Source organism: Roseibium marinum (assembly GCF_002906165.1).
Classification (GTDB): domain Bacteria; phylum Pseudomonadota; class Alphaproteobacteria; order Rhizobiales; family Stappiaceae; genus Roseibium; species Roseibium marinum.
The window spans coordinates 114,088-229,430 of record NZ_PPCN01000011.1; the positions used below are offsets into that span (position 1 = coordinate 114,088).

At 59.4% G+C, this 115,343-nt stretch carries 99 protein-coding genes and 2 tRNA genes (1 of these 101 running past the window's edge); 41 read left to right on the forward strand and 60 right to left on the reverse strand.

All coding sequences use genetic code 11. From position 1 onward, the window contains the following. Window positions 1–1,193: the 3' portion of a DUF2865 domain-containing protein gene (locus CLV41_RS21365; protein WP_103224504.1), read on the forward strand. It extends 178 nt beyond the left edge of the window; 1,193 of the gene's 1,371 nt are visible here — the last part of the coding sequence; the start codon falls outside the window, past its left edge; the stop codon is at window positions 1,191–1,193. Here CLV41_RS21365 and gltX read toward each other — a convergent pair. From gltX to CLV41_RS21390, 5 genes are all read right to left on the reverse strand, one after another. Then, complete coding sequence (gltX, locus tag CLV41_RS21370) at window positions 1,156–2,517, reverse strand: glutamate--tRNA ligase (protein ID WP_103224505.1); 1,362 nt, start codon at window positions 2,515–2,517, stop codon at window positions 1,156–1,158. The genes CLV41_RS21365 and gltX overlap by 38 nt on opposite strands. A 44-nt stretch (window positions 2,518–2,561) precedes the next feature. Continuing rightward, complete coding sequence (locus CLV41_RS21375) at window positions 2,562–3,788, reverse strand: MFS transporter (protein ID WP_103224506.1); 1,227 nt, start codon at window positions 3,786–3,788, stop codon at window positions 2,562–2,564. A gap of 32 nt (window positions 3,789–3,820) precedes the next feature. Continuing rightward, window positions 3,821–5,488, reverse strand: coding sequence for an NAD+ synthase (locus CLV41_RS21380; RefSeq protein ID WP_103224507.1), 1,668 nt, complete (start codon window positions 5,486–5,488; stop codon window positions 3,821–3,823). 157 nt (window positions 5,489–5,645) lie between these two features. Further along, the gene (locus CLV41_RS21385; RefSeq protein WP_208987655.1) at window positions 5,646–6,179 is read right to left on the reverse strand and encodes a response regulator; all 534 of its coding nucleotides are present in this window, start codon (window positions 6,177–6,179) and stop codon (window positions 5,646–5,648) included. 268 nt (window positions 6,180–6,447) lie between these two features. After that, the gene (locus CLV41_RS21390) at window positions 6,448–7,830 is read right to left on the reverse strand and encodes a class II 3-deoxy-7-phosphoheptulonate synthase (RefSeq protein ID WP_103224508.1); all 1,383 of its coding nucleotides are present in this window, start codon (window positions 7,828–7,830) and stop codon (window positions 6,448–6,450) included. 330 nt (window positions 7,831–8,160) lie between these two features. Between CLV41_RS21390 and CLV41_RS21395 the strand changes: the two genes are divergently transcribed. Further along, window positions 8,161–8,892: a VIT1/CCC1 transporter family protein gene (locus CLV41_RS21395; protein ID WP_103224509.1), complete on the forward strand. Its 732-nt coding sequence runs from the start codon at window positions 8,161–8,163 to the stop codon at window positions 8,890–8,892. Here CLV41_RS21395 and CLV41_RS21400 read toward each other — a convergent pair. Beyond that, entirely contained in the window at window positions 8,889–9,398 is a 510-nt protein-coding gene (locus CLV41_RS21400; protein WP_208987656.1) for a hypothetical protein, read from the reverse strand. The two genes, CLV41_RS21395 and CLV41_RS21400, sit on opposite strands and share 4 nt — an antisense overlap. A 148-nt stretch (window positions 9,399–9,546) precedes the next feature. Here CLV41_RS21400 and CLV41_RS21405 point away from each other — a divergent pair, with 148 nt between their 5' ends. Beyond that, window positions 9,547–10,740, forward strand: a complete 1,194-nt coding sequence (locus CLV41_RS21405) for an aminotransferase class V-fold PLP-dependent enzyme (protein WP_103224511.1) — start codon at window positions 9,547–9,549, stop codon at window positions 10,738–10,740. A gap of 344 nt (window positions 10,741–11,084) precedes the next feature. Then, entirely contained in the window at window positions 11,085–12,626 is a 1,542-nt protein-coding gene (locus CLV41_RS21410; protein ID WP_208987657.1) for a diguanylate cyclase domain-containing protein, read from the forward strand. Window positions 12,627–12,665: 39 nt separating this feature from the next. Here CLV41_RS21410 and gor read toward each other — a convergent pair whose 3' ends face one another. From gor to rpiA, 3 genes are all read right to left on the reverse strand, one after another. Continuing rightward, the gene (gene gor / locus CLV41_RS21415) at window positions 12,666–14,042 is read right to left on the reverse strand and encodes a glutathione-disulfide reductase (RefSeq protein WP_103224512.1); all 1,377 of its coding nucleotides are present in this window, start codon (window positions 14,040–14,042) and stop codon (window positions 12,666–12,668) included. A gap of 283 nt (window positions 14,043–14,325) precedes the next feature. Further along, complete coding sequence (locus CLV41_RS21420; RefSeq protein WP_208987658.1) at window positions 14,326–14,841, reverse strand: DUF2059 domain-containing protein; 516 nt, start codon at window positions 14,839–14,841, stop codon at window positions 14,326–14,328. A 45-nt stretch (window positions 14,842–14,886) separates the two neighbouring features. Then, window positions 14,887–15,588 (reverse strand): ribose-5-phosphate isomerase RpiA, encoded by a 702-nt coding sequence (rpiA, locus tag CLV41_RS21425; protein ID WP_103224513.1) that lies wholly within the window; start codon window positions 15,586–15,588, stop codon window positions 14,887–14,889. Window positions 15,589–16,164: 576 nt separating this feature from the next. Between rpiA and CLV41_RS28345 the strand changes: the two genes are divergently transcribed. Together CLV41_RS28345 and CLV41_RS21435 are read left to right on the forward strand one after the other, a co-directional pair. Further along, a complete protein-coding gene (locus CLV41_RS28345) occupies window positions 16,165–17,808 on the forward strand; it encodes a methyl-accepting chemotaxis protein (RefSeq protein ID WP_328590051.1) in 1,644 nt (547 codons plus the stop codon). Window positions 17,809–17,995: 187 nt separating this feature from the next. Further along, complete coding sequence (locus tag CLV41_RS21435; RefSeq protein ID WP_103224515.1) at window positions 17,996–18,679, forward strand: HAD family hydrolase; 684 nt, start codon at window positions 17,996–17,998, stop codon at window positions 18,677–18,679. Between the two features lie 44 nt (window positions 18,680–18,723). Here the strand turns inward: CLV41_RS21435 and CLV41_RS21440 are convergent, their stop codons facing one another. Then, window positions 18,724–20,706: a DUF4139 domain-containing protein gene (locus tag CLV41_RS21440; protein WP_103224516.1), complete on the reverse strand. Its 1,983-nt coding sequence runs from the start codon at window positions 20,704–20,706 to the stop codon at window positions 18,724–18,726. A gap of 209 nt (window positions 20,707–20,915) precedes the next feature. On the opposite strand from CLV41_RS21440, the gene CLV41_RS21445 reads away from it, so the two are divergent. Continuing rightward, window positions 20,916–20,990: transfer RNA gene (locus CLV41_RS21445), tRNA-Val, on the forward strand. A gap of 202 nt (window positions 20,991–21,192) precedes the next feature. Here the strand turns inward: CLV41_RS21445 and CLV41_RS27865 are convergent. Continuing rightward, window positions 21,193–22,119, reverse strand: a complete 927-nt coding sequence (locus CLV41_RS27865; RefSeq protein ID WP_170107278.1) for a DUF1097 domain-containing protein — start codon at window positions 22,117–22,119, stop codon at window positions 21,193–21,195. Window positions 22,120–22,718: 599 nt separating this feature from the next. Here CLV41_RS27865 and CLV41_RS21455 point away from each other — a divergent pair. Continuing rightward, a complete protein-coding gene (locus CLV41_RS21455; protein ID WP_103224517.1) occupies window positions 22,719–24,572 on the forward strand; it encodes a tetratricopeptide repeat protein in 1,854 nt (617 codons plus the stop codon). 30 nt (window positions 24,573–24,602) lie between these two features. Here the strand turns inward: CLV41_RS21455 and CLV41_RS21460 are convergent, their stop codons facing one another. The 5 genes from CLV41_RS21460 to CLV41_RS21480 form a co-directional block, all read right to left on the reverse strand. Further along, window positions 24,603–25,481, reverse strand: coding sequence for a class I SAM-dependent methyltransferase (locus tag CLV41_RS21460; protein WP_103224518.1), 879 nt, complete (start codon window positions 25,479–25,481; stop codon window positions 24,603–24,605). Window positions 25,482–25,519: 38 nt separating this feature from the next. Next, the gene (locus CLV41_RS21465; RefSeq protein WP_103224629.1) at window positions 25,520–26,203 is read right to left on the reverse strand and encodes an acylneuraminate cytidylyltransferase family protein; all 684 of its coding nucleotides are present in this window, start codon (window positions 26,201–26,203) and stop codon (window positions 25,520–25,522) included. A 20-nt stretch (window positions 26,204–26,223) separates the two neighbouring features. Next, complete coding sequence (locus tag CLV41_RS21470; RefSeq protein WP_103224519.1) at window positions 26,224–27,255, reverse strand: GDP-mannose 4,6-dehydratase; 1,032 nt, start codon at window positions 27,253–27,255, stop codon at window positions 26,224–26,226. Next, window positions 27,248–29,071: an N-acetylneuraminate synthase family protein gene (locus CLV41_RS21475; protein WP_146048621.1), complete on the reverse strand. Its 1,824-nt coding sequence runs from the start codon at window positions 29,069–29,071 to the stop codon at window positions 27,248–27,250. The genes CLV41_RS21470 and CLV41_RS21475 overlap by 8 nt, the downstream gene beginning before the upstream one ends. A gap of 267 nt (window positions 29,072–29,338) precedes the next feature. Then, window positions 29,339–30,151, reverse strand: coding sequence for a ferredoxin--NADP reductase (locus tag CLV41_RS21480; RefSeq protein WP_103224521.1), 813 nt, complete (start codon window positions 30,149–30,151; stop codon window positions 29,339–29,341). 450 nt (window positions 30,152–30,601) lie between these two features. Between CLV41_RS21480 and CLV41_RS21490 the strand changes: the two genes are divergently transcribed. Then, entirely contained in the window at window positions 30,602–31,636 is a 1,035-nt protein-coding gene (locus tag CLV41_RS21490) for a GlxA family transcriptional regulator (protein WP_103224523.1), read from the forward strand. A 146-nt stretch (window positions 31,637–31,782) separates the two neighbouring features. Here the strand turns inward: CLV41_RS21490 and CLV41_RS21495 are convergent, their stop codons facing one another. Next, a complete protein-coding gene (locus tag CLV41_RS21495) occupies window positions 31,783–32,553 on the reverse strand; it encodes a sulfite exporter TauE/SafE family protein (RefSeq protein WP_103224524.1) in 771 nt (256 codons plus the stop codon). A 202-nt stretch (window positions 32,554–32,755) separates the two neighbouring features. Between CLV41_RS21495 and CLV41_RS21500 the strand changes: the two genes are divergently transcribed. Together CLV41_RS21500 and CLV41_RS21505 are read left to right on the forward strand one after the other, a co-directional pair. After that, window positions 32,756–33,964 (forward strand): winged helix-turn-helix domain-containing protein, encoded by a 1,209-nt coding sequence (locus CLV41_RS21500; RefSeq protein WP_103224525.1) that lies wholly within the window; start codon window positions 32,756–32,758, stop codon window positions 33,962–33,964. 83 nt (window positions 33,965–34,047) lie between these two features. Then, window positions 34,048–34,251 (forward strand): YgaP family membrane protein, encoded by a 204-nt coding sequence (locus CLV41_RS21505; protein ID WP_103224526.1) that lies wholly within the window; start codon window positions 34,048–34,050, stop codon window positions 34,249–34,251. A 112-nt stretch (window positions 34,252–34,363) separates the two neighbouring features. On the opposite strand, the gene tdh is transcribed toward CLV41_RS21505, so the two are convergent. The 3 genes from tdh to CLV41_RS21520 form a co-directional block, all read right to left on the reverse strand. Next, window positions 34,364–35,404, reverse strand: a complete 1,041-nt coding sequence (tdh, locus tag CLV41_RS21510) for an L-threonine 3-dehydrogenase (RefSeq protein ID WP_103224527.1) — start codon at window positions 35,402–35,404, stop codon at window positions 34,364–34,366. After that, window positions 35,401–36,588 (reverse strand): glycine C-acetyltransferase, encoded by a 1,188-nt coding sequence (locus CLV41_RS21515; RefSeq protein WP_103224528.1) that lies wholly within the window; start codon window positions 36,586–36,588, stop codon window positions 35,401–35,403. The genes tdh and CLV41_RS21515 overlap by 4 nt, the downstream gene beginning before the upstream one ends. A gap of 104 nt (window positions 36,589–36,692) precedes the next feature. Further along, a complete protein-coding gene (locus CLV41_RS21520) occupies window positions 36,693–37,253 on the reverse strand; it encodes a helix-turn-helix domain-containing protein (protein WP_103224529.1) in 561 nt (186 codons plus the stop codon). A 141-nt stretch (window positions 37,254–37,394) separates the two neighbouring features. On the opposite strand from CLV41_RS21520, the gene CLV41_RS21525 reads away from it, so the two are divergent. Both CLV41_RS21525 and CLV41_RS21530 read left to right on the forward strand, forming a co-directional pair. Next, window positions 37,395–37,763 carry a hypothetical protein gene (locus tag CLV41_RS21525; RefSeq protein WP_103224530.1) on the forward strand — a complete coding sequence of 123 codons (369 nt, stop codon included), beginning with the start codon at window positions 37,395–37,397 and terminating at the stop codon, window positions 37,761–37,763. 233 nt (window positions 37,764–37,996) lie between these two features. Next, window positions 37,997–39,667, forward strand: a complete 1,671-nt coding sequence (locus CLV41_RS21530) for a formate--tetrahydrofolate ligase (protein WP_103224531.1) — start codon at window positions 37,997–37,999, stop codon at window positions 39,665–39,667. Between the two features lie 63 nt (window positions 39,668–39,730). Here CLV41_RS21530 and CLV41_RS21535 read toward each other — a convergent pair whose 3' ends face one another. Further along, the gene (locus tag CLV41_RS21535) at window positions 39,731–41,242 is read right to left on the reverse strand and encodes a hypothetical protein (RefSeq protein WP_103224532.1); all 1,512 of its coding nucleotides are present in this window, start codon (window positions 41,240–41,242) and stop codon (window positions 39,731–39,733) included. 186 nt (window positions 41,243–41,428) lie between these two features. Here CLV41_RS21535 and CLV41_RS21540 point away from each other — a divergent pair, with 186 nt between their 5' ends. The 6 genes from CLV41_RS21540 (at window position 41,429) to CLV41_RS21565 (ending at window position 47,372) form a co-directional block, all read left to right on the forward strand. Continuing rightward, window positions 41,429–42,133 (forward strand): corrinoid protein, encoded by a 705-nt coding sequence (locus tag CLV41_RS21540; RefSeq protein WP_103224533.1) that lies wholly within the window; start codon window positions 41,429–41,431, stop codon window positions 42,131–42,133. A gap of 11 nt (window positions 42,134–42,144) precedes the next feature. After that, window positions 42,145–42,813: a DUF1638 domain-containing protein gene (locus CLV41_RS21545; RefSeq protein ID WP_103224534.1), complete on the forward strand. Its 669-nt coding sequence runs from the start codon at window positions 42,145–42,147 to the stop codon at window positions 42,811–42,813. Window positions 42,814–42,926: 113 nt separating this feature from the next. Beyond that, window positions 42,927–43,229: a virulence factor gene (locus tag CLV41_RS21550; RefSeq protein WP_103224535.1), complete on the forward strand. Its 303-nt coding sequence runs from the start codon at window positions 42,927–42,929 to the stop codon at window positions 43,227–43,229. Further along, on the forward strand, window positions 43,222–44,115 hold the full coding sequence (locus CLV41_RS21555; RefSeq protein ID WP_103224536.1) for a methylenetetrahydrofolate reductase: 894 nt from the start codon (window positions 43,222–43,224) through the stop codon (window positions 44,113–44,115). The genes CLV41_RS21550 and CLV41_RS21555 overlap by 8 nt, the downstream gene beginning before the upstream one ends. Further along, complete coding sequence (locus CLV41_RS21560) at window positions 44,116–45,072, forward strand: methyltetrahydrofolate cobalamin methyltransferase (RefSeq protein WP_103224537.1); 957 nt, start codon at window positions 44,116–44,118, stop codon at window positions 45,070–45,072. 263 nt (window positions 45,073–45,335) lie between these two features. After that, window positions 45,336–47,372: an ASKHA domain-containing protein gene (locus CLV41_RS21565; RefSeq protein WP_103224538.1), complete on the forward strand. Its 2,037-nt coding sequence runs from the start codon at window positions 45,336–45,338 to the stop codon at window positions 47,370–47,372. Here the strand turns inward: CLV41_RS21565 and CLV41_RS21570 are convergent. From CLV41_RS21570 to CLV41_RS21580, 3 genes are all read right to left on the reverse strand, one after another. Then, complete coding sequence (locus tag CLV41_RS21570; RefSeq protein ID WP_103224539.1) at window positions 47,295–48,458, reverse strand: thioesterase domain-containing protein; 1,164 nt, start codon at window positions 48,456–48,458, stop codon at window positions 47,295–47,297. The two genes, CLV41_RS21565 and CLV41_RS21570, sit on opposite strands and share 78 nt — an antisense overlap. Window positions 48,459–48,670: 212 nt before the next feature. Then, window positions 48,671–49,906 carry an APC family permease gene (locus tag CLV41_RS21575; RefSeq protein WP_103224540.1) on the reverse strand — a complete coding sequence of 412 codons (1,236 nt, stop codon included), beginning with the start codon at window positions 49,904–49,906 and terminating at the stop codon, window positions 48,671–48,673. 101 nt (window positions 49,907–50,007) lie between these two features. Further along, window positions 50,008–50,835: a DUF1194 domain-containing protein gene (locus CLV41_RS21580; protein ID WP_103224541.1), complete on the reverse strand. Its 828-nt coding sequence runs from the start codon at window positions 50,833–50,835 to the stop codon at window positions 50,008–50,010. A gap of 163 nt (window positions 50,836–50,998) precedes the next feature. Here CLV41_RS21580 and CLV41_RS21585 point away from each other — a divergent pair, with 163 nt between their 5' ends. The 5 genes from CLV41_RS21585 to CLV41_RS21605 all read left to right on the forward strand — a co-directional run bounded on the left by CLV41_RS21585 (window position 50,999) and on the right by CLV41_RS21605 (window position 55,392). After that, entirely contained in the window at window positions 50,999–51,820 is an 822-nt protein-coding gene (locus CLV41_RS21585) for an enoyl-CoA hydratase (RefSeq protein WP_103224542.1), read from the forward strand. Continuing rightward, a complete protein-coding gene (locus CLV41_RS21590) occupies window positions 51,820–52,257 on the forward strand; it encodes a DUF3052 family protein (RefSeq protein WP_103224543.1) in 438 nt (145 codons plus the stop codon). Before CLV41_RS21585 ends, CLV41_RS21590 begins: the two co-directional genes overlap by 1 nt. 154 nt (window positions 52,258–52,411) lie before the next feature. Further along, window positions 52,412–52,942 (forward strand): CoA-binding protein, encoded by a 531-nt coding sequence (locus CLV41_RS21595; protein WP_103224544.1) that lies wholly within the window; start codon window positions 52,412–52,414, stop codon window positions 52,940–52,942. Window positions 52,943–53,122: 180 nt separating this feature from the next. Further along, complete coding sequence (locus CLV41_RS21600; RefSeq protein WP_103224545.1) at window positions 53,123–53,329, forward strand: hypothetical protein; 207 nt, start codon at window positions 53,123–53,125, stop codon at window positions 53,327–53,329. A 782-nt stretch (window positions 53,330–54,111) separates the two neighbouring features. After that, window positions 54,112–55,392, forward strand: coding sequence for an O-acetylhomoserine aminocarboxypropyltransferase (locus CLV41_RS21605; RefSeq protein ID WP_103224546.1), 1,281 nt, complete (start codon window positions 54,112–54,114; stop codon window positions 55,390–55,392). Window positions 55,393–55,462: 70 nt separating this feature from the next. Here the strand turns inward: CLV41_RS21605 and CLV41_RS21610 are convergent, their stop codons facing one another. Then, the gene (locus CLV41_RS21610) at window positions 55,463–56,560 is read right to left on the reverse strand and encodes a COX15/CtaA family protein (RefSeq protein WP_103224547.1); all 1,098 of its coding nucleotides are present in this window, start codon (window positions 56,558–56,560) and stop codon (window positions 55,463–55,465) included. A 396-nt stretch (window positions 56,561–56,956) separates the two neighbouring features. On the opposite strand from CLV41_RS21610, the gene CLV41_RS21615 reads away from it, so the two are divergent. Further along, a complete protein-coding gene (locus tag CLV41_RS21615) occupies window positions 56,957–57,172 on the forward strand; it encodes a DUF2842 domain-containing protein (protein WP_103224548.1) in 216 nt (71 codons plus the stop codon). Here the strand turns inward: CLV41_RS21615 and CLV41_RS21620 are convergent. Continuing rightward, window positions 57,132–58,232: a polysaccharide deacetylase family protein gene (locus CLV41_RS21620; protein WP_103224630.1), complete on the reverse strand. Its 1,101-nt coding sequence runs from the start codon at window positions 58,230–58,232 to the stop codon at window positions 57,132–57,134. The genes CLV41_RS21615 and CLV41_RS21620 overlap by 41 nt on opposite strands. A gap of 192 nt (window positions 58,233–58,424) precedes the next feature. On the opposite strand from CLV41_RS21620, the gene CLV41_RS21625 reads away from it, so the two are divergent. Beyond that, window positions 58,425–59,570: a GNAT family N-acetyltransferase gene (locus CLV41_RS21625; protein WP_170107279.1), complete on the forward strand. Its 1,146-nt coding sequence runs from the start codon at window positions 58,425–58,427 to the stop codon at window positions 59,568–59,570. Window positions 59,571–59,585: 15 nt separating this feature from the next. Here the strand turns inward: CLV41_RS21625 and CLV41_RS21630 are convergent, their stop codons facing one another. Continuing rightward, window positions 59,586–62,057: an exopolysaccharide transport family protein gene (locus CLV41_RS21630; RefSeq protein ID WP_103224550.1), complete on the reverse strand. Its 2,472-nt coding sequence runs from the start codon at window positions 62,055–62,057 to the stop codon at window positions 59,586–59,588. A 197-nt stretch (window positions 62,058–62,254) separates the two neighbouring features. Here CLV41_RS21630 and CLV41_RS21635 point away from each other — a divergent pair, with 197 nt between their 5' ends. From CLV41_RS21635 to CLV41_RS21660, 6 genes are all read left to right on the forward strand, one after another. Next, window positions 62,255–62,812: a polysaccharide biosynthesis/export family protein gene (locus CLV41_RS21635; RefSeq protein ID WP_103224551.1), complete on the forward strand. Its 558-nt coding sequence runs from the start codon at window positions 62,255–62,257 to the stop codon at window positions 62,810–62,812. Between the two features lie 105 nt (window positions 62,813–62,917). Further along, entirely contained in the window at window positions 62,918–64,147 is a 1,230-nt protein-coding gene (locus tag CLV41_RS21640; protein ID WP_170107280.1) for a glycosyltransferase, read from the forward strand. Further along, window positions 64,147–65,754, forward strand: a complete 1,608-nt coding sequence (locus tag CLV41_RS21645; protein ID WP_103224553.1) for an undecaprenyl-phosphate glucose phosphotransferase — start codon at window positions 64,147–64,149, stop codon at window positions 65,752–65,754. The genes CLV41_RS21640 and CLV41_RS21645 overlap by 1 nt, the downstream gene beginning before the upstream one ends. Continuing rightward, complete coding sequence (locus CLV41_RS21650; RefSeq protein ID WP_103224554.1) at window positions 65,751–67,082, forward strand: O-antigen ligase family protein; 1,332 nt, start codon at window positions 65,751–65,753, stop codon at window positions 67,080–67,082. Before CLV41_RS21645 ends, CLV41_RS21650 begins: the two co-directional genes overlap by 4 nt. A gap of 8 nt (window positions 67,083–67,090) precedes the next feature. Then, window positions 67,091–67,167: transfer RNA gene (locus CLV41_RS21655), tRNA-Pro, on the forward strand. Window positions 67,168–67,710: 543 nt separating this feature from the next. Continuing rightward, entirely contained in the window at window positions 67,711–72,144 is a 4,434-nt protein-coding gene (locus CLV41_RS21660) for a sacsin N-terminal ATP-binding-like domain-containing protein (RefSeq protein ID WP_146048622.1), read from the forward strand. A 207-nt stretch (window positions 72,145–72,351) separates the two neighbouring features. Here the strand turns inward: CLV41_RS21660 and CLV41_RS21665 are convergent, their stop codons facing one another. The 6 genes from CLV41_RS21665 to CLV41_RS21690 form a co-directional block, all read right to left on the reverse strand. Further along, complete coding sequence (locus CLV41_RS21665) at window positions 72,352–73,155, reverse strand: BtpA/SgcQ family protein (protein ID WP_103224556.1); 804 nt, start codon at window positions 73,153–73,155, stop codon at window positions 72,352–72,354. Between the two features lie 63 nt (window positions 73,156–73,218). Further along, complete coding sequence (locus tag CLV41_RS21670; RefSeq protein ID WP_235867212.1) at window positions 73,219–74,094, reverse strand: carbohydrate ABC transporter permease; 876 nt, start codon at window positions 74,092–74,094, stop codon at window positions 73,219–73,221. A gap of 69 nt (window positions 74,095–74,163) precedes the next feature. Continuing rightward, window positions 74,164–75,435: an ABC transporter substrate-binding protein gene (locus CLV41_RS21675; RefSeq protein WP_103224558.1), complete on the reverse strand. Its 1,272-nt coding sequence runs from the start codon at window positions 75,433–75,435 to the stop codon at window positions 74,164–74,166. 42 nt (window positions 75,436–75,477) lie between these two features. Further along, a complete protein-coding gene (locus tag CLV41_RS21680) occupies window positions 75,478–76,278 on the reverse strand; it encodes a carbohydrate ABC transporter permease (protein ID WP_103224559.1) in 801 nt (266 codons plus the stop codon). A gap of 1 nt (window position 76,279) precedes the next feature. Next, a complete protein-coding gene (locus CLV41_RS21685; RefSeq protein WP_103224560.1) occupies window positions 76,280–77,380 on the reverse strand; it encodes an ABC transporter ATP-binding protein in 1,101 nt (366 codons plus the stop codon). A gap of 57 nt (window positions 77,381–77,437) precedes the next feature. After that, window positions 77,438–78,238 (reverse strand): SDR family NAD(P)-dependent oxidoreductase, encoded by an 801-nt coding sequence (locus CLV41_RS21690; RefSeq protein ID WP_103224561.1) that lies wholly within the window; start codon window positions 78,236–78,238, stop codon window positions 77,438–77,440. A 138-nt stretch (window positions 78,239–78,376) separates the two neighbouring features. On the opposite strand from CLV41_RS21690, the gene CLV41_RS21695 reads away from it, so the two are divergent. The 3 genes from CLV41_RS21695 to CLV41_RS21705 are packed head-to-tail and all read left to right on the forward strand — an operon-like array spanning window position 78,377 to window position 81,376. Then, entirely contained in the window at window positions 78,377–79,213 is an 837-nt protein-coding gene (locus tag CLV41_RS21695) for a DeoR/GlpR family DNA-binding transcription regulator (RefSeq protein WP_103224631.1), read from the forward strand. A gap of 16 nt (window positions 79,214–79,229) precedes the next feature. Then, the gene (locus CLV41_RS21700; RefSeq protein ID WP_103224562.1) at window positions 79,230–80,714 is read left to right on the forward strand and encodes an FGGY-family carbohydrate kinase; all 1,485 of its coding nucleotides are present in this window, start codon (window positions 79,230–79,232) and stop codon (window positions 80,712–80,714) included. Then, the gene (locus CLV41_RS21705) at window positions 80,711–81,376 is read left to right on the forward strand and encodes an HAD family hydrolase (RefSeq protein ID WP_103224563.1); all 666 of its coding nucleotides are present in this window, start codon (window positions 80,711–80,713) and stop codon (window positions 81,374–81,376) included. Before CLV41_RS21700 ends, CLV41_RS21705 begins: the two co-directional genes overlap by 4 nt. Window positions 81,377–81,610: 234 nt before the next feature. Here CLV41_RS21705 and CLV41_RS21710 read toward each other — a convergent pair whose 3' ends face one another. The 4 genes from CLV41_RS21710 to CLV41_RS27625 all read right to left on the reverse strand — a co-directional run bounded on the left by CLV41_RS21710 (window position 81,611) and on the right by CLV41_RS27625 (window position 87,243). Next, on the reverse strand, window positions 81,611–81,955 hold the full coding sequence (locus tag CLV41_RS21710; RefSeq protein ID WP_103224564.1) for a hypothetical protein: 345 nt from the start codon (window positions 81,953–81,955) through the stop codon (window positions 81,611–81,613). Between the two features lie 178 nt (window positions 81,956–82,133). Next, window positions 82,134–84,746, reverse strand: a complete 2,613-nt coding sequence (locus CLV41_RS21715; protein WP_146048623.1) for an NHL repeat-containing protein — start codon at window positions 84,744–84,746, stop codon at window positions 82,134–82,136. A 54-nt stretch (window positions 84,747–84,800) separates the two neighbouring features. Further along, on the reverse strand, window positions 84,801–85,217 hold the full coding sequence (locus tag CLV41_RS21720; RefSeq protein ID WP_103224632.1) for a DUF6636 domain-containing protein: 417 nt from the start codon (window positions 85,215–85,217) through the stop codon (window positions 84,801–84,803). A gap of 484 nt (window positions 85,218–85,701) precedes the next feature. Next, window positions 85,702–87,243 (reverse strand): hypothetical protein, encoded by a 1,542-nt coding sequence (locus tag CLV41_RS27625; RefSeq protein WP_146048624.1) that lies wholly within the window; start codon window positions 87,241–87,243, stop codon window positions 85,702–85,704. 358 nt (window positions 87,244–87,601) lie between these two features. On the opposite strand from CLV41_RS27625, the gene CLV41_RS21730 reads away from it, so the two are divergent. Next, window positions 87,602–88,369: a LuxR family transcriptional regulator gene (locus tag CLV41_RS21730; protein WP_103224567.1), complete on the forward strand. Its 768-nt coding sequence runs from the start codon at window positions 87,602–87,604 to the stop codon at window positions 88,367–88,369. Between the two features lie 300 nt (window positions 88,370–88,669). Here the strand turns inward: CLV41_RS21730 and CLV41_RS21735 are convergent, their stop codons facing one another. After that, the gene (locus CLV41_RS21735) at window positions 88,670–91,369 is read right to left on the reverse strand and encodes a cation-translocating P-type ATPase (protein WP_103224568.1); all 2,700 of its coding nucleotides are present in this window, start codon (window positions 91,367–91,369) and stop codon (window positions 88,670–88,672) included. Window positions 91,370–91,675: 306 nt separating this feature from the next. Between CLV41_RS21735 and CLV41_RS21740 the strand changes: the two genes are divergently transcribed. Next, window positions 91,676–92,518 (forward strand): universal stress protein, encoded by an 843-nt coding sequence (locus CLV41_RS21740; RefSeq protein ID WP_103224633.1) that lies wholly within the window; start codon window positions 91,676–91,678, stop codon window positions 92,516–92,518. Window positions 92,519–92,593: 75 nt separating this feature from the next. Here CLV41_RS21740 and CLV41_RS21745 read toward each other — a convergent pair whose 3' ends face one another. Beyond that, the gene (locus CLV41_RS21745; protein ID WP_146048625.1) at window positions 92,594–92,782 is read right to left on the reverse strand and encodes a hypothetical protein; all 189 of its coding nucleotides are present in this window, start codon (window positions 92,780–92,782) and stop codon (window positions 92,594–92,596) included. Window positions 92,783–92,846: 64 nt separating this feature from the next. On the opposite strand from CLV41_RS21745, the gene CLV41_RS27870 reads away from it, so the two are divergent. After that, window positions 92,847–93,005, forward strand: coding sequence for a hypothetical protein (locus CLV41_RS27870; RefSeq protein ID WP_170107282.1), 159 nt, complete (start codon window positions 92,847–92,849; stop codon window positions 93,003–93,005). A gap of 43 nt (window positions 93,006–93,048) precedes the next feature. Here the strand turns inward: CLV41_RS27870 and CLV41_RS21750 are convergent, their stop codons facing one another. After that, window positions 93,049–93,252: a hypothetical protein gene (locus CLV41_RS21750; protein ID WP_208987660.1), complete on the reverse strand. Its 204-nt coding sequence runs from the start codon at window positions 93,250–93,252 to the stop codon at window positions 93,049–93,051. A gap of 261 nt (window positions 93,253–93,513) precedes the next feature. Between CLV41_RS21750 and CLV41_RS21755 the strand changes: the two genes are divergently transcribed. Both CLV41_RS21755 and CLV41_RS21760 read left to right on the forward strand, forming a co-directional pair. Next, a complete protein-coding gene (locus CLV41_RS21755) occupies window positions 93,514–94,749 on the forward strand; it encodes a cytochrome P450 (protein WP_103224571.1) in 1,236 nt (411 codons plus the stop codon). Window positions 94,750–94,838: 89 nt separating this feature from the next. Next, on the forward strand, window positions 94,839–96,038 hold the full coding sequence (locus CLV41_RS21760) for a glycerophosphodiester phosphodiesterase family protein (protein WP_103224572.1): 1,200 nt from the start codon (window positions 94,839–94,841) through the stop codon (window positions 96,036–96,038). 95 nt (window positions 96,039–96,133) lie between these two features. On the opposite strand, the gene CLV41_RS21765 is transcribed toward CLV41_RS21760, so the two are convergent. The 6 genes from CLV41_RS21765 to CLV41_RS21790 all read right to left on the reverse strand — a co-directional run bounded on the left by CLV41_RS21765 (window position 96,134) and on the right by CLV41_RS21790 (window position 100,659). Continuing rightward, the gene (locus CLV41_RS21765) at window positions 96,134–96,739 is read right to left on the reverse strand and encodes a MerR family transcriptional regulator (protein WP_208987661.1); all 606 of its coding nucleotides are present in this window, start codon (window positions 96,737–96,739) and stop codon (window positions 96,134–96,136) included. Window positions 96,740–96,749: 10 nt separating this feature from the next. Continuing rightward, on the reverse strand, window positions 96,750–97,064 hold the full coding sequence (locus CLV41_RS21770; protein ID WP_023003819.1) for an integration host factor subunit alpha: 315 nt from the start codon (window positions 97,062–97,064) through the stop codon (window positions 96,750–96,752). Window positions 97,065–97,208: 144 nt separating this feature from the next. Then, window positions 97,209–98,186: a beta-ketoacyl-ACP synthase III gene (locus CLV41_RS21775; protein ID WP_103224573.1), complete on the reverse strand. Its 978-nt coding sequence runs from the start codon at window positions 98,184–98,186 to the stop codon at window positions 97,209–97,211. Next, window positions 98,183–99,247 carry a phosphate acyltransferase PlsX gene (gene plsX / locus CLV41_RS21780; protein ID WP_103224574.1) on the reverse strand — a complete coding sequence of 355 codons (1,065 nt, stop codon included), beginning with the start codon at window positions 99,245–99,247 and terminating at the stop codon, window positions 98,183–98,185. Before plsX ends, CLV41_RS21775 begins: the two co-directional genes overlap by 4 nt. A 245-nt stretch (window positions 99,248–99,492) precedes the next feature. After that, window positions 99,493–100,059: a YceD family protein gene (locus tag CLV41_RS21785; protein ID WP_103224575.1), complete on the reverse strand. Its 567-nt coding sequence runs from the start codon at window positions 100,057–100,059 to the stop codon at window positions 99,493–99,495. 51 nt (window positions 100,060–100,110) lie between these two features. Beyond that, window positions 100,111–100,659: a ubiquinol-cytochrome C chaperone family protein gene (locus CLV41_RS21790; RefSeq protein WP_103224635.1), complete on the reverse strand. Its 549-nt coding sequence runs from the start codon at window positions 100,657–100,659 to the stop codon at window positions 100,111–100,113. Between the two features lie 123 nt (window positions 100,660–100,782). On the opposite strand from CLV41_RS21790, the gene CLV41_RS21795 reads away from it, so the two are divergent. After that, window positions 100,783–101,220: an outer membrane protein assembly factor BamE gene (locus tag CLV41_RS21795; RefSeq protein ID WP_103224576.1), complete on the forward strand. Its 438-nt coding sequence runs from the start codon at window positions 100,783–100,785 to the stop codon at window positions 101,218–101,220. Between the two features lie 212 nt (window positions 101,221–101,432). Here the strand turns inward: CLV41_RS21795 and CLV41_RS21800 are convergent, their stop codons facing one another. From CLV41_RS21800 to CLV41_RS21865, 14 genes are all read right to left on the reverse strand, one after another. Beyond that, the gene (locus CLV41_RS21800; protein ID WP_103224577.1) at window positions 101,433–103,571 is read right to left on the reverse strand and encodes a sodium-translocating pyrophosphatase; all 2,139 of its coding nucleotides are present in this window, start codon (window positions 103,569–103,571) and stop codon (window positions 101,433–101,435) included. Between the two features lie 218 nt (window positions 103,572–103,789). Beyond that, window positions 103,790–105,013 carry an MFS transporter gene (locus CLV41_RS21805; protein WP_103224578.1) on the reverse strand — a complete coding sequence of 408 codons (1,224 nt, stop codon included), beginning with the start codon at window positions 105,011–105,013 and terminating at the stop codon, window positions 103,790–103,792. Window positions 105,014–105,100: 87 nt separating this feature from the next. Beyond that, window positions 105,101–106,099 carry a thiamine-phosphate kinase gene (gene thiL / locus CLV41_RS21810; protein ID WP_103224579.1) on the reverse strand — a complete coding sequence of 333 codons (999 nt, stop codon included), beginning with the start codon at window positions 106,097–106,099 and terminating at the stop codon, window positions 105,101–105,103. Window positions 106,100–106,101: 2 nt separating this feature from the next. Further along, window positions 106,102–106,635 carry a transcription antitermination factor NusB gene (gene nusB, locus CLV41_RS21815; protein WP_103224580.1) on the reverse strand — a complete coding sequence of 178 codons (534 nt, stop codon included), beginning with the start codon at window positions 106,633–106,635 and terminating at the stop codon, window positions 106,102–106,104. Between the two features lie 5 nt (window positions 106,636–106,640). Further along, window positions 106,641–107,090 carry a 6,7-dimethyl-8-ribityllumazine synthase gene (gene ribH / locus CLV41_RS21820; protein WP_103224636.1) on the reverse strand — a complete coding sequence of 150 codons (450 nt, stop codon included), beginning with the start codon at window positions 107,088–107,090 and terminating at the stop codon, window positions 106,641–106,643. A gap of 148 nt (window positions 107,091–107,238) precedes the next feature. Then, window positions 107,239–107,850, reverse strand: coding sequence for a riboflavin synthase (locus CLV41_RS21825; RefSeq protein WP_103224581.1), 612 nt, complete (start codon window positions 107,848–107,850; stop codon window positions 107,239–107,241). A 1-nt stretch (window position 107,851) separates the two neighbouring features. Further along, on the reverse strand, window positions 107,852–108,976 hold the full coding sequence (gene ribD / locus CLV41_RS21830) for a bifunctional diaminohydroxyphosphoribosylaminopyrimidine deaminase/5-amino-6-(5-phosphoribosylamino)uracil reductase RibD (RefSeq protein ID WP_103224582.1): 1,125 nt from the start codon (window positions 108,974–108,976) through the stop codon (window positions 107,852–107,854). A gap of 20 nt (window positions 108,977–108,996) precedes the next feature. Beyond that, window positions 108,997–109,473 (reverse strand): transcriptional regulator NrdR, encoded by a 477-nt coding sequence (gene nrdR, locus CLV41_RS21835; protein WP_103224583.1) that lies wholly within the window; start codon window positions 109,471–109,473, stop codon window positions 108,997–108,999. A 28-nt stretch (window positions 109,474–109,501) separates the two neighbouring features. Continuing rightward, window positions 109,502–110,812 carry a serine hydroxymethyltransferase gene (gene glyA, locus CLV41_RS21840; RefSeq protein ID WP_170107283.1) on the reverse strand — a complete coding sequence of 437 codons (1,311 nt, stop codon included), beginning with the start codon at window positions 110,810–110,812 and terminating at the stop codon, window positions 109,502–109,504. Window positions 110,813–111,174: 362 nt separating this feature from the next. Next, window positions 111,175–111,402, reverse strand: a complete 228-nt coding sequence (locus tag CLV41_RS21845) for a DUF6898 family protein (RefSeq protein WP_103224585.1) — start codon at window positions 111,400–111,402, stop codon at window positions 111,175–111,177. Window positions 111,403–111,511: 109 nt separating this feature from the next. Continuing rightward, window positions 111,512–112,798 carry a L,D-transpeptidase family protein gene (locus CLV41_RS21850; protein ID WP_103224637.1) on the reverse strand — a complete coding sequence of 429 codons (1,287 nt, stop codon included), beginning with the start codon at window positions 112,796–112,798 and terminating at the stop codon, window positions 111,512–111,514. Between the two features lie 442 nt (window positions 112,799–113,240). Further along, on the reverse strand, window positions 113,241–113,756 hold the full coding sequence (ldtR, locus tag CLV41_RS21855; RefSeq protein WP_068415286.1) for a transcriptional regulator LdtR: 516 nt from the start codon (window positions 113,754–113,756) through the stop codon (window positions 113,241–113,243). A gap of 158 nt (window positions 113,757–113,914) precedes the next feature. After that, window positions 113,915–114,877: a 3-hydroxyisobutyrate dehydrogenase gene (gene mmsB, locus CLV41_RS21860; RefSeq protein WP_268952703.1), complete on the reverse strand. Its 963-nt coding sequence runs from the start codon at window positions 114,875–114,877 to the stop codon at window positions 113,915–113,917. A 39-nt stretch (window positions 114,878–114,916) separates the two neighbouring features. Continuing rightward, window positions 114,917–115,336 carry a DUF6163 family protein gene (locus tag CLV41_RS21865; RefSeq protein WP_103224587.1) on the reverse strand — a complete coding sequence of 140 codons (420 nt, stop codon included), beginning with the start codon at window positions 115,334–115,336 and terminating at the stop codon, window positions 114,917–114,919. Window positions 115,337–115,343: the final 7 nt, after the last annotated feature.

Sequence of the window (115,343 nt, forward strand, 5' to 3'; positions counted from 1 at the left end):
CCGCCCGGAGCCAGCAGCAAAAGGCGATCACGGCGGCTGAGCGCGATGCCCGATATTTAGGCTGCGCGAGCGCGGCGACACCCAACTGCCAGAGCCTCAACGGCAAGATCAGGCGCATGAAGGCCAATCTGTCCGCGATCGAGCGTCAGCTTGCCAAGGCTGGCGGCGGCTCTTCGGGCAATGCCAAACGGTTGAGACAGGTCCGCTCGCAACTTGCCGGACAGAATTGCAACGCGCCCGCCTCCGCCCGGCAGGCACAGGCCGAGCAAACCGGCGATCAGGACAAACCTCGCTCCCTGCTGTCGCGTCTTTTCAATCCCCGCTCCCAGCCGGAGCAACGCTCAAAAGCGACAGTGGACCTTGCCTCCGCCAGATCGGGAGACCGGGAAATCGCCGCTGTGCGTGCGCAGAAAAACAGCGGGGCGTCGCGTGTACGTCTTCCCTCCGGCGGCACCTTCCGCACTCTTTGCGTGCGCACCTGCGACGGCTATTTCTTCCCGCTGAGCTTTTCGGCGGGTAAGGACCAGTTCGGCTATGACGAAGCCCGCTGTTCGGAAATCTGCCCGGCTGCGCAGACCGAGCTTTATGTCTACCGCAACCCGGGAGGCGACCAGTCGCAGATGATATCTCTGGCCGGGGCGCTCTATTCGGAACAACCCTATGCCGACCGCTACAAATCGGAATTCGTGGAAGGCTGCAGTTGCCGTCCGACACGTCAGTCCCGCATGCGCTCCGACTGGACGGAGCTGACCTCCGGATCCGGCGACCGCGTGTTCTTTGCCGATATCAGCGCCGGACTGCCGAGGAGAACCCTGCAGCCGCCCCGCGGCGGAACGTTCGAGGACAACGCCGACACGCCCTCCCCCTTGTCGCGACCGCCGCTGCGAAGAGCGCAATTGCCGTCCCATGAAGACCCCGACACCCTGATCAATCTGGAAAAGGGTTTTGACGTCACTGTCCCCTTGCACCAGGCCGCCGTAAGGCTGTCCCCCGATCAGGACCGGCCCACCGGCCCGTCGGTAACCGTGAACGGGTTGCCACTGCTGTCCGTGCGAGCGCTGGCAGGAGACGGTGCCGCGATGGATTCCCCGTTGGCTCCGGTGTTCAAAAGCAACGATACGGGTTTCCGTCCGGCCCCCGGGGAAAAGGCATCCGTCAGGGTAGTCGGTCCAGAATATTTTGTCGCCCAATAAGGGGCAGCAGCGCTTTCATGTCCGGTCCGTGATCCATTCCGGTCAAGGCACGCCGCAGCGGCATGAACAAGCCGCGGCCCTTGCGTCCGGTTTCCGACTTCAGCGCCGCCGTCCACAGACCCCAGGTGTCCGGAGTGATCTCCCCTTCCGGCAGCAGCTGCCCGGCCTTGGCGACAAACTCCCTGTCCTCGTCCTCGACCCGGCTTTCGACCGGTCCGGTAACGACCTTCCAGTACTCGAGGGCATCCCCGACCGTCTGGCAGTTGCCGCGCACCGTCTCCCAGAAGTTCGCGTCCGCCGCGATACCGAGCCCCGCCAGCCTGTCTTTCACCGCCTCGTAAGGCAAATCGTGGACCAGACGGGCGTTGAGGTTCCGCAACTCGTCAGGATCGAATTTCGCCAAGGATCTCGAAACGCTTGAAAGGTCAAATTTTTCCATGAGGGCGTCCATGGTCGCAACAGGTTCGACGGCCTGGCTTGTTCCCGTCAGTACGGCAAGCGAGGCCACCGCCATCGCTTCCAGGCCTTCGTCCCGCAGGGAGCCGATCGACAGTGCGCCCTTGCGCTTCGACAACCCTTCCCCGTCCCGCGTCGTCAGCAGATTGTGGTGGCCGAAAACCGGCGCGGCGGCGCCGAGCACCTCGAAAATCGCGATCTGGACACCCGTGTTCGACACATGATCCTCGCCGCGGATGATGTGGGTGACGCCCATGTCGATGTCATCGACAATCGATGTGAAGGTATAAAGATATGTGCCGTCCGCGCGGATGAGAACCGGATCGGAGAGCGACGCCAGATCCACCGCCTGCGTGCCGCGGCAAAGGTCGTCCCAGGACACCTCCGTGCGCCGAGTCCGCAACGGATCGCCGTCGTGATTGGGGAGCAGGAACCGCCAATGCGGCTTGCGGCCCTCCGCCTCGAAAGCGGCTCTCTCTTCCGCTGTCAACTTGAGCCCGGTGCGGTCGTAAACGGGCGGACGGCCCATCGCGCGCTGGCGCGAGCGGCGGCGTTCCAGTTCGTCCGGCGTCTCGTAACAGGGATAAAGCAGCCCCGCGTCCTTCAGCTTCTGCGCGGCGGCATCATAGCTGGCGACGCGCTCCGACTGGCGTTCGACAAGATCCGGCTCGATGCCCAGCCAGCGCAGGTCCCGCTCGATCGACTCGACATACTCCTGCCTGGAGCGTTCCAGGTCGGTATCGTCAAAGCGCAGGATGAACCGCCCGCCCGCCTTTTTGGCGAACAGCCAGTTGAACAACGCGGGACGGCTATTGCCGATATGGATGTGGCCGGTCGGCGACGGCGCGAAACGTACGATGACAGTCATGGCGTTTGAGTTAGCCGGGGATCGTCCGCACGGCAACCCCAAACTCATTCCGGTTTCAAGATTGTTTCCCTTTCCCTGTACGCCCGGGCCACCAGCGCCAGCACGGCACAGAAGATGAGGCAGTAGAGACCCATTGCCCTGACCTGCATATCGAAAGGCACGCCGATGTCGATCAGCCAGCCGACCAGTCCGGGTCCGGCAGCGGAGGCGAACACCATGACGGAGAAGGCGCTGGCGCGAATGGCACCCATGTGGCGCGTTCCGTAGACCTCCGGCCAGAACGAGCTGACAAGCGTGCTGTTGAAGCCGTTGGAAATCCCGATGAGCCCCATGAAGATGAACGCCGACAGAGGCGCATGGTACTGCGCCAGCACGAGGCAGGCCAGCGACAGTGGTATCAGCGTGAAAGGCAGCAGCCGGCGGGCGGAAAAGCGGTCGATCAGCGGTCCGACCACCAGCGACGTGCAGACGACGCCGGCAGCCATCCCCAGGAAGGCGCTGGCAAACACCTCCAAGGACCAGCCGCGCAGGTTGACCAGATAGACCTGGTGGAAAAAGATCGCCGTGCCGATGAAGGCCGGCGCATTGATGCCGCAGGACACCAGCCAGAAACGCGAATCGCGAAGCGTTTCATTGCGCGTCCATTGCCGCCCTTCCGCCTTGATGGAGGCGATCTCCGTCGCACTCGGCACCCGGTCCCTGGCAAGCAGGACCATGAGCACGGGCAGCGCCGCCAGAAGCAGGACCAGGGCGGCGACCGTCCACGCCCCTCGCCAGCCTAAAATGCCGGCGAGGGTCACGAAGCACAGCGGAAACAGGGCTTCGGCGGTCGGCAGCCCGAGGAGCGCGATGGAGAGCGCCCGGCCGCGCCGCGCGGAAAACCAGCGCCCGGCCGCCGTGACCGCGGTATGGGTCATCATGCCCTGCCCGCACAGGCGCAGCCCGTAGTAGGACAAGGCGATCATCCAGACGGAAAAGGTGCTCGCCATGGCGAAACAGAACAGGGCCAGGGTGGTCATCACCACGGCCGCGATCGTGCGCACCGGAAAGTGGTCGACGCTCTTGCCGACGTAAGGCAGCGTCAGCGCGCTGCCGAGCGTCGCCAGCATGTAGAGCAGACCCAGATCGCCGTGGCTGAGCGCGAACTCCGCCCGCAGGTCGCCCGCCGAAAGCGAAATGAAAAACGTCTGACCGAAGCCGGAAAACATCGCGAGCAGATAGCTGGCAGACAGCCAGCGCGCATTCTCGCGCAGGAATTTGAAATAGGTCATGGGGCCTGCATTGACAGGAGCCCCGGATCGCGTCAGCTGCGGTCGCGGAACCGGTTGGTGATGGGATAGCGGCGGTCCTTGCCGAAATTCCGTTCAGTGATCTTGACGCCGGGAGGGGCTTGCCGGCGCTTGTATTCTGCAATGTAAAGGAGGTGTTCGATCCGATGGATCAACGCGCGGTCATGACCGCGTTTTTCAATCTCGCCAACCGACATTTCCTCCTCGACAAGACAGTCCAGGATATCGTCGAGAACGTCATAAGGCGGAAGGGAATCCTGATCTGTCTGGTTTTCGCGGAGTTCGGCGGTCGGAACCTTGGTGATGATATTGGTTGGGGTTACCTCCCCCGCCGGCCCCAGCAGGCCCTTCGGACGGTTGGCGTTACGCCAGGCCGCCAGATGGTAGACCTGGGTCTTGTAGAGATCCTTGATCGGATTGTAGCCGCCGTTCATGTCGCCATACAGCGTTGCGTAGCCGACCGACATTTCCGATTTGTTGCCGGTGGTCACAACCATCCATCCGAACTTGTTGGAAACCGCCATCAGGATAACGCCACGCGTGCGCGATTGCAGGTTTTCCTCCGTCGTATCCTCCTTAGTGCCCTTGAAGAGGTCGCTCAATACATTGCGGAACCCCTCGACCGGTTCCGCAATCGGAACCGTGTCGTAACGGATACCGAGGGCGGAGGCGCATGCGGCGGCATCCTCGATGCTCTCTTCGGAGGTATAGCGGTAAGGCAGCATGATCGCGTGGACCTTGTCGGCTCCAAGAGCATCGACCGCCATGGCCGCGCAGATCGCGGAATCGATCCCGCCGGACAGTCCGAGAACAACGCCTGGAAACCCGTTCTTGTTCACGTAATCGCCGAGACCCAGGACACAGGCTCGCCAGTTCGCCTCATCGAGACCGGGCAGCGGCTCGGTGACGCCGTTCTCGCAGATCCAGGTTTCCCCGGCGCGTGTCCAGTCGGTGATGGCGAGCGCCGGTTCGAATTGCGGCATCTGGAAGGCCAGCGACCGGTCTCCCTGAAGGGCGAAGGAGCCGCCATCGAACACCAGTTCGTCCTGACCGCCAAGCTGATTGCAATAGACCAGCGGCAGCCCGGTCTGGACCACGCGGGCGACGACCACCTGCAGGCGCTCCTCGGCCCGGTTTTGCCAGTAAGGCGATCCATTGGGGACCAGCAGAATTTCCGCGCCGGTTTCCTCAAGGCACTCGCAGACCTCGTCGTTCCAGATGTCCTCGCAGATCGGCAGACCTATGCGCACGCCGCGGAAATCGACGGGTCCCGGCAAGGGGCCGGCGGCAAACACGCGCTTTTCGTCAAAGACGCTGTAATTGGGCAGGTCGTATTTGTAGCGAACCGCCCTGATTTCCCCCTGGTCGAGAAGAAGCGCGGCGTTGTAGACCTTGCCGTCATCGCCCTTCCAGGGCGTACCGATCACCAGCCCCGGACCGCCGTCGGCGGTCTCCTTCGCCAAGGCGTGTGCCGCATCCATACAGCGACGGACAAAGGCGGGTTTCAGCACCAGATCCTCTGGCAGGTAGCCGGCAAGAATGAGTTCGGAGGCAAGCACCAGATCGGCGCCTTTCGCAGCGGCCTCGACGCGCGCCTCGCGCACCAGATTGGCATTTCCATCGACATCGCCGACAGTCGGATTGAGCTGTGCGACCGCCAGTCTGAATCGATCTGAAATCATGGGAGCATTTCCAGGAAGTGTCATGTCTTCATGATGTAGCCGCAAGGCCTGACCGTTGCAATCACCCAGGCTTGCAGAATGCTGGCTCACTTCCAAGTCGTTCAACTTTCAGACAGCCAATCGGTTCGGATAGGAGGTTCGTACGGTCATATTCAAGCTAAAGCAGCGCCAGGGTGCTTTCCCTTGAGCTGGTCGCAGCCGGGGCCATGCCGGACGGGGCGATGGTATCGGTTTCCCGGGTTCCCGAGCTTTTTTCGGGACGGGGTATCCCCCTCGTCCGGCCATACAGACCCTGGCGCTCCAGAACCTCGCCGATATGCCGGTAGAGAATGACCGGGGCGATCGGCTTGGCGACGAAACCGTGAATACCGATATCGATGGCTTCCAGGATGGTGGACCGCCTGGCATGCGCCGTCACGACAAGCACGGGCGTGGTGCTGAGCAAACGGTCCCGGTCGGCACGCAGGACCCGGAGGAACTCGTTTCCGCCGAAGAGGCTCATTACCCAGTCGCACAGAACGATGTCCGGCCTGCGGTCGACCACGAACTCAAGAGCCTCCGCGCCGTCGCCGGCCTCGAACAGGGTCCTCATCCCGAAGCCGGAAAGCACCGAACGCAGGATTGTACGCATGTGGGAATTGTCCTCGACAATCAGGCAGGAGACGCCGGAAAGATCCCACTTTTCACGCAATTCCCTCTTCCTTCCCTTAGGTAAACCGACGACCACGGAAGGAGGTATGCACTTTGAGCGTTAAACGAACCTTACTGGACGGTCGAATCTTCAAAAATAACTACTTTTACGGGAAATTCCATCTTCGTCATCACCGCTGTTTCGTCAGATTCCGAGGCCGCCGCACGATATGGAACCTGTCATTCAGCATCACTTGGGCGATATCCGTCATGCAAAAGAAAAGGGCGGCAAATGCCGCCCGATCCATGTTGCGAAATTCGATCCGCCCTTACGCGCTGGCAACCATCGGTTCTGTCTGGCGGCCATCGCGCTCCTTCTTGAGGTTCTCGGCGATGAGGAAAGCCAGTTCCAGGGCCTGATCCGCGTTCAGGCGCGGGTCGCAATGGGTGTGGTAGCGGTCGCCGAGCTGTTCAGCCGTCAGCGCCCGCGCACCGCCGGTGCATTCGGTCACATTCCGGCCGGTCATTTCGACATGGACACCACCCGCATGGGTGCCTTCCGCGTTGTGGACCTCAAAAAACGCTTCCACTTCCTTGAGGATACGGTCAAACGGGCGGGTCTTGTATCCGCCTGCCGTGATCGTGTTGCCGTGCATCGGGTCGCAGGACCAGACGACCGTCTTGCCTTCGCGTTCGACGGCCCGGATCAGCTGCGGCAGGTGATCGAAGACCTTGTCCGCGCCGAAGCGCGCAATCAGGGTCAACCGGCCTGGCTCGTCGTCCGGGTTCAGGATGTCGATCAGCTCCAGCAATCCGTCCGGTGTCATCGACGGGCCGCATTTCAGACCGATCGGGTTCTTGATGCCGCGGCAGAATTCCACATGGGCGTGGTCAGGCTGACGGGTCCGGTCGCCGATCCAGATCATGTGACCGGAAGTCGCGTACCAGTCGCCTGAAGTGGAATCGACGCGGGTCAGGGACTCCTCGTAACCCAGAAGCAGCGCTTCGTGGCTGGTGAAGAAATCGGTCGAACGCAACTGCGGAACGCTGTCGGCATTGATGCCGCAAGCCTTCATGAAGTTCAGGGCCTCGGAGATCCGGTCGGCGAGTTCCTGGTAGCGGTGTCCCTGCGGGCTGTCGGAAATGAAGCCGAGCATCCAGCGGTGCACCTGATCCAGATTGGCGAAACCGCCCTGGGCGAAGGCGCGCAGCAGGTTCAGGGTCGCGGCCGACTGGCGGTAGGCCATGGCCATGCGGCCCGGATCGGGAATGCGGCTTTCCGGAGTGAAGTTGATGTCGTTGATGATATCGCCGCGATAGCTCGGCAGCTCCACATCGCCCTTTTTCTCGAAATTGGACGAGCGCGGCTTGGCGAACTGGCCGGCGATCCGGCCGACCTTGACGACGGGCTGGCTGGCCGCATAGGTCAGGACCACCGCCATCTGCAGGAACACACGGAAGAAGTCGCGGATGTGATCGGGATGGTGTTCGGCAAAGCTTTCGGCGCAGTCGCCGCCCTGGAGCAGAAAACCGTTGCCCTTCGCGACGTTCGCAAGCTGGCTTTTCAGCGAACGCGCCTCACCTGCAAAAACGAGCGGCGGATAAGTTGCCAGGCGTTGTTCAACATCCGCCACAGCCGCTTGATCCGGGTATTCCGGCACCTGAAGGATCGGCTTCGATCTCCAGCTTTCCGGGCTCCACTTCTGCGCCATACTTCCTACTCCTCACTGGACCCGCGGGTGCATTCCAGATCAGCCCGCGTTCACTTGCAACGCATGTTTCATTCAGTCCGGGCTGCGCGGTCCGCGACATTTCAATTGTTAGAGCGTAAGGCGAAAAATCTCGCCCAAACTCAGCAAACGTGCGGCCTTATACACCCCGAAAGCTGTTAAGGCCACCGTTCAATCCAGCTATTATACTTCGATTTCCAGCCATTGTGCCGAGAACGGCCATTCGGCGGATTTAAAGGTATTTTGAGGCTGATCAAGGTGCCCGTCTTCCAGACGGGGGATGTAGTCAAACGAATTCGCAAGGACGCAGCCATGCCAAGCAAAAGACTGGAACACAGCCACCGTCCGGCCGACATTGCCTCCCGGCTGGCGACAGGGCCGGATGCCAGCTACCTGAGGGACTGGATCTATGGCGGCATCGACGGCGCCGTTACCACGTTTGCCGTCGTCGCCGGCTCGCTCGGCGCCGACCTGTCGTCAAAGGTCATCCTGATCCTGGGGATCGCCAATCTGCTCGCCGACGGTTTCTCCATGGCCGCGGCCAATTACAGCGGTTCGAAATCCGAGAACGAGGATTATGCCCGGCTCAAGGCGGTGGAGGAAAAGCATATCTCCGTCGCCCCGGACGGCGAACGGGAAGAAATCCGCCAGATCTTCCTGACCAAGGGCTTCGAAGGTGAGGATCTGGAAACCATGGTGCGCCTGGTCACCTCCAACAGGGCGGCGTGGATCGAAACCATGATGCAGGGGGAATACGGTATGACGGATGCGACCCGCACGCCCATGAAGGCAGCGCTCTACACATTCGCCGCCTTCATCGTGTTCGGCTCGATCCCGCTCCTGCCCTTTGTCCTGGATCTCCCCGCAAGCGCCATAACCGCCACCGTCATGACGGCGCTCGCGTTCTTCACCATCGGCTCCTTCCGCGCGCACTGGTCTCAAAGACACTGGATTTCCTGTGGCCTGGAAACGATGGCGATCGGCATGCTGGCTGCCGGCATCGCCTTTGCCGCCGGACACGGATTGCAGACCCTGCTCGGTTAGACTTTCTCGTCCGGCGTCAGATAGCTGACGCCCAGCTCTGCCAGTTTGCCATCGATCAGATCGGCCAGGACCGGGCCGGGAACGATCTTCCTCGGGTAGTGCGGCCTGTCCCGGTCCTGCAGCACCGGCACGTGCCAGCCATCGGTGGTTTCGATGAAGTGGTCGATGCCCTCTTCACCCCAGATCCGGAAATATCCGGCGAGAACGCAGTCCAGATAGCTCTGCAGGATCGGATGGGTGTCCGTTCCCCAACGGCGGTGGCCGGGTGCCGCCTTGAAGAGGAACATGTCCCCCGATCCCGGCTTTTGGCCCGCTTCGCAGCGGAACTTCGCGCCGATCGCTTCCACCTTGTGATAGCGCCGTTCGCGCAGTTCAAGATCCTTCAGCCCGGTGCGCGGCTCCCGCGCCATGATACCGCGGATCTCGACGCCCTCCTGCTCGCGGACGGTCAAGGCGCAACGGCCCTGGCCGTCCTCGCCCTCGCCGCAAACCTTCCATTCGCGCATCCATCCGCTCAGTCTCCCGGGGACTGTTTCCGTGGCAGCGGGAATGGTGTCAGTATTGACGAGCGATCCGTAGCCAAAATATGTGATCGTCATGTGGTGCTAAACTTGATTCTGTAACCTGAAAGCAACGCGAAGCCTTGGGGGTCTCATGATCGTTCCTTCCCTTTCCCAACACGATGTCGAGCTTTTAAGGGAAGATACTCCCGGTGTAGGGCAGCTGATCCACTTTAACAATGCCGGCACGGGTCTCGCCCTGACGCCTGTCCTCAATGCCGTGAAGCAGCATCTGGATCTGGAAGCCCGGTTGGGAGGCTATGAAGCCGCCGCCCATGCGAGCGCGGACATGGACGCCTTTTACACCGGCCTTGCCGCGCTGATCGGCAGCAAACCCCACGAAATCGCCTATGTGGAAAATGCCACCCGTGCCTGGGACATGGCGTTTTACGGCATCGACTTCCGCGAGGGCGACCGGATCGTGACGGGCCGGGCGGAATATGTTTCCAACTATGTCGCCTTCCTGCAGATGAAACGCCGCAAGGGTATAGAAATCGACATTGTCGAGGACGACGCGAGCGGACAGATCGATCTGAAGGGCGTGAAAGCGGCCATCGGCGCGCGGACGCGCCTGATTGCCCTGACCCATATTCCCACTTTCTCCGGACTGATCAACCCGGCGGAAGATGTCGGGGAAATCGCCCGGTCGGCGAAAGTTCTCTACCTGCTGGATGCGTGCCAGTCCGCCGGGCAGATACCCGTCAGTGTCAGCGAAACCGGCTGCGACATGCTCTCCGGGACAGGCCGTAAATATCTGCGTGGGCCGCGCGGCACCGGTTTTTTGTATGTCAGGGACGAGGTTCTGGACCAGCTCGATCCTCCCTTCGTCGATCTTCAATCCGCGGACTGGATTGATGAAACGTCCTATGAACTTGTCCCGCATGCGCGGCGCTTCGAAACCTGGGAACGCTATGTCGCCGGTCAGATCGGTCTCGGCGTTGCCGTCAGCTACGCGATCGGCTTTGGAATGGAACGGATTGGCAATCGGGTCTGCGCTCTGGGAGCCCAAATGAGATCGGAGCTTTCCGGGCTGGCGAATGTCACACTGCATGACAAGGGCCAGCGGAAGGGCGGGATCGTAACTTTCACCGTTGAAGGCGAAGCGCCGGCCCATACAAAAGCCCGCCTCACAGCGGCGCAAATCAATGTGTCTGTTAGCAATGCCGGCTCTGCCAGAATTGACCTGCCCCACCGCAATCTCGACGCGGTGGTGCGCGCCTCCGTGCATGCCTTCAACACCGAAGCCGAAATAGAGACATTCGTCAAAGTGCTCGGCAACCACACCTGAAGCCGCCTTTTCCCGGGCCCGGACCCAAACCACCGGCGTCGAACCTAGGTGTGAGGCATGAACGCGGGAAAGCGCACGAATACACTGCAACAAAGCGCAGAAACAATACAAACAACTTCTGCGCGTACCCACATCAAGAGATGAACAAGTTCTTTCAGCTTAATCCGGCATTGTTGTATTTGGCATTGATAAAAAATTTACTTATGGAACGTTAAGATAGCAGCATAAGCTACCTATGTAATACCACCCATATCCTCATAAATTGTTTGTCCATATATTTCCCATTACATATCATTCGGTGACAAGAGCCCGCCAGGCGCGGCGGCTTCCAACAGGATTTTAGATTGACCGAATTCCGGCGGAGATACAGCGATCAGACCGCGAGTGTAGCGCGGCAGCATATTTCGCGGCTCGCATTCCTTCTTGCCGGCCTTTTGATTGCTGTTACATCCGCTTCCCTGCTGTTCGTCGGATTTATTGCCTCGCAGGCATCGACGGAGCAGGCAATCGCCAACGAAAAGCGGCTGTTCCGAAATACGCTTGCGCATCGCATGCGCGCTCTGGTGCGCGAGCAGATCACCGTTACTTCGTCAGATAAGTCCGTAGCCGGACTAGTGCTGAATTTCGACGCCGACTACGCATACAAGGTGATCGATACACTGTGGTCCGACTACCGGCACAGCAAGGTTATGGTGATCTCCGGAAACGGCGATGTTCTTGCGGAAACCTTCGAACACTACACGCATATTCTGAAGAGACCGATTGCCGAGGCGCCCGAACTGGAAGCCTTGTTCGGAAAAATCAAAAGCCTGTTTGAAAAGAACCGGGTGCGCGTCCCCGGAGGATACGGCCACCGGTCCCTTCAGGGGATGGATCCGGAGGAATACGCCCTTATGGGGTTCACCCGCATTGACGGAAAGCCCGCCATGTTCGGTGTGATGCCCGTCATTCCGGACGATTATGAAAATGTGCTCCCGGACGGTCCGCCGACTGTGGTTCTGTCCGCCCATTACATTGACGAGACCTTGCTCGGGCAAGTGAATGCCCAACTGAATTTCGCGTCTCTCAAGTTCGTGGAGGAAGCGCCGGCGGGCTCGGCTGCATTTCATGCGATCTCGAATCCGGATGGAGAAACCATCGGCCTCTTCACATGGGACAGCCAGACCGTCGGCAACGCCATATGGCCGACGATTATCCCGGTCATATTGCTGTTGAGTGTCGCGCTTGCGGCGCTGGCATTCGGCATCGCGTGGAGAATCGGCCAGCTGACCTCGTCATTGCAGGCAAGTGAGCAGCAGAATCGCCACCTTGCCCTTCATGACACCCTGACGGGTCTGGCGAACAGATTGCAGTTCAACCGCGTTCTGGCGACGTCGGTGACATCGCTGCCGGGAAAACCGTTTGTCATCATCCAATGCGATCTCGACAAGTTCAAGGCGGTCAACGACACATTCGGACACGCGGCGGGAGACCTGGTCATCAAGACCATGGCCGGGCGCCTGAAGAAAGTGATCGGCCACGAGGGCCTTGTCAGCCGTGTCGGCGGCGACGAGTTCATGATCATTTACCGGAAGGCCACAGACAGAGCCAGCCTGCACAGCCTGTGCACGGCGCTGGTGGAGACGGCCAAGGCACCGATCGAGATCCGGGACGAAGGGGTAGCGCATATAGGACTGAGCGTTGGAATCGCGGTTGCTCCCGACGACGGGACGACGGCCGAAAGTCTCATCGCACGGTCCGACGCCGCGCTCTATCGATCGAAGAATCTCGGCCGCAATCGCTATTCGCTGTTTTCCGATTTCTTCGACAGCAACAGCGACCCAAACGAGCCGCCGCTTTCCCTTGAGGATCCAAGACCGTACGCGCGCGCCGGCAAAGCCCGGTAGAAGGCGCGGTCCGACCTCCCCACTGGCGCTTTCCCGGTCCTAACCGCGCAAACGCTCTGTCGGTTCACGCAAGGTCACGAGTTCTTCAGCGGCTGTCGGGTGCACGGCAATGGTCCGGTCGAAATCCGCCTTGGTCGCTCCCATTTGCAGCGTCACGCCCAGAATCTGCGCCAGCTCGCCGGCATCGGGTCCGACAATGTGCACACCCAGGACCTTCTGGCTATCGGCATCCACGATCATCTTCATGAGCATTTTCTCGTCCCTGCCGGACAAGGTGTGCTTCATTGGCCGGAAACCGGACTTGTAGATATCGAGGTTGGGAGTCCGGCCCTGGGCTTCTTCCTGCGTCAGTCCAACCGTGCCCATTTCGGGCTGGGAGAAAACCGCGGTGGCGATAAGGCTGTGATCCACCGTCCACGGATTGTTGCCGAAAACGCTATCGGCGAAGGCATGGCCTTCCCGGATCGCCACGGGTGTCAAATTGGCGCGGTTGGTCACATCGCCGACCGCATAAATGGACTCGATGTTCGTCCTGGAATCCGCACTGACCCTGATCGCGCCGGATGCGTCCGTCTCGACCCCGGCCTTTTCAAGACCAAGGTCCCTGGTATGCGGGTTGCGGCCGATGGCGAACATGATCTGTCCGGCTTCCAGCATTTCGCCGCCCCTGGTCTTGCCGCTCAGGGAACCGTCAGCGTGCTTCTCTATGCCGGTGAACACATCATTCAAAATCACCCTGATCCCCTTCTTCTCCATTTCCTCGCGGACCATGGTCCGCAAATCCATGTCGAAGCCGCGCAGGATTTCCTCGCCGCGATAAATCAGTGTCGTGTCGACCCCGAGGCCGTTGAAGATGCCGGCGAACTCGACGGCGATATACCCGCCTCCGGCGACCACGATCTTCTCGGGAAGCTCATCGAGATGAAACGCCTCATTGGAGGTAATGACGTGTTGAACGCCGGGCAGGCCGGTATCCACATTCGGAGAGGCTCCCACAGCGACAAGGATATATCTGGCGGTAACCTCCTGCCCTGTCGTCAGCAGGCGCACCTTGTGCGCGCCCTCGATGACGGCGCGGCTATCGTGCACTTCAACGTTGGTGCGTTCCAGGTTGCGCCGGTAAATGCCTTCGAGACGAGTGATCTCCTGGTCCTTGGCGGCGACCAGCTTGCTCCAGGAAAAGCCGCGCTCGCCGACAGTCCAGCCGAACCCTTCCGCATCTTCGAATTCCTCGGAGAACTTGGAGGCGTAGACAAAGAGCTTTTTGGGCACGCAGCCGCGGATCACGCAGGTCCCGCCGTATCTGTGTTCTTCGGCGATCCCGACGCGGGCACCGTGTGTCGCCGCAATCCGCGCGGCCCGGACACCGCCGGAGCCGCCGCCAATAACAAAAAGATCGTAGTCGTACTCGCTCATTTCTGGCCTCTCGATATGTCTTCCACAGCTTTGGAGCATCCCGCATTTGGATAAGCACCGACCGGCCGGCGGTATTCCAGACCCGCCCCACATAAGCGGTTGCCGTCGCCATGCAAGAGCGGCGCAGAAACGCCCTGTCCCGCATGTACCGGCCAATTGCCCGCTAAAAAGCGAATCGGGCCGCATTCGCGGCCCGCGGACCGGCAATCAAGCCGGCCTCACTATCCTGTGTAACACCCGTACTTCGGCAAAAGCACACCGCCGTCGCCGCAAACGGAGACCATCACTCCACGACGTTCCGCTTCGCCAGTTCTTCCTGAACCATCGTTACCATTTCCGTGGAAATCTTGTCCTGCCATTCGCGGGCCGCGCCTACGGAATACTGGGTGATGGCGGGGATGGTAGTGGTCAGCTTCTTGCCCAGGTCCGTGCTGTAGAACTCGGCCAGATCATTGAGCTCTTCTTCGGTGAAGGAATTTGCCCAGGCCTTGTAGACGATATCGTTCAGTTCAGCGCGCTTGGAAGCCAGATTAATGGCGACTTCCTGCGTGACCTCGATGATCTCTTCCGCACGGGTCGGATCGGTCTGGATAAACGCCGTGCGGGTCTGTTCGGCGAGAATCGGCAGAATATCGTCGAAGGGTTCCAGAACCTTTGTCGCAGCGGCCACCTTTTTCGCGGCGGCCATGTGGCTTTCGGAAACAGCGTCCTGAGCGGATACGGCGGTTGAGAGAAACCCGGCGGCAATCATGGCTGCGCCCACTACAGCTGCACGCTGGAAAGTCTTGACAAGTTTCATTTTTCTACTCCTAGGCGGCTTTCATCGCTCGTTCGGAAAGCCAAATCACACCACTTGGATGGGCAAGACGGTCTTTACCCCATCTGTACCGGCCACGTAAGCTTTTGTTGCAAGATTGATGAAGAGGCCGTGCTCGACGACGCCGGGAATTGCCACCAGACGGTCTGCCAGCAACTCGGCTTGTTTGATTTTTTGAAGATGCGCGTCAAGGATGAAATGGCCGCCATCCGTTTTGAACGGCCGGTCGCTGCCGCCTCGCAATTCCAGCTCCGGAGGCAGGTCCAGGGCATCCAGAACCTTCAGAATAGCGTGCCTGGTTGCCTCCAGGCCAAACGGAACGACCTCGATCGGCAAAGGAAACCGCCCGAGCGTTTCAACCTGTTTGCTGCTGTCGGCAATGACGATCATTTGCCCGGAAGCCGCCGCGACGATTTTTTCCCGCAAGAGAGCACCGCCTCCGCCCTTGATCAGCACCAGTTGCGGATCAAGTTCGTCGGCTCCGTCCACCGTCAGGTCCAGTTGCGGCATTTCATCCAGTGTCGTCAGCCTGATGCCCAAGCTGGAGGCCAGCTCCGCGGTCCGTTCGGACGTCGGTACGCCGATCACATCCAGCCCTTCCCCGACCCGCCTTGCAAGCGCGTGGACAAAAAACTCGGCCGTCGATCCGGTACCAATACCCAGACGCATGCCGGAAGTAACGTCTTCCGCGGCGCGGTCAGCGGCTTGCTTCTTGAACTCGTCGCTCATTCAACGCTCCTCTGGCGCCCTTCCTCCAGCACCGTTGCCGGTGGACCGCATCCTTGTCCAATCCATTGTCCGGCGATTGTCCGGCGGGCGGGCGAACCATGACAGGTTATCTCGATTTGGCCGCCGGGTGCTTAACATGGCCGGGCTCGACCGGTCCAGTGACATTCCCCACTTCACCCAGGGAAACGAAACGCATTCCGGCGTGTCCGACACCAACAGTAGTGAACAGGTAACCGTCTGACCGCATTTGGAGACTGTTCTGCCGAATCTCACGTCTTGACTGGTGAAATACACCGTCCTGCGATACGCGCCTCGCCGGCAAACCGGGAAAATTCCATCAAATGAGGCCCTGTTAACTTCGGCCCGCATACCCATAGTTAACCATACCTTTAGACAGACCAAGCATATTAATGAGAACAATCTAGGGATCGGAAAGAAAAGATTCGAATGAACATACTTCGACTTGGATCACGGCAAAAAACACGAGACAATTTCTCGCATGATATTTTGCCTACCCTTGAGGCAATTGACGATAGAGCCGCGTCCGTTCCTGAAGACGCCAATTCCTCAGGCCGGATGAGTTTCGTTCTGGACAGTCTCGAGGACGACCTGAAGGTGGCGGCGAAAGCCATCAGTTCGGCCGCGGAGAAAGTTCAGGACCAGCTTGACAGCCAGATGGACAAACTGGAAACCATCCGCAGCGACAGCCAGTCGCTTGCCGACCAGTCGGCGAGCGCCGGGGAAAACGCCTCCGGACTGGCGGACTCCATTCAGGAACTGTCATCTTCCAGCGGCGAGATCGGCAACCAGGTCGGACTTTCCAATCAGCTCGCCAACGAAGCCCGCGATGTGGCCGATCAGGCCAACAACGGCGTGATGGAACTCAAACAGGCCATCGCCGACATTGCGAATGTGGTCAACCTGATTTCAGACATTGCCAAGCAAACCAACCTGTTGGCCCTGAACGCCACCATCGAAGCCGCCAGGGCCGGAGAGGCCGGCAAGGGTTTTTCCGTGGTGGCAAGCGAGGTCAAGGCGCTGTCGGTGGAGACACAGTCGGCAACGGAGCAGATCAGCGCCAATATCGACCGGCTCAATCAGTCCGCCGAAAGCAGTCTCGGGTCGGTCAACCGGATCATCGAAGTTATCGGACGGATCCGGCCGAGCTTTGCCGCCGTCGAGGACGCCGTGCAGACCCAGGTCGAAACGACCAATCTGATCGGCGAACAGGCGCAACAGACCGCGAGCTTCGTTCAGGAAGTGGTGCGGAAGGTCAATACGATTACCGAGTCAGCCACCTCCGCCGAGCAGGGAGGAACCCATGCCCGGAACCTGGGGACGGAGATGAGCACCGCGGCGCATTCCCTGCAGTCGCGCTTCACCATGATGATCCGGCAGACCGAGATCGGTGACCGGCGGCAGCATGACAGGCTTCCCGTCAAACTGGGCGGGACCATCACGAACGAGGGAACGGCCACGAAGATCGAAACACTGGATATTTCAGAAGGCGGTGTCCTGTTCAAACCGGGCCGGGACGGGCTTCTGCGGACGGGAAGCAAGACCCGCCTTGAACTTGACGGTATTGGCCCGGTCGACATTTCGGTCGTCGCCGTATCCGACTATGGCTGTCACTGCCGTTTTGACGATCCAAGCAGCACCTTTCAGGAAAGTCTCGCCGCCAGGATCGCTTCCATTCATGCCGCGCACGCGAAGGAAGTCGACCTGGCGCAGTCCGGCGCGGCGCGGATCATCGCCGTCATGGAAGATCTTCTTGCAAATCGGCGGTTGACCCAGGACGACCTGTTCGACACCGGCTACAAGCCGATCGAGGGTACCGATCCCCTGCAGGTTTCCACCCGCGCCCTTGCCCATCTGGAAAAAGTGCTGCCGGAAATCCAGGAGGCAATCCTCGGCGCCGGTCACGCCATGGTCTTTTGCGCCGCGATCGACCGGAACGGCTATCTGCCCGTTCACAACCTGATCTATTCGAAACCGCAAAAACCCGGCGATCCGGCCTGGAACACCGCCAATTGCCGTAACAAGCGGATTTTCGACGACAGGGCCGGCCTCAGCGCGGCGCGCAACACCCGCCCATTCCTGATCCAGTCCTACGCCCGCGACATGGGGGGTGGAAAAATCGTCTGGATGAAGGAAATCGACGCGCCGATCATCGTTGGGGGACGCCACTGGGGCGGCTTCCGCACGGCTTACAAACTTTGAAGCGTATCGCGTTAAATCGAATTCAGGAATTCGCCCGAACGCATTTGCCATGCAAACGCTGCCTCGGCCGTCTTCCCAAATCCATGAATCGGCTTAAACGCAACACGCTTTAGGACGCGGAAAGGACCTTGCGGCGGATGCCCAATGCCGCTAGGCAAAGCTTCGTTTCGTCTTTGCCGGAGTTTTCATGTCTGTTCTGGTGTTCGATCTCGACGGCACGCTGGTGTCGTCCATGGAGGATCTGGTTGCCACGCTCAATGTCGTGATGACCACGGCCGGTCATTCCGCCATCCCGCAGGAGGATATCGCCCACATGGTCGGCATGGGGGCGAAGGTTCTCATCCAGCGCGGGCTGGACTACAACGCCATCCCCTGGACAGAAGACGACATCGCGCCGCTCTTCAGCCATTTCCTGGATCATTACGCAGCCAATATCGCCGTTCGGACAAGACCGTTCGAAGGCGTGGTTGCGGCCCTGGAAACCTTCAGGAACGAGGGCTGGAAACTGGCGGTCTGTACCAACAAGGCCGAAAGACTGACCCTTCCGCTTCTCAAGGAGCTTGATCTGGGCAAATATTTCGACGCCGTTGTCGGCGGCGACACATTTGCCGTTTCCAAGCCCCACGCCGAACCGGTTCACGGCGCCATAGAGCGCGCCGGCGGTCAGGTGGCGGGCTCCATCATGATCGGCGACAGCGGCACCGACATCAGCGCCGCCCGCAACGCGGGCATTCCGGTGATCGCGGTCGATTTCGGCTACACGCCCGTGCCGGTGCGCGACCTGGCGCCCGACCGGGTGATTTCCCATTTCAACGAACTGGCCGCAGCCGTTGCCGAGCTTTCGACGCAACGTCCCGACGCCACAGACTGAACCCTGCCGCCTCCCCGCCCTGGGATTGGCGACAGGGCTCAATTTCAGAACGTTCTGATTGCTTCGCCCAGCGTCGCGCGTATCTCCGCCTGCCGATCCTTCGCCGATGCGCTCCGCGTGTCGATATCCTCGATGCGCGTTTCGGAGTCCGCCAGATTGCGCGCGGCACGCTTGTAAAGATCGGCTCCCGGCTGAACGGCGGTCAGATTGGCACGATGGCGTTCCTGATCCCTTGTCTCTTCGTCCTTGCGCTCAACCAGTTGCCGCAACTGCCTTTCGATCTGGGAGATTTCGGCCTGCAACCCGGCCAGTTCCCGCAGTTTGCCGGCGGTTTCCGCATCCGGAGACCGCACGGCCAGGTTCAGAAGCAGGTGTTCATCGCTCGAGATCAGCGCGTAGGTTTCCGAAATCGTGCGCTCGGCAAGCGCGCTCACAGTTTCAGACCCACCTTCGGGCACCTGGATCCTGAGACGATGGTGTGTTGCCGTTGCCTCCATTTCCTGCGGAGAGGTGAACTTCCAGCCCGGCCGTTTGGGGTGTTCGATGATGATCGAGCGCTCCGCGTCCGGAGCCCCCTGGATCGCATAGACGGTTTGCGCGCGCTGACGGACGGAGGCGGTGAGAACACCGTCGGCGACCCTGATCGAAACGACCCTGTCGTCCGGCTCCGTCTTTTGCGCGATGCGGACCTTCCTGTCGGTTGCAAAGCTCGCCATGCGGCCTTCGCCGGAAGGCATTCCGCCGATCTGTGCATCGCCGACATAGCCTTCGCGTTGGTCATAGACGGTCAGGATGCCCTTCGGCAGGCTGGTATCGGTTTCGTTCTCGATCAGGATGGCCGCGACCGGATGCTCCAGGCCGCTTTCCGGTTGAAACACGGAAACGGTTTCGGCGCTGACCACCTGGTCGACGATTGGCGCGGAGAAGGTATCACCGCTTTGCAGGGTCACCAGGTAAGGCAGCGTGAAGGCGGCCGTGACCGTGCCTTCGACCGCCTCGCCAACATTGGCGGCGGCCATGCCTGCAGGCGCTTCCCGCGCGGGGACCGGCGCGGCAAGAAAAGCGCTCGCGGCAGCACCGCTTCTTTTCAGGCGGCCTTCCGCCTCGGCCATATCGAACACGGGTTCAGCGCCGCTGTCCGGTCTGGGGACATAGCCTTCGGACACATCGACCGGAACTTCGCGCCGTTCTTTCCAGTAAAGGTCGTGCAGGCGCTGCTTAAGCGTGACCGGCGCGCCGGAGGACAAGGTGACGCTCACGTTCCGCCAATCCTCGCCGCTGGCGTTTTCCAGAACGGCCCAGGCTTGCAGCCGGGCCTTGCCCGCCGGCATGGTCACCACCCGGTAGGCGGTTTTCCAGATCGGCGCCGGCACCACATAGGAGACAGCCACCTGGCGTTCGCCCTCCCCGGCCACTTTCAGCGCGAGAGTGCGCGCACCGTCCGATTTACCGTTGCCGACCGCGGCCAGAGCCCGGGCAACCTGCTGGCGGATCTGTTCTTCAAGGAAAGTGATTTCCGTTTCCGGTGTCAGCTCCACACCGACGATCCGCCCGTTACTCAGCAAGGAAACGATATCCGCCTGGCCCTTGTCCCCCAGGTCCTTCACGGAGACGCCCAGCACAAGGCCCTCGATCGTCGTGCCCGCCTTTTCCAAGCGTACGCGGGTGCCCTGCAGTTGCGCCAGGAGACGGGCCGGAGACTGAAGATCCTCTTGCGAGAACGGCAGGTTCTTGAAGGTTTCTGCGCGAGGATCGGGACCGGGCAGCGTAAGTCCCTCAACGACGCCCTTGCCGTCATAGACGACGATGCTTTTCAGGACGTCGTTCACCTGGTCGAGAGGCACCGTCATTTCAATAAGGCCTGTGCTGTCGATGTCGGCCTTGCGCACCACCTCGGCGAGGCCGCCGGAGGACAGCGTGATGCTGGTGACCGGTCCGTTGCCGGCGGCCCATCCGGCGGTGGACAGGCAGAGGAAAAATATGGCGGCGGGCGAAAAGAATGCTGCGGAAGACTTAAGGAAAATCATCAAAACCACTCCAAGGACCACTCGGGAAGAGCAGAAAGAACGGTCAATCCGATAGGCAGAAATTGCGGCTATTCTACGAAACTTTACCCGGGAAGCTGTTGGAGCGGGACCGAAAGCCGACGGGGCCTGAAACAGCGCTTGAGGCTGCAAAAAGGCCTTGCCAAGTCCCGCCGCATCCCTTAGACACCCGCCATCCAATTTCGATCTTGGGGCGATTAGCTCAGCGGGAGAGCACTCCCTTCACACGGGAGGGGTCACTGGTTCAATCCCAGTATCGCCCACCATTTTCCAATGGTTACAATGTCTCAGGCCATATCCGGCAACTGGATAAGTGGAGCTGTCCACTTATTCCTTCCTGGCTGAAGAATGACATGAGGGTTCGATCAGGCGCCGTTCCATGTTTCGATACGCCAGATGCGGGAATTCGCAAGAAACCCCTCGGCCTGCGGCAGAGGGGTTTCTTTTTTCACATAGCGCTGCCTTGCCTCAGGCGCCTTGCGGCCAGACGAAATCGGGGCGCAGTCCTTCATAGACCGGTCGGCCATCCTTGGGCCGGGCATATCCCTTGCTGTCGTCATAGAACGCATGATAGTCGGCGGGCATCGCCTCGTCATCCATCCCCATCAGGTTGGGCACGATCACCCGGATGCGTTTCTGCTTGTCATCCAGCATGATCGGTGTGCCGCAATCCTTACAGGTGCAAAGCTCGAGCGGACCATTGGGGTTGTCCGCATTGAACGGCTGACGGTTCAGATTGCCCTCGTTCGACACTTTGACATCACCATGTTTGAAGAAGACGACATGGGTTGTCAGCTGACCGGTCACGTTCTTGCACACGTTGCAGTGGCAGGTGTGATTGTCGATCGGAGCCCCGGTCGAGGAGGTCTGGACATGTTCGCAGCCTCCCGCATATTTCCCCTTCTTGGTGAGCGCACCGACGATCTCGCCGGAAATGTACCCAAGCACGTTACCGATCACCATGGAAACCGCGATTGCCACGCCGACCATCACGATGCCTGCCGCGCCCACGCCATAGGCCGCGCCGCCCAGAAGGAACAGCGCCGCTGTCGAGGCATACCCATAAACGCTCGCCGGGATCGCGCCCAGAAGAGGGATATAGGCTCCCAGAATCATGATCAGCACCGTGACACCAACGCAGATGCCCGCATTCACTGCTGTCACACCCAGGGTGGTCAATGCGATGAAGGCAACGACCGCCATTACAGCGCCCCAGATGTTGGCCGCGATCGATGACTTTGCCCCCTCAGTTCCGCCACCGCAGTGAAAGAAGCTCCCCCAGCCAACGAAAATCGCCCAGATAAGAACAAAAGGACTTCCTAAAGTCACAGCCGCCCAGGTGGCGATGCCGCCCATCACGCCGATGACCAATGCCAATGCTTGGACCTTTTTCATGTTTTCACTCCCTATCCTTGATGTGCGCTAGAGCATCCTGCGTTCAGTTGAACGCAGACAAGATCCTCGACCAGTTTGAAACCGATCAACTTTCAGACTTCCAATCGATTCCGCCTGGAGGCCCGTTGATCTCGAGCGATTGTTCCCCCGCCCTTCACGCCGCATGATTGCGACTTTTTATTTGCCGCGGGTCAATCTGGGCATAAGTCTGTATTCTGGTGATTGGCGAAGTCATCAAAGACCATGGATTTTCTGCTGATCCAGCGTCAAAAAACGGCGAATACGACCGGCGACGAGTCGGGTGATCGTGCCTCACGCCAAAACAGGTCAAGCGCAGCGGCCTTCGCAATTCAGGTGACGGCAAAGCGTGCTGCGTAAAATTGAATTCAGGAATTCGTGAATCCGCTTAAACGCAACGCGCTACAGTACCGAAAGCGGCTGATTGGGCGGCAATCAACGGCCGAACTTCACGCAGGCTGAGCCTGGCAACCGCCTCGCGCGCAATCCCCAGACGATTTGGCTGAATTGGCCGGCGAACCTTTGTTTCGGACGGGCTCCTGCTATTCTTAGAACCGTGATTCCATGAGGATAGAGACAAGATGGCAACGCAAACCGCTCCGAACCCTATCCGGGAGAAGATGCTGAAGGGACTCGCCCTGCAAAAGGCAGGAGAGGTCAAACAGGCGCAGCGGTGCTACAAGCAGATCCTCAAGAAAACTCCCAACAATCCGGATGCGCTCAATCTGCTGGGGGTCACATACCGGCAACTGGGCAATCCAAAGCGGGCTATCGAGTTCATTCAAAAGGCCATCGCCGCCAACAACAACCATGCTCCGTTTTACGCCAATCTGGCGCGGGCCATGCTTGACATCGGGACGGATTCAGAAAGCCTGCTGCTCGTTTGCGACAAGGCGCTGTCGCTCAATCCGAAAGAGCGCGAAGCGCGGAACATGAAGTCCATCGCGCTTACCAACCTGAAAAGATACGAGGAGGCCGAACTCATTCTGCAATCCCTCCTCGTCGAGGATCCGGAATACCTTGAGGCCTACCAGAACTACGCGGTCTTGCTCATGAACGCCGACAAGGCGGAGCATGCCATCACCTTCTTCACCAAATCGATCATGCTCGACCCGACCAATCCCGTCAATTTCATTCACAGATCCCGCTGCCGGCAGAAACTCAAGCAATTCGAGCCTTCCCAATATGAGCTGACCGAAGCGTTGGAGCGCTTTCCCGACAACAGCGATATCCAGCACGAGGCTGCCCGGCTGCTCTTCAGCATGAACGAGACCGCGAAAGCCATTCAGTACGCGCGCAAGAGCTATGAAACCGACCCGCGCAATTTCCACAAGTGCGTGACCCTGGGCGTGATCTTGCTGATGCACGGCGATCAGGTGGAATCGCTCGAGATGATGAAGCTGGCCGAAAATCTGTCGGGAGGTTCGAACCAGACGGTCAACTGGAACCTCTCGCTCGCGTATCTTGCCAACGGCGATCTGGAGCACGGCTGGCGGTTGCACACGGCCCGTTTCGACGACCCCTCAGCCCAGGTCACACGCAGAAAATTCGACGTGCCCGCCTGGGAAGGCGAGGACATTTCCGACAAGACGGTTCTCGTGTGGGCCGATCAGGGGCTCGGTGATGCCCTGAAAGCGGGAACAATGCTGCCACAGCTGGCCGAAAAGGCAGGAAAGGTCATCGTCGAGGTTTCGCAAAAGGGCGCGACCTTCATGCAGCACTCCTTCCCTGAAATCGAATGCCGTACTGCCCGGATGAATGCACAATTCGAATCGACCGCTTCGGATTTCGACGTGACCGCCAATATCAGCGATCTGGTCGATTTCTTCCGCCCGGATCTGGAGTCGTTCAAATCCGCACCCAGCCCCGTCTATTCCTTTCAGAAAGACCGGGCCCGGGCGTATCTGGAGCGGTTGCAGGGTTATGGGGACAAGCCGGTGATCGGTTTTTCCTGGCGGTCCAAGAACCTGGCCGCGCACCGGGCGAGATATTATCTCTCCGCACCGGCGATTTCGCCTGTCCTGGAATCGCGCGACGCGATCTTCGTGAACCTGCAGTACAAGGCGATTCAGAAGGAAATCGAGTTCTTCCGGACGAAGTTTCCCGGAAAATTCGAGTTTTTCGAGGAGGTCGATCTTTTCGACGACCTGCTCGGCGCGGCGGCCCTGACTGCTATCTGCGACTTTGTCGTTTCCGCCAATACGAGCGTTGCCGATATGGCGGGTATCCTCAACATCCCCTGCATCCGCTTCGGTCAGCAGGAACCGGCCCTGCTTCTCGGGCAGAAAAACCCGCCCTGGTATCCGTCCATGACCTACATGCGGCCCTATACGGACCGGCCGTGCGCGGAATTCGTTCCGGAAATCATCGCGGAACTGGATCGCCAGATGGAGAACTGGACGCCGGAGCCGAGGAACAAGCGCCTCGGCCTTTAGCCCACCAGCAATTTGGCTAGAGGCCCTCGATCAGACCTTGCGGGCAATCGCCACGAGGGTATCCGTCGCATCGATCCGGTTGAGCGCCGCTTCATAGGCCTCGGTGAGGGCCGGCGTATCAATGGCCGCCATCGGCAACTTGTGTCCACCGGGCCGATTGGACGATAGCCAAGTCAAATGGTTGGACAGGGGATAGCGCTGTACCCCCTCAATTACAATCTGCCCGAAGCCACTGAAATGCAGCAGGTGCAACAGGCTCTCACGCGTGTGCAACACCAGGTGCTGGCTCCACAGTGTAAACGCCTTGAACGCCTCGCTCTGAAGATGGGTTAGAAGAAAATCATTTGCATGCGGCACTTCGAAAACGGCAGTTCCGCCCGGCTTGAGCACCCTCTTCATGTCATCCAAGACGGGAAGCGGCTGGGGCAAATGCTCCAGCACATGGAAACAGACAACCGTATCGAGGCTTTCGTCGGGAACATCATCAAGCGACGTGACGCAGGGAATGCCGACTTCGTTCAACGCGTCCAGATAGTCCTGCTGTAACTCGACGCCGCAACAATATGTTGTTGTGTGCTGCAAGGCTTTGAGGAATGCTCCATCTCCGCAGCCGAAGTCCAATGCTCGGCGTCCTGCAACATATGCGCGGTAGTCGCGAATACGCCGCTCCGCATCGAGCGTTGCTTCGTAGCTCCGAGTTTCGGTTTTGCTTGGCCCCTCTGATCTGCGGTATTCTGCGTCTGTGTATATTTCTTCACCGCCAAAGTGTTCGTCAATATAAATAACACCCGACTTTCGGTCCCGATAAACCTTCAGATTGTTCATATCGCGAGTACTATCTGAAAAGATTTCGCGATTTTCGACAGAAGCCACACCAATTTGGGACAAAGTCTCAAATATGTTGTTCATTCTTTTTCCCTAATTTCATTATTTGTAGATCAATGCACCTAACCCTCAAACGCCGAGGCATACGCCTCCAGCACTTTCCAGTCTCGTGGTGTATCCAGATCGATCTCGGTTGCGTCCGATAACACGACAGGAACGCTTTTTCCGAAGAACCGCTGCCCCGCTTCGATGAACCCGCTTTTGCGCAGCGCATAGATCGCTCCCGTTTCCCTGAATTGTTCCGGCCGATCCTGACGGCGCTGGCGAGGTTTCGAAGCGTCGTGGTTGACGCCGATCCCCGTGCCGTCGGACGCGATTTCCCAAAGAAACGCATGCACTTCAACGACCGAAAAAGCCGTATCGGCGGCCAGACGATCCCTTGTGCGCACCACCAGATCGATCTCGTCCGGCGTGGTCAGCGGAGACGTGCATTGCAGGAAGACGATCGTTTCGGCATCTTCACACGCTCTGCAGGCTTCGACCGCGTGCAGAAGCGCGGCTTCCGAGGAGGCTTCGTCACCGGCAATCTCCGCCGGCCGCAACACGCCGATCGCGCCATATCTGGCGGCAACATCGAGAATCCCGGGATCATCGCTGGAAACGACGACATCACTAACGGTCTCGGCGGCCAGCGCGGCGCGTATGGCATGGGCAATCAGGGGCTCTCCCAGGAAGGGTTTGAGGTTCTTTCCCGGAATACCCTTGGACCCGCCCCGCGCGGGAATGATCGCAACTGCGCGCTTCATGGCATTCAATCCGAGTTCCCTCAAAGGCCGGGGTTGCTGACGGCTGCCTTTTTCAGGTCGTAGATCGCCATGCGGCGGGCAATCTCCGGAGCAAGGGTCTCCGGCTTCCAGCCGAGAAGTTCCTGCGCCTTGCTGTTGTCGCCGCGCAGATAGACTACATCGGAGGCCCGGAAATAGCGGGGGTCGACATAGGCGACCAGTTTGCCCGTCTTGCGATTGTAACACTTCTCCTCAAGGCCCTCGCCTTCGGAGTAGAGGTCGAAACCCACTTCCTGCGCCGCCATGAAAAGGAAATCTCGAACCGAATACTCGGTGTTCGTGGAAATAACGAAGTCGTCCGGCTCACCGTGATCCAGCATCTTGATCATCATGTCCGTGTATTCAGGCGCGTAGCCCCAGTCACGCACGCTGCTGAGATTTCCCAGCGGCATGGCTTCGGCGTCCTGCAACTTGATGCGGGCGAGCCAGCTGGTGATTTTCCTGGTGACGAACTCATAGCCGCGCAACTCGGACTCGTGATTAAAGAGAATGCCGGACGTCGCGAACATGTCATAAGCCTGCCGGTAGTTCACCACCAGGGAATGGGCAGCCAGCTTTGAAACCGCATAGGGGCTGAGCGGGTTGAACGGCGTCTTTTCCGATTGCGGCTTTTCCAGCACGTCGCCGTACATTTCCGATGTCGATGCCTGATACAGCTTTGCATCCAGTTTCAGAAGACGCATGGCTTCCAGGATGTTCAACACGCCCATGTAGTTCACATCGGACGTGTAGTGCGGGAACTGAAAACTGTCCGCGACAAAACTCTGGGCCGCGAGATTGAAAATCATGTCCGGGCGGATCTCGTTCAGGACATTCTGCACATTGGCGAATTCCGTGACCTCGAGCGTGCAGAGTTTCACTTTCTCGCGGATGCCGAGTTCCTTCAGCCGCCCCGTCTTGGAGGTGCTGCCCCGCCGCATGGCGCCGTAAACGTCGTCGCCGCGCTCAATCAGGGCGCGCGCCAGAAAAGCACCGTCCTGCCCGGAAATGCCGGTGATCAGTACCTTAGCCATGTTGTTCTCCCAGTTGCAGGATCGCTTTTTCAAATCCGTCACCTTCGGACAGATGACCTTGCCAGACTTCCAGCACCTTGCGGCCCGGTCCGTCGATATAGGCTCCCGGATCTCCGAGATCGCCCTTGCCGAATTCGATGCCTTCGCCGTCGATGCCGACGGCGTCGGCTATGTGCAGGTGCCGGGCCAGCGGCACGAGCTTGTCGTACCAGTCATGCCAGTCCTGCTTGGCGTAGTTCGCGGACAGGATAAGATGGGACAGATCCAGGCACAGCTCCATGCCGATGTCATTGAGAATCTCGATGTCATCCGCCCCGCAGAACATGTCCAGTATATCCGCGCCGCCGAAGTACCAGGCGATGCGCGGCAGCCACTGCGGATAGACAGGTATACCCCTTTGCCGGCCGGTCCGGTCCAGATAGTCCTGCAGACGGCTGTAAGTTTCCCGCTTGCCCTCCTCCAGCAGTCTGGAGAAACTCCCGACGACAGGAACCGCTGCGCCGGTCCTTGCCTCCAGTTCCAGCGCCAGATCAACGCAGGTGCCGATAACCCGGTCGCTGCCCGCGAATGTCGTCTCGTCGCCCGAGAGCGGATCGATCAGCGTCTTGCTGTCGATATAATCGGGAATGTGAATGGAATAGTGCCGCGACAGGTCGAGCCGCGCGAGCCCCTCCTCCATCGTACCGCCGAAGGTTGCGACCTCTTCATACGACAGATGCAGTTCGTAGTTTTCTATCGGAAAACGGGTCTGCAGGGTCTTGGCGTCATGCAGGCGCACGGGGATGGAAAGCTGTTTTTCATTGCAGAACCTGATCAGCTTTTCGCTCAGCGGCGGTTTGGGATCGCTGAAATGGAGGTCCGAAATGGCGGAGCCTTCGGTTATCCGCCGTTTGACCGCTTTCAACCCGCGTTGTTTCACATCCGCCCAGGTCAGGCCTTTCCGCGGCGCCTTGATGACGGTGTTCCGCGCATCGAGCGTTTCGCCCGGCGCGATGTCCCGGCTGGCGTAGAGCGACGAGCCGAGGTTTTGCATATTGATGCGTTCCCCCTGATTCACGTCGCGCCGTCCGGTCCCCTGAACCGTTTCATAGGCATTGAGAAGTCTGCACATGCGACGAAATTCTTCAGGATCGGAACTCGAGCTGTCGTCGATGCCCTTGCCCAACTTGTCCATCGTCAGATGGCGTTCGAAAACGGTCGCGCCATTGGCCGCGGCTACCAGGCAGACTTCCCAGTCCTGATCGTGACTGGAATAGCCGACAGGCGATGCGGTCCGTTCCTTCAGGGTCCGGATAAAGCCCATCTGCTGGTTGCCGAGCAGGACCGGATAATTGGAGATGCAGTGAAGATAGATGACGTTCGGGATGGAGCGGGTCCTCTCGACCGCGCTGAAGATATCCTCTTCCGAGTGGCCGCCGGTGCTCAGGATCAAGGGTTTTTTGAACCCAGCCATGGCCGAGATCAGGTCCTCGTTGAGGAGTTCCGCCGACGGGACCTTGAAGAAGTCGAAGCGGGCTATGTCATCGCCGAAATCAGCGGCGTCCTCTGACTTGAAAAAACTGATTCCCGCAGCCATTCCCTGCTGCTTTATCAGGTCCACCAGTTGCAGAACACGCTCGGGCGGGATGTAATTGTCGTCGATCTCCCTCGACAGGATCTCGTCACCGATCTCATTCGTCGCCTGATAGAAACCGTGTTTTGCCCGGTACTGGAATTTCGCTCCCCAGGCACCGGCTTCCGCGGCGATTTTTATGAGCTGTCCGGCAATATCGGTAGACCCGCGGTGGTTGATGCCAAGTTCAGCAATGATTTTCATCTCAAGCAACCCAAACCAAAACACGCACCACAGAGTTGGGACCCATGTTTTTCAAAGCAGTTTGGCCGCAGAGTATTGCATGGCCCAAGCAGTTGATATTGATCCGGGCGCCCCGCAGCGCACCTTCCACAGATAAGCGAGCAATTTTGCACGCATTTTTCCCAAACCCGGCCGCGAACCGGTTTGCGGGGCGTTTTCGAAGAGCGGAAAAACGAAAAAGACCGGACTGATCCGGCCTTTAGGTGATTCTTCTGTCCAGGTTTCCAGCTAGCCGACAAACGCCCGTTCGACGACGAATTCTGCAGGCTTGTTGTTGGCGCCTTCGTTCAGACCGGCATCTTCCAGAAGCGCTTTCGTGTCACGGAGCATGTCCATGGAGCCGCAGATCATGCCGCGGTCGATGGCCGGATCCAATGGCGGCACACCGAGATCCTCAAACAGTTTCCCGGATTTGATCAGGTCGGTGATCCGTCCCTTGCGCGGAAAATCCTCGCGCGTCACGGACGTATAATGAACCAGCTTGTCCTTTGCGAACTCGCCGATCAGAGGATCGTTGATGGTTTCCCGGACGAGGTCCTCACCGTATTTCAGCTCGGCGACTTCCCGGCACGTATGGGTCAGGATGACCTGATCGAATTTTTCATAAGTGTCCGGGTCGCGGATCAGGCTGGCGAAGGGCGCGATGCCGGTTCCGGTGGAGAACATATAGACCCGCTTGCCGGGAACGAGCGCGTCATTGACGAGCGTGCCGGTCGACTTTTTCTTCATCAGAACCGCGTCGCCGGGCTGGATTTTCTGCAGATGCGATGTCAGCGGCCCGTCCGGAACCTTGATGGAGAAGAACTCCAGCTCTTCATCCCATGCCGGGCTCGCGATCGAGTATGCCCGGTAGAGCGGCTTGCCGTCGATCATTAGGCCGATCATCACAAATTCGCCGGACCGGAACCGGAAGCTCGCCGGACGGGTCATGCGGAAGCGGAACAGATGATCCGTGTAATGCTGGACTGTCTTCACTTCCTCAACAAACACACCGGCTGGTGCGGCGGCTTCCAGATCTGCGGGTTTGGCAAGTACATTCATTTCAATCGGCTTCCGTGGGTCATCGCATAAATTACGTCCTGCCTCATGTACCACCACTCGCGCCTTGACTTGAAGCAACCTGGATCCATGAAATCGTCTTTACGCAAAAAAAACATTCTAAATATGCACCTTTTTGCGGTGGCCGGGCAGCCCCGCGCACCCGTTGCAGACATTTCACGCTTTTCGACCCGAAAATCGCGCATAGCCGTTCACGCGCGACGGAGAAAGTTTTTCCGGTGCGGACATCCTTGAGCCGGTAAAAAAACGGCACTGCCTGATGAAAAAGTGCTCATCGGGGCGACCGCATGTGCAAACGAAAGCGTTTAATTGTGATAATTTCAAGAATATTCATTATTCGGTCGTTTTTTATTTGACAGATAAATACAAAATGCAAAACTTACTGGAAATAAAAGATAATAAGAAATAATACCTTCCAGCGAGGTCAAGTAAATGTCCGGACGCGCCCACGAAGAAGCAGGCCAGAGAATAGCATTCGTGTTGTTCGACCGGTTTTCCATGAACGCATTCGCCAGCGTGATTGAGCCGCTCCGAATAGCAAACAGGCTGTTGGGCAGAGACTATTATGAATGGACAACTTATTCCCTCGACGGGAATTCAGTCCTGGCAAGTAACTCCTGCGAAGTATCCGTAAATAAATCTATTCGTGACCTCCATGACGCCGATGTTACGCTTCTTTGTACTGGTATTGACGTCGAGCGACTTCCGCTGGACCCCGATCTTGGCAGCAAGCTGCGCCGTCTCAACGCGATGGGCCGGACTTTTGGCGCGATCTGCACAGGGGCCTATCTGCTTGCCCGCTACAATCTTCTGGACGGCCGGCGCTGCACCATTCACTGGGAGAACCTGCGTTCGCTCAGGGAGGAATTTCCGAATGTGGAAGTTACTTCCGACATTTTCGCGATCGACCGCAACTGCATCACCTGCGCCGGCGGCATGGCGTCGCTGGACATGATGCTGCGGCTGATCGCCATTCAGCACGGCGCCTATCTCGCCCATGAAGTGGCCGAGGTCGCGCTTTACCAGAACATGCGGTCGGGTGAATCCGCGCAGAGGCACGACATCGAGGCGCGCACCGGCATCTCCAACGCCAAGATCCTCGATGCCATCCGCATCATGGACCTGCATATCGAGGATCCGTTGAGCTGCCAGCAGCTTGCCATGACCGTCAATCTGTCTCCGCGCCAGCTGGAACGCCTGTTCCGCCGTCACTTCAACTGCACGCCGGGCCAGTATTACCTGCGCCTGCGGCTGGAGACGGCACGCGACCTGCTGCGCCGGACCAGCCGTCCGGTTCTGGATGTCGCCCTTGCCTGCGGCTTCGCCTCGACCTCGCATTTCACCAAATGCTACCGCGAGCGCTTCCTGTGCACGCCGACCGAGGAACGCCAGTCCTATCAATGGGCCAACACCAAACCGACCTCCGGTGTGGGCACGGCAACACCGATGCGTCTCGTCGCCAAGTAGGTAGCGCTCGCCGCTTTCCTGATTGGAAAGTACCGTAAAAGGCAACCGCCGCCCCGGCCCTGAGCCGGGGTCCCGTTGCCGATTGCGAATCCCGGCGCAAAGCCGGGGCAGCGCGATGAGTGGTGCTTGTCGCGCCGTAAACTATCCTAATGCATCAGCCGCCAGAGCCCCAGGGGAATGAGGTACAGGCCGAGCAGCAGGATCGAGGCGAGGATCAGCCTGCGGAATGCGGTCTCGGAAATCCGCCGGCGGATTTTCTGACCCGCCAGGACGCCGGCGAGCGACGGCAGCACCAGTGCCAGGGACGCCAGAGCTTCGTGTGCCCCCATCATTCCAAAGCCGCCCAGCGACGCCCCGAGAGCGATGGTCGACAGCAGGAACAACAGTCCCATGGCCTGAATGAACTCGTCCCGTTTCAAGCCGAGCGACTGAAGATACATGACGCCGGGCACCGTATAGGAACCCGTCAGCCCGGAGAGGATACCGTTGATCAGCCCCAACGCAACTCCGACCGGGACTTCCAGCCTTGCGGGAATAGTCAGAACAACGCCGACAAGCATGGGAACCGCATAGGCGACCATCAGCACACCGAGCAGCAGGTCCGCCGCTCCATCGGGTATCTGCGTCAGAATAAAGGTGCCGGCGGACAGCATCGCGACGGCAGCCGCCAGAAACGGCCACAAGCGGCGCAGCAGCGGTTTCAGATATCCGCCTGACATTGCTTGCCAGACATTGACGAGAAACGCCGGCCAGAGGATCAGCACCATGGCCTTCTCGACGCCGACGAACACCGTCATCAGGCCCAGACCGATCGTCGGCAGGCCAAAACCGACCAGTCCCTTGACGAAGCCCGCCCAGACGAAGACCAGCACCGCCACAAAAACAAGCTCAGGTGATACCGCCGTCAGCCCCGTCACAACCCGGTTATCCTTCTCATCCGTGCCCTCTCATTGCTTTCCGCCTGGTATTTTCCAAATCACCGGGTCCAAAACTCCGATGTGCTGAATCAGTCCTGAATAGAACCAACCCGCGGATTGATAAAGTCCTGGCCGCAAAAGATGTTCTGGACGAAAGCCCGGTGGCGTTTCACCCTCGGAATGAAGGTGCTAACGTCCCGCCATGACGTCCCTCAAGCTTCCGAGGCTGCCGAACGCTTCCGCCCGGCGCCTGTTCCTCGACAAACACGGCCTTGGCAGCGCTCCGAAAGGAAGCGGCAAGGGTGACGATCTGTCGGCTGTGATCGACGGGCTCGGTTTCGTGCAGGTGGACAGCATCAACACGGTCGCCCGGGCCCATCACATGATCCTTTCGGCCCGCAGGCCCGCCTACAAGGAAGAGAACCTGAAACGGCTGCTGGAGCGGGACCGGCACCTGTTCGAGCACTGGACCCACGACGCAGCCGTGATCCCGGCGGCTTTCTTTCCCCATTGGCGCCTGCGGTTTTCGCGCGACAAGGAAAATCTCATCGAGCGCTGGCGGCTTTGGCGGCGCAACGGATTTGAGGAAAAATTCGATGAGGTTCTCAAACAGATCAGCGCGCACGGACCGGTTACCTCGGCAACGGTCGGCGAAAACGAAAAGCGCAGCAGCGGCGGCTGGTGGGACTGGCACCCGTCAAAGACCGCGCTGGAATTCCTCTGGCGTACGGGAGAATTGTCCGTCTGCGGGCGGGACGGGTTCAAGAAGGTCTATGACCTGACCGAACGTGTCATTCCGGCGGACCATCTTGCCACGCGTATCGACGCCGAGGAGACGATCGACTGGGCGGCCCGTTCCGCGCTCGACCGGCTCGGGTTCGCCACCTCGGGGGAAATCGCCGCCTTCTGGGACCTGATCACACCGCAGGAAGCAAAACTCTGGTGCCAGAGCGCTCTTGAGACGGGCTCCATCGTAGAGATCGAGATTGAGTGCATCGACGGACCGCCGCGCAAGGCCTTCGCCTATCGCGAAACGCTGGATACGCTGGACACCCTGCCGGAACCTCCCGCGCGCATCCGCATCCTGTCGCCCTTCGACCCGGCGCTGCGCGACCGCAAACGCGCGGAGCGACTCTTCGGGTTTTCCTACCGCATCGAAATCTTCGTTCCCGAACCCAAACGCAAATACGGCTACTATGTCTTTCCGGTCTTGGAACGCGACAGGATGGTCGGCCGGATCGACATGAAGGTCTTCAGGGCCGAAGGGCGGCTGAACATCCGTGCGTTCTGGCCGGAAGACGGCATCCGCATGACCAAGGGCCGCCTGGCGCGGCTGGAAGCCGAACTGGCCAGGACCGCCCGGTTTTCCGGCTGCACGGACATCAGCTTCGAGACCGGCTGGCTGCGCTGAAATGGCGCGCAGTTCCACTGGCATTTCTCCGTAAAAGGGAATAGTTTCAGAATATCGAAATTATTCGTCAAACGGAGGCTGTCATGACAGTGGAACGTGGAATTATGTTGGTCGTCGGCGTGCTGGTTCTCGCCTCGGTGCTGCTGGCCGTCTACGTCAACATCAACTGGCTTTGGCTGACCGGCATCCTGGGCGCACATCTGATACAGGCGTCCTTCACCGGGCTCTGCCCTGTGGTGATGATCCTGAAGAAGCTGGGTCTACCGCAGAAGGCAGGGTTTTCCTGAAGGGATATTTCTCTTCCGCCACCTTTGGGACTGGCAAGGCTCGCGTCTGGCCGGCCAGCGTGGTGTTGTGAGAAACGATCGTTTCGGACCGGGGCTCCTTCCCGCCCACTCTTCACCTCCAGTTGAGAACCACCTTGCCGGCCTCGCCGGATTTCATCGCGGCAAAGCCCTTCTCAAAATCGTCGACGGCAAAGCGGTGGGTGATGACCTTGCGCACATCAAGGCCGTTCTGGAGCATGGCGATCATCTTGTACCAGGTCTCGAAGATCTCGCGGCCATAGACGCCCTTGATGGTGATCGCCTTGAAAACGATCTTCGACCAGTCCACCGGTGATTTGCCCGGCGGAATGCCGAGCAACGCGATCCGTCCACCCATGACGAGATTGTCGACCATCTGATCCAGAGCCGCCTGGCTTCCGGACATTTCCAGCCCGACATCGAAGCCCTCGCGCATGCCGAGTTTCTTTTCCACGCCCTTGAGATCGTCTTCTCCGACATTGACCGGAACGACGTCCGCGACCCTGGCCGCCAGATCGAGCCGCGCCTGGTTGATGTCGGTGATGACGACATTGCGGGCGCCGGCATGACGGGCAACCGCCGCGGCCATGATGCCGATCGGCCCCGCACCGGTGATCAGCACGTCCTCTCCGATGAGGTCGAAGCTGAGCGCCGTATGCACAGCGTTACCGAGGGGATCGAGAATGGCGCCGATCTCATCGTCGATTTCGTCCGGCAGAGGCACGACATTGAACGCCGGCAGACGCAGATATTCAGCGAAGGCACCCTGTTCGTTGACGCCGATACCGCGGGTTTCCGGATCGAGATGAAACTTTCCAGCCCGCGATTGGCGTGAGTGCTTGCCGATCAGATGCCCCTCGCCGGAGCAGCGCTGGCCGATCTCGAAGTCGGTTACATTTCTGCCCAGTTCGACGATCTCACCGGCAAATTCATGACCGGTGATCAGCGGCACGGGGACGGTTCGTGCCGCCCACTCGTCCCAGTTCCAGATATGGATGTCGGTGCCGCAGATGCCGGTCTTGTTGATCCTGATCAGAACGTCGTCCGGGCCGATTTCCGGCACCGGCGCCCGTGTCATCCATAGGCCTTCCTTCGGCTCGGATTTGCAAAGAGCCTTCATCTGGTTGCTGTTCATGACAGGGTACCCGTCGCCTTGCCGGCTTTTTCGAAAGCTTCGAGCGCGCGGTCCAGATCGTTCCGGGTCAGCGCAGCGTTCATCTGCGTACGGATGCGTGCCTGTCCTCGCGGCACCACCGGGAAGAAGAAACCGGAGACATAGACGCCTTCCTCGAAGAGTTGCGAGGCCATCGCCTGCGCCAGATGCGCTTCGCCCAGCATGACCGGAATGATCGGGTGTTCGCCCGGCAACAGCGTGAAGCCAAGCTGCTCTAGGCCGGCGCGCCAGTAGCGGGCGTTGTCGAAGAGGGCCCGGCGCAGTTCGTCGCCCTCCTCCACCAGCCGGATCGCCTCAAGGCCGCTCATGACGACCGCAGGCGGCAGAGAATTGGAAAAGAGGTAAGGCCGCGCCCGCTGGCGGAGAAGGTCGATGACCGGCTGGGGTCCGGCGATGTAGCCGCCGATACCACCGCCCAGCGCCTTGCCGAGCGTCCCGGTGAGGATATCGACATCGACGCCAAAATGGGCGGCCGTGCCCTCACCCTTCGGACCCATGAATCCGGTCGCATGGCAGTCGTCGACCATCACCACGGCGTCATAGCGTTTGGCGAGCGCGGTGACGCCAGGGAGATTGGCCAGATAGCCGTCCATAGAAAAGACGCCGTCGGTGGCGATCATGATGTGGCGGCATCCGGCCTCGCGCGCTTCCTTAAGTTTATCCTCAAGATCCGCCATATCGGAATTGGCGTAGCGAAAACGCTTGGCCTTGCACAGGCGGATGCCGTCGATGATGGAGGCATGATTGAGCGCGTCCGAAATGATCGCGTCCTCGGGACCGAGCAACGGTTCGAACAGCCCGCCATTGGCGTCGAAACAGGCGGCGAAGAGGATGGAGTCCTCCTTGCCGAGGAATTTTGCCAGACGCTGCTCGAGTTCACGGTGAATGTCCTGGGTTCCGCAGATGAAGCGCACGGACGCCATGCCGTACCCCTTGGGGCCGAGCGCCTCGCGCGCCGCCTCTTCCAGGGCCGGATGATCGGCAAGGCCGAGATAGTTATTGGCGCAAAGGTTGATGACCTCCCTGCCCCCGACCGTGATACGCCCGCCTTGCGGCGAGGTGATCAGCCGCTCGCGCTTGTAAAGTCCTTCGGCTTCGATCTCTTTCAGGGTCTCGGTGATATGGGTCAGGAAAGCGTCGGACACGGGGCTTCTCCGGCAAAATGGATCTTTCATCCACTATGCCGGATTTTCATTCGGAATAAAAGATTCCCTTTCCAGTATGACGGAAATTTATTTCCGGGGCGGTTCTAGAATTTCACCACAAGCAATATGGCCCGCGCAGGTCCGTTGACCGCCTCGATGCAATGGGGAACGTCGGCGGCATAGCGGGCCGTATCGCCCTTGCTGATGATCCCCCTGGCGACGCCGGAGGTCACCTGCAACTGCCCGTCCTCGGCGATCAGCTGCTCGCGGGTTCCCCGTTCATGCGGCCTGCTGTCGAGCACACCGCCCTCGGTGAATATCAGCTCGTAGACCTCGCAGCGGCCGGCGTCCTGCGGCGGCGAGAGAATGCGGATCTTGCAGCCGTCTCCGGCTCGGTCCAGCGCCGGCGTTTGATGCTCATGCAGGATCTCGACCCGGTCCTCCGCGGTTTCCTCGCCGAGCAGACCGGCAAAGTCGACATTCAGCGCCCGGGTCAGATTGAGCAGCGTCGCGACGGTGGGATTGGATTCGCCGCGTTCGATCTGGCTCACCATGGAGCGGGAGACGCCCGAAAGCTTTTCAACCGCCTCAAGCGACAACCCCTGCGCCCGGCGGGCCTTCTTCAGCCGCTCGGGCAAGCGTGAGAGAATATCCTTATCTGCCATGACGGAAGTAAAATCCGTTTGGGCAGATAGTGCAATTCCTCTTTTTCGATAGTCGGCTTTTTAAAAACCATGATAATTTCCGCGGCCGCCGCGTGGACGGATTTTTGACATCGCGGCGGATCTTTTCAGGAGGGAAATATTATGCAGTTCATACCACGCTTGTTTTTTGCGTCCGCCGTCATATTCGTGCTGATCGGCATGATGTGGGGCATTCACATGTCGATGACCACCGATCATGTCCTGGCGCCCGCGCACGGGCATCTCAATCTGATCGGTTTCGTGGCAATGGCGGTTTTCGGCACCTATTATGCACTTGTTCCCCAGGCTGCGGCAGGACGCCTTGCCATCGTTCATTTCGCGCTGGCGGTCCTGACTGTCGTGGTGCTGGTGCCAGGCATCGTGCTCGCCATCAACGGGGACGGCGAAGCGCTGGCCAAGATCGGCTCAGTGCTCGCGGTCCTGACCATGCTGCTGTTTCTCATAACCGTGCTGCGCCACAAGGCGGTTTGATCTTTCAGACGACAAGCCACGCCGATAGTGCGGGTTCACGACGGCGTGGCCCTTTCAATCCAAACAACGATCACAGTCTCACCTTATGAAGCCGCGATGCCGTCGCTTCCGGAGCCCATCCTGTCGCATATGAAACAATTGCTGCACCGCCCTCACCCATAGCGTTTACGCAAAGGGGGTAAAGCGGTCACAATCCCCCGACGAGAATCAGGAAACGCTTGGAGCAAGAGCCAATGGCCAGCGACATCGACATTGCCCGTGCCGCCAGCATGAAACCCATCACGGAGATCGGCGCGCGGCTGGATATCCCGGAGGAGGCGCTCCTGCCCTACGGCCGGACGAAAGCGAAGATTTCCGCCGACTTCCTTAAAAATCTCAATGGCCGCAGGGACGGCAAGCTGATCCTGGTCACCGCCATCAACCCGACACCGGCGGGTGAAGGCAAAACAACGACCACGGTCGGGCTCGGGGACGGTCTCAACCGGATCGGCAGGAACGCGATGATCTGCCTGCGGGAGCCCTCGCTCGGGCCGTGCTTCGGCATGAAGGGCGGCGCGGCCGGCGGCGGTTATGCCCAGGTCGTGCCGATGGAAGACATCAACCTGCATTTCACCGGTGACTTCCACGCCATAACCTCGGCGCACAACCTGCTCGCGGCGCTGATCGAAAATCATATCTACTGGGGCAATGAACTTAGCATCGACCAGCGCCGGGTCACCTGGCGGCGCGTCGTCGACATGAACGACAGGGCGCTCAGGTCCGTCGTCTGCTCGCTCGGCGGTGTCGCCAACGGCTTTCCGCGCGAGTCCGGGTTCGACATCACCGTTGCTTCGGAGATCATGGCGATCCTGTGCCTGGCGACCGATCTCGAAGACCTGCAGCAACGGCTCGGCAATATCATCGTCGCCTACTGCCGCGACCGCTCGGCTGTTACCGCCCGGGACCTGGAAGCGGACGGCGCGATGACCGTTCTTTTGAAGGAAGCGCTGCAGCCGAACCTGGTCCAGACCCTGGAAAACAATCCGGCCTTCATCCATGGCGGCCCCTTCGCCAATATCGCCCACGGCTGCAACTCGGTGACCGCCACCGCCACCGCCCTCAAGCTGGCCGACTTCGTCGTCACCGAAGCCGGGTTCGGCGCGGATCTCGGCGCGGAAAAATTCTTCGATATCAAATGCCGCAAGGCCGGACTGCACCCGGACGCCGCCGTGATCGTCGCAACCGTCAGGGCGCTGAAAATGAACGGCGGCGTCGGCAAGGACAGTCTCGGCAGCGAAAACGTCAAAGCCGTGACGAAAGGCTGCGCCAACCTTGGCCGGCACATCGAGAACGTCAAGCAGTTCGGCGTTCCGGCTGTAGTCGCCATCAACCACTTCACCGCCGATACCGAGGCCGAAATCCAGGCGGTGAAGGACTATTGCGCCGAACTCGGCGTCGAGGCGATCCTTGCAACGCACTGGGCCGACGGTTCCGCGGGCACCGAAGCCCTGGCGACCCGCGTTGCAGAACTCGCGGAAAGCGGTATCGCCCAGTTCGCCCCGCTTTACGACGACACGATGCCGCTTTTCGAGAAGATCGAGACCATCGCCAGGCGGATCTACCGGGCGAATGAGGTGCTGGCCGACAAGTCCGTGCGCGATCAGCTCAGGCGCTGGGAGGCCGACGGGTTCGGCCATCTGCCGGTGTGCATGGCCAAGACCCAGTATTCCTTTTCGACAGATCCGCAATTGCGCGGCGCCCCGATCGGCCACAGCGTGCCGGTGCGCGAAGTGCGCCTTGCCGCCGGCGCCGGTTTCATCGTCGCCGTCTGCGGCGACATCATGACCATGCCCGGTCTGCCGCGCGTGCCTGCGGCCAACCACATCGGGTTGGATGACAAGGGGCAGATCGAGGGGCTGTTTTGAGGTCAGCATAGAATTGCGCGGGCTGGTTAGCCCGCCCATTTTTCTACCCACGAGAAACGGCTGTCAGCACTTATGTCTCAGGGCACGAAACTGTTTTGTGAAACCCAAAGCTGAGAAACTTGCCAAAACGTCTGTTCCAAACTCGGTTTTGTAATGAATTTCGAAGCCGTTTGCCTTCGCGACCGCTGAGATAAAATCACTGTACGCGCTCCCTTCGTCCGACAGTTTTGAACCATCTTTGGCAACAAAAACCGGATCGGTGCTGGTTCCAGCCAAATGAAAGACCCGGCCTGCAACTTGGATTTCAGCTAACGTATCCATATCCCAGTTAACCAGATCCAGGCTCCAGTTCACCTGATTATTGGGCCAGTCAGCATTGTGGAAAAAATGGATTGAAGGCATCTTTTTATTTCCGAGAAAACCGTCGAGATCAACAGCCGATGTCGCTATTTCACACTTGTTGAACTCTTGTATTTTCCAGCGTTTCCAATCCTTGACCGATGAGATCAAACGAGGCTGTAGCATTGCCAGCCGGGAGTGCACCTCGCCAAAGCTTGCATTCAGTCCGAGTTCCTTCGCCCGTTCCAGCAATTCCTCCGAAATATATCCAGTTGCAGGCAGTTCCAGAAGCCCTTGCAGCATGGTGATTTCTAGCTTGAAGTTCCAATTTTCACCGAACTCGGCTGTGGTCGCCCGGGCCATCTTGCTCCAGGCTTCGAGACGCTTCTCGTCAACAGGGCCTTTTTCAGGAGCTGAAAGGTGCATCATGTAAGGAGCTAGGTTCGCATCTACAGTAGGAGCGATAGCGAATTCCTGAGCAGCCACCTGTGACAAGAAATCTGTAACGGCTTCTTCGCTGTATTTCTCGAAAAGAGCTTCCTGAATTTCGTATGGAGTGGGTGTTGCTTTGCGTCTGAGGAGGATCTTAACCTGTGCTTCGGTCAGAAAACCGCTCGCTGGAGCACCACGTTCTTTTTGAAAATACGCAACAGCTTGGATGAGGTCCATCCTGTTCATAAAGTCGATTACCGGCTTAGGATCGTTGACGTATCCACGCTGGTAAAGTGCTCGATAGAGGTTCGTTTTGGTATCCTTGGGCAGGGCTAGGTTTTTCCATTGCTGCTTTTCCTTCGAGCCACTGTTTTCTGAAAAGAGTTTTTTCCTTACTTCCTGTTTCAAATCCGGGTTGCGCTGCCAAGGCGTCAACTGACCCGGAGCCGCCAGCAGCTCCTCAGTTTGGGAGCGGCTCAGGTAGCCGGTTCTGCAGGCCGCGATAGACGCCTGATACCTTTCGACGGCATTTCGCAATCTGGAGCTTGTAAATTCGGTTGAAACGACGCTGTCATAAACGAAACGGCGATTATAGAGCGCCCTATACAATGCGGCTTTTTCTGCCCTCGAGTACCCGGCTTGTTGCCATGCCTGAAACGCATCGTTTTTTTCAAGTTCGATCTCAATGCAGCTTTCGGCACCATGCGCTTGGCTCGTACCAGGAAGGGCGTGCGGAACAACAAATGATGCCAGGGCTAACGCTACGAACGTCAACCAGCGTCCGGTTCCAACGGCGTAGTGCATAAAGTTCCCTTACCCAGAAATTCGACCAATGCAAGGTCTACTTGCATACTGGATCGCCTACAGCAACCCCAGAGCGCCCTGTCGCGTAAACGACTGGCCGTGTCGCATTGGAGATATCGGCTAAACCGGCTTGCGGCATAAGGTTTTGCGGTAGATTGCTGGCCCTCGCGCCCCTTGGAGCTGCCCATGTCTGACGAAGACGATATCGACCTCGCCTCCCTGTCCGACGACGAACTCGTCGAACAGATGCACGATGACCTTTATGACGGTCTGAAGGAGGAAATCGTGGAAGGGGTCAATATCCTGCTGGAGCGCGGCTGGACCCCCTATGACGTTCTGACCAAGGCTCTCGTGGAAGGCATGCGCATTGTCGGGATCGACTTCCGGGACGGCATCCTGTTCGTGCCCGAAGTTCTCCTGTCGGCCAATGCCATGAAGGCGGGCATGGGCATCCTGCGCCCGCTGCTGGTCGAGACCGGCGCGCCGAAGGTCGGCAAGATGGTGATCGGCACCGTCAAGGGCGACATCCACGACATAGGCAAGAACCTGGTGTCCATGATGATGGAAGGCGCCGGCTTCGAAGTCATCGATATCGGCATCAACAATCCGGTCGAAAACTATCTCGCGGCCATCGAGGAACATCAGCCCGACATCGTCGGCATGTCCGCTCTTTTGACCACGACGATGCCCTATATGAAGGTCGTCATCGACGAGATGAAGGCCAAGGGCATTCGGGACGATTATATCGTGCTCGTCGGCGGTGCGCCGCTGAACCAGGAATTCGGCGACGCTGTCGGCGCGGACGGCTATTGCCGGGACGCGGCGGTCGCTGTGGAGATGGCGAAGGACCTGATCGCACGCCGTCACAACCAGCTTGCCAACAAAGGTTAGGTCACGGACCCATGTTCCAGGAGGCTGCCGATATGCGTGCGGGTGAGCCTCTCTTTCCGCTCGAGAGCGATGACAGCGCGGACGACAGGATCGGCCGTGTTCTGGTCATCGCCTGCGGCGCCTTGGCCCGGGAAATTGTCGCCATCCGCGACATCAACCGGCTCGACCATGTCGATCTCACCTGTCTGCCCGCCAAGCTGCACAATTCGCCGGAGAAAATCCCCGACGAGGTGCGCCGCGTCATCCTGGCGAACCGGGACATCTATTCGGACATACTGGTCGCCTATGGCGATTGCGGCACTGGCGGTCTTCTGGACAGGGTGCTTGAGGAAACCGGCGCGCGCCGGATCGAAGGCGCGCATTGTTATGCCTTCTTCTCCGGTCCGGACGCCTTCGACCGGATGGAGGAGGACCAACTCGGAACCTTCTACCTGACGGATTTCCTCGCCCGGCATTTTCAGACCATGGTGATCGAACCGCTCGGCCTCGACTGGCACCCGGATCTCAGGGACATGTATTTCGCCCATTATACGCGGGTATTGTATCTCGCACAGACCGATGATGCCGCGCTGGAAGACGCCGCCCGCCGGGCCGCGGAGCGGCTCTCGCTGCCGTTTGAAATGCGCCGCACAGGATATGGGTTGCTGGCACCGTTTCTCGGTCCTCGAACCAGAACATGAAACATCCCGCAAAGTCCTTGGGACAAGTCGGTTTTTCACGTGTTTCTGACGCTATCGAGCGGACCGCAAACCAGGATTTCCTGCATTCATGGTCCCAAGAGGAATAAAAGACCATGGCGCAGAAGATCATCGTCTACTGGCGGGATATCCCGGCACAGATCCTGGTGAAGAAGGGTCGCAAATCCGCCCGCCGGGAAATGCCGGCCGTGTTCATGGAAGCGATCGATGCCTGCGCCATGCGCATCGGTGCGAAGGACAGCGACGCCTATATGGCCGAGTGGCGCCGCGCCGACCCGGTCGACGTCTCGGACGATCTTGAAGCGGAAGCGGAAGCAGCCCTGAGCGAACTCGCCTCCGCCTATCCGAAAGAGCGATTGAAAACCCTGCTTGCAAGCGGAGGCACGGAAAATGAGTGATCAGCGCCCGTCGGCGACCGGGCGGCTCGCCGCCTCCACCGAAATGTCGCCCAGACAGGTGGTCGAAAAGACCGAACTGCTTGCCCATATCCCCGCAGGCACGCAGGTTTACGTGACCGATCTGGGCAACGCACCGGAGGAGATGATCGTCGCCGCCGCCCGCATGCTGACCGAAAACAATCTCATCGCAGTGCCGCATATGGCCGCGCGGCGCTATCCGAGTTTCGAGGCGTTCGAGACGCGGATCAAACGCCTCACCCAGGAAGCCGGTGTTACCGAAGTGCTGGCGATCGCCGGAGAAGCGGAAACGCCCGGCCCCCTCACCTCATCCCTCGACCTGCTGGAATCGGATCTTTTCGGCAGGCTCGGGATCCGGAAGATCGCTGTTGCGGGTCACCCTGAAGGCGCACCGGATATCAGTCCCGAGGTGATCAGGTCCTTCCTCAGCCGCAAACATGAGATCGCCGCGAACAGCGACGCGGAATTCCGGATTGTCACCCAGTTCGGCTTCGATCCGCATCGCGTCAGCCTGTGGCTGGACGAGCTTCGTGCCTGGGGCAACAGGTTCCCGGTGCATGTCGGCGTCGCCGGGCCGGCCAAGATGACGACACTGCTCAAATACGCGGCCTTCGCGGGGGTTGAAAACTCGCTGAACTTTCTGAAAAAGCGCGGCGGCGCCGTGGTTTCCCTGCTGTCGGGCTACGATCCGGAAACGATGGTCGGTCCGCTGGAGAAACGCCTCACGAGCCAGCCGGAATGTCAGCTCGCGCAGATCCATGTCTATCCGTTCGGCGGCATCGAAAAGACCGCCAACTGGCTGCATGACCGCAAAAGCTGGTCTTTTCGCACACCTTCTTCATCCCTGACCGTCACCGAGAGCGCCTGAATGACCCGCACCCTTGTCGCCTCCGCCACCAAGGAAATCATCATCGGCTTCGATCAGCCGTTCTGCGTCATCGGCGAGCGGATCAATCCGACCGGCCGCAAGAAACTGGCCGCCGAAATGATCGAGGGAAATTTCGACACCGTCAGGGCCGACGCGCTGGCCCAGGTCGCCGCTGGCGCGACCATGCTCGACATCAACGCCGGGGTGACGGCGGTCAATCCGAATGAGACCGAACCGCCGCTTCTGGTCAGAACCCTTGAGATTGTTCAAGAGCTTACCAACGTTCCCTTATCCATCGATTCATCCGTAACCGCCGCGATCAAGGCCGGTCTTGAAGTCGCCAAGGGCCGTCCGCTCGTCAATTCGGTCACGGGCGAGGTGGAAAAGCTGGAAGCGATCCTGCCACTCATCAAGAAATACAACGTGCCGGTTGTCGCGATCTCCAATGACGAGACCGGCATTTCAGAAGACCCGGACGTGCGCTTTGCCGTCGCCAAGAGAATTGTCGAACACGCCGCTGATTACGGCATCCCCGCGCATGACATTGTCGTCGATCCGCTGGTGATGCCGATCGGCGCCATGGGAACGGCCGGCAGGCAGGTGTTCCATCTGCTGCGCCGCCTGCGCGAGGAACTTAAGGTCAATACGACCTGCGGCCTGTCCAACATCTCCTTCGGCCTGCCGCACCGCCACGGCATCAATGCCGGTTTCATACCGATGGTGATCGGCGCCGGCATGACCTCGGCCATCATGAACCCCTGCCGCCCGCAGGAAATGGAAGCGGTGCGCGCCGCGAACGTGCTGAACGGCACCGATCCGAATTGCCAGACCTGGATCCGGACTTACCGGGATCACCAGCCGGCATCCCCCGGGGCGGCCGCCGCGCCACAGGAAAATCCCGCTGGTTCCGGCGGCCGCCGCAGGGGCGGACGCGCCGGGCGCCGTGCGGCGGAGTAATTGCCGGAAATGGAGTTTGCACGGTGAGCTGTCGCGGTGAAGGATGGGACCCCCACCCCAATCCCCTCCCCACAAGGGGGAGGGGTTTTGCGCGTTGAGAGGCGGTGCTTCCATCAAGCGATCAAAGCCGCTGAAAAGATGATGCGGTAGCGGCAAATATAGAGCGTATTCCCCTCCCCCTTGTGGGGAGGGGTCAGGGGTGGGGGTAATCCCCGCAAAGACGAACAACACAACTTTGAATCAGCGAAACCCACGCAGACCCGATGACCGAAACCGCCAAACTCGCCAAAGTCGTCTTCCAGCCCAGCGGCCGCCGGGGAACGTTCGCGCTTGGAACGCCGCTGCTCGACGCGGCGCGCTCGCTCGGGGTCTATGTGGAATCGGTATGCGGCGGGCGCGGGATATGCGGGCGCTGCCAGATTTCCGTTTCCGAAGGCACGTTTGCCAAGGAGAACCTGACCAGTTCGGCGGAACACCTGGAGGGCGCGAGCGAAGCGGAGAACCGCTATGCCAGTCTGCGCAACATGGCCGCCGACCGGCGCCTGTCCTGTCAGGCGAAGATCCTGGGCGATCTGGTGGTGGATGTGCCTACCGATGCGCAGACCAACCGGCAGGTCGTGCGCAAGCGGGCGGAAGCCAGACATATTGAACCGGACAGTGCGATCTCGCTGGTCGGCATCGGGATTGACGAACCGGACATGGAAACCCCGCGCGGCGATATCGACCGGCTGCGCGAAGCACTCGCAACAAAAACCGGCCTTGCCGATCTCACTTTCGACCCCATCCTTCTGCCGCAGGTCCAGTCGATCCTGCGCAAGGGGAAATGGCGGGTCACCGCCGCGATCCATCAGCACCTGAACGCTCCGCCGGTTCTGGTCGCGCTCTGGCCGGGTGAGAAAGAAGCCGTCTACGGCATTGCCGTCGATATCGGCTCCACCACCATCGCCGCTCACTTGTGCAATCTCCAGAACGGGCGGACCGTCGCCTCGGCCGGGACCTCGAACCCGCAGATCCGCTTTGGCGAGGATCTGATGTCGCGCGTCTCCTATGTGCAGATGAACCCCGCCAAACTGCCGGATCTCACCAGGTCGGTGCGCGATGCCATCAACGCCCTGGTCGGCAAACTGGTTGACGATGTCGGCGCGGAGCGCGCCGATGTGCTTGACGCCACCTTTGTCGGCAACCCGGTGATGCATCACCTGTTTCTCGGCATCGACCCGGTGGAACTGGGCGGCGCGCCCTTCGCGCTGGCGGCCTCCGACGCCATGGTGCTCAATGCGCGCGACCTCGCCCTGGATCTCAACCCCGGTGCCCGGGTCTATATGCTGCCCTGCATCGCCGGGCATGTGGGCGCCGACGCGGCGGCGGCGACGCTTGCCGAAAGCCCCTATAGCCGCGACGACATCACCCTGCTCGTCGATGTCGGCACCAACGCGGAAATCATCCTGGGCAACCGGGACCGCCTGCTCGCCGCCTCCTCCCCCACCGGGCCCGCCTTTGAGGGCGCGGAGATATCCTCAGGCCAGCGGGCTGCCCCCGGCGCCATAGAACGCCTCCGTATCGACAAGGAAACGCTTGAACCGCGCTTCAAGGTAATCGGCGTCGATGAATGGTCGGATGAGGAGGGTTTCACCGAGAAGATCGACAGTGTCGGCGTCACCGGCATCTGCGGGTCCGGGATCATCGAAGCGGTGGCCGAGATGTTTCTGGCCGGTCTCATCACCGAAGACGGCGTGATCGACGGCGCCATGGCGGAGCGGACACCGCGCGTTCAGGCGCGCGGCCGGACGTTCTCCTATGTGATCGCGGAGGACGGCGTGGAGATTTCCATCCTGCAAACCGACATCCGCGCGATCCAGCTTGCCAAGGGCGCGCTATATGCCGGTGTGAAGCTGCTTCAGGACAAGCTCGGTACCTACCGGCTCGACCGCATTCGCCTTGCCGGAGCCTTCGGAAGCTATATCGATCCGAAATACGCAATGATTTTGGGCCTGATCCCGGACTGCCCTCTGGACGGCGTCGCCGGCGTCGGCAACGCGGCGGGAACCGGCGCGCGCATGGCGCTGTTGAACCGCGGCCACCGCCGCGAGGTCGAACAGACCGTACGGGATATCGAAAAGATCGAAACCGCGCTGGAGCCGAAGTTCCAGGAGCATTTCGTCAACGCCATGGCGCTGCCGAACAAGGTGGATCCTTTCCCTAACCTCAGAACCGCTGTTGATTTACCGCCGCGCGACGCGCTTCCCGAAGTGGGCAACTCCGGCGGCGAAAGGCGCAGACGCCGCCGCAGGAGCGGTTAGAGCGGTCCTGTTTGCGCGCTCCAGCCGCCGGCTGATGTCCTGGCCGAGGGCAACCCCGTTCTTCCCGACGATGACGCTCAGATGATTGCCGCGCACGTCCACCCATTCTGCATTCGGCAGAAAAGGCTGCCAGATGAGGCGCTGGTCGCACTCGGTCGGGTCTCCCCCCTTCGCCCGGTAATAGACCAGCCTCCCGTCATAAACGGTCGGGCGGTAGAGGCCCTTCATCCGGAGCAATTGTGTTCCGACCCTCTGATAGTCCGGTGTGTACCCCCCTACCCATTCGGGTGCGAGTTCCGGGTAGATATCCGATTTTGGACTGCAAAAGCGGAAGATGAGCGGCCTCAGGCGGTGGAGGAGCATGCGCCGAGGCTGAATTTCCGTTTTTTGAGAGACGGAAACCGGGCTTGTACGGGACGCTCGTAAACCGGCCTTCACTTTTCGCAGGCGCCGGCGGAGCCGATGGAGGACGTAGCCGATCCAGACCGGCAGGGGCCAGACATGCTCGCTTTGCGGCGTATCGATCAGTCCAAGCAAGCGGATTTCCCTGCCGGAGGCGCGCAGTTTTCTGGCCAGTTCCAGCGCGAAAATTCCACCGAGCGAATAGCCAAGCACGCAGACCGGGCCGTCAATTCCCTGCCTTTCGAGCTCCGCGAGACAGGCATCGATTTCATCGGAGACAGTCGCGGGACGAACGTTCGGAAAATCGAAATCCGTCAGGTTCATACCGTAAATGGCGCCCTCGTGGGTGATCCCCTGCAGAAGGCTTTTGATTTCCAGAAAACAGCTCACGCCGCCCGCGAAGATGATCATAGGCGGTTGCGTGCCGCCATCGCTGAGTTTCAGCAGCTTCGGAACATCGTTGTGGACGCCCCGGCAAACCGCTTCGGCAAGTTCCCCGACAGATTTGTAGAGATAGACGCTGTTCACGTTCAGCTCTATTCCGAGCCTGCCATGAACGCCCTGGATGAAAGCGAGCAACTTGTTGATGTTCAAATGCTCGTGCAGGTTCTCGTCGCGGTCAATCTCGCGATGGAGTATTCTCGACGCCTCCTCCAACATGGATTGTTCTATGTCGAGCGACATTCAAAACCCCGAAAACACAAGATCTGGCAAAACCCCGAAAACACAAGATCTGGCAAAACCCCGAAAACACAAGACCTGGCAACACTTTCCCGTCATACCTGCATCCGTTAAAGTGCGGAACCACAATCTGCGAATGAAGTTTACAAATTCTCTATCTATGTAAAAGCAGGATCCGGAAACGCCCCCGGATTTTTTTATCCGGACCTTTTTGGTCAGTGTCCGCCGAAGAGCCCCGTACCGATCTGGAAAAACGCGATCGCAAGACAAAGGCATGCACCGGCCAGCCCCCACCAACGGTATCTATGCAGACTTCCCGTTTTCGCGAGGCCGCCGAGCCTGAAGAGCGCCAGATTGACCAGTGCGAAAACGCCGAGGGTGACGAGACTCGTTGCTTCCGCAAGCCGCACCAGCGGAAACAGGAACGTGAGCATGAGAATAGCGGCGGCGACTATCAGCGTGGCCCGTACCGGGGTCTGCCTGCGACTGTCGACCTTCGCCAGCCACATCGGGGCGAGGCCCTCGTTCGCCATGCCGTACAGGACACGGCTGGCCATGACGATCTGGACGAGGATACCGTTTATCATTGCGATCGTCGCGGCGGCGGCAACGGGTTTTCCGGAAAGGCCGGAGACGGATTCATACAAGCGCGCCAACGGTGCCGTTGACGATACGATCGCCTGACGGTCCTCAGCCAATGAGGCGATGACCGCGAGCAGAACATAGACGAAGACGGTAATTCCCAGGGTAAGGAAAATCGCGCGCGGCACGGTCCACTCGGGCCGCAGGGTCTCCTCGCACATGTTTTCTATGTCTTCAAATCCGATGAACGCGAAAAACGCCAGGACACCGCCGGACGCGATGCCGGCCAACGGCACAACGCCGAGCGTCGGCGTGAATGACCCGGCCACCGCGCCGAGATCGCCGAACAGCGGCAGGCCATAGAAGATCACAACGAGCAGCGTGCCCAGTTCCAGCACTGTTATGGCCGCGGCGAAATAGATGCTTTCCCGCACGCCGTACCAGGCAATGGCGGACAGGACCGCGATGACGGCAATGACGAGAAGGGGCTGCGGAAGCGGGACAAGCTCCTGGATATAACCCGCGAACGCCAGTGCGATCACACCGCTTGAAATGATCCCGGTGGCGACGACACCATAGCCGGTAAGACGCGCGAACACCCGCCCCAGCCCCCTGTTCACAAAGACTGCCTCCCCGCCCGCCTTCGGAAATTTCTGGATCAGAACCGCGTAGGAGATGCCGGTAATCCCGGCGATTGTGCCGGCCAGCAGGAACGACAACGGCGCCTGGTCTCCGGCGAGCGCCAGAACCTCGCCGATCAGCGCGAAAATACCCGCGCCGATCGTGACGCCGACACCGTAGAAAACCAGCCAGGGCAAGGTGAGCGTGCGCTTGAGATGGCCGGCGGTGCCGCGTTTTTCCTTGAGCATGGTCCGCACACTGGCCGATATGGCGGAACCGTCCTATCCGGGAATATACGTAGAGGCCTGCCGCTGACAATGCCGGTTGCCGCTCCAGCGAAAACAGAGGCCTACTGGTCCCAGAAATATTGCTCGCGCATCTGCCGCCAGATCCTCTCGCCTACCAGGCAGTCATAAGGTTCGCCGAAGGTGATTTGCGCGGGAATGATCTTTGGCACCTCTGGCGGCATCAGGCCGCCGATCTCCAGGATCAGCTTGCGCCGGACGGCCTCGGGAAACTGGGCCCAGTCATTGACCGGGATCACGAAGCTTGCCGGACCGCCGATCACGCAGCGCCGGTAATATTCGTCCAGGTCCGGAATGTTGAACTGGAAACCGACGCCGCCTTTGGTCATCAGGGGCAGACCGTTGATGACAAGACCGCTCTCGACCGCTGCGTCGCGCGCCAGGGTCACCGGGGTCCCCTGATTATTGGGGCCGTCGCCGGATATGTCGATCACGCGCCTGTCGGCGGAATAGGTCGCTTCCCTCAGGAGCGAGGCGGCGTGCCGAATCGCGCCCGATATGGAGGTTCGGCGCTGTCCGTATGTGCTGTCGGCGAGGATCTTTTCGGCAAACCCGAGTGCATCGGCCTGATTTTCGATGACCGACCATTCGACAATCTCGCGGGCATGACCATCGTTGGCCCATTCGAACATCATCATCGCGATCCGGCCATAGGCGCCGAGCTCGATGGCGCGAACGACGTCCGGACTGGAGACCGCCACCGCATAGCCCTTGCGCTGGATGAGAAGTTCTTCCGGAGACATGGAGCGCGAGACGTCGACCGCGAGCACGAGCGCAACATCCACCTGTTCCCCGGCCTTTGCGGAAGACAGGGCAAGAAAGACGCCCAGAAGTGCGCAGAATGGAAAGCGGAGGGTAACGAACCTGCACATGGCGAAAAAGGATAGCCTATCGCCGGGGAACCGCCAGCGGCTTGATGATCTTCGCCGATAAACGATCTGTGATCGGCAGAGGGGAAGTTGCGCCTTGTCTATCGCGGTGCGGTGCTCATCGGCTATAATATCCGCAACAACAAGGATCAGCAGGGAGCGCTCCATGTCCGAAACCGCCGCAAATGACGACGTCCAGAAACCCATGCTCGCGACTCTTCTGCATGAAGGTGTCTACCGGATCGTTATGCAGCGCCCGGACCGGATGAACGCCCTTTCCACGGAGATGATGACGGCGCTCTCCGGCGAACTTGCCAAGGCCGCGGAAGATCCGCAAGTGCGTGTCATTCTGATTGGCGCGGAGGGCAAGGTGTTCTGCGCCGGTCATGACCTGAAGGAGCTGACCGCCGCGCGGGCCGAAGCGGATGGCGGCAGGGCCACCTATGAAAGGATCATGCGGCAATGTTCCGATCTGATGCAGCAGATCGTCCGCCTGCCCAAACCGGTGATCGCGGTGGTCACGGGTGTCGCCACAGCGGCGGGCTGCCAGCTTGTCGCGTCCTGCGATCTGGCGATCGCCACGGATACGGCGACTTTTTGCACACCCGGCGTCAATATCGGCCTGTTCTGCTCGACGCCCATGGTGGCCCTTTCCCGCAATGTTGCGCCGAAACAGGCGATGGAAATGCTGCTGACCGGTGAAAGCATCGATGCCTCGACCGCCAAGGATTTCGGCCTCATCAACCGGATCGTGGCGGCGGACTATCTCGAACAGGTCGTTCAGAAATACGCTTCAATGATCGCGTCCAAATCGGCCAAAACACTCCGGATCGGCAAGGAAGCCTTCTACCGTCAACTCGAAATGCCGCTTTCGCAGGCCTATGATTTCGCCGCCCAGACCATGGTGGACAACATGATGGCAAAAGACGCCGAAGAAGGTATCTCGGCCTTCCTCCAAAAACGCAAGCCGGATTGGACCGACAGCTGATGCCTCAGGCGGGCTATTCCGGTCGGCCCCTTTCGGCCAAGCTGGGCCTGAAACCCGCAATGACCTGCTGGCGGCACGAGATGCCGGCACAGATCGCGGACCTGCTGGACCGTGAAGTACCTGGCCAGACGCTCCTAGCCGCACCGGATCCAGGACTGGGCTGCGCGCATGTCTTTGTCACGAGGCGGAACGATCTGGTTCACTGGCTCGGCCAGCTCCGCGCGGTTCTTCACCCGGATGGCATGATCTGGGTCTCCTGGCCCAAGAAGTCGAGCAAGGTGCCGACCGATGTCACCGAGGACGTGATCCGCGAGATCTGCCTGCCGATGGGACTTGTGGATGTGAAAGTTTGCGCGGTCGATGCCGTGTGGTCAGGCCTTAAGCTGATGATCCGCAAGGAGTTCAGAAAGGAACAGGCGCGAGCGCTTGCCGGATGAGGCCGTTCTTTTTGTCAAACCGATCCCATCTCTCCGACCCGCGAAGCGCCTTTCCAGCGGCATTCCGCTTGTGACCTTTTGCGCACCTGGCCGCTCTTGCGGTGTGGCTGTATTTCGCATTGGATAGCGCGGCCTATCGAAGGACCTCCAGCGCATGAATCACGACAGCTATTCCAACACCTACATCAAGAGCATTCTGGACGAGGTGAAAACCGTCGCGATGGTGGGCGCCAGCGCCAACAACGTCCGCCCGTCGTATTTTGTGCTGAAATATCTTCTGTCCAAGGGCTATGAGGTCTGGCCGGTCAATCCCGGCCAGGCAGGCAAGGAGATCCTGGGACAGACTGTCTACGCCTCCCTCGACGACCTGCCGGGTGTACCGGACATGATCGACATCTTCCGAAATTCCGCGGCCGCCGGACAGATCGTCGATGAGGTTCTTGCCGGAGGCAAGCTGCCGAAGGTGATCTGGATGCAGCTTACCGTGCGCCACGATGAAGCCGCCGAACGGGCGGAAGCCGCTGGCATCAAGGTCGTCATGGACCGCTGCCCGAAGATAGAATATGGCCGTTTGTCCGGTGAGATCGGCTGGGCAGGCGTCAATTCCAGAACACTGTCTTCCAAACGGCCTTCCCTCAAGTCCGGCTTCCAGCACCGCGGCCTTTCCGGGAAAAAGCCCGGTTAGAGCGTAAAGCGTCGATTTGGAAGCATTTGATGGCGGAAGGCAGCCTATCGGCAGCGTTGCGCCGCTTGCCCGAGGCACCTTCCCTTTACACCAGCTTCGCACAATACGCGCCTGATAGCCCTTTGTCCGGGTTCGCGCCTGTCGGACCCGCGATCGGATTTGTCTGCTGGAGAGCGTGAAATGACACAGGACCCGACCCTGTTTACCGCGATAGAATGGGTGTTGATGGCAATGGCCGGCCTGATTGCCCTCGTCCTGTTCGCGGTCGTCCACCGCGCCGAGCCAGGGTCGCCCTTCGCCGAGCGGGAGGAGCACTGGTTGCCGGACGATTCCGCATCGCAGGATAGTTCCGAAGATCGAAATCGCCACGGTCGCATACTGCGATGAAATCGAAACCCGCCTTCGAATCAGGATGTTGATCGAAAATCCACAGGAATGAAGTTCCCTCGGCTTCTCAACCTATGCGTGTTTTTGCTAAGGTCACTGCGGAAATACGCAATACTTGGGCGGAACTCAGCTCAAGTGATATCGGAAGATTTGCCGGGGACTTCAGCAAATGTTCAACATCTACTCCGGCCTTGCCTTCCTGGCCCTGATCACATGCCTCATTCTGCTGATCCGCCTGGACCGGAAGAGTGGCAGGAAAAGCCGCCCGATGCGGTTGCTGAATGCCGGCCCCGTTTCATCGGAGGACCAAACCGCTTGCACCGACGCGGACCGGCCAGACTGAATCAGGGCGAACCATCCGGCTTCATTCAAATTTTAAATTAATTAGCTGAAAACTCTCATCGATTTCTTCTCACTTCTTACATCTCCAGCCGTTTAATACTGATGCAAGCGAAAAAGAACGTCCCTGGAGACTGTCATGCTCACTGTGCTCGGTAACACCGCCACTCTGGCCTGGTGCTTGCCCTTATTGGCCGCCTTTTTGCTTTTTGCCGTCTATTTTCTGGCAAAGGTCGACGTCCGGAAACCACAGTCCGGCCGCCGGGGTTGATTGGCGATAGCTGTAAATTCGCTGAAACCGCGTGTGCCACGGCCGTGTAGATCCGCCCTAACCTATTGACGCCAAAATTTTTTCCACTGATCGCCAAAACCGCAATTTCCTGCTTTGACCTCCCCTTCCGCTTCCGCCAAACTGGCCGAAATTCAAACAGGGAGGTTTTTTGATGAGCGATAAAATTCCGGGTTTTTCAACTCTGGCCATTCACGCCGGAGCGGCACCCGATCCGGCAACGGGAGCCCGGGCAACACCCATCTACCAGACGACGTCATTTGTGTTCGACGACGTCGACCACGCGGCCTCCCTGTTCGGCCTGCAGGCTTTCGGCAATATCTATACAAGGATCACCAACCCCACGACCGCCGTTCTGGAAGAGCGGGTTGCAGCGCTCGAAGGCGGAACCGCGGCACTCGCCACGGCCTCGGGCCATTCCGCCCAGCTTCTGTGCTTCCACACAATGATGCAGCCGGGCGACAATATCGTCGCGGCGAACAAGCTTTACGGCGGCTCGATCAATCAGCTCAACCACTCGTTCAAAAGTTTCGGCTGGAACGTGAAATGGGCCGATCCGGCAGACATCGCCACCTTCGAAGCCGCAATCGACGACCGGACCCGGGCGATCTTCATCGAAAGCCTCGCCAATCCGGGCGGTATCGTCGTCGATATAGAAGCGATTGCGGCGCTCGCCAAAGCCAAGGGTGTTCCGCTGGTTGTCGACAATACGATGGCGACCCCCTATCTGTGCCGTCCGATCGAGCATGGCGCGGACATCGTCCTGCACTCGCTGACCAAGTTCATGGGTGGCCATGGCAATTCAATGGGCGGTATCATCGTCGACGGCGGCAGTTTCGACTGGTCGGCAAGCGGCAATTACCCCCTGCTGTCCCAGCCGCGCCCCGAATATCAGGGCATCGTTCTTCATGAGACTTTCGGCAATTTCGCCTTCGCGATCGCGTGCAGGGTTCTCGGTCTGCGCGACCTGGGACCCGCGATTTCGCCGTTCAATTCCTTCCTGATCCTGACAGGCATTGAAACGCTGCCGCTGCGCATGCAGCGCCATTCGGACAATGCCAAGAAGGTGGCGCTGCACCTGTCGGGCCATGACAAGGTCAACTGGGTCTCCTACGCCGCCCTGCCTGAAGACAAGCATCATGCCCTGCAGCAGAAATACATGCCCAAGGGCGCCGGCGCGGTCTTCACCTTCGGTGTCGAGGGCGGCTACGAAGCCGGGGTAAATCTGGTGTCAAAGGTCGAGCTGTTCTCGCATCTGGCCAATATCGGCGATACCCGCAGCCTGATCATCCACCCGGCCTCCACCACCCACCGCCAGCTCACGGACGAGCAGAAAACGGTAGCGGGTGCCGGACCGGACGTTGTGCGGCTTTCCGTCGGTCTGGAGGACGTCGACGACATCATCGCCGATCTGGACCAGGCGCTGTCGGGTTGATCCCGCGACGTATCGCGCAAAAGGCAAAGCCCGCCGGTTGGCGGGCTTTGTTATTTTACAGCCTCGCCGCCTATCCCCGGATCGGGAATGCGCCTTTCAGGATGGCCAGATAATCTATCGACGCGGCAAGAACCACCACCGCGAAACCCTGGTGGAGCAGAGCGACCGGCAAAGGCACCATCCAGACAAGGGTCAGGATACCGAAGACCGCCTGCAGCAGGACGAAGCCGCCGAGATGAGCGCCTGCCCGCCGCAACTCCGCGCGGCGGCTGACCCTGAATGTGCTGTAAGCCAGCGCCAGACCGATAACGACCAGAAGGTAGGCCGTCATCCGGTGCTGGAACTGAACGGTCATCACGTTTTCAAAGAAGTTCAGCCAGACCGGCTGCATGACGAGGAGTCCGTCCGGAACGATGCGCCCATCCATCAATGGCCAGGTATTGAACGTGAGCCCGGCATTGAGGCCGGCGACGAGACCGCCCAGAAACATCTGCAGGAAAACCAGCCCGAGAAACAGCCGGCTGAGGCCCGCAAGGCGCGCCAACTCTTCCGGCTCCGGTTCAGCCAGTGGCACCAGGCGGCGGGCAATCCAGAACAGATAGGCGAATATGATCAGGGCCAGCGTCAGGTGGACGGCAAGGCGGTACTGGCTGACGTCCACCCGTTCGACGAGACCGGACGCCACCATCCACCAGCCGACAAATCCCTGCAGACCGCCAAGCGCAAGCCCGATCAGCAGCCTGGGTTTCAGCCAGGGTTCGATCCGCCCGGCGGCCCAGAAGCCAAGCATCGGAACGAAAAACGCTATTCCGATGAAGCGGCCCAGCAGACGATGCGCCCATTCCCACCAGAAAATGAATTTGAACTCTTCAAGGCTCATGCCCTTGTTGATGAGCTGGTACTCCGGGATCTGCCGGTATTTCTCAAGCTCATCTTCCCACTCGGCTTCGCTGAGCGGCGGGATGACACCGTGGATCGGCTTCCACTCGGTGATGGACAGGCCGGATTCGGTCAGACGGGTGGCACCGCCCACGACGACCATGGCCAGGATCAATGCACACACACCATAAAGCCACCAGCGGATCAGCTTCCGGTTCTGCCTTATGCGCGCCAGCCTGACCGGAGACACGGATGCCGCCACGCCGTTTGTGCTTGCCGCTACCGTCATGTTTCTTCTCCGGCCCAATTGCCTTCAGTTTAGTCAGGGCTATCAAGGTGCGGAAATATAGAGACTATTGCAAAACAGCAAGTGCGTGAGCGCGTTTTGCGGCAATCTGCCCCTCGTGAGTGGATGAATTTTCTTCCGAATTAAAAGCTGTACCGCATCCTATCCGGACGTTGCGACCTGGCAGGCAAGCAGGCTATAAGCGCCGCCAGATCCTTCCGCTTGGATGTGGAAGCATACACAAGCGCTCAAATTCGTTTAGAGCGTGTCGCGTTTGAGCGGATTCATGGATCTAGGAGGACGCCCGAGACAGCGTTTGCGTTGCAAATGCGTTCGGGCGATTTCCTGAATTCGATTTAACGCGACACGCTTCAGCCAGGTCACGGACACGCTTCCAATATGGTTCCTTCGTTCAGAAAATTCGTCGGCATGGTGCTTCTGGTGGTTTTTGTCGTGGTCTATGCCCTCATCGCCATGGTGATCGGCGACATGACCCTGCAGAACGCATCGACGCTCGTGCGCTTCATCTATTTCGCGATTGCCGGATTGATCTGGGTGATCCCGGCCGGCGCCATTATCTGGTGGATGGAAAAAGGCGGGAAAAACCCGACCTGAGGCCGAAACCAGAGGCCGCCCAGCGGGCCGCGCGGTAAAGCGCGAAGGGTGCGCCGGTCAGATACTGGTCAACCACCGCCGGGTCCTGAAAATGTCCGTTCAGAGAGACCCGCGGCAGCATCATCAGTTCCCGCGCATTCACTGACTGAAGCACACCGGGAGCCGTCGTCACCGACGACGCGAAACCGACTTCGCGCAAAATGTTCGCATCGCGCGGACTGACCGCATGCGAATAGCCGTACGGATAGGCAAAATGCTTCGGTCGCATGCCGATTTCCTGTTCCAGACGCGCCACGCCCTTGAGAACGTCCGCGCGCGCCGCGCCAGCGTCCAGACGCGCCATGGCGAAATGATCGTGCGTATGAGCCCCGATGGTCACCAGAGGGTCGGAAGCCAGTTGCCGGACTTCGTCCCAATTCATCACCAGTTCATCGGCCAGGGCTTCCAGATCGACATCGTAGTATTCACACAGCGCGCGGATGATCTTCCTCTGGTCCGGTTCACTGACCTCGAGCGTCAGATAGTTGACCAGCCGCTTGAAACAGGCCTCTTTTTCCGCGGTGGTCCGGCACGGAACGCCACCCGTTTCGCCGCTCCCCGAAAAGACGACCTCGTCGTTTTGGGCGATGATACGCTCAAGCGCGACCCACCAGAGTTCCGTCGTCCGGTCGACCAGACCGCTCGCGACGAACACCGTGAACGGCGCCTGAAGGTCCTTCAGAACGGGATAGGCGACTTCCAGATTGTCCCGGTAGCCGTCATCGAAGGTCAGGACCGCGTAACGCTGATCCCCGTAACCGGTTTTCAGAAGATCGATGGCCTCATCCAGTGCGATGATCTCGTAGCCGTTCGCCCGCGTCCGCTCAACGGCAAGACGCAGGAATTCCGGCGTGATCTCCAGGTGGCGGTTGGGTTGAAAAGCATCCGGCCGCGCGGCCCGGACATGGTGCATCATGAAAACCGCGCCGCAGCCCCGGGTGAACGGAGCCAGCAACCGGCTGAGCCCTGTTTTTTCCAGAACACCGAAAGCGTGCGATACCGCGTTTTGACGTTTGCCCATGCGTTCGAGACACCCAAACATGAAACGGATACCAGATAGGCACGGTTTCTTTAATATTTATTGCTAAATCTATCGAGACTTCGCCCGATCCGCCAGCAACACTCCCAGTGTGTTCCGATGCTCGTTCAAAACCGTTTATCTCACGTTGACGCCTTCCCGCCTCCTTCCTCCACCAGGACGGATGGACAGGATATGAGCGGGAAGGATGCCGCGCTGAAAGTCTCCGTCTTCACGCGGCTTTCCGACGCCAGAACCGACTGGCAGCATCTCAAGGACGCGGGATACGTCAACCCGTATCAATCCTATGAATGGGTCTCGGCATGGTATGAAACCCTTGGCAGGGAACACGGAATAGACCCAGTGATCGCCGTCGTCCATCGGAGAGATAAAGCGGTTCTTCTCCTGCCGATGGGCGTTGAATGCTCCGCCGGGATCAGGACGCTCAGCTTCCTTGGACATCAGAACGGCAATCAGAACACCGGTTGTTGGGACGCGGATTTTTATGCGCAGGCCGGACGGGAAGAGATAGAGGAAATTCTGGTCAGCCTTTGCAGGCAGGCAGGCACGGACCTTCTGGCGCTTCACAACGTTCCGGAAAACTGGCACGGCCGCTCGCATCCGTTCGTGCTTCACCGGGCCGCACCAAGCCCCAGTCCGGTTTTCATGCGTTCCCTGCCCTCGGATTTCCAGGTTCTGTTCACCGAAACCCACAGCAAGTCCGCGCGCAAGAAACTGCTGCGCAAGGAAAGGCTGTTGCGTGCCGCCGGACAATACAGGGTGGTCAAGGCAATTACGCCGGAAGAAATCCGCCAGGGTCTCGACGCCTTTGTGGACCAGCGCGCGAAACGGGCAGCGAAGGCAGGCATACCCAATGCCTTTTCCACGGCCGTTTCAGTCGATTTTCTGTCGCGTCTGCTCAATACGGAAACGAAGGTCCGGCCGCTCGATGTCTGGTTCCTGGAAACCGGTGGCACGATCCGCGCCACCTATCTGTGCATTGAGCACGCCGGTACGATCTACTCCTACAGCAACAGTATTTCCCACGACGACATGGAGGCTTACAGCCCCGGAAATATCCTGTTCCTGGAAATTCTCCGCAGCGCCTGCGCGGCCGAAGGCGTGAACATGCTGGATTTCGGTCTCGGCGCAGAGCCCTACAAGAGAGCCTGGGCAGATCCTGTTGCTCTGAAGGACAGCTTCCTTGCGGTTACCTGGAAGGGCGCCCTGAAAAAAGGCCTCGACCGGACGCGCACCCATGCGAAGTCCGCAATCCGCAATTCCGATTTCCTGTGGCCACTCGTTCGCCAGCTACGGAAGTGGAAAGCCGGCCTGAGCTGAATTAGAGCAGCTACCCTATGCCGCGTGACCATCGTCATTGCGACGCGGGTCGGAGCCGGTTTCTCCCGAAATCACGACTTCCACACTCGCACCCGTGTTGTGGGCAAGCAGGTTGGCCGCGCTTTGCAGTTCATGACTGTGGTCGGGCGCGCTCGCGGCGATCAGAACGCGGTCGGCAAAACTCAACATGCGGGCACTGGCAAGCGTTCCGTCGATCGCTCCCAGATCGACCACAATGGTCTGATAGGTGGATTTGATCGCTTCGAGTGCCAGCTTGAAGCGATCCGAATTGACCATGTCGTCGGTGATCGCCAGGCGGCCGGCTTCAATGATATGAGCTTTGGTGGCCGCATCCCTGTAGACCACCTTTGCGAACGGCGCGTTGCCGGCGATGATATCGGAAAACCCTTCGGCCGCCTTCTTGTCGTGCTGTTCGGGAAACACTTCCATGATCAGCGCGGATTTGCCGGCTTTCGCGGCTTTACGCACCAGATCGAATGCCAGATCGTGAGAAAGCGCATCGTCATCGACGCTCAGGACGACAATCCGCCCCGCCGCCTGGACATCTTCCGCCAAGGTTGTGGGGACCGGTTCGCCCGCACTGGTATCCCTGGCACTGATCTCCCTGGCACTGATCTCCCTGGCACCGGTCTCCCCCGCAACAGTTTCGCCGGCCTCGAGCTCCTGTTCATAGACCGGTGCTTTCGGGACCGGAGCCTTTGGATCTTCTCTGCCGGCGCCCCGGACCCAGTTGCGGGCCCAGCCGGGGGCCCAATCGGGGGTCCGATCGGGGGCAGCGTCATGATCGTCACGCGAGCGCACGCTCCGGCGCCTTTTTCGCTCAAGGACCTCCTTGAGCGGTGAAAGCCGCCCGGGAGTTTCTTCCGCCGCTGCCTCGGGTTCGTCTTCGATAAACGGCTGCTTTTCTTCCTCAAGCGGCTTTGGCGAAGACAGGTTTTCCCGGAATTCCGCATCCATACGGTAGTTCGAAAAGGTCTGGGAGTAGCCGCGTCCCCAGTCATTTCCCTCATTGTGGGGTGCCACCGGTACATCCCGGACGTTGACGCCGGCGGCGTCATTCATGCGGTAAAGCGCGTTTCCGCTCAGGAATTCGCGCATCAGCACGAAAGCGCATCCCAGAATAAAGGTCACCAGCGCCGCTATGATCGTGGTGGAGACGATCTTCGGCGAAGACGGTTCGGCCGGAACGCTCGCACGGGAAATGATGCGCGCGTCGGCGGGAAGAACCTGCGCCCTCAATCGGGAATCGGCTTCCTGAAAGCTCAACATCAGTTGATCCAGTTGGGCGGCCTTGGCATTGGCCTCGCGTTCCAGTTCGCTCAGGCGGGCCTGATCCGCATTCGAGCGCGCCGCCGCGGTTTTCAGCTCATTGAGGCGTTTTTCCAGCGCCAGTGCCTGCTGGTTGGCGACTTTCGCGTCATTTTCCAGCCCCTGAAGAATCCGTCGCGCTTCGTTCCTGATCTGCCGGTCGTAGTCACCAAGCTGCGACTGAAGCGCCTTGAGCTGCGGATGGTTCGGCAACAGCGTTATGGACAGCTCGGCGACGTTCGACTGGATTTCGACCTGCCGCTCGCGCAGCCTTTGGATCAGCGCGGACCCGAGAACTTCGCTGGCGCTTTCCAGCGAACCGCCGGAATTCAGAATCTCGCGGATGAGACCGGCCTTGGCCTGCGCTTCCGCCTTGGTCGCCTGGGCGGCGGAATAGTCGCTGCTCGTCTCGGCGAGCTGCTGCTGATTGAGCGGAATGTTGTCGGCTCCGATCAGCAAATCGGCCCGCGCCCTGAAATCGGAGACGGCCTTGCGGGCAGCCTGAACATCCTTGCGCAATTCGACGATCTGAGGCTCAAGGGCGGCGGAGGCCTGCTCGGTTGTCACCCGCTTGGCGCTTGACTGGATGGAGAGGTATTCGTCGACGATGGCATTGGCCACCCGCGCCGCCAGAACGGGATTTTCCGCCTGGTAGTCGACGGCAATGACGCGCGAGCCTTCCAGCCGGTAAATCTGCAGGTTCTCGTAAAAATGCTTGAGGACCTGTTCTTCCGCGCTGTTGGCGGTGGTCTTTCCGCCCAGACCGATCAAGGACATGAGATTGCTGACAAGTGTGCCGGTCCCGTCGGCATCGAATTCGGGGATCGCCGCGAGATTGAGTTTGTTCGCCACCCGCCGCGCCAGATCCGCGGACATCAGGAGCTGAACCTGGCTGGCGACGCCCTCGCTGTCGAGAACCGCCCTTTCCTCTTCCACCCCGCGCGAGCCGCCCGGAAACTTGTTGTCGGTGCTCTCGATGAGGATCCTGGCTTCGGCCTTGTATTTGGGAGCGACGAATTGCAGCCCGAGGAATACAGCGACCGCCACGAACAAGGTCAGCGGCAAAAGCCAGCCCAGGGAACGGCCGATCGTCCGCAGCAAACCGCCCAGGTCCACCGCCATGTCATCATCGGAAACTGTCCGCCGCTCAGCATTCATCACTTGAATCTCCACAATTCCGGCAAACTATGTCGAATTAGGGTAAGCGATCGGTTAAGGCGCATGCAATTGCACAAAGAGGCCTGTTAATTAATGCATGCGCAGTTCTGACGATATACGCGCAGACAGTTTTTCCCCATTCACCCTCAATTAACCATAACACGCGATGCTGTCTGCGAATTGTAGGAGAGTCGTAGATGCCAATGAAAGCGCTTCTTGTCCTGGGTCTTTGCCTGGGTCTCGTTGCTTGCAGCGGGTACAGGCAGCCGCCGACAGCTTTTCATGAGACGTTGACACAGCCTTACCGCTTGGATTCAAGCGACAAGCTGCGCATCATCGTGTTTGGACAGGACGATCTCTCAAACACCTATGTCATTGATCAGGCTGGATATATCTCCTTTCCATTGGTAGGCAGCGTCGCCGCCCGAGGTAAAACACAACAAAGCCTGGCAGCCGAAATCGCCACGAAATTGCGGCAGGGCTATATCCGCGATCCGGACGTTTCCGTCGAGGTCGATACCTACCGGCCGATCTTTGTGATGGGTGAAGTGCAAAACTCGGGCCAGTACAATTATGTGGCGGGCATGACGGTGCAGAACGCCATCGCGACCGCGGGCGGATTCAGCTCAAGGGCACAGCAGGTCGATGTGGATATCACCCGCCAGATCAACGGCGAAATCCTAAACGGACGTGTGCCCATTTCGGACCCGGTCCGTCCCGGAGACACAATTTACGTCCGCGAACGCTATTTCTAGAGTGATGGTCAGTTAACCGGAGACTCACCTCCCTTTGCTAGGGTGCAGCTACCGAGCCTCACAGGTCCAAAAGAAACCTGGGGGTGGTAACAGGGATACTGCACCATGACGACGAACCCCATGCGGATCGTTCATTGTGTCCGCTCGCCTATTGGCGGAATCTTCCGCCATATTCGCGATTTGGCCACCGCCCAGGCGGAAGCCGGACATGATGTCGGACTTATCTGCGACAGCAGCACTGGCAGCACTTTCGACAACCGGTTCCTGGAGGAACTGCGGCCGAAACTTACCCTTGGCCTGGCGCGCTTTCCCATGCAGCGCCAACTCACGCCCAAGGACATGTCGGCGACCCTGGCGATCTACCGCCATATCCGCGACCTCAATCCGGACATTCTGCACGGACACGGCGCCAAGGGCGGCGCCTACGCCCGCCTGATCGGCAGCGGCCTCAGACTGTTCGGAAGCAAAGTGGCCCGCATCTATTGTCCCCATGGCGGCAGCCTGCATTACGATCCGAACCGTCTCGAAGGACGCGTCTATCACACGCTGGAGCGCCTGCTTGGACGGATCACGGACGGTCTGGTGTTCGTCTCCGATTATGAATCGGCAGCTTACGAGAGCAAGGTCGGGCAGCCGAAAGCCAAATCGCGGATTGTCTACAATGGACTGACACCGGAAGAATTCGCTCCGGTCACCGTGAACAAGGACGCCGGCGACTTTCTCTATATCGGCATGCTCCGCGACCTGAAGGGTCCGGACCTGTTCATCGAAGCGCTCTACAACATCCGCCTGAAAACCGGAACCGCGCCCCGGGCCCACATTGTCGGAGAAGGTCCCCAGGAAGAACGTTACCGCAACATGGTCAGGAAACTCGGCCTGGAGGACGCCATCACGTTCCATGGCGCCCTGCCCGCACGCGAAGCGTTCAAACTTGCCAGGAACGTGGTTATTCCCTCCCGCGCGGAAGCCATGCCCTACATCATCCTTGAAACGGTCGCGGCACAGCGTCCTCTCATTGCGACACGGGTCGGTGGTATCCCGGAGATTTTCGGCCGCTATGCCAGCCGGCTGATCGAACCTGGACATATCGGCAAACTGACGGTCGCAATGGAAGAAGCGCTGGAAGACCCTGTCCGGATGGAACGGGAGGCCAGCGAATTGCAGAGATGCCTGGCCGCGACCTTCTCCACCGATCTGATGAACGACAGGATCACCACGCTCTACCAGGACGTACAGGGTATTGCGCCGGCCGACGAAGCCACGCCCCAGGCGGCGGAAAGCGCTTCAGCCGACAGCAGCGCCCAGGCGGTCTATGCCAGATCAGGCAACAGGTGATGAGCAATCAGGCTTTCAAACCGACCGATCCGGTCGATCCGGCTCTACACGCAAGCGATGGATCAGGTTTGCGGCGCCGGCTGGAAAAGCATCTGCGGCAGACGGTCGGCGGTGTTACAGGATCGACAAACGTCGAAATCCTGCCGACGGCAACAACGGGCCTGACCGCCGAAGCCTGCGAGATCGCGCAGGGCCTCGGCGGCAAGGGTCTGTCCATTCCGGTCCTGACCGGCATGGTCCGCCTGACGGATATTCTGCTGATAGCATCCACCGCGCTCATCGCCGCCTATACCGGTTCAAGCGCGACTGCATTCAGCCTGACGCAGGGCGTTGCAATCGGAATTTCCATCCTGTTCGCTCTCGCCTTTTTTCAGGCGGCCGACTGCTATCAGGTACCCGTCATGCGCCAGGGTCTGTCGCAGTTCGGACGTGTCGCGGCCGGCTGGACCCTGGTTTTCGCCATGTTCGCGGTTCTCAGATCCACGACAGGCGTCGGCGCGGGCTTTCCCGATGCGTGGATCGGGTCGTGGTTCGCTCTCAGCCTGACAGGCCTGTGCGCGTCGCGGCTGATCGTCTTCCTGCTGGTGCGCCACTGGATGAATTCCGGCCGCCTGGAACGGCGCGCCATCATCGTCGGCGGCGGCACGGCAGCGGCCGAACTGATCCATGACATCGAGGCCCAGGCCGACAACGACATCCGCATCTGCGGCATTTTCGATGACCGCTCGAACGACCGGTCGCCGCCGGTGGTGGCAGGCTATCCGAAACTCGGCAACATCAACGCGCTGGTCGAGTTCGCCCGGCTCGCCCGCATCGACATGCTCATCGTCTGCATTCCCTTGCGCGCCGAACAGCGGGTTCTGGAACTGCTCAGGAAGCTTTGGGTCCTGCCGGTCGATATCCGTCTGTCCGCCCATACCGACAAGGTCCGCTTCCGCAGCCGCGGTGCGTCCTTCATCGGCACGGTGCCGTTTGTCGATGTCGTTGAAAAGCCGATTGCCGACTGGGACATGGTCGGCAAGCGGATTTTCGATCTGGTGTTCGCGACGCTCGCGCTCGTGACGCTGTTCCCGGTGATGATCGCCGCGGCGATCGCCATCAAGCTCGACAGCAAGGGACCGGTCCTTTTCAGGCAGAAGCGCTACGGCTTCAACAACGAGATCATCGAGATCCTGAAGTTCCGTTCCATGTATACGGAACAGGCCGATCCGGACGCGAAAAAGGTGGTGACCCGGGGCGATACGCGCGTGACACGCGTGGGCCGGTTCATCCGCAAGACATCGATCGACGAGCTGCCGCAGCTCTTCAACGTTCTGGCCGGCAGACTGTCTCTGGTCGGACCGCGCCCGCATGCCGTCAACGCCCATACCGACAACAAGACCTGGGACGATGTGGTCGACGGCTATTTCGCCCGCCACAAGGTGAAACCCGGTGTCACCGGCTGGGCCCAGATCAACGGCTGGCGCGGCGAAGTGGACACGCCGGAAAAAATTCAGCACCGCGTCGAGTGCGACGTCTACTACATCGAAAACTGGTCGATCATGTTCGATCTGAAAATCCTGCTGCTGACGCCCTTCCGTCTGCTCGATACGGAGAATGCCTATTGAGCATCGCGGCCGCCCCTTATGGCGGCGCGCGGTTCGCGCGTTCGCCCGCCGGGCTTCCGGCAAGGAGCCTGGGCAATGGCGCCCTGTGGCTGGCGGCATTTCTGTCGGGTTTCGTCATCGAGGAACCGGCGCCCTATGAACTCTACATGGCGCTTGTCACCGTCGTCTGGCTCGCCTGCGGCCTGAAGCTGCGGCGCGAATTCGGACCGCTGATCATCTGCCTGATGCTCTATATCGCCGGCGGTATGGCCTCCATTCCGATGGCCCGGGAAATGGGCGAAGCGATGATGTATATCGCGATCTCCGGCTTTCTTGCGGTCACCGCCATCTTCTACGCCGCCGTTCTGGCGGACGATCCGGACAGATTCAGGATCATCCAGAGCGGCTACACGATCAGCGCGGTCCTGGTGGCGGCAATCGGCATCGCCGGCTATTTCCAGCTGTTTCCCGGCGCCGGCTATTTCACGCTGTATGACCGCGCCCGTGGCACCTTTCAGGACCCGAACGTGTTCGGCCCGTTCCTGGTCCTGCCGACCGTCCTTCTGCTGCAGCGGCTCCTGAAGGACTCCGTCCTGAAAAACCTGCACCTGCTGGTGCCGCTCGCCATCCTGCTGCTCGGCGTTTTCCTGAGTTTCTCGCGCGGTGCCTGGGGGCTTCTGGTCGCCGCCGTCCTGACGGTCTATATCCTGGCGCTGATCACGGAGCAAAAGCGCCAGCGGCGCGCGCGGCTGATCTTTCTGGGCGCGGCCGGGATTCTGGCCGTTGCCGCCCTGATCGCGGCGGCGCTGTCCATCGACAGCGTGGCGGAGATGTTCAGCCAGCGGGCCAGGCTCGTTCAGGAGTATGACGGCGCCCGCCTCGGCCGCTTCGCCCGCTATTCGCTCGGCTTCCAGATGGTGATGGAGCATCCGCTCGGCATCGGCGCGATGGAATTCAACAAGTATTTCCCGGAAGACGAGCACAATGTCTATCTGAAGGGCTTCACGACCTATGGCTGGCTCGGCGGCACGATCTATATCCTCCTGGCGCTCTGGACACTCATCGCCATGGTTCCGCTGCTGTTCAAGGCCCGGCCGTGGACGGCGTTCACCCAATCGATCTTCGCGGTTTTTGCGGGTCATCTCATCCTGTCGGTGTTCATCGACACCGATCACTGGCGGCACATGTACATGCTTTACGGTCTCGCCTGGGGCATGATCGCGACGGACAAGATGGAGCGCAGGCAACAGCGCAAACAGCTTTCCTCGCGCCGCGCCGCTTGTCATCCAGGTCCGGCGATACTCTCCGCAACAAGCGGCTTGCGCTCGGCAGGCGAACAAGCTAGGTAGGGTCCGTTCGGGCAGTAGCGCAGCCTGGTAGCGCACTTCACTGGGGGTGAAGGGGTCGTCGGTTCAAATCCGGCCTGCCCGACCATTTTTTCCGAAAATTTCGCGATAACCGCTTTCCATGCGATGTAGTGAAAGCGCAGGGACACATTGCGTTCCTGGTGTGGCGCGCGACTTCGGTTGGCATCCAGATTTTTTAGTAATCAGAGCATAAATGCACTTTAATGGTCCTTTAATGGTCGAAACCGTGTTGATGGTAACTCGGACCCAACTACGTATTATCTGCTCACTGTTATTTTTTGGTTGGACACTAAAATCGCCCTTGCCCAACAAGTCATCTACTGTTTTGAAATGTCAAAAGCTGGCATTCGCTGCGAGATGATCGGGCGTCAGATACGGGGCCGTGTCCTGAAAGTCTGCTCTTAGTCGACCGTGAAGGAAAGCAGCCTTTCGTGTATCTGTAGGTCCAATGCCAGCTCACGACCCCAATGCGAGCGTCCGACTGACATACCTATCGTCGATGTCCGATCGCGCACCGCGCCGGATGCGCATGAGCGAGAGAGATTGCCAAGTGTTCATAAACGGCTAGCTATGCGAAATGACCACCCAGATTAAGCATGGAAGGTGCGCCTTGAGCCAAACACCAAGCGAGAACGAGCCTAACCTCTACGAGCACGGGAAAGCCGCTGTTCGGCTGCTATGGAAGAACTGGAAGGATCGACCGCAAGTTAACGACCCCCAAGACCCCGAATTTGCGCGAGGAGCACTGGAAGAGATAATTCGGCTGTTGGTCAATTCCGATGACGTTTACAAGGAAATCCGCGAGTATTCCGAAGCAGCGGCCGAGCAACTGACCAAAGCTGACCGCACCATCCTTGAGGTCATCCAGAACGCTGATGATCTTGAAGCTTCGACATTGAAGATGTCAGTACGCCGCAAGGGCAAAGGAGAGCTTCTCGCCGTTCATGACGGCAGACCCGTTGTCGTTACAGATGTCATTGCGATGACTCTCGCCTTTCTTTCGATGAAGCGAGACGATGCTAGGTCGAAAGGAAGGTTTGGCATCGGCCTCAAGACACTCAACCAAATCGGTGCTAAGCTAAGCGTACACTGTCCACCCTACCATTTTGCCATAGAGAAAGGCGTACTCCACGCGATCGAGCCGGCGAGAGCGATTAAGGGTCTATATCAGCCGTCGGGCCAGCAGACACTCTTAGCCATCGATCTCGATGCAGAATATGGCCCTGACGATGTTGTAGGTTGGATCCGGCGCTTGGACGCGAGTCACTTGGTCTTTTTAGACCACCTGCGATCACTGTCTCTGATTGATCGCCGCAAAGGCAGCGCTGAGTGGGAAGCCGAACTCGTGCAAAGCGAGCAGCCTCCGGTTGAAATAGAGATGAAGCCCGGGACTCGCATTACTGCGAATTGCACCCTGTTCTCTGAGCCAAGCAAGAAAGGACGAATATGGACCCGTTATTCACTCGAATACCCAGTGCCCCTAAAATACAAGAGAGCCCACAAAGCGACTGCTAAAGAAACCACGATTTCGGTCGCGATCTCAGAGTCTGCTGAACCTGGCATTCTAGCTGCTGGACTGCCGCTCGACTTCGCAAATACTCTCCCAATCAGCCTGAACGCTCAATTTGATCCGGACCTTTCGCGCAGAGGCGTTCGAGAGCTGAGGTGGAATGAATGGTTATTCGGCCGTCTAGCTGCACTTGCTTCGGGCGTGGCCATGCATCGCTTTCAAAGTGACGCTAGGACTGGTTGGCAAGCTGTGCCCTTGCTCGATGAGAATGTTGGGGACGAAGATTGGACGCAAACGCAGATCGTCGAACTTATCGAAACCGTGCAGGATCGCATAAGGTCGAAACTGCAGTTGGCCATTGATGGCGACACGGTGCGGCTCAGCGACCTTTCCTATCTTTCGAACAGCGTGGAGGTCCTTCTGACACTTGAGGATCAGAAAAAGCTCCAACCGGAATTCAGTCCCTTGCCCAACTCACACTGCGACAAGATTGGCAGGTGGCGACAGGTACTGGATGAGCTAAAACAAGGGCATCGCTTCACCACACTAGATGCGCTTCGACTTCTGGAATTAGATGATGTTGAGCTTGGCCAGCGTCCCGAAGGCTGGTTTTTGGCTCTTGCCGATGCGGCGCTTCAAGCTGGATATGATCACGCTCTATCGAACGCGAAATCAGTCCTTGCGGCAGATGGATCGCGGTATTGCCCAAATGGAGAGATTTTACTCGTCCGTAAGGTAGTGGACGGGAGCATTGCTGAGCGCTTGGGCTTGGAAGTACAACTAGCTGCTGGTTACTTCAGTCCAACGGTCTCTAAGCTAGTGCAGTCGTGGCTTGAGAAACACTGCGTGACTGACACTTTCCAAGGCGGTGTCCGCATCTTGGATGCACTCTCGCGGAGGAGTGCAGAAGAACCGCTTTACCTAGACGACAAGGCGCTTCTGACTTTGCGAGACGCGCTTCAGGATACCGACGATGTTCGTCGCCTGTCGCTTGCTGCCACTGTTGGAAAAGTGATTTGCGTTAATGGGTACGAATTCCGAAAAGGGAAGAAGGTCAACCGCAAGGTTCAACCGGCATTAGCGTATCTGCCAACGTCGATCGCCAAAGACACGCTTGGATGGGCGGCCGCCGCAAAGTCCACCGAGGAGTTGTTTTGGATAGACAACCGCTATGCTGCGTTGCTTCGCAAAGGCACAAAGGGCGAGTTGAGCGCGAAGAAGTTCTTTTCCCTTCTTGGTGCCAAAGCAGGCCCTATCCTGGTACGAGCTTCCGATGGCCCGCATATCGAAATCGGAACGGAGAGACCCGCCACGCAGGTCGACGCACTTCGAAAGATCAGCAGGCCCAACCGGCCGACGCATCTGCGCAATGACTATGTTTCACCCGATCTCGATCGCGTGGTTGCAAATATCGCCAAGCAAAGGATTGACCCCAATCGGCGCGCAAGAGCCCAAGCTTTGATCGTAACTTTGGATAGAGAATGGGAACACAATCTATCTGAACACGCTGAGGCGGGGGCTGAATATTTCTACTACACTTGGCGTCATGTGGGGCACGTACCCGCGACCTGGCTTGCCCGCGCAGCTTCCGAACGATGGCTGAGCAGCAAATCCAAGCGCAAAGTAGCGCCACGAGAGACCGCAATTGAAACAGCCACCACTCGACTCACTCGCGGCAACAAGCCTTCGCAGTTCGTCCATGAGCTTAAGGAGTCAGATTCCGCCAGTCCCTTAGTTGCGGCACTTGAAATCAAGGGCACTCCGCCTGCTTCCGAACTCATCGCCGAGCTAGAAGCCCTCAGACGCGAACACACTTCAAAGGTTCACCCCGGCGACGTTTACCCACTCTACGCCGCTCTTGCATCCTTAGTCTCTGGCGAGCGTGCTCAAACCGTTGGCGATATCGCCGCAGCAGATATCCGAAGTTCATTCGAAAACGCTGGTCTACTGCTCACCAATCAAGGTTGGACATCACCGAGCAAGGTATACCGCGGCAGACCCATATTTGGCAAACTGCGAATCTTCGTCCAAGAGCCACGAGCATTGTTGCCCCTTTGGCAAATGCTGCAGATTTTCCAGCCAAGCGTCGAAGACTGCATCGGGGTCTTGCAGGAATTGGGCGACCGAAATGCCACACCTGACGCTGAAGAGAAGAGCATCATTGTCGATGTGCTTAGAAGGTTGGCTGAGTCAGACGGCGGAGCAAGGAAAAGGGACTCTCGAAAGCTTCTGAGCTTGCCACTTTGGACCTCTCAAGGTTGGCAGACGGCGCGCCCCATCTATGCGGTCACTGATGAAACTTTGGAGCAATCACTCGGAAAGAAACTTCCGTTGTGGGCCCCTCATTGCGCACTCCAGAGCCTTGGTAGCCTCCCCGAGATGTTGGGCGTTGATATCCTCACTGATGCCGACTTTTCACTGTCAACCACCACCAAGTTTGAGCCTGCAGACGAATTCACTGAGCTTTGCTTCCGTGGCGCGGTTTCCAGGTTAAGAGCAACGCTCGCAAAAAAGAGCCAGGAGTTGTGGAACGCGTTCGACTGGAAGGGTTTGGAGAGCGCACAGCTATTTCGGGCTGATGATTTGTCGACCACTGCTAAGATCGCCAGCAGAAGGGTTACAGTTTCCCGCGAAGTGCATGTCGAAGGGAAACAGCAAGTCTACTTTGCTAACCCAGATGAGATTGGAGCGCCTGAAGCTGGTCGAGCTATCCTCGTCCCATTCGTTGATGGAGACTTGCCTGAGATGGTGGACTTTGCGTGGTCATATGCTTGGCACCAAGCGGAGGATGGTTCTCAACTGGACGACGAACTCAACTTAGCCTCGGAAGATGCTAAGGACGACGACCCACTCGAGAAATTTGAGGCAGGCGGCAAGAAGGCTACTGGCAACAGGCTGTTTGCTGGAGGAGCCCTTGGGCACAACAAGAAGGGCGGGAACAAGAATCTGCCCCCTGCCCCGAAGCCTAGGAGACTCAAGGATTTCGATGGTGCGGTGATCGCTGAAGTAACCGTCGTCCAATCAGATAAAGAGCCAAAGGGCATCAAGCCGAAGAAGCGGCCACTCCTGGTGAACCCCAAGACTCGAAATCCTGCACAGGAGACGAAGGCATCTCCTGCCGGTGTAAGGGAATGGACTGAAAAGGAACGCGAGCGTCGGGGATTCGAGTTATTGGCGGCCGCACTGAAACAAATCGACAATATCGATCTAGATGATTACAGCGCACTGAAGGGTATTGGAGCTGACTCGATGGACAACTTATCTCGTTACTTCGAGTTGAAAGTGTTCTCGGGCGAAGCCACTGACGAAGTGAGGTTCGAGCACAGTGAGTTCCAAAGGGCTGTGAAAGCGAAAGGCGACTACTTTCTCGCCGTCGTGTCGGGCCTTGAAGAGGGAAGAACTACCGAGATAATGATCTTCGCTGACCCTATTCGTACATTAGATTGGAAACGTATTCCTCAAATTCGGTTGGGTGGAATTCGCTCTGGAGGGAAGTCGGCACTCAGGATTAGGATTGATACACCTGAGAATTGATGAAACCATTTTGCCGTCATGACCTGCCACTGATCTTTCATCCAGCAGCGATTTGAGCCCGGTTGGGTGTGCTTGGAGCATCCAACCCTGGAGCGCCGGAAGCTGGAGTTTTCGGGCTCTGATCACAATGCGAACGGAATGGATGGGAGCGAGCAAACGCCCCCATCCTTGCAACACAGGATAGACCTGATAGCCGCCGGTCCCTTCTTAGGCGCGGGTCGACTTCACAATGTCCATGAATTCGCGCGCGCGGACCGGGTCGACCGCATTCCAGGTATGCCCGTCAACTTTCAGCGACGAGCCCACGATGCAGCCATCCGCGATCTTGAGCACATCGGCCACTGTTGCATGTTTGACGCCGGTATTGGCGAGCACGGGCGTCTCGGGCAGCGCTTTCTTAACCGCTTCGAGATCATTCATCTTGGCCGCCTCACCCGTGATCGCGCCGGAAACCAGCACCGCATCGGGGATCGAGGAGAAGACAGCTGAACGTGCGCGATCCGGCAATGAACGGGCGTCGAGCGAGTGGGCGAATTCGGCCGATACGTTGTTCAGGAGCACCAGGTCCTTGCGATCAAGCCGGCGCGCCTCACGCATCGCGCGCCCGGCATTCGGCGTCCAGGGGCCCATATCCGACGCGTAGGTGCCGGTGAAGATCTCGCGCACGAAAGAGGCGCCAGTGGCCGCGGCCAGCGCAACAGTCGCGTCCGGATCCCAGAGCACGTTGACGCCAAAGGGGTTCTGGATCTTGTCGCGCAGGCGTCCGATCACGAAGGCCATCGACGAAGTGGTCGCGACATTGACCTCAAGCTCATAAGGCCGATCGTTCTCGTTGCCGAACATCACCGCGTCGACATCGGCGGCCTGAAGCGCATCAAGGTCCTTCAGCGCGGCCTGATAGATCCCCTCGACGCCCGCATCGGCATCGTAAAGCGGGGTGCCGGGCATGGGGTTGAGGTGGACCATCGCGATAACGGGCTTGATGCCCGGGAAAAGCGACCCGAATTTCATGGCAAGTCTCTCCTTTGTCCCCGCCGCGGGCGAGGTTCGATTGAAGCGGAAACGGACGCGATCTCAGTTCTTTCTGCGTTCGAGCAGGAAGAAGAAGACCACCGTGATGAGAAGAACGATCAGGAGCAGGATGAAGGCTGCGGCACTGCCCTCGTTCAATGCCAACCCCTGGAAAGCGCGTTTATAGGCAAAAAAGGACAGCAGCTCGGTCGAGATGCCGGGGCCGCCCTTGGTCAGGATGTAGATCAGGTCATAGGTGCGGAATTCGTTGATCAGCTGGATCACCACCGCGATCATCGCGACCGGACGCAAAAGCGGCAGGGTGATATACCAGAACTGCTGCATCGGACTCGCGCCATCTACCTCGGCCGCCTCGTAAGGTTCGCGTGGCAGCGAGGCGAGACCCGCCGAGAGCAGCAGGATCACGAATGAAGTCTGCTGCCAGATGTCGATGAAGATCATCGTCTTGAGCGCCAGACCCGAGTTGCCCAGCCAGTCCACCATCGGCAGGCCGAGCCCTGCCAGCGTCTGGTTGACGATCCCCAGATTGGGCTGCAACAGCATCCGCCAGATCAACGCAACAGCGACCGGCGACATCGCCATCGGCAGGGTAAGCACTGCGAAATAGACGCCACGCATCGCGATCACCTGGCGCAGCATGAGCGCGATCCCCAGCCCGGCAATGAACTCACCCGTCACCGTGGCAACCGAATAGCGCAGGGTAATCCCGAGGGAGTTCCAGAACAGCGGCTCGGACATGATCGTGACAAAATTTCCGAAGCCGGTGATGTTCAGCGCCGGGCGGATGAGCGTCATCGACGAGAGCGAGATCGCCGCGGCATAGAGCACAGGCAGGCCCATCACGATGGTCAGCATCGTCAGGCCCGGGCCTGCAAAGCCCCAGCCCGCGCGCATCATATCGGTCGTTCTCGTGCTCATCGGGTGTCTTTCGCTCAGCAGTAATTGGGAGGCAGGCAGGACGTGTACCGCCCGCCTCCGCGATATGCGTTACTTGTTCATGAGATCCGTCAGGCCCGAATCCGCCGCAGCGAGCGCGTCGGCGATGGTCGCATCACCACTGGCGGCGAGCGAAACCTGGGTCCCCAGAGTGTCCTCGTATTGCGCTGAATAGGTGAATATCGGGAAGGATTTCCCACTTTCGACCACGGCCATAGCGTCCTTGTAGAACGGGTATTTAGCCAACACGTCCGCATTGGTGTAGACATCGGAACGCACCGGGGCGTGTCCCTCCATCGCGCGGGCGACGGCGACGTCCTTGCTCTGGACCCAGGTGATGAACTTCCAGGCGGCATCCTTTTCTTCCTGCGAGACGTTCTTGGCGATGCCCCAGCCCCAGCCGCCGCTTTCACCGTGACCGCCCGGCATGACCGAGAGCGCCACCTTGCCCGCGACATTCGGGCAGCTTTCGGCATTGTCGATCTGCGGCAGCATCCACCAGTAGGTCACCATCGAGAACGCATCGCCCGCGCACATCAGCCGCATCGTGTCATCGAGCGTGGCCGAGAGTGCCCCGGTCTGCGCAGCGTTGTTGATCGCATCCTTGTAGAGGCCCAAAGCGGTCTCGGCCGCCTCGGACGCCAACACGACCTTGCCGTCGGCGTCGAGATAGTCTCCGCCCGCCGAGAAAAGGTAGTTGGAGAATTCCATCGCGTTCGGATCGCCTTTCTGACCCTGCATTGCGGCGCCGTTGACCTTGCCTTGCGCCTTCATGAACTTGGCGATCTGCACATATTCCTCGAGCGTCTTGGGTGCTTCCAGCTCCTGACCGGTCTCGGACTTATAAGCAGCCTTCAGATCCGGGTCGTTCAGCAGATCGGTGCGATAGATCAGGCCCATCGAGTAGTTGTACATCGGGACCAGCGGCATCGAGTCTTCGGTGTTGCCCAGAAGATCCATCGTCGAGGGGATGAAGGCCGACATGTCGAAGTCCGTTTTCTCGGCGTAGGGCTTGAGCTCTTCGAGCCAGCCCGCCGCCGGGAACTCACCCGCCCAGAGGAAGTCGACCTCGAGCAGGTTGTAATAGCTCTGACCGCTGACGAGCTGAGCCACCAGCTTGTCATGCATGTCGCCATAGCCGACCTTTTCGAACTCGACCTTTATGCCGGTCTCCTTCTCGAATTCGGGCAGCATCTTTTCGATAATCGTCGTTTCGGGAACGTCTTCCATAAGCGCGTGCAACGTGACGCCATCGGCCAGCGCCGTGCCGCCCAAAAGAGAAGCTGCAAGGCCAAGTGTCACCGGAAAAAAGGGCTTTTTCATTTCTGTGTCCTCATCTGTTAGGTTAGTCTGCTCTTATTGTTGTTATTTCACCGATCCGAAGGAGAGCCCTTCGACCAGGTATTTCTGAATAAACTTGGCCGCGATCATCAACGGCAGGATCGCAAGCGAAACGCCCGCCGCGACATTCGAGATCTGCACCCCGTTCGAAGTCTGAAGACTTGCCAGAGCGACCGGCACCGTTGCGGTATTCGACCCACCCAAAATCAGGGCGAACAGAAACTCGTTCCACGACAGGATGAAGCCGAGTACGGCCGCCGCCATGATGCCGGGTGCCGCGACCGGCAGCACCACGCGCCAGAATGCGCCCCAACGGGTCGCCCCGTCGGTCATAGCCGCCCCCTCGAGGTCTTCCGGGATCGCCTCGAAAAAGCCCATCAGAATCCAGGTCAGAAACGGCAGGTTGATCGCCGCGTAGACGATCGTCAGACCGGTCAGCGAATTGGTCAGGCCGACATTGCGAAACAGCATGAAGGTCGGCAGCGCCAGCGCCACGGGCGGCAGCATCTGGCTGGCCAGCGTCGCCAAGCGCGCAAGCCGCCCGCCGGTGCGGAACCGCGCAAAGGCATAGCCGGTCATCGCGGCCAGGGGCATCGCCACGATCACCGAGAGACTCGCCACGACCAGTGAATTCATGTAGTTGCGGCCGAAGTTCTTTTCGGCGAACAGCGCGCGGTAGTTGTCGAGTGTCACCGAGGGCAGGATCGCCGCGCTGTAGCTGTCCTGCGCCGGCACCAGCGAAGTGCGCAGTACCCACAGGATGGGAAAGAGCACGATCACGACAGCCACGATCAATCCGAAATGTGACAAGATCCGCCGCCCCATCTCAAACCTCCCGCGCGATCGCGTCACCGCTCGCGGCGTCGAACAGATGCGTATGCGCCAGATCCGCGTAAAGCGTAACCTCGTCACCGATCCGGGGCAGGAAATGGCGGTCGACCCGGGCTGAAACGGATTGGCCCGCGGTCTCGACCACGATCAGGTTCTCGGGGCCCAGCGCCTCCAGCACCGTCACGATCCCCTGGAAGGCCTGCGCACCGGGTCTGGGTTGGGTCACAATGTCCTCGGCCCGCAATCCGAACAGCAGTTTCCGCTCCACAGCCGCCCGATAGAGCGCCGCCTCGCGCTCGGGAAGAGGCCCGGCGATGGGGCCTGCGCTGAGCATCACGGCCTCCCCCTCGGCGTTCAGCTGTGCCTCGATCAGATTCATCGCCGGGGTGGCAAGAAACTGCGCCACGAAAGTGTTTCGCGGTCTGGCATAAACTTCGAGCGGCACGCCGACCTGTTCGACCCGGCCGTTGCGCATGATGCAGATCCGGTCGCCCATCGTCATCGCCTCAACATGGTCGTGGGTGACGAAAACAGTGGTCTTGCCAACGCGCCGATGAAGCTTCACCAGTTCCTGACGCATCTCGCCGCGCAGCTTGGCATCGAGGTTTGACAGCGGCTCATCCATCAGGAAGACGTCCGGCTCTCGCACGATCGCCCGCCCGAGCGCCACACGTTGCCGCTGCCCTCCCGAAAGCGCTGACGGCTTGCGATCCAGATAGGGCTGCAGACCCAGGACGGAGGCCGCCTGCGCAATCCGGCGATCCTGCTCGTCCCGCGGCGTCTTGCGCATCTTCATGCCGAACCGCATGTTCTCGCGCACACTCATGTGCGGATAAAGCGCGTAGGATTGAAAAACCACCGCCACGTTGCGATGGCGCGGGGCTAAACGCGTCACGTCACGCCCGGCAATGCTGATCTGCCCGTCCGTCGTCTCCTCCAGACCCGCGATCATCCTGAGCGTCGTGGACTTGCCGCACCCCGACGGCCCGAGGAGCACCATAAACTCCCCTTCCTCGATCTCGAGAGAGACATCCCTCACACCGAAGATGCCGAGGCCGTAATCCCGGCTGACCTTGTTGAGCTTGATCTCTGACACGTTGGCATTCCGTCGGATAAGGGGGAGACTTGGATGAACAAGCAGACAGGCGCGGCGTCAGGTCATGTAGACGCCGCCCGTCACGTTGATCGCCTGCCCGGTCATGAAGCGCGCAGCGTCCGAACACAGGAAAACGACGACACCGGCAACATCCTCGGGGGTCTCGATCCGGCCAAGCGGCGTTTGCGAGATGTAATCCTGCTGCACCTCATCGGGCGTCATGGACCGAAGTTCCGCCTCCCAGGCGATCTCTCGTTCCTGCATCGACGTGCGCACGAAGCCCGGGCACACGGCATTCACGCGAATGCCCGAAGGCGCCAATTCGCGCGCAAGACCCTGCGTCCAGCCGACCACGGCGAATTTGCTGGCCGAGTAATGCGCCAGTAGCGGCGCACCGACCTTGGCCGCAAGCGAAGCGGTATTCACAATCATCCCGCGCCCCTCACTCAGGAAATGACGGGCCGCGATCTGGTTGGTCAGAAACACGCCGCGCGCGTTCACATCCATGTTGAAATCCCAATCGCGATCGGTCAGATCCACCGCGCGCCGCATGCTGGAAACACCCGCATTGGCGATGCAGATATCGATCCTCCCCGCCGCTTCGAGCGCCGACGAAAACGCGGCCTCGACCGAAGCCCGGTCACTGACGTCGATCTTCACCGCGCGATGCCCGGACCCGAGCTTGGCCGCTGCAGCCCGCGCCGCGTCGAAATCGAGATCGGCTACCGTCACGGTGATGTCCTGTGCAGCCAGGGCGCGCGCAATGGCCCAGCCAATCCCACCCGCGGCACCGGTCACGAAAGCCGATTTTCCCGCGAGCCCCGGATGTGTCTGAGGGGCCAAGTCATGTTCATTCATGTTTCATTGCTCCGATGATTGATCAAAAGCAAACATACATTCGCAAATCTTACAAGAAAAATGTTTTGATTTGTTCGATTGAAACGCGATCAATGTTCTGATTTGATTGTTTGGCCGTTTTATGCAGAGATCGCCGAGATGACAGACAGTTCGACCCACACGACGCAAGACAAGTCGACCAAACGTGGCCGCCCCCCTGCCCAGGCACGGCTGGCAGCGATCCTCGACCGCCTCAATCAGGGCGGTTCGGTCTCGGTTGCCGAATTCGCGCAGGAATTTGGCGTTTCGGATATGACGGTCCGGCGCGATCTGGCAGAGCTCGAGGGTAAGGGCCTGCTGGAGCGGGTGCATGGCGGCGCGGTCAGCCTGCAGCATGGTCCCCTGACCGTTATCGACGATGTGGAACCGGTGTTCGAGGCCCGCCGCCGCCTCAACAGCGATGCGAAATCCCGGATTGCACAGGCCGCCGTGCGGCTCATCGCGGACCATCAGACGCTGGCCTTCGATCTGGGGACAACTGTGCTGGCGGGTGCGCGTGCGCTGATTTCCTCGGAACCCGCACCAGGATTGCGGATCTTCACCAACAGCCTGCGGGTGGCGCAGCTGACCGCCGCGGCTTCGGTGCAGACCTATGTCCCCGGCGGGCTGATCCAACCGGGCGAGATGTCAGTCACCGGCCAAGCCGCGGTCGAGAATTTCACCCGCTACTACTTCGATGCGGCGCTGATCGGGGCGTCGGGGCTGACCCCGGACGGTGTGTTCGACTATTCCCCCGAAGAAGCCGCGATGAAATCGGTCTATATTCAGCGCTCTTCCTGCCGCATCCTGATGATTGACAGCTCCAAGTTCCGCCGTATCTCCACCGTCCGTGTGGCGGATCTGGCGCAGATATCGATCATGGTCACCGATGCCGCGCCGCCGCCCGAGCTGGCTCAGGCTCTGGAAGAAGCCAACGTCTCGATCCTTATCGCCTGACTTCCTGAGGTTTCACATGACACTGTTTCTAGGTCTCGATATCGGGACGACTTCGACGATCGGCCTGCTCATCGAGCTGCCGGACCGGATCCTGGCCAAGGCTTCGCGCCCGGTCACGCTGCTTTCCGCCCATCCTGGCTGGGCCGAGGAAGATCCCGAACAGTGGTGGGCCAATTGTTGCGCGGTCATTCCCGAGCTGCTGGAAAAATCCGGACGCGAGGCGTCCGAGATTGCCGGGATCTGCGTCGCGGGGATGTTGCCCGCGACCATCCTGCTGGACGAGGCAGGCCATCCGCTACGCCATTCAATCCAACAAAGCGACGGCCGCGCCGGCGCCGAAGTCGAAGAGATGCGCCGCGAGATAGACGAGGCTGCCTTTCTGACCGCTTCCGGCAACGGCGTGAACCAGCAGCTTGTCGGCGCCAAGATGCGCTGGCTGACGCGTCACGAACCCGAGGTGGTCAGGCGTGCCAGGACCTTGATGGGCTCCTATGACTACATCAATTTCCGCCTGACCGGGGTCGCCCGGGTCGAACAGAACTGGGCGCTCGAGGCCGGGATCGTGAATGTCGCCACCAACGAGATCGACCTCGATCAGGCGGCGCTGTCGGGAATTGATCCGGCGCTGCTGCCGCCCCGCGCGTCCTCTTCCGAGGTTATGGGTCTCGTCACCGCAGAAGCGGCGGCGCAAACCGGCCTCGTCGCCGGGATCCCGGTCGTTGGCGGAGCGGCGGATATGATCGCCTCCTGTCTGGGTGCCGGGGTGGTCGCGAATGGCGATGTGCTGCTGAAATTCGGAGGGGCGGTTGACGTCCTGACAGCCACCGACAAGGCGATTCCCGACGAGCGGCTGTTTCTGGATTACCATCTCGTACCAGGGCTCTGGATGCCCAATGGCTGCATGTCCACCGGCGGATCTGTGCTCAACTGGTTCGTGGAAACCTTTGCGTCCGGGATCGCGCCGCTCGACGGCTCACGCCACGCGGCACTCGACGCGATGGCTGCAGACCGCCCGGCCGGTGCGATGGGACTGACCTTCCTGCCCTATCTGCTGGGCGAGAAAACCCCGCTTCACGATCCCTATGCACGTGGAGCGCTGAACGGCCTGACCCTGTCGCATGATCTGGGGCATATCTGGCGCGCGGTACTTGAATCCTACGCCTATGCGATCCGCCATCACATCGAGACGTTCAACGAGATCGGATATGAGACGGCGCGTTTCTTCGTCTCGGATGGCGGCGCGAACAGCGATGTCTGGATGGGGATAGTCGCGGATGTCCTGGGCGTTCCCCTGCAAAGGCTCGCGGGTCATCCCGGCTCCTGCCTCGGTGCGGCCTGGGTCGCGGCGGTGGGCTGCGGCGCCGCGGACTGGACCGGCATAGCCGCACTGACGCAGCGCGATGCCTTGTTCACACCGGATCCGACGCATCGCCCCATCTACGACCGCGGCTATGCCCACTACAGAGATCTTTATGAACGCCTGAAAGGAGCCGCCTCATGACCCTGCGCGCCGTCGCCTGGGACATTGACGGAACTCTCGTCGACAGTGAGCCACTGCACCACCACGCCCTCGTTTCGGTAAGCGCAAAATATGGCCTGGAGATCGATCCCGATGATCAAAGCTTTGTCGGCGTTCACATCGGCCATGTCTGGGAACAGTTACGCCCGCAGTTTCCGGTCGCGGTGGAGGAACGGACATGGCATGAGGAGATCCGAGCCTTCTACGCCGAGCACAGCGAAAGCCTCGTTCCTATCCCCGGCGCGGTCGAAACGGTCAAGGCTCTTGCCGAATCCGGGATCGCGCAGATTTGTGTATCGAATTCCGATCGGACGGTCGTCGATGTGAACCTGCGAAGCCTGGGGATCGCGGATATCATGGTGGGCTCGATCAGCCTCGACGATGTGCCCGCGGGCAAACCCGACCCCGCCCCCTATCGGATGGCGGCGGAAGCGCTGGACCTGCCGCCACATGAAGTTCTGGCCGTCGAGGACAGCATCACCGGGATGCAATCGGCGCTCGCTGCAGGCCTGAAGATCGCGTTTTTGGGGAATACTGTGCTTGGCGGTCCGCCCCGCGCGGACTTCTATCCAACGAGCCCTTCCGAAATCCCGGAATTCCTGGACCTGAACCACACCGGAGATGCCGGAGACTTCAACTCCTGAGTACGATCAAGCTGCAATGAATGGCAGCAAAATCGTAGGCTGCGATCCGCCCTACCCGCGCCATCCGAGCTTGCGCGCCGTGTTTCAGATGAAAGTACGAGCATCGTCGGAAACCCGCGAAATGCAATCCGTTCTTGCGCGTTACATCTACGTACCGGAAAACATGATTTGACAGGCGCGCCTGTTCGACCGGCGCAAGAAGTATGCATGCTCTTTGGTATCAGGGGCCAAACCCTAGTGGATCGTCAGCCGGAGCGTGAATTCTTCGGACGTAGCACTTCGTAAAAACTGGAAGACGTTGACCGTGTAGTTCCGGGGCTGTGTCGGGAAACTGAAATCGGCCTGACAATCGATCACATCCGGCACGGTAAAGCAGGTGTCATCACTTCCGAAAAGCTGCAGTCTGGCCGTCTGACCGGCACCGGATCCGAAGATGAAACACATGGGTTGCCCGTTGATCACCTGCCCCGAGACCTCGCCGGAGGACGTTCCCGGTTCGAAGATGATTTCGGAGCAGTCCTGTGCCGCCGCACCGCCTGCCCAGAGAGCGAGACACAGCGTGGTAAAATAGCGTCGCATTGAATTAACTCCCGGTTGGAAACGCATTCCATCTTCCATGACTGCTCCTCGAAAGGACATTTTGAAAACGCTATCGCGGCGTGGAGCAGATCAGAGTATCCGCGAGGTGGCCGGAAAGCCCGGTGGCCATTGAGATCCGAAGGCGCGAAACATTGTCCTCGGTCGTTCCGGCAGTTTGCTAACGGGCCGCGATCCTTTCCGCATCAATTTCCTGCCGGGTTCCGGCATCGAGTGCATTCCAGATTTTCAAATAAAGGCCGCGCCCATTCGGCAAGTCCTGGCCGCTCCAGTCTCTTGCGTGACCGCCCAGTCCCCATCCCATCGCCTGCCCGGATAGGTCGTAGAGAACGCTGTCCGGCAAAACGTAGTCTTCGGGAACAGGAACCAGCGCATTACCCTCAAAATCAAAAACCTTGAGCTCTTTGCCAACGCCCGCCGACCAATCGAAAAAAGCGGCCGCTGTGCCTTTACGGACGATCAATCCGGGCATCAGGCTATGAACAACCCGCACACGTTTGCCGTCATGCCGATAAAGCATCCCGGTCTGCTGGTCAGTCAGAATCATGTTGGAGGTGACAGAAGACACCCGCAGGTCGGCACCGAGAGCAACAGGCGAATCCGCATCGGTTTCCGGGACAGTAAAATCCGAGATGCCACCGTTTTTCAGGACCAGGATTTTGTCGACTTTTTTGTCCAGAGTTCTGGTAAAATAGAGTTCTCCATCCTTTCCCCAACCGGCAATACCAACCCATCCGTCACCGGCTTGTCGGGATAGATCGTATTGTTGCCACACTTCACCACTTCGCGGATCAAACAGAAATACCCGGTTGCCGTTCTGTGCTGCGACCAGCGCGCCGTCGGGCGAAAAACCGGCGGTGGCGGTGTTCATGGGGACAATGTCGGAAATTTTCGGATCGGGAATAAAGAGATCGCGGATAAAGGTGCCATTTCTTCCGTCGAAAACGGACAAACGATCTCCAGGACGGGGGCTCATCAACAGCAAATCGCCGCCGGGAGAAAAATACGAGCCTCTTTCAAAAGCTTCGGAACTCACGGACGGATGCAGAATTTCGACAATCCTGCTGTCGTTTCCAAAGGTGAAATGGGCTGCGTATACAGAAAAATTTCCCGCTCCCAGAACAACGACCACCGCGTTCCGCCCGTCCGGCCCCACGACGTAAGTTCCCCATCCCTTGGCATCCACCTGCAAGGTCCGGGCAGCGCTTGCCCTGAAAAGCATGAGCGCGGCCTCGCCAAATCTTTCGAAATCTTCCTCTTCGGGATCCGCGGGCAGACCCTTCATGGCCATAACGGCCGCATTCCGGCTATCGCCCGATCTCAGCTTTTCGCGTGCCGCTCGCGCAAACTCCTTCGACTTCAAGAGGATCGTGTCTTGTGGCTGGACGGCTTCATTGTAGGCCACCGGAGGGGCGCCGATTTCTTCAATCGCCACGTCATAAAGGCCTGCATCCGCCGGGACATCATCGCCGGCGTAGGTCACCGGCGAGCTCGCCGCCGCGAACCCGGTTATGCTTCCATCCGCCGCGATGACATAATTTCCGAACGGACCGAAATCTTCCGGTATCGGCTCCAGCGTGTTTCCCGCCAGGTCGGTCACATCAACGGTCAACGCCGGAATGCCTAACCCGCCCAGCAAACGAGGGAAGGACAGTGCTTTTCCGTTACGGGTGAAGCGCGGGATGTCGATGAAGTTACGGCCTGGAAGTTCACAAAGCGTGTTTCCATCGGCCCCCACAACAAGCGTCTTTTCAAGCCCGGCGAGAACGACAACGTTACTTTCAGGATGAGACATTGCCAATTGCACCTGAAGGTTCGCATCCTCCAGGAACGGGTGTGATCCGCTCTGGTCGACCGCGAAAATCCGCGAAGCCACCCAATCCACCGTTTCGCCGACCAAAACCCGGTTGTCCGGAGTCCAGCCCATGGATCGCTGTGATTTATGCGAATATCTGGTGCCTGTCATCTGGACGGCCGTCGGCTCCATGCGCCAATTGAAGGCTCTGCTGCCCGTCAAGACATCAAAAACCAGCAATTCTCCCGGTGTGTCGACCGCAAAAAGCCGGCTGTCGGGTGAAAACCCAAGCGCTGCCGACGTTCCGGGGCTGCCCACGTTTATTTCCCGAATTCGTTCGCCTGTCTTCGCATCGAGGATCAGAACACTTTGCGATGGCGTCAAATCCACTGCAACGTACTTGCTGTCCGGTGAAAAACTCGGCGCAAAGGCTCGCAGCGTGTTCGGCTTGTCCGCCACTTCAGCCGGTATGGGATCCATGACCATCTCGCCTGACGCCGTGTCAAAGAGCATGACGGGAACAGACTGCGAAAAATCCATGCTGGCTTCCCTCGCCGGGAACTCTCCCCTGACAACAATCATCCGGGATCCGTCCGGACTGACGGAGGACAACACTCTTTGCTCCGTGTCTACGAACACCATTTTCGCGGTGATCGCGCGCCACAACGCCGACCAGAGATCCTGATGCGTTTCCATGAAGTGTTCGTCCGGCCTGCCGGGAATGATTTCCAGAGCCCGGGCAATGGCCCGCTTGCGATCTCCGGCAGCGAGACGTTGAAGCATTTCGTGAGCTACCGCCCTTGAGACGACAGGGTCCAGTTCGGCAGCCTGTGGCCGTTGTAAGGTGAAAAGCAAAAAGCCAGATGCGATACAAAAAAGGAAACAAAGGCGGAGACTCTTCAGCACTAGCCAAAGTGCATCCCCGCAGATATTCGAATTGAAATAATTTCTGGTAGCAAAACCTTGTTTCAAATGCATGATCACATCCCCGAGTGAGGTTGTTCTATGAAAAGCAGGACTTCAGGAAATGGCTCAAAAAACGTCCTGTCTTGCCCTGGACAAAAAGAAACCGTGGCCATCGCGATTGCTGCACCGCAAACCTTTCTTGGAAGAGTGACAGACAAACCCTCCAAACTCGCCAGTCACCCCGTATTCCGCCCTGTCAAATCCACCCTTGCTCCGGTCGGTTTCCCCGCAATGCACTTCAACTGTTCCTCTTTCCTTCATTGAAAAGGTATGTCCCCAGTCCGAATTGCACCAATTCGGCTTTGGCAGCGCGGGAGGGTCTGAGCGATTGATAATCGTGCAGATGATATCGGAGAGCACATTGAAGTCCTCGCCCACGGAGCATTGGATGTTTTGCGAAGGTGTCTCGAAGGTCCAGATGTCCGCAAGCGCCGGGCCGGCACAAATCCAGAAAAACACTGGAACAAGCAGTTTGGTTCTCATTTGGTTTCCCAACCGGTTTTCATGGTCCTTCATCCGGTGAAGCGGCTGCCATTCGGTCAGTTCCCGCTCCAGCGACCCTTCTTGCGCGCTGGCAACATCAATACTCCGGTTTCCGACAACGCGACCCGATTCGCGGCAGAAACCATCGTCCGAAATGTAAAAGCAATCGCTGTTATACCAAAGAGCGTTGATTATGACCCATCGGATGGGCCATTCCCGTTCGCCGGCGAGGCGCTCTGCGCAGTACGGCCTGGTTGGCCGGACAAGCAGTGCAACGAAGTCCGGCGGGCGGGAATGGCCCACCGAAGGCCTGTTTTGGAGGGGTCGGACGGCGTCGCACGTCTTGCCCGATACCCCGCATCGCACTGCGACGAGCTCCTGGCCGAAAACCCTCTAAAACAGGTCAGATGAGTCATAATCAACGCTCTTTGGTATTAGCTATCCACCTTGCGGCGTCCATCAGCGATTGTTGCAGATGCGCAGATCAATACTCCGCGCGATAGAAGGTAAGCATATTGCTTTCGATCTGCTTTCTGACGGGGTCACCGCAACCGGTGTGCTGGACCACATCCGTCATCAATCGCACTTCTTCCGGCTCGAAAGACAAGTCACTCACTTTTTCGAGTGGCGCCTCGAATCCAGCCGCGATGTCGAAGTATTCGTAAGTTGTCACCTTTTCAGAAGACCCTTTGTAATGCCCAAACCCGTTTCGGTACTCAGTCCATCGCGTGGTTCCCCATTTCACTGTTTCCATTCCCTCTCCACAGTCGCCGTGAAGGAGTTGGCGAACCAGAATGTAATTCGTAATCATGCGGGCATAGCGCGTTTTATAAATCTCGCTGACAGCAAAATCCTTTTGCATGCCTGAAAGCCAGTTCCATATGACACCGCCAGTGTTCGCAAGGCTATTTTGTGCATCCTTTTCCAGCAAGTCTTCCAGCTCGATGAAGTCGCCATTAGCGAACAGTTCCAACCGCGGACCGAAAGGGTTTCCATCGCTGTAGGTCAGGTTCACGGACGGCAAGTGCCCCGACTTCAACATTTTAACGGTAGAATCAAAAACTTTGCAGCCAATGTCGGAACACTTCTTTTCCGGTTGATTATAGTATATTTTTGTTATGTCTCCTGGCTCCATACTTGCCAGGATCTCCAAAATTGCTTCGACTTCATAATATCCCCGGTTGTGTTTGGCGACACTTTCGATCAGCATTCCGGGTTTCGCATCCGAAAATCTATATCCTTCACCGAAGTCTTCACTTTCTATTTTCAGCATCCACTTCGTCGAAGAGAAGTCTTTGCGGCAAACGAGCGAAAGCGAGTCATAGTTGAACCCGGTGTCTTGTGGCGGATCGTATTTGAACTCATGGGGCCGGCCGCAATCCGTCCAGTCCCCCATCCAGGGCCGGCGTTTTCCATCGTCAGGAACTTTTTGAAGCCCCGCGTGTTTCTCTGGCATGGCATCATCTGCCGGGCGCTCTTTCAGTGCTGTGGTCAATTCCTGCATTGAAGGCGCCCACAAGTTACACTGTTGCGGGTAAGGTGGACATAACCCTTTGACAAACTCCGCGTGAGTACTAAGCTTTCCAATATATTTTTTATTCTCATCTTTAAAATATACGCTTATTGACAGATCACCATTATCCTCTGAAGAAATATTCATTATGTTATTGTTATATGACTTGCACTTTCTCGAATTCCTATGGTGAGGACTTTCATATTTTTCCTGCAACCACTCCCCCGCCCGTTCAGGCGAGGGAACAAGTACATATTTGCAATTATGGTACCGGTACTCTATGTCCCGGTCGCCTTCAGAGTTATAGATACGTACTTCCCAGCTCTTTTGACCATCCGTTGAGTAAATTCTGCCATCGAATCCTATGGATGAAATCTTGGTGAAATCTATATCCGCAGCATTGGCTGCAACACTCCAAATCACCCAAACGAAAACGCAAAAAAACAATCCGCGCTCGGCACTTAATGCCTTTCTAATAATAAAATTCGTGCAACTTGGAACTATTACTGTCATTATAACGCTCCACTATTAAAAGCATGATTTTATTACTACTCAATAGATACTGCGGCTGGATGGATCGCGGACACCCGATACAGGCGGCAGCTAACGATTCATTCGGAGCAAGAATGCTCGATCGGTTGCCATGTCGAAGAGCGCATAAAATCTGCTCTCCGGCGGGACACTAAAACCAATATCGTACCGTTCATTAGGGTACGGATCTGTGAACGCAATTAACAAAGCAGGATTGATTGTGCCTCACGGATAGCAGTTAGCAAATAAGCTAGATGTAGCATTTACGTGCAAGTCCAGCTGAGCAATCATACAAGGTCATGGATGCTGACGTAACCTAACAACGTTGAGAGGGTGCCGGATGGAGGACCTGCAATCGGCAATCGAGTCTATTCAAAAAGCCGAACTCCCGGAAAACGCCTTCCATGAGTTCCGCAAGATCATCCGTGCCTATGGTTATGAAAATGCAGTCTTTTCCTTGATAACCGATCATCCTTCGATCCGTCAGGGAGCCTTTCACGGCCTCTCCACCAGTTATCCTGAAGACTGGATGAAACACTACAAGCAAAACAGCTATCATAATTTCGACCCCGTCTTTCACCGCATACTTTTAAAGCCCGGCGCGTTCTTTTGGTCAGACGCCATCTCCTCACTGGAGCGGGACTCCAGGTTCACCAGCTCGCTGCTCGATCGTTCGCGAAGCCTGATGCAGGAAGCCGCGGATGCCGGTCTTGCGGACGGCATTGCGGTGTCCATACCCAATGAATGGGGAGAAATAGCCGGAATTGGGATCTCCCGGCCGCAACGCGAAACCGATCTTGATGTCAGAGCCTTAGCCGACATCCAGCTTTTGTCCGCGGTCCTGCACGAAAGATATATGGGCTGTTACCGGTCATGGAGCCCCGCACCGCTGACCAATCGGGAAAAGGAGGTGCTTTCCTGGTCGGCGGAGGGCAAGTCCGATTGGGAAATCGCGGAAATTATAGGCATTTCAAGGGCAACAATCCGATTCCACTGGAACAACATCTTCAAGAAACTGGCTGTGAACAACAAAACCACAGCAACCGTTCACGCCATTCGAAGAAAGCTGGTCGTTCCGGATGCGCTGCGACCCTTCAACCCGCTTTGATCCTTGTCACCGGTGTCCGGTTCGACAAGATTCGATTGAAGTCGCAATCCCCTCCTTGGCAAGCAGCAAAGAGACACCCCGTCTCCTGATGAAATTAGAGAGTGCAAAAAATACGACGCTGTCTCGCATGCCGTTGATGATGCCGGATATTCTCGGCACTTAAAATTTCAGCCAACGGCATCAACGGCGGCCCTTCCAACTGCTTGACGGATAGCTGGAACTTTAACGTTCCCGCTTCATGGGGCGGTAGGTTCGAACCATGATGGTGCAAGCGGCGTGCGGATTTGTCCGCACTCTGGCTCAAAGCCCGCGAGACGTCCTCAGATAGGACAGCACCAGGAAGATCTGGCCGACGACAAGCGGCAGAAAGCTCATCGAGACGGCGAGGAGCATCCCGTCCGGACCTGGCCAGTGAAGGCCCAGAACATCGGCAAGGGCGGGATGTCCCATCGCAATGGCCAGGAGCCCAAGGCAGAGCACCAGGGCGGCCCAGACATACGGGTTGCGGCTGATTTCATTCCGGACAACAGCCAGGGAAGGCCGCCGGACGCTGAAAACGTTCCAGAGCTGAGCCAGGGCAAGGGTCAGAAAAGCAACAACCACAGCGGTGTCGGCTCCAAGATCGAGATAAAAAAGCGCCAGCATGAAGGCCGAAAGAGTGGCGAGGGTGATCGCCCCGCCAAGCAGCCCGATCAGGAACCATCTTTTCCTGTCTATGATCGGCTCGTTCGGATCGCGCGGGGGTTCCGACATGGTTTCGTCGTCTCCCCGTCCAAGCCCCAGCGCGAAGGCGGGAAAGACATCCGTGACGAGATTCAGGAACAGGATCTGCAGGGGCAGAAGCGGAACCGGCAGACCGACGCCGACGGCAATGCCGACGATGAGGACTTCGCTGACATTGCAGGACATCAGGTAGACCACAAATTTGCGGATGTTTTCGAAGATCGTCCGCCCCTGGCGCATGGCCGCGATGATCGTCGCGAAGGCATCGTCCTTCAGAATGATGTCGGACGCTTCGCGCGCCACCTGCGTCCCGCGCAATCCCATGGCAATCCCGATATCCGCCTTTTTCAGGGCCGGCGCGTCATTGACACCGTCGCCCGTCATGGCGACCACGTGGCCCTGCTCCTGAAAAAGCGACACCAGCTTGAGTTTTGTATCGGGTGCCACCCGCGCGAAAACATCCGTCTGAAGCACGTGCGCGCGCATCTCTTCATCGGAGGTTGCCGGGTCGATGCCGGCAAGATCGCGCCCCGTCATCACCTTGAGCGTCCCCGTTCCGAGACCTGCCTCCTGCGCGATCTTGGCGGCGGTGTCCGCGTGATCCCCCGTCATCATGACGACGCGCACGCCCGCATCCTGGCTTGCCCTGATGGCGGCGGGAACATCCTCGCGCAGGGGGTCGAGAAAGCAGACCAGCGCGACCAGCGTCAGCCCTTCATAGGGGTCTTCGTCATCCGTCGCCGCCGTTTTCATGGCCAGGGCCAGGACCCGCTGTCCCGTACTTGCCGCATGATCGCTGCGCTCGCGCCATTCTGTCAGGTCCCGTTCGCTCATGTCCCGCGGGCCGTTGTCCGAAAGGACCGATCGCGACACCTCGAGCACGAATTCGGGTGCGCCCTTGACCGCGTAGACGATGTCGCCATTGCGGGAGAATGCCGTCGCCATCATCTTGCGCTCGGGGTCAAACGCATACTGCCTGACCTCCCGGAAATCCGCGGCGAGCGACGTCCGGGTGAGGTCCGCCTTTCCGGCGACGGCAAGCAGCGCTATTTCCATGGGATCGCCGATCCGGGCGCCGCCATCGTGCAGGTCCGGCTGGGCCGTGTTGCAAAGGACCCCGATCCTCAGGGCCCAGTCCAGGCTCTCCGATCCGGCAGGATCTCCTCCCCCACCCGGTACCTGGAAGGAAACGTCGGAGCCGTCGCGCGTGACCTCGATGTCGTTGCCGTCGAGGAGATAGCTGACCACCGACATCCGGTTCTCCGTCAGCGTGCCGGTCTTGTCGGTCAGGATCAGGGTAGTCGCCCCGAGAGTTTCCACCGAGGACAGCTGGGTGACAATCGCGTTGCGGGCCGCCATCCGCCACATGCCGCGTGCCAGACAGAGCGTTGCGACGACCGGAAGACCTTCCGGGATCGCCGCCACAGCCAGCGCCACCCCGGTCTTGATCATCTCGGGAACGGAGTTCCCCCACAAGATGCCCGCGAGGCTGGTCAGCGTCGCCAACGCCAGCGTCAGCCAGACCAGCTTCTGACCGAGTTTGTCGAGACGCTGCTCCAGAGGCGATGCATCGGCATCCGCTCCCTCGGCGAGCGTGCTGATATGACCGAGTTGCGTCGCCATCCCCGTGGCGACGACAATCCCCTCCCCGAGGCCCTGGGTGACCGCCGTTCCGCTGAACGCCATGTTCGTCCGGTCGGCGACACCGGTGCCGGGGGCGATGCTGGCGGTCTGTTTCGCAACGGGTACGGATTCGCCGGTGAGCAGGGATTCATCGCAAAAAAGGTTCGATACCGTCACGAGCCGCAGATCCGCGGTGACCACGTCACCGGCTTCAAGAACGACAACATCTCCCGGCACCAGTTCGTGCGCGTCAATCTCCCGCACCTGCCCGTCCCGCCGCACGCGCGTGCGTACTTCGGTTATGCGCATGAGGGCTTCCATCGACCGGGCGGCCCGCAGTTCGGTGAAGAATCCGATTGCGCCATTGAGCAGCAGGACGATCACGATCGCGATCGCATCCGCGAGATCTCCCAGAACGAGCGACAGGACTGACGCAGCCGCGAGCAGCCACACGATGATGCCGGTAAACTGATGGGCCAGGATAAGAAACGCGCTGCGGGTCTTGTGCTCACGGAGCCGATTGGGGCCATGGACCCGGCGCCGGCGAATGACCTCGGCGTCCGCCAGCCCCCGCGCCGTTTGCGTGGCGTATCTCTCGGCAATCTCCCCAGCATCAAGAGCAAAGGCAGTCTTCAGGGTTTCGGTCGTTTCCATTGTCCCTCGGGTCACACTTTCCAGTTTGTTGCCACCGGGCTCTTCCACTCGTCAGGAGGAGCCGAATGCCGCCAGTCAGCGGCGCCCGTCAGCGGCGCCAGTCTTGTGTCCACTCCCTCCTTACGCCAAGTCGGTAACAATCAATACACCAGGGCGGTGCGGCCACCATCGCGGAGGTCTCCGGCGCGGTCAGGCCGATGTGACAGTAAGTATTTGATCCTGGCTCGTCCCCGATACATCATGGCGGTGAAAATCGCTCCTCCGGCGGCCGACCGGCGCGCCTTCCCCCCTGCAAAGAAACAGGCCATGTCCATCAAAACAATCCTCGCGATCATGGAATTCAAGACAGCCTTGGAGAATATCAGCCTGGCCACCGCCGTTGCGCGCGCGCACGATGCCCATCTGACCGTCCTTAACATCGGCGAAGTGCCTTCTCTTCCCTTCTACGGATTTGGAGGACACGGCTATGTGGAGATCTGGTCCGAAGAATGCGACCAGCGCAAGGAGGACCTCGCCGAAGTCAACACGCGGATGGACCAGCAGCTCGCGCGCGAAGGTCTTTCCTACGATCTTCGTCCCTATCTGTCGTCCCCGGAGCGGGAGGACAATCTGGTGGCGCGCCATGCGATCTACTGCGACCTGGCGGTTGTCCTGCGCTCCGCGGAGCAGGAACTGGAGAGCGTTGAAAAAAACGCGATCGATGGCGCCCTGTTCGACTCCGGCAGACCAGTCCTTTACATTCCAAAGTCTCCGGAACTGGACACGATCGGCCAGCGGGTCGCGATCGCCTGGAACGCTCAACGGGAAGCCGCCCGCGCGGTGACCGATGCCTTGCCGTTTCTGAAAAAGGCAACGCAGATCGATCTCCTTGTCGTCGATCCGGTCGTCGGCGACGAGGATCACGGCCAGGACCCGGGCAGCGACATGGCCCTGATCCTTTCCCGCCATGGACTGAATCTCAACGTAAGGATCGTCGCCTCCGAGGGCAGGCCTGTTTCCCAGGTCCTGCTCGAGACGGCACGGGACCTCAAGAGCGACCTGATCGTCATGGGCGCTTACGGGCATTCAAGGCTGCGTCAGAACATCCTGGGAGGAACCACGTCGGAAATGCTTGAAAACAGCGATGTGCCTCTGCTGCTGTCGCGATAAGCGCGTAGAACTCAAGCACCAGATGACTTTTGCGCGGTACACCGACCGGACTTGCCGGCTGTCCGAGAGTCTAACCTAAGCAGCGCCGTCCGGTTTCGGGTCCGTACTCGATTCCGGGCCCGGTTCCAGCATTGCCGGCGGATCGCTGGCCGGGAAAGTTTCGTCCAAAGCCTCATCGAGCAGATCGTCCAGATGCTTCCTGGTCTGCTCCGGCGTGCTGCCTTTTATCGGCTTTTTTCCTGTTTCTTCGGGTATAGGCACCATTTCTCGTCTCCACGGCACGGAGGAATTCAGGCCGTTCACAAACCACGGAAAGGACAGCAGCGCATTGACGGGCGTCAACGCCCGGCATCCGTGCTCCGACATCGCCGCGGACATCGGCTCGCCAAAGATCGTTGGAACAAAGACCCGCCGCAGGTCCTTTCAGGCTCAAAATATCCGGGACGGTATTGGCGTCCGTATTCAGGCGTTGCCGGAAACCGGCTGATGACAGTCCCGAGGGTGTCGCGCCTTTTCGGGATGCACTGTTGTCAGGCGGCCTCGCGCTTCGCCCGCTCGATCCTGCCGATAAAATCCGACAGCCAGGCGATTTCCTTCAGGTAGACATCCATGCTGAGCGAGGCGAGTTCCATCAGCAAGGCCTGCGGGTTCGGATTGTCGAATCCGGCTTCCCGCAAGAAGGTCTGGTATTCTTCCCTGAACGCCTCTGGAACACGCATAACAGCCTCACGCATCTAATATATTTCACCGGACTTGAGCGGGGCTTGACCGCCTCGCGTTAACGAACTGTTAAGAAATTCAATCTCCCGCCGTTATCGTCAATTCTGTCCTTTCCTCGCAATCCCCAGGCGCTGTCCTCAGGCGCGGGAAAAGCATGAACAACTGCGAAAACCGGATCGGAACCCGCGCTTTTCGCTTGCACTTGGCCGGCCAAATCTTCGACGCTGCCAAGAATCACAATTCTACCTGATCGCCGTTCGCCCCAAGAGTCCTCCATGTCGCCGTCCACAGACCTTTGCTTTGCCCCCCTGTCAGCCGAATTCGCTCGGGATCCCTACCCTTTTTACGCGGCTTTGCGCGCCAGGGAGGGCCTGACCTACTATCAGGATTTCGATGTCTGGCTGGCGTCGCGGTTCACCGATGTTTCCCGGATCGTGCTCGATGAACATATGGTCCGTTCCCTTGAGCATATCGCCGGGCCTGAGGAAATCGCCGCGCAGAAACAGGCGCAAAACTGGCATGACATGCCGCATCATTCCCGTTTCGTGCAGTTTTCCCTGCTCGACAGCGACGGCGCGGTGCATGACCGGTTGCGCAAGCAGGTGTTCAAGCTTTTCACGCCGGTGATGGTGGGCAAGCTGAGGGACGGCATCCAGGCTTATGTCGATACGCTGTTCGACAGCCTGGACGGCCGCGACGAGATCGACTTCATCGGCGACCTCGCCGCCCACGTGCCCGGCCACATCATCGGCCGCATTCTGGGCGTGCCCGACGAGGACTGCCCGCAGTTGCGTATCTGGTCGGAGAACATCGTGCAGTTCTTCGATATCGACCGCTCGAATGAGCGCAAGGAGCTGGCTGAACGCAACACGACCGAATTCTATCGCTATCTCCTGAAGCTCAAGGCCGAAAGGGAAGCCAACCCCGAAGACGACCTGATGAGCCTGATGATCGAGGCCGAACGGCAGGGCCACATGAACCACGACGAGTTCATTTCCACCGCCATGCTGATCCTGATGGCGGGACACGGTTCGACGATCGACGTGCTTGGCAGCGGGATGCATGCGCTGTTGAAATTCCCCAACGAAATGCTGCGCCTGCGCGCCGATCCGGGCCTGATGAAAACGGCTGTCCAGGAGATGTTCCGCTACGAAGCTCCCCTGCCCTTCTTTCACCGCTATTCAACCGAAGATGTGGAGATCGGCGGGCGGACGTTTCCCCGCGGCACCAAGTTCGGCGTGCTGTACGGGTCCGCCAACCGCGACCCCGAGCAGTTTCCCGATGCGGACAGGTTCGATGCCGGGCGCACACCCAACTGGCACATCGCCTTCGGCCGCGGCGCGCATTTCTGCCTTGGCAATCACCTTGCCCGGCTGGACATGGACATCATCTTTTCAACTCTGCTCAAGAGGTTCGGGACCATCGAGCTGGCGGAAGACACCGTCAGTTACAAGCGCGGACTGTCCGTGCGCGGACCCCAAACGCTGCGGATAGGCTGGACGGCAGACTGACGAGTTCTTGTTCCCCGCCGACGGTCCGCTATATTCGGATGAAGCTTGGCTTTCTCTGTTTCCTGCCCTCGTGATTTACCGGAAAAAAGATGCTTTCTGCCCTTGCCATCCTCACGCTGATCGGACTGACACTCGCTTCGCCCGCTCATGCGGGCGAGATCGAGCTCGGCCCCCGCCCGGCCTATCTGGTCGGGCAGATGGCGGAAGGGCCGTTGAAGGAGAAACTTGCCGCCTGCATCGGCCGGCCTGCGAAGCGGACACTGTTTTCCGTCAGCCATCGCGGCGCGCCGCTGCAGTTTCCCGAGCACACGGAGGAAGGTTACCGCGCCGCAGGCCTCATGGGCGCGGGCATCCTGGAATGCGATGTCACCTTCACGCGGGACAAGGAACTGGTCTGCCGCCACTCGCAGAACGATCTGCAGGCAACCACCGACATATTGGCAACCGGTCTGGCGGCGACCTGCAAGGAGCCCTTCACGCCTGCGGCGGGCGACACTCCGGCGACGGCGGAATGCCGGACCTCGGACCTGACGCTGGCGGAATTCAAGTCCCTGCGCGGGAAAATGGACGCCGCCGACAAGACCGCAAGCACGCTGGAAGGCTACATGAATGCCACCGCACCCTGGCGGACCGAACTTTATGCCGGAACCGGAACCCTGCTTTCTCACAAGGAGTCCATCCGGCTTTTCAAGGATCTGGGCGTCAAGTTCACCCCGGAGCTTAAAACCCCGGTTGTCGACATGCCCTTTGACGGCTTCACCCGCGAGGCGTATGCGCAAAAGATGATCGACGACTACAAGGACGCCGGCATTCCGCCGGAAGATGTCTACCCGCAGTCGTTTGATCTTGAAGACATTCTCTACTGGATCCGCAACGAACCGGAGTTCGGCCGGCAGGCGGTCTTTCTCGACGCACGGCGCGGGCTCGATCCAATGGATCCGGGCACGTTTTCTCCCTCCATGGCTGAACTGAAGGAGATGGGGGTGAATTATCTCGCACCGCCGCTCTACGTGCTCCTGACCCTCGAAGACGGCAGGATCGTGCCGTCCGCCTATGCCAGGGCCGCCAGGGACGCGGGTCTGGACATCATCACCTGGACCCTGGAGCGCTCCGGTCCCCTGAGTTCCGGAGGCGGCTGGTATTACCAAAGCGTGAGCCCGGCCATCGATGGCGACGGACGCATGCTGGAAGTGCTTGACGTCCTGGCGCGGGTGGTCGGCGTGAAGGGGGTCTTTTCGGACTGGCCCGCCACGACCAGCTTCTACGCGTCCTGCATGGGCTTGGAGTAATACCGGGGATCGATGGGCCATATCACCGACCCTTGGCACAAGCGGCCGGCCAGCGTTCATTCAGGCAAAAGAATACAGGATGCTTTGTCAGGCTGTCAGCGAGCCTGATCGAGCGTGCGCTTGCATTCCAGCAGTTCGAACAAGGTGGATTGCAGCCGGCGGATGTCTTCCTTCGCGACGGTGGGCTGGGCCACCGATACACTTGCCGCTGCCTTGTCGCCGCGAAGTCTGCCGAGAATGTTGAGACCGCCGGAGGAGGAATGACTGCCCGCATCCGGGACAGTTTCGGCCAGAACGCCGCTGGGCAGCTTGTCCTGATGCCCGTTCGGGGCGGATTGTGACGACGCCCGGGTCTGCGCGCCGTTGGTATGGTCCACCGTTTCCGGCGCCGAGGGAGCGGCCGTCTGCAACGGTGAAGCGTCTTCCCGCCAGATCTGCATGACAAATCTCGGGCCCTGCTCCTTCAGGATACGCTGCACACCTTTAATGGTGTAGCCTTCTCCATAGAGCAGATGCCGGATTCCCTTTAAAAGCTCAACGTCGTCCGGACGGTAATAACGCCGGCCTCCGCCACGTTTCAACGGCTTGATATGGGAGAACCGCGTTTCCCAGAACCGCAGCACGTGTTGCGGCAGGTCGAGGTCGTCAGCGACCTCGCTGATGGTTCTAAAGGCGTCCGGGCTTTTATCCAGTGAACTCATCCGGTCTTGTTTATTTGCTGGCCTGTCCTGTGAGCGCATCATTGATCCGCTGCTTCAAAACGTTGGATGGCTTGAACACCATCACGCGGCGCGGTGAAATCGGGACTTCCTCGCCTGTCTTCGGATTGCGGCCGATACGCTCCCCCTTGGAGCGAACCACAAATGAACCGAAGCTTGACAATTTTACCGATTCTCCCGTCACAAGACAGTCCGAAATTTCAGAAAGCACACGTTCTACCAATTCGGATGATTCAGTCCGCGACAGACCTACTTTTTGATAAACGGCCTCACACAGATCCGCACGGGTAATAGTCCGGTTGCCCATAACCCCTCCTCAACGACGCCAGTGATCTGGCTGATTTTGCAAGAGAACTCCGACGCAATACAATACGGTACGGCCTCGCGGCGGGCCGGTCAACCAGAACTCGGCAACAAGTTAAGATTTGTCGCAAGAAGGCGGCGGGGACGGTTACCAGCGCAGGAGAACCGATCCCCAGGTAAATCCGCCGCCCATGGCTTCCAGCATCAGAAGATCGTTCTTTTTGACCCGTCCGTCCCTGACCGCGGTATCGAGGGCCAGCGGAATGGAGGCCGCGGAGGTGTTGCCGTGCAACTGAACGGTTGTAACGACCTTCTCCGGCGCAATGCCGAGTTTCCTGGCGCTGGCGTCAATGATCCGCTTGTTGGCCTGATGCGGTATGAACCAGGTCAGATCATCGGAAGTCAGTCCGGTCGCCTTGTAGGCGTCCTCGATAACGTCCGTGATCATTCCGACCGCGTGCTTGTAGACCTCGCGGCCTTCCATGCGCAGGTGACCCACCGTCTGCGTCGAAGACGGACCGCCATCCACATAGAGTCTATCCTTGTGGCGGCCATCGGAGCGAAGATGCGATGTCAGAATGCCCCGGTCGTCATTGCCACCGGTTCCCTCAGATGCTTCCACGACAACGGCCCCCGCCCCATCGCCGAAAAGCACACAGGTGGTCCGGTCCTGCCAGTCGAGAATGCGGGAGAAGGTTTCGGCGCCGATGACGAGGCAGCGCTTGGCAAGCCCCGTGCGGATATAGGCATCGGCAGTGGTCAGCGCGTAGACGAAGCCCGAGCAGACGGCATGAATGTCGAAGGCGGCGCCATGATGGATGCCGAGACCGGCCTGCACGGTGACCGCGGTTGCCGGAAAGGTGTTGTCCGGCGTCGCCGTCGCCAGAATGATGGTGTCGATGTCCTGGGCATCGCGGCCGGCATTCTCCAGCGCCCGCCTGGCGGCGGCAAGAGCCAGATCCGAGGTCAGCTCGCCTTCGGCCGCGATATGGCGCTGCCTGATGCCGGTGCGCTGAACGATCCACTCGTCAGACGTATCGACTATCTTGGACAGATCATCATTGGTCAGGATTTTTTCCGGCAGAAAGCTTCCGCAGCCGGTCACGGTTGAACGGATCACGCTCACAAATCACCTTCCGATGTCGGCGCGGCTTCCGCGAAGCGGCCGCGATGATAATGCACAAGATCCTGGGCGATCTTGTGGGTCAATTCGTTTTTCACCATGTCATAGGCCAGATCGATTGCCGAGGCATAACCCTCCGCATCCGCCCCGCCATGGCTTTTGATTACGATGCCGTTCAACCCCAGGAACACGCCGCCATTGACCTTGCGCGGGTCCATTTTCTCGCGCAGCAGATCGAAGGCGCCCTTGGCGAAAAGATAACCGATTTTGGACATGAAGGTGCGGTTCATGGCCGCCCGCAGGTAACCGCCGATCTGCTTGGCCGTACCTTCCGCCGTTTTCAGAGCGATATTGCCGGCGAAGCCCTCGGTCACCACGACGTCGACCGTTCCCTTGCCGATATCATCGCCTTCGACGAACCCGGCGTAATTCAGCGAACGCAGAGGGGTCTCGCGCAGCAGGCGACCGGCCGTGCGCACCTCCTCAAGACCTTTCACTTCCTCCACGCCGATATTGAGAAGACCCACAGTCGGACGCTGAATACCGAACAGGGCGCGGGCCATGGCACCGCCCAGAATTGCGAAATCGATAAGCTGCTGCGCATCGGCGCCAATGGTCGCGCCTACGTCCAGCACAACCGATTCCCCGCGCAACGTCGGCCAGATGGCGGCAATGGCGGGCCGATCGATATTGGCCATGGTGCGCAGGCAGAATTTGGACATGGCCATGAGGGCGCCGGTATTGCCGGCGGAAACGGCGACGGACGCCTCCCCGGTCTTCACCGCCTCTATCGACCGCCACATGCTGGACCGCCACCGGCCCTGGCGCAGGGCCTGGCTCGGCTTGGTATCCATCGCAATCGCAACTTCGCAATGATGCACGCTCGAAGCGTCGCGCACCCGCGGATATTTCTCCAGAAGCGGCCGGATCACCTGTTCGTTGCCATAGAGAAGGAAGCGGATATCGGGATGGCGGACGAGAGCGATCTCCGCACCGGGAATTACAACTTCGGCCCCGTTATCGCCGCCCATGGCATCCAATGAAATCGGAATCGTTTTCGCCATTTAGAAGGTCTTTTTAACGTTATTCTACAAAGGACGGCACCTGGACGGTGCGCCCGAGATGTCCCACCAGTCCGGCAGGGGCCCTGACCCGGCGCGAACATAACGGTTTTGGACGGAGTGACAACCGTTTTCCTTCCCCTGCCGGGTAGAGGCGCTGAAAACCGGCGGGAAAACAGTGGCCGAAGCACCGGCCTGCAGCGGCAAATCGCTGTAAGGGTCAAAGCCTGCCGGATGAAGGCGGGGACTCAGGTTTCCTTCCCGTCCTTGAGAGCCTGGAGGGCGGCGAATGGAGAGGGCTTTTTTTCCGCCACCTCATCATCGGCATCCGCAACTCCGCCTTCAAAGGCGACACCCGGCTTGCGCGGAAAGGGATCGAGCGAAAGGGCCAGCTCCTCGCAGATGACCGCACCGAGATCCAGAACGCCATCGACGATGACATCTGGCGGATCCAGCGATTCCAGATCGACCTCGATTTCGCCGTCCTCGTTGAGATCCCTGATCTTCCCAGGTTTACCCGAATGCGCTTCGAAGGTCCGGTCCACGTCGAGTTTCAGGGAACTCTCGAACGGTTCAAGCGACACGACGCAGACCTGGGCGATGGTGGCGGTGACCGGCCCCACCACCCGAAGACCTGCCTTGCGGTAGGGCTTAAGGGTGAATTCCGCCTTCAGGCCGCGGGCCGCTTCAAGGTCGAACGCCTCGGCGATCGCCTTCAGGCCGGCCTCATCCGGCGCTACCACGACGGTCTGATCCTTATTGACCACGCTGGCGGCCGTCACCTTGAAGGAATAGGGAAATTTGTCCTTTGCCATGGGTCTTCTTTCTTTTGCCTTTGGCTTTTGGCCTTTGCATCGTGGCCGACTTCAAACCGGCAGATCCCTGAACGCCTCCGGATCCGCCCAGTTGATCTGTCCGCTCATCAGATCCTCCACCGTCTGAGCACCAAGACGGTTTGCCGACTCAAGGATATAATGCGCCAGACGCGTCTGTGCGATAGGTTCGGGATTGTCCGGGTAAACATTGCGGCCGAGGGCCGCGGCAAGTTCCTCGACATTTCCGCTGTCGATGGCAGGGTTGTAGACATCGGCGCGGCCGTAAAAAGCCTCTCCCATGACCTTGACCTTTTTCGGCACGCGGGTGTCGCTGACCCCCATCTCGCGCAGCGAAGCATCCATGTCCTGGAAAAACAGATCGAAGACATACTGGGTAAATTCAAAGACCGCCTTCCCTTCCCCGCGCATCCTCCGGAAATACAGCACTGCATGAGCAACAATCAGGTCGAACCGGCCGTCGATTGTGTCGGGCACATGAAAGCCGCTATAAAATACCGGTTGCCGTGCTTGAGCCACGATTTCACAATAGACCTTGTGCTCGGCATCGCGGTTGCGGCGGCGGAAAAGGCCGAAAATCATGACGGTCTCCAAAGTCTTCATACGAGTCAGCTGTTGTCATGTGCCCTATCCCACGATAGAGATTTTGCCAAGCAACGAAATTCAAAGGCAGCCAGACCGGTCTGGCCAAACGGGACTTGTTAAATGAACTTCAAGGCGAGCGCCCTGATCCTTCCGCTTCTGGCCACACTGCCGCTCGGCGGCTGTTTCACCTCCACCTATACGCACGGCCACGTGGTCACCACCGACATGTTGAACCAGGTTCAGGTCGGCTCCAGCCGTGAACAGGTCGAACTGGTGCTCGGATCTCCGTCAACGACGTCGAGCCTCAATGGCGATGCCTATTATTACATTTCGCAAAAGACAGCGACGACGGCCTTCTTGGCGCCCGACATCGTCGAACAGCGCGTTGTCGCGGTTTATTTCGACAAGGAAGGCTATGTCCAGGATCTCGGCAACTACTCGCTGCAGGACGGCAAGATCGTCGATATCGTCACCCGCAAGACCCGCACGGGCGGCGCCGACTACGGCTTCCTGACGCAGATCCTCAGGGGTGCGACAAACCCGAGCCTCGGCCTTTAGAGAGCTGTCTCTTTAGAGTGTGTCGCGTTTAAGTGGATTCATGGTTTCAGGAGGACGCCCGAGGCAGCGTTTGCACTGCAAATGCGTTCGGGCGATTTCCTGAGTTCAATTTAACGCGACACGCTTTAATCGGAACGGTTTCTTGAATTCAGTCATCAACGTAAAACCCCGGCCAAGAGGCCGGGGTTTTTTCTTTCAGGCACCAATACGGATCAGTGCGCCAGGACCGCCAGAAGCAGCAGGGCGACGATGTTGGTGATCTTGATCATCGGATTGACCGCGGGACCCGCGGTATCCTTGTAGGGATCGCCGACGGTATCGCCGGTAACCGACGCCTTGTGCGCCTCGCTGCCCTTATGGTGGGTGACACCGTCCTTGTCGGTGAAACCGTCCTCGAAGGACTTCTTGGCATTGTCCCATGCACCGCCGCCCGCCGTCATGGAAATGGCGACGAAGAGACCGGTGACGATCACTCCGAGCAGCATCGCCCCCAGCGCGGCAAAGGCAGCGGCAGGTGTCGCCACCGCCTTGACCACGAAGAACACGACGATCGGCGAGAGCACCGGCAGCAGCGACGGAAGGATCATTTCCTTGATCGCGGCCTTGGTCAGCATGTCCACCGCACGGCCGTAGTCCGGCCGTTCGGTGCCCTTCATGATGCCGGGCTTCTCCTTGAACTGACGGCGGACTTCCTCAACCACCGCTCCGGCTGCCCGGCCGACGGCCGTCATGGAGATGCCTCCGAACAGATACGGCAGAAGACCACCGAACAGGAGCCCCGCCACCACATAGGGATTGGAGAGCGAGAACAGCGTGGAGACATCGATGCCATAGAAGATCGATCCCTCGACCGCCGTGCTGGAGAAGTGTTTCAGATCCTCCGTATAGGCTGCGAACAGCACCAGCGCACCCAGACCGGCGGACCCGATGGCATAGCCCTTGGTCACCGCCTTGGTGGTGTTGCCGACCGCGTCGAGCGCATCCGTTGTCGATCTGACTTCCGCCGGCAGATCCGCCATTTCGGCAATGCCGCCGGCATTGTCGGTTACGGGGCCGAAGGCGTCGAGCGCCACGACCATCCCCGCCAGCGCCAGCATTGTGGTCACCGCAATGGCGATGCCGAACAGGCCGGCGAACGTATGGGTGACGAGAATGCCGGCGATGATGATGATCGCGGGAAGCGCCGTTGCCTCAAGAGACACGGCGAGACCCTGGATCACGTTGGTGCCGTGGCCGGTCACCGACGCCTGGGCGATCGATCTCACCGGCCGGTATTCCGTGCCGGTGTAATATTCGGTCACCCAGATGATCAGACCGGTAATGATCAGACCGACGAGGCCGCAGATGAAGAGGTCGAAGCCGTTGAAGCTGAAACCTCCCGAGGTGGTGTATTCGGTACCGGCGCCAAGCCAGCCGAAGATGATGCCGCCAAGCGCAACCGCCGACAGCAGCGCCGTGGCGATGAAGCCCTTGTAGAGGGCGCCCATGATCGAGTTGTTCTTGCCGAGCTTGACGAAGAAGGTTCCGATGATGGACGTGACAACGCAGCTTGCCCCGATAAGAAGCGGCAGCAGCATCAGTTCGATGGCCTGTCCCCCGGAGAAATAGATGGAGGCCAGAACCATGGTGGCGACGACCGTCACCACATAGGTTTCGAACAGATCGGCCGCCATGCCCGCGCAGTCGCCGACGTTGTCGCCGACATTGTCCGCGATCGTTGCCGGGTTGCGGGGGTCGTCTTCGGGAATTCCGGCTTCCACCTTGCCGACAAGGTCACCGCCGACATCCGCACCCTTGGTGAAGATGCCGCCGCCGAGACGGGCAAAGATCGAGATCAGCGACGCGCCGAAGCCGAGCGCGACCAGTGCGTCGATCACCGTGCGGTCCGTCGGGCCGTATCCCATAACCCTGGTCAGGATGGTGTAGTAGACGGCCACGCCCAGAAGGGCCAGACCGGCGACGAGAAGACCGGTAACGGCGCCGGACTTGAAGGCGATCTCCAGACCTGCCCCGAGGCTCTGGCTGGCGGCCTGAGCGGTCCGCACATTGGCGCGGACGGAAACCATCATGCCGATGTAACCGGCGCTTCCGGAAAGAATCGCGCCGATGGCAAACCCGATTGCCGCCGGGCCGGAAAGCAGGAGCCAGGCAATCACGAAGACAACCGCGCCGACGACGGCGATGGTTGTGTACTGACGGTTGAGATAAGCCCTGGCCCCTTCCTGGATCGCCTCGGCGATCTCCCGCATGCGGGCGTTGCCCGCGTCCGCCGCCATGACGGATTGAATTGCCCAGGCCCCATAGGCGATGGACAAGAGACCACAAATTATGATGACGACAAGCTCGATCATGCTTCCTCCCAAAACTGCGGCGGACGGATTTTGTTGTTCTTTATGCCGCCTGACTGTGCCTCACGCCGATTCCTCTGCGTGAGGGACTGACACGATAGCAACAAAGCAGAGCTCCTCGTCAAGCTCTCAGATCGACTAATTAGCCAGTTCCGCCGCGGTATTATTTGGTGCAGTGCAGTATTTATGCTGCACTGACGAAATGGAATTTCGCAAACACTTTAAGCGGTTGTAACTGCTTTTCTTTCAGCCAGAACGAGCCAGGCGATAAGCCCCAGGCACAGGACCACAATCGGGAAAACAAGGATGTTCACCGTGCTCCATCCATAGATATTGAGAAGCGCTCCGGAGGAAAAAGACGCCGCCGCCACGAATCCGAACACCATAAAATCGTTGACCGCCTGGACCAGATTGCGTTCTTCCGGCCGGTATGTATCGGTCAGCATCGCCGTCGCACCGATGAAGCCGAAGTTCCAGCCCAGGCCGAGCAGAACCAGAGCCGTCCAGAAATGAGCGAGCTCGATCCCGGTCAGCGCGACTACCGCACAGCCCGCCAGCAGCGCCAGACCGATGGAGACAATCCGTTCCTTGCCGAAGCGGGCAATCAGATTTCCGGTGAAGAAACTCGGTCCGAACATGGCAAGCACGTGCCACTGAATTCCGAGCGCGGCATCGGTTTCCGTCAGACCGCAGGCGATCATCGCCAGCGGAGTCGCGGTCATCACCAGGCTCATCAGGGCATAGGAACAGATCCCGCATGCGACCGCCACGAGGAAGCGCGGCTGCGCCATGATCACGCGCAGCGGGCGCCCGCCGGCCTGTGCGTGACTTCGCCGGGGCGGTATCGGAATCTTGATGAAAGCAAGCAGACACAGGGCAATCAGCGCCAGTGCGGCCTGCGCCAGATACGTGCCGGCAAAAAGGATCGGCTCAAACAGATCCTTGGTCGCGATCACGGTCTGCGGACCGACCACACCGGCCAGAACGCCGCCGGCGAGAACCCAGGAGATCGCCTTGGGCTTGAAGGCATCGCTCGCCGTGTCGGCGGCGGCGAACCGGTATTGCTGCACGAAAGCGCCGGCCAGCCCACCCAGGCAGCAGGCAAGCGCGAACAGCAGGAACCGGTCCTCAAAAACCGCGTAGGATGCCAGAAGGCCGGAAAATGCTCCCAGCAGCGACGCCCCCATGAAGCCTGTCCTGCGGCCATAGCGGCGCATGATCATACCCGCCGGTATCGTGCCGAAAGCCGTCCCCAGAACCATCGCCGAAACCGGCAGGGTGGCAAGGGATTTGTCCGTTTCCAGCATCATGTAGCCGACAAGAGGTCCGGTCGCGATGACGATGGACGCAGAGGCGCCGCCAATGGCCTGGGCCAGGGCGAGAAGCAGCGCATTGCGTTTTGCCAGACGGTCATCGACGAATGCGTCCGGGGCTGCGGCGGTCATGGCTGGTCTTTCGAAAGGCTTGAATCGTTGTGGGCGAGGCCTGATTTCTATCATGCTCACCTATGGCGGGATAGTCACCGCGGCCGATCAAAAATGGCGGAAGCCACCCTCGAAATCGAGCAGGACCGATTTGCCCGCTTCCGTCAGATGAACGTCGCCCTGGCCTTGTTCGACCCGGCCGATTTCAGCCACGGGGCACCCGGCGGCTTGCGCCGACTGCTGAAAGGCTGCCGCCTCGCCCGCGGGTACGCTTGCCAGGATTTCATAGTCGTCACCGCCATTGAGGCAGCGCGCGAAATGTTGCGGCACCTTCACCTTGAGATGTTGAAGCGCCCCGGAGAGCGGTATCCGGTCCAGATCGATGGTAATATCGACGGCGGAGGCTTTCGCCATATGGCCGCAATCGGCGATCAGTCCGTCGGACACGTCGAGGGCGGCGCTGGCAAACTTGGTAATGAGCCCCGCCAGGCGGGTTCTGGGCCGCGGCAGCAGATAGCGGTCCAAAATGTGCTGCTCCTCGCTTTCGGTCAGGTCATGATCGCGGCTGAATTGCGGATGAAGGCGTGTCTCGAGGCCGGCGGCGGCATCGCCAATGGTTCCGCTCACGAAGAGCGCATCGCCCGGACTGGCTCCCGACCGGCGGACAGTCTTGCCCGTTTCCACTTCGCCGATCGCGGTGATGGAGACCAGCAGGCCATTTCCGGAGCGGATGGTGTCCCCCCCCAGCAATTGAACGTCATAGGCGGCCTGATCCGCGGCCAGCCCCTTGCAGAAGCGTTCCAGCCAGGCCTCCGTCCAGTCGGCGGGCAGAGCGAGCCCCATCAGGTAGCCGCGCGGGCGGGCGCCCTTGGCGGCCAGATCCGACAGATTGACCCTGAGCGCCTTGGCGGCGATCGCCTCCGGCGCGTCTTCGGAGAAAAAATGAACCTCGGCGGCCAGCATGTCCTTGGTCAGAACAAGGTCGTGTCCGTCCGTCGGCGTCAGCACCGCGGCGTCGTCCGTCAGTCCGAGGCTTCCGGGATCGTTCGCCAGCGGTGCGAAATACCGCTTTATGAGCGTAAATTCGTCCGGCCGGTCACCATCCATGATCAGGAGGCACCATCAACCTTGCTGACCGGGTTTTCGGCATCGAATTCTCCGTCGCGCAGATCGTGGGCCAGACGGTCGAGCACACCGTTGACGAGACCGGGCTCGTCATCCTCGAAAAAGGCCTTCGCGACGTCGATATATTCGGAAATGATGACCTTGGCCGGGACATCCTTGCGGCGCAGCAGTTCATAGGCACCGGAGCGCAGGATGGCGCGCAGCAGGCTGTCGATCCGCTTCAACGGCCAGTCTTCCGTCAGCGCGGTATGGATAAAGGGGTCTAGAAACTTCTGGTCCTCGACCACGCCGGAAACGATCTTCTTGAACCATTGCTCGTCGGCATCGCGGTACTGGGCACCGTCGATTTCCTTGCCGAGACGAAAGGCGGTGAATTCGCTGATTACATTGGCCAGCGACGAGCCACCCACGTCCATCTGATAAAGGGCCTGGACCGCCGCAAGGCGGGCCACGCCGCGTTTGTTCGCCGGGCGCACAGTTTTTGCTGCCGGTTTTTCCGGGTCGGCCTTTCCGGTCATTTTTCTTATACTCCAAGCCGTTCGCGCAGGGCGATCATCTGAAGGGCCGCCTCAGCCGCCGCCCCACCCTTGTTCTTGTCGTCCACCTTCGCACGGGCCCATGCCTGCTCGCCGTTTTCCACGGTCAGGATGGCGTTGCCGACGGCGAGATCGGCATCGATGATCAGGTCCATGACCGCACGGTTCGATTCATTGGCGACAATGTCGTAATGCGAGGTTTCGCCACGGATCACAACACCCAGAAGAACGAAACCGTCATAGAGTTCACCCTCATTTTCCATGGCCGTCATGGCCATGGACAAGGCGGCGGGAATCTCCAGGACACCCGGAACGGCGATGCGGTCATAAGTGGCGCCCGCGGCTTCAATCGCCTTCACCGCACCTTCAGCCAGCGCGTCGGCGAGATCCTCGTAGAAGCGGGCTTCGATGATCAGCAGTTTCGGTGCAGCGCTCATGGGTTTTACCATCCAGTATCAGGCCGCGACAGGAACCACGTCTGCCCCGGTTTGTCCAGTCATTCATCAAGGATCGCCCGGCGGCGCGCGCACCGCCCTGCAATCGTGTTTAACGATACCTGCCCCCACCCTGGATGACGTTGCGTCCCTAAGCGTTCCTGGTGAATTCGGCGAGACGCGCCGCATAGCGGGCCATCATGTCCACTTCCAGATTGATCCTGTCCCCCACCTGCCGCTCGGACCAGGTGGTCACCTCCAGCGTATGGGGAATGAGGAACACGGAAAACAGCAGTCCATCGACCTCATTGACCGTCAACGAGGTGCCGTCGAGCGCGACCGAACCCTTTCTGGCGATGAAGGGCGCGGCTTCCGCGGGCGCTTCGAACTGGAAATAAACGGAGTCCGGATGGTCTTCCCGCCTGGTGACGGTCGCGACACCGTCCACATGCCCCAGAACCAGATGCCCGCCGAGTTCCGCCCCCATCGTGAGAGACCGTTCCAGATTGACCTTCTGGCCGGCCCTCCAGTGCGAGACGGTTGTCAGCGCGAGAGTTTCAGCAGCGGAAACCACCTCGAACCAGTTGCCCTCCGGCTCGTTGTCCTTTGCGGTGACCGTGTGGCAGACACCCGCACAGGAGATCGAGGCGCCGATATCGAAGCTTTGCGTGTCATAGGCGGTTTGTATCCGGGTGCGTTTACCCGCCGGAACGTCTTCGATAGAAAGAATTTGGCCGAGGTCGGTCACAATGCCGGTAAACATGTCAGGCTCCACACCGTCTTAAATAGATAAAGCTGTCCGGCCCGAATTTGCCGGTGTCGACCCGCTTGAATCTGGGGTCCCGCAGGACATCCGCAAGATCAAGGCCGTGCAGGGCCGGTATGCCGTCCTCGCCGATCAGGATATCGCCGGTGACGACGCAAAGATCGTCGACGAGATCGGCCGTCAGGAAGGAAGCCGCTATCCGCGCTCCGCCCTCCACCATCAGCCGCGTGATGCCGCGGGTTGCCAGAGCGCTGAGGATCACGGACGGCTCTATGCCGGTTTCGGACGCAGGGACGCGAATGACGTTCACTCCGGCCTCCGCCAGGGCATCGATGCCGTCCGGGTCCGCGGCATTGCCGCAGATGAGCCAGACCGGCACATCCGCGCAGGTGCGCACCAGTTTCGAGCCGAGAGGCAGGCGCGCGAAGCGGTCGACAACCACACGGACGGGCGAGCGCTCCGCGAGTCCGGGCAGACGGCAGGTCAGTTGCGGATCGTCCGCGAGCGCCGTGCCCGATCCGATCAGAATGGCATCGTACGCGGCCCGGAACCCGTGGACCTTGCGCATCGACAGCTCCCCGGAAATCCTGATCTGGCCTTCCCCGGCTTTGCCGATATATCCGTCCCGGGAGGCGGCGAGCTTCAGGAACACATGCGGCCGCTGGCGGAGCTGACGCATCGTGAAACCGTGATACAGCACCTTCATCGCCGCTTCACGCACACCGACGGTGACATCGATGCCGGCATCTTCCAGCATTTTCACCCCACGGCCGGCGACACGCGGGTTCGGGTCCAGCATCCCGACGATCACACGCTTGACGCCGGCATTGATCAGCGCCAGCGCACACGGCGGCGTGCGGCCATAGTGGGAGCACGGCTCGAGTGTCACGTAGCAGGCCGCGCCCCTTGCCTTGTCTCCCGCCTGGTTGAGCGCGTTCACTTCCGCATGGGCCATGCCCGGCCGCGACGTGACGCCTCGTCCGACCAGAACCGGACCGTCCTTATCCTCGCGGACGATCAGGGCGGCCACGGAAGGATTGGGCCAGACATGGCCGAGACCGCGGCGGGCCAGACGTTCGGCCGCCGCCATGAGGCGCTCATCGAGATTGGAAATATCTGACATCAAAAGCCGATTGCAACGGGTCAGTTGTTCTTCACGGGATGCTTCTCCGGATCGCTGAGTTCGTCCAGCAGAGCTTCGAAATCCTTGGCTTCACGGAAATTCCTGTAAACGGAGGCGAACCGAACATAGGCGACGTCGTCTATGCCTTTCAAACCTTCCATCACGTGATTGCCGATGGTTTCCGCGGTGATTTCGCTTTCACCCGAACTTTCCAGCTGGCGGACGATGCCGCTGACCATGCGTTCGATCTTTTCCGGATCCACGGGACGCTTGCGCACCGCGATCTGCACGGAGCGCATCAGCTTTTCCCGATCGAACGGAACCCTGCGTCCGGAGCGTTTGAGCACCATCAGCTCACGCAGCTGAACCCGTTCGAATGTCGTGAAACGGCCGCCGCAGGTGTTGCAGATCCTGCGCCGGCGGATGGCGGTGTTGTCCTCGGTCGGGCGGGAATCCTTGACCTGGGTTTCCTCGCCGCCGCAAAACGGACATCTCATCTTTCAAAGCTCCTGACCGAACCCGTTGTTACCCCCCGTAGATCGGGAACCGGGCCGTCAGTGCTTCTACCTTGGCTTTGACGGCCGCTTCAACCGCCGCGTTGCCTTCTTCGCTGTTAGCTGCCTTCAATCCGTCCAGAACTTCCGTGATCAGCAGGCCGACCTCGCGGAATTCCGCCACGCCGAATCCGCGGGTCGTCGCAGCCGGCGTGCCCAGCCGGATGCCGGAAGTCACGAAGGGTTTTTCCGGATCGAAGGGAATGCCGTTCTTGTTGCAGGTGATGTTCGCCCGGCCGAGAGCCTTCTCGGCGACCTTGCCGGTGGCATTTTTCGGGCGCAGGTCGACCAGCATCAGATGGTTGTCCGTTCCACCGGAGACGATATCGAGGCCCTGCTCCTTCAAAACCTCCGCCAGCGCCTTGGCGTTTTCGGTCACAGCGCGGGCGTAGACCTTGAATTCCGGCTGCAGCGCTTCCTTGAAAGCCACCGCCTTTGCCGCGATCACATGCATCAGCGGCCCGCCCTGGAGACCGGGAAAGACGGCGGAGTTGATCTTCTTGGCAATCGCCTCGTCATTGGAGAGGATCATGCCGCCGCGCGGACCGCGCAGGGATTTGTGGGTCGTGGTCGTGACCACATGCGCGTGCGGGACCGGGGACGGATGCACACCGCCGGCAACCAGACCGGCGATATGAGCCATATCAACCATCAGGTAAGCGCCGACGCTGTCGGCGATCTCGCGGAACTTCTGCCAGTCCCAGAGGCGCGAATAGGCGGTGCCGCCGGCCAGGATCAGCTTCGGCTTGTGCTCGTTGGCGAGACGCTCGACCTCTTCCATGTCGAGCAGGTGATCGTCCTCGCGCACACCGTAGGAGACGACGTTGAACCATTTGCCCGACATATTGACCGGAGAGCCATGGGTCAGGTGGCCACCGGAATTCAGGTCGAGCCCCATGAAGGTGTCGCCCGGCTGCAGCAGCGCCAGGAACACGGCCTGGTTCATCTGGCTGCCGGAATTGGGCTGCACGTTGGCAAAGCCGCAGTCGAACAGCTGCTTGGCGCGTTCGATCGCCAGGGTCTCGGCGACATCGGCGAATTCGCAGCCACCGTAATAGCGCTTGCCCGGATACCCTTCGGCGTATTTGTTGGTGAAGATCGAACCCTGCGCTTCCAGAACGGCACGCGAAACGATGTTCTCCGAGGCGATCAGCTCGATCTCGTGCCGCTGACGGCCGAGTTCGTTTTCGATGGCATCGTAAATATCGCGATCGGCCTCTTCGAGACCACGGGTGAAGAAACCGGACTGCAGGGGCTGACTGGAGCTTTCCATCAAAGACATCGCACCATCCTTGTTCTACGGCCCTGACAGAGGGCCTTGTTTCGCGGCCCTTTTGTCAGGCCCATTTTCATAACGGTCCACATCCCCGGGAACCCCGGTACGTGTTCCAGCAACTCGATCCCGGAGACCGGGGCTTCACAGCCGCGTCGGTCCGGACGGCAGGGCCCTAGCGTATCACCCGGGCAAAGGCGCCTTGCAGGTGAAGCAACGCCTTGCAGCAGCCAATCCAACTCGAGGCGAGGAATTAACACAGGCCCCGGGAAGAACCAAGGGTCTTACCGACGCACGCCAACTTGAAAACGACGCCGCGGCGCGGATGCCATCACCGGAGCCGGAATGAGCGGGCAAAGTGGCTGGATCGCTCAGTAGAGCGTCGGATCGGACCCTGTGCCGGCTGCTTCTCGTTCCTGCTCTATCCGGCGTTGCAGCTTACGGATGGCGATCCGTTTCAGATCTGTCTGGGAAGCAGAAGTCGGTCCGAAGGCCGACACCTCGATACCAGTCGCGGCATCCATCGCGATCACCTGGACCTGACGGCCGATCGAACGGAATTCAAGATAGATCTCGCCGGAATTCGGCTCGCGACTCATTGCATCGATCCTTGCGCGCAAGTGCTCAGAATCCACAAAACGCCAGCCTGATCAAGGCCGGCGTTTCGCAGTGAACATAAACGATCGGTTGTCGTGCCGCAAAGCCGCGTCAGAGACGGGCCTGCGTTCCGGTGCCGTAGAGATCGTCCCGATCGTAGATATCTTCGCGGAAATGAACGACGCCGTCCGCATTGGCCCATGCGGTGACGTAGGTCAGGTAGAGGGGGATCTGACCTTTCAGCTTCACGTCTTCGCGCTCACCGGTGCGGATAACCGAATCCACACGGGTGCGGTCCCAGTCCGGGGTCGTCGACTGCAGAAGCCATGTCACAAGCTCGCGCACATTCTGAACCCGCACGCAGCCGGACGAATGGAACCGGTAGTCCTCGCCGAACAGCGTCTTGGACGGCGTGTCGTGCAGATAGACCTGGTGCTTGTTGTGGAAGTTGATGCGCACGGAGCCCAGTGAGTTGTCCGATCCTGGATCCTGGGTGAACCGATACTGGGTCGCCTCTTCGGTGTTCCAGTCGATCTGCTGCCAGGTCATCTCGTTTCCGCTCCAGTCGAAGATGCGGATATTGTTCTTGGCCAGATATTGATCGTCCTGCTTCATCTTGGGGATCAGGTCCTTGCGGATGATGGAGACGGGCACGGTCCAGTACGGATTGAAGTTCAGTTCGTAAATCTTGCTGTTCAAGATCGGTGTCTGACGGTCGATCTTGCCGACGACGGCGGTATGGCGCGAGCGCACGCGGCCGTTCTCCACCGCTTCGATTTCGGCGGCCGGAATATTCACCATCACGTAGCGGTCGCCGAGGAAGCCGGACATGGAACGCATGCGAATCATGTTTGTCTCAAGCTGGCGCAGGCGCACATCCGCCGGGATGTTCAGCGCGGAAACCGTGCCCTCGCCCATCACGCCGTCCGGAATAAGACCGTGGCGAAGCTGAAAGCGGCGAAGGGCCGTGTCAACATACGAATCGAACGTGTTGGAAAGACCGGCCTGCTGCTCCAGGTCGCCGGAGACGATCAGGCGGCGGCGCAGTTCGATGACGCGCGGGTCCTTGGCGCCGATCCTGATGGATTTTCCGCCGGGCGTGACGGTGCCCCAACCGCCGGCCTGCACGATACGCTGATAGCGGTCGATGGCGACGGCGATGTAATCCGCCGTTTCCGGCGAAAGTGTCGGCGCGGACGACTTCACTTCCTTGATGTTGTCCGTGGCGATGTCGAAGTTATCGGCCCATTCAACCTGCTGGTTGACGTTTTGCGCGTGCGCCTGGGCACCCGCCAGAAGTGGCGCCACGATCCCGAGCGCACACAGGCTCCCGAGCGTTTGCCGGGTAATCCAACCGTGGTGAAGCTTTATCCCGAACTGTCCGGATAAAAGGTTCATTGCCGACCCCATCTTGCTGCGTTTCACGCGCTGACTTGTCTCAAGAGCACCTTTCGTTCAATTGAACGCGAACAACGTGCTCTAACACTTTCAGATCGATCAACTTCTGGACAAACAATCGGTTCCGATCGTACATCCGCTGATCTTGTGCTTGAGGCCCGGATAACGAATGGATACGCACCGAACCGCCTTTACCAGCTCCGATTCCTATCGGAAGGGAGTTAACAAATCGCTTGATTTTTTAACCATCATCTCGCTGGAAGCACCGCACAAAGCCATTTCAATGTGACCTAAAGATGTCGGCGACAGCAACTCGTTTCCGGCATGTCTTCAACAAAGGTGTTTTGCAAGAATTCGGCCGCTTGGATACGCAAATTCGCGTGAGGCGGCAAAAAGAAAGCACCGCCCGATGGGCGGTGCTAATCGGATCCGCTGTCTGCCGTTAAAGGCGGTACAGGATCTGGTCGGTCCAGAACCGCTCGAGGCGGCGAAGGGACTTGTTGAGAACCGCGAAGTCCTCCGGCCCGATTTCACCGACCTGTTCGACCGACAGAACGTGACGCTCGTAAAGATCGTTCACGATCTTTGCCACTTCCCCACCCTTTTCCGTCAGGCTGACGCGAACGGAGCGGCGGTCCATGCGGGAGCGCTGGTGGTGGATGTAGCCGGTTTCGACCAGTTTCTTCAGATTGTAGGAAACATTCGATCCCAGGTAATAGCCGCGGGTGCGCAGCTCACCAGCCGTCAGTTCCGAATCGCCGATGTTGAACAGCAGCAGTGCCTGCACGCTGTTGACATCTGACCGGCCCATACGATCGAACTCATCCTTGATAACGTCGAGAAGACGTCGGTGCAGCCGCTCGACGAGCGTCAGAGCCTCGAGATAAAGCGGCTTGATTTCCGCTTCTTCGCTTTGGCTCGGTGCAACAGCGTCAACTGCCCTGCTTGCTGTAATCATTGTAATTGCGCCTCTTCAAGTACCTGTCGTTCGACGGTTATTGCTCCCGCCTTACTAAGCAATTTAGCCGACCGATTCTAAAATCCGCTTAAGATACACGCTGAATCATTGGTTAATTTTGAAAAGGTCTTTAAAGGGCCCATTTAATACTTTGTTTATCATGATCCCCGGAGGAACCTTACAATGGCGGAAAAATCCTGGCTTTCACCACCGGAATTGCAGAACAGCGTATAGAGAGACGCGGCTTCGGCGCCCAGTGGTGTCGCCGCGCCCGAGGAATTAGCCGCTTCCTGCGCCAGTTTCAGGTCCTTGAGCATCATCGCGGCGGCAAAGCCCGGCTGATACTCCCGGTTGGCGGGACTGGACGGCAGCGGACCCGGCACCGGGCAGTAGGAAGTCAGCGCCCAGCACTGGCCCGAGGCGGTGGAGGAAATGTCGAAGAGTTTCTGCGCGTCCAGCCCGAGCCGTTCCGCGAGCACAAAAGCCTCTGACACGCCGATCATGGAAATGCCGAGGATCATGTTGTTGCAGATCTTGGCGGCCTGGCCGTTGCCCGCACCGCCCGCATGCACGATCGTCTTGCCCATGATGTCGAGAAAAGGTCTGGCCGCCGCGAACGCGTCCTCGGTTCCGCCGACCATGAAGGTCAGCGTACCGGCCGCCGCGCCGGTAATGCCGCCGGAAACCGGTGCGTCGACCATGGGCATGCCCAGTTCCGTCGCGGCCCCGATCACGGCGCGAGCGCTGTCGACATCGATGGTCGAACTGTCGATCAGCAACGTGCCGGGTTTGGCATTTTCCAGAATGCCGCCCTCACCCTGATAGATCTGGCGCACATGTTTGCCTGCCGGCAGCATCGTCACGACAACATCGGCGGCCGCGGCAAGCTCGGCAATGCCGGCCGCCTTTTCGCCACCTGCATCGGCAAGGGCGGACATGGCCGCCCCGGACAGATCGAAGCCAAGCACCCTGTGCCCGGCCTTGACGAGATTGGCCGCCATCGGGCCGCCCATATTGCCAAGTCCGATGAACCCGATTGTCTGTGACATTGTTTTCCTCCCGAAAGAAAATTCGTGATGTTTTTTATACTGTTGTGCGAAGAAGTTCGCGTCCGGAATCAAGCGGTCCGGATATCGAGCCGGCCGGAATCCTGGCCCGCGTCAGCCGGAGCCGGCGCGGTTTTCCTTGTCCATCAGGTAGAACAGAACACCGAAGATCGCGATTGTCAGCAGGTAGAAGGCGATCTCATAGGGCCGCCGGCCATAGAGACCGGAAAACACCGTATGCATGACGATCTGGCAAAAACAGCGAAACAGCCACATGACGGTTCCCCAGGACACCGTCAGCCACAGGCCGGTCGCCGCGACCAGGTCCAGCACCGCGAAGAAGACGATCGCACCCTGGAGAGGAATCGGCATATCCCAGAACCACAGGCCGCGCCATTCGAGAATGCCGATAATCCGCGCCCAGTAAATGACGCCGCCGCCGATCAGAAGAATCGCGATTGCGCGCAGATACCAGACCAGAACGGTGCTCCACGGCGGGCGGGAGTCGATCAGGTCCTGAAAACTGGTAATCATCGGCGGT

Bases quoted from the DNA above. Each gene is read 5' to 3' on its own strand.
- CLV41_RS21525 (WP_103224530.1), top strand. From the start codon at position 37,395: ATGCAGTTCATACCACGCTTGTTTTTTGCGTCCGCCGTCATATTCGTG.
- CLV41_RS21605 (WP_103224546.1), top strand. From the start codon at position 54,112: ATGAGCGATAAAATTCCGGGTTTTTCAACTCTGGCCATTCACGCCGGA.
- CLV41_RS21455 (WP_103224517.1), top strand. From the start codon at position 22,719: ATGGCAACGCAAACCGCTCCGAACCCTATCCGGGAGAAGATGCTGAAG.
- CLV41_RS21490 (WP_103224523.1), top strand. From the start codon at position 30,602: ATGTCCGGACGCGCCCACGAAGAAGCAGGCCAGAGAATAGCATTCGTG.
- CLV41_RS21745 (WP_146048625.1), bottom strand. From the start codon at position 92,782: ATGGTGCCTATACCCGAAGAAACAGGAAAAAAGCCGATAAAAGGCAGC.
- gltX (WP_103224505.1), bottom strand. From the start codon at position 2,517: ATGACTGTCATCGTACGTTTCGCGCCGTCGCCGACCGGCCACATCCAT.
- CLV41_RS21570 (WP_103224539.1), bottom strand. From the start codon at position 48,458: ATGTCGCTCGACATAGAACAATCCATGTTGGAGGAGGCGTCGAGAATA.
- CLV41_RS21730 (WP_103224567.1), top strand. From the start codon at position 87,602: ATGGAGGACCTGCAATCGGCAATCGAGTCTATTCAAAAAGCCGAACTC.
- gor (WP_103224512.1), bottom strand. From the start codon at position 14,042: ATGAGCGAGTACGACTACGATCTTTTTGTTATTGGCGGCGGCTCCGGC.
- CLV41_RS21665 (WP_103224556.1), bottom strand. From the start codon at position 73,155: ATGAAATTCGGGTCGCTTTTCCCGGGCATCAAGCCCGTTATCGCGATG.
- CLV41_RS21675 (WP_103224558.1), bottom strand. From the start codon at position 75,435: ATGAAAAAGCCCTTTTTTCCGGTGACACTTGGCCTTGCAGCTTCTCTT.
- CLV41_RS21575 (WP_103224540.1), bottom strand. From the start codon at position 49,906: ATGCTCAAGGAAAAACGCGGCACCGCCGGCCATCTCAAGCGCACGCTC.
- CLV41_RS21565 (WP_103224538.1), top strand. From the start codon at position 45,336: ATGACCGAAACCGCCAAACTCGCCAAAGTCGTCTTCCAGCCCAGCGGC.
- CLV41_RS21545 (WP_103224534.1), top strand. From the start codon at position 42,145: ATGTTCCAGGAGGCTGCCGATATGCGTGCGGGTGAGCCTCTCTTTCCG.
- CLV41_RS21765 (WP_208987661.1), bottom strand. From the start codon at position 96,739: ATGAGTTCACTGGATAAAAGCCCGGACGCCTTTAGAACCATCAGCGAG.
- CLV41_RS21790 (WP_103224635.1), bottom strand. From the start codon at position 100,659: ATGATTTTCGGCCTTTTCCGCCGCCGCAACCGCGATGCCGAGCACAAG.
- CLV41_RS21560 (WP_103224537.1), top strand. From the start codon at position 44,116: ATGACCCGCACCCTTGTCGCCTCCGCCACCAAGGAAATCATCATCGGC.
- CLV41_RS21390 (WP_103224508.1), bottom strand. From the start codon at position 7,830: ATGGCGCAGAAGTGGAGCCCGGAAAGCTGGAGATCGAAGCCGATCCTT.
- CLV41_RS21770 (WP_023003819.1), bottom strand. From the start codon at position 97,064: ATGGGCAACCGGACTATTACCCGTGCGGATCTGTGTGAGGCCGTTTAT.
- CLV41_RS21405 (WP_103224511.1), top strand. From the start codon at position 9,547: ATGATCGTTCCTTCCCTTTCCCAACACGATGTCGAGCTTTTAAGGGAA.
- CLV41_RS21740 (WP_103224633.1), top strand. From the start codon at position 91,676: ATGTCCATCAAAACAATCCTCGCGATCATGGAATTCAAGACAGCCTTG.
- CLV41_RS21635 (WP_103224551.1), top strand. From the start codon at position 62,255: ATGCCAATGAAAGCGCTTCTTGTCCTGGGTCTTTGCCTGGGTCTCGTT.
- CLV41_RS21610 (WP_103224547.1), bottom strand. From the start codon at position 56,560: ATGACGGTAGCGGCAAGCACAAACGGCGTGGCGGCATCCGTGTCTCCG.
- CLV41_RS21500 (WP_103224525.1), top strand. From the start codon at position 32,756: ATGACGTCCCTCAAGCTTCCGAGGCTGCCGAACGCTTCCGCCCGGCGC.
- CLV41_RS21805 (WP_103224578.1), bottom strand. From the start codon at position 105,013: ATGACCGCCGCAGCCCCGGACGCATTCGTCGATGACCGTCTGGCAAAA.
- ldtR (WP_068415286.1), bottom strand. From the start codon at position 113,756: ATGATTACAGCAAGCAGGGCAGTTGACGCTGTTGCACCGAGCCAAAGC.
- CLV41_RS21680 (WP_103224559.1), bottom strand. From the start codon at position 76,278: ATGGGGCGGCGGATCTTGTCACATTTCGGATTGATCGTGGCTGTCGTG.
- CLV41_RS21620 (WP_103224630.1), bottom strand. From the start codon at position 58,232: ATGGGCAAACGTCAAAACGCGGTATCGCACGCTTTCGGTGTTCTGGAA.
- CLV41_RS21690 (WP_103224561.1), bottom strand. From the start codon at position 78,238: ATGAATGAACATGACTTGGCCCCTCAGACACATCCGGGGCTCGCGGGA.
- rpiA (WP_103224513.1), bottom strand. From the start codon at position 15,588: ATGAGCGACGAGTTCAAGAAGCAAGCCGCTGACCGCGCCGCGGAAGAC.
- CLV41_RS21550 (WP_103224535.1), top strand. From the start codon at position 42,927: ATGGCGCAGAAGATCATCGTCTACTGGCGGGATATCCCGGCACAGATC.
- CLV41_RS21845 (WP_103224585.1), bottom strand. From the start codon at position 111,402: ATGAGTCGCGAGCCGAATTCCGGCGAGATCTATCTTGAATTCCGTTCG.
- CLV41_RS21595 (WP_103224544.1), top strand. From the start codon at position 52,412: ATGAATCACGACAGCTATTCCAACACCTACATCAAGAGCATTCTGGAC.
- CLV41_RS21825 (WP_103224581.1), bottom strand. From the start codon at position 107,850: ATGTTTACCGGCATTGTGACCGACCTCGGCCAAATTCTTTCTATCGAA.
- CLV41_RS21505 (WP_103224526.1), top strand. From the start codon at position 34,048: ATGACAGTGGAACGTGGAATTATGTTGGTCGTCGGCGTGCTGGTTCTC.
- CLV41_RS21720 (WP_103224632.1), bottom strand. From the start codon at position 85,217: ATGAGAACCAAACTGCTTGTTCCAGTGTTTTTCTGGATTTGTGCCGGC.
- CLV41_RS21420 (WP_208987658.1), bottom strand. From the start codon at position 14,841: ATGAAACTTGTCAAGACTTTCCAGCGTGCAGCTGTAGTGGGCGCAGCC.
- CLV41_RS21585 (WP_103224542.1), top strand. From the start codon at position 50,999: ATGTCCGAAACCGCCGCAAATGACGACGTCCAGAAACCCATGCTCGCG.
- CLV41_RS21395 (WP_103224509.1), top strand. From the start codon at position 8,161: ATGCCAAGCAAAAGACTGGAACACAGCCACCGTCCGGCCGACATTGCC.
- plsX (WP_103224574.1), bottom strand. From the start codon at position 99,247: ATGGCGAAAACGATTCCGATTTCATTGGATGCCATGGGCGGCGATAAC.
- CLV41_RS21435 (WP_103224515.1), top strand. From the start codon at position 17,996: ATGTCTGTTCTGGTGTTCGATCTCGACGGCACGCTGGTGTCGTCCATG.
- CLV41_RS21795 (WP_103224576.1), top strand. From the start codon at position 100,783: ATGAACTTCAAGGCGAGCGCCCTGATCCTTCCGCTTCTGGCCACACTG.
- CLV41_RS21850 (WP_103224637.1), bottom strand. From the start codon at position 112,798: ATGAACCTTTTATCCGGACAGTTCGGGATAAAGCTTCACCACGGTTGG.
- CLV41_RS21520 (WP_103224529.1), bottom strand. From the start codon at position 37,253: ATGGCAGATAAGGATATTCTCTCACGCTTGCCCGAGCGGCTGAAGAAG.
- ribH (WP_103224636.1), bottom strand. From the start codon at position 107,090: ATGAGCGCTGCACCGAAACTGCTGATCATCGAAGCCCGCTTCTACGAG.
- CLV41_RS21760 (WP_103224572.1), top strand. From the start codon at position 94,839: ATGCTTTCTGCCCTTGCCATCCTCACGCTGATCGGACTGACACTCGCT.
- CLV41_RS21785 (WP_103224575.1), bottom strand. From the start codon at position 100,059: ATGGCAAAGGACAAATTTCCCTATTCCTTCAAGGTGACGGCCGCCAGC.
- CLV41_RS21645 (WP_103224553.1), top strand. From the start codon at position 64,147: ATGAGCAATCAGGCTTTCAAACCGACCGATCCGGTCGATCCGGCTCTA.
- CLV41_RS27865 (WP_170107278.1), bottom strand. From the start codon at position 22,119: ATGAAAAAGGTCCAAGCATTGGCATTGGTCATCGGCGTGATGGGCGGC.
- CLV41_RS21695 (WP_103224631.1), top strand. From the start codon at position 78,377: ATGACAGACAGTTCGACCCACACGACGCAAGACAAGTCGACCAAACGT.
- CLV41_RS21530 (WP_103224531.1), top strand. From the start codon at position 37,997: ATGGCCAGCGACATCGACATTGCCCGTGCCGCCAGCATGAAACCCATC.
- nrdR (WP_103224583.1), bottom strand. From the start codon at position 109,473: ATGAGATGTCCGTTTTGCGGCGGCGAGGAAACCCAGGTCAAGGATTCC.
- CLV41_RS21480 (WP_103224521.1), bottom strand. From the start codon at position 30,151: ATGAATGTACTTGCCAAACCCGCAGATCTGGAAGCCGCCGCACCAGCC.
- CLV41_RS21625 (WP_170107279.1), top strand. From the start codon at position 58,425: ATGAGCGGGAAGGATGCCGCGCTGAAAGTCTCCGTCTTCACGCGGCTT.
- CLV41_RS21865 (WP_103224587.1), bottom strand. From the start codon at position 115,336: ATGATTACCAGTTTTCAGGACCTGATCGACTCCCGCCCGCCGTGGAGC.
- CLV41_RS21700 (WP_103224562.1), top strand. From the start codon at position 79,230: ATGACACTGTTTCTAGGTCTCGATATCGGGACGACTTCGACGATCGGC.
- CLV41_RS21705 (WP_103224563.1), top strand. From the start codon at position 80,711: ATGACCCTGCGCGCCGTCGCCTGGGACATTGACGGAACTCTCGTCGAC.
- CLV41_RS21750 (WP_208987660.1), bottom strand. From the start codon at position 93,252: ATGCGTGAGGCTGTTATGCGTGTTCCAGAGGCGTTCAGGGAAGAATAC.
- CLV41_RS21800 (WP_103224577.1), bottom strand. From the start codon at position 103,571: ATGATCGAGCTTGTCGTCATCATAATTTGTGGTCTCTTGTCCATCGCC.
- CLV41_RS21555 (WP_103224536.1), top strand. From the start codon at position 43,222: ATGAGTGATCAGCGCCCGTCGGCGACCGGGCGGCTCGCCGCCTCCACC.
- CLV41_RS21615 (WP_103224548.1), top strand. From the start codon at position 56,957: ATGGTTCCTTCGTTCAGAAAATTCGTCGGCATGGTGCTTCTGGTGGTT.
- tdh (WP_103224527.1), bottom strand. From the start codon at position 35,404: ATGAACAGCAACCAGATGAAGGCTCTTTGCAAATCCGAGCCGAAGGAA.
- CLV41_RS21715 (WP_146048623.1), bottom strand. From the start codon at position 84,746: ATGCATTTGAAACAAGGTTTTGCTACCAGAAATTATTTCAATTCGAAT.
- CLV41_RS21735 (WP_103224568.1), bottom strand. From the start codon at position 91,369: ATGGAAACGACCGAAACCCTGAAGACTGCCTTTGCTCTTGATGCTGGG.
- CLV41_RS21475 (WP_146048621.1), bottom strand. From the start codon at position 29,071: ATGAAAATCATTGCTGAACTTGGCATCAACCACCGCGGGTCTACCGAT.
- CLV41_RS21540 (WP_103224533.1), top strand. From the start codon at position 41,429: ATGTCTGACGAAGACGATATCGACCTCGCCTCCCTGTCCGACGACGAA.
- CLV41_RS21580 (WP_103224541.1), bottom strand. From the start codon at position 50,835: ATGTGCAGGTTCGTTACCCTCCGCTTTCCATTCTGCGCACTTCTGGGC.
- ribD (WP_103224582.1), bottom strand. From the start codon at position 108,976: ATGTCAGATATTTCCAATCTCGATGAGCGCCTCATGGCGGCGGCCGAA.
- CLV41_RS21440 (WP_103224516.1), bottom strand. From the start codon at position 20,706: ATGATTTTCCTTAAGTCTTCCGCAGCATTCTTTTCGCCCGCCGCCATA.
- CLV41_RS21755 (WP_103224571.1), top strand. From the start codon at position 93,514: ATGTCGCCGTCCACAGACCTTTGCTTTGCCCCCCTGTCAGCCGAATTC.
- thiL (WP_103224579.1), bottom strand. From the start codon at position 106,099: ATGGATGGTGACCGGCCGGACGAATTTACGCTCATAAAGCGGTATTTC.
- CLV41_RS21465 (WP_103224629.1), bottom strand. From the start codon at position 26,203: ATGAAGCGCGCAGTTGCGATCATTCCCGCGCGGGGCGGGTCCAAGGGT.
- CLV41_RS21630 (WP_103224550.1), bottom strand. From the start codon at position 62,057: ATGAATGCTGAGCGGCGGACAGTTTCCGATGATGACATGGCGGTGGAC.
- CLV41_RS21535 (WP_103224532.1), bottom strand. From the start codon at position 41,242: ATGCACTACGCCGTTGGAACCGGACGCTGGTTGACGTTCGTAGCGTTA.
- CLV41_RS21640 (WP_170107280.1), top strand. From the start codon at position 62,918: ATGACGACGAACCCCATGCGGATCGTTCATTGTGTCCGCTCGCCTATT.
- CLV41_RS21375 (WP_103224506.1), bottom strand. From the start codon at position 3,788: ATGACCTATTTCAAATTCCTGCGCGAGAATGCGCGCTGGCTGTCTGCC.
- CLV41_RS28345 (WP_328590051.1), top strand. From the start codon at position 16,165: ATGAGTTTCGTTCTGGACAGTCTCGAGGACGACCTGAAGGTGGCGGCG.
- CLV41_RS21380 (WP_103224507.1), bottom strand. From the start codon at position 5,488: ATGATTTCAGATCGATTCAGACTGGCGGTCGCACAGCTCAATCCGACT.
- CLV41_RS21670 (WP_235867212.1), bottom strand. From the start codon at position 74,094: ATGAGCACGAGAACGACCGATATGATGCGCGCGGGCTGGGGCTTTGCA.
- CLV41_RS21590 (WP_103224543.1), top strand. From the start codon at position 51,820: ATGCCTCAGGCGGGCTATTCCGGTCGGCCCCTTTCGGCCAAGCTGGGC.
- CLV41_RS21460 (WP_103224518.1), bottom strand. From the start codon at position 25,481: ATGAACAACATATTTGAGACTTTGTCCCAAATTGGTGTGGCTTCTGTC.
- CLV41_RS21470 (WP_103224519.1), bottom strand. From the start codon at position 27,255: ATGGCTAAGGTACTGATCACCGGCATTTCCGGGCAGGACGGTGCTTTT.
- glyA (WP_170107283.1), bottom strand. From the start codon at position 110,812: ATGTCTTTGATGGAAAGCTCCAGTCAGCCCCTGCAGTCCGGTTTCTTC.
- CLV41_RS21400 (WP_208987656.1), bottom strand. From the start codon at position 9,398: ATGCGCGAATGGAAGGTTTGCGGCGAGGGCGAGGACGGCCAGGGCCGT.
- CLV41_RS21600 (WP_103224545.1), top strand. From the start codon at position 53,123: ATGACACAGGACCCGACCCTGTTTACCGCGATAGAATGGGTGTTGATG.
- CLV41_RS27625 (WP_146048624.1), bottom strand. From the start codon at position 87,243: ATGACAGTAATAGTTCCAAGTTGCACGAATTTTATTATTAGAAAGGCA.
- CLV41_RS21710 (WP_103224564.1), bottom strand. From the start codon at position 81,955: ATGCGACGCTATTTTACCACGCTGTGTCTCGCTCTCTGGGCAGGCGGT.
- nusB (WP_103224580.1), bottom strand. From the start codon at position 106,635: ATGACCGGAAAGGCCGACCCGGAAAAACCGGCAGCAAAAACTGTGCGC.